This window comes from Mycobacterium sp. DL440 (assembly GCF_011745145.1).
GTDB lineage: Bacteria > Actinomycetota > Actinomycetes > Mycobacteriales > Mycobacteriaceae > Mycobacterium.
Window position 1 is genome coordinate 6,248,467 of the sequence record NZ_CP050191.1, and the last position, 111,144, is coordinate 6,359,610.

General features: G+C 66.7%; 123 protein-coding genes (1 of these 123 only partly in view). 78 read left to right on the forward strand and 45 right to left on the reverse strand.

Annotated features, from left to right (window positions below):
• Positions 1-56: 56 nt before the first annotated feature.
• Entirely contained in the window at positions 57-1,472 is a 1,416-nt protein-coding gene (gene ramB, locus HBE63_RS30425; RefSeq protein WP_166908930.1) for an acetate metabolism transcriptional regulator RamB, read from the reverse strand.
• Positions 1,473-1,592: 120 nt separating this feature from the next.
• On the opposite strand from ramB, the gene HBE63_RS30430 reads away from it, so the two are divergent.
• The 4 genes from HBE63_RS30430 (at position 1,593) to HBE63_RS30445 (ending at position 6,001) form a co-directional block, all read left to right on the forward strand.
• Positions 1,593-2,414: an acyl-[acyl-carrier-protein] thioesterase gene (locus HBE63_RS30430; protein ID WP_166908932.1), complete on the forward strand. Its 822-nt coding sequence runs from the start codon at positions 1,593-1,595 to the stop codon at positions 2,412-2,414.
• A 259-nt stretch (positions 2,415-2,673) separates the two neighbouring features.
• The gene (gene aceA, locus HBE63_RS30435; protein ID WP_166908934.1) at positions 2,674-3,960 is read left to right on the forward strand and encodes an isocitrate lyase; all 1,287 of its coding nucleotides are present in this window, start codon (positions 2,674-2,676) and stop codon (positions 3,958-3,960) included.
• Positions 3,961-4,112: 152 nt separating this feature from the next.
• On the forward strand, positions 4,113-4,973 hold the full coding sequence (locus HBE63_RS30440; protein WP_166908936.1) for a 3-hydroxybutyryl-CoA dehydrogenase: 861 nt from the start codon (positions 4,113-4,115) through the stop codon (positions 4,971-4,973).
• A gap of 152 nt (positions 4,974-5,125) precedes the next feature.
• Positions 5,126-6,001 (forward strand): cyclopropane mycolic acid synthase family methyltransferase, encoded by an 876-nt coding sequence (locus HBE63_RS30445; RefSeq protein ID WP_166908938.1) that lies wholly within the window; start codon positions 5,126-5,128, stop codon positions 5,999-6,001.
• A gap of 21 nt (positions 6,002-6,022) precedes the next feature.
• On the opposite strand, the gene HBE63_RS30450 is transcribed toward HBE63_RS30445, so the two are convergent.
• The 3 genes from HBE63_RS30450 to HBE63_RS30460 are packed head-to-tail and all read right to left on the reverse strand — an operon-like array spanning position 6,023 to position 8,566.
• Positions 6,023-6,940, reverse strand: a complete 918-nt coding sequence (locus tag HBE63_RS30450; protein WP_243858383.1) for a hypothetical protein — start codon at positions 6,938-6,940, stop codon at positions 6,023-6,025.
• 53 nt (positions 6,941-6,993) lie between these two features.
• Entirely contained in the window at positions 6,994-7,860 is an 867-nt protein-coding gene (locus tag HBE63_RS30455; protein WP_166908940.1) for a polyphosphate kinase 2 family protein, read from the reverse strand.
• Between the two features lie 4 nt (positions 7,861-7,864).
• Complete coding sequence (locus HBE63_RS30460) at positions 7,865-8,566, reverse strand: TetR/AcrR family transcriptional regulator (RefSeq protein ID WP_166908942.1); 702 nt, start codon at positions 8,564-8,566, stop codon at positions 7,865-7,867.
• Positions 8,567-8,672: 106 nt separating this feature from the next.
• On the opposite strand from HBE63_RS30460, the gene HBE63_RS30465 reads away from it, so the two are divergent.
• The 5 genes from HBE63_RS30465 (at position 8,673) to HBE63_RS30485 (ending at position 11,994) form a co-directional block, all read left to right on the forward strand.
• Positions 8,673-10,016 (forward strand): DUF445 domain-containing protein, encoded by a 1,344-nt coding sequence (locus HBE63_RS30465; RefSeq protein ID WP_166908944.1) that lies wholly within the window; start codon positions 8,673-8,675, stop codon positions 10,014-10,016.
• 89 nt (positions 10,017-10,105) lie between these two features.
• Entirely contained in the window at positions 10,106-10,552 is a 447-nt protein-coding gene (locus HBE63_RS30470; protein WP_166908945.1) for a helix-turn-helix domain-containing protein, read from the forward strand.
• Positions 10,553-10,567: 15 nt separating this feature from the next.
• Positions 10,568-11,206, forward strand: a complete 639-nt coding sequence (locus HBE63_RS30475) for a heparin-binding hemagglutinin (RefSeq protein WP_166908947.1) — start codon at positions 10,568-10,570, stop codon at positions 11,204-11,206.
• A 70-nt stretch (positions 11,207-11,276) separates the two neighbouring features.
• On the forward strand, positions 11,277-11,561 hold the full coding sequence (locus tag HBE63_RS30480) for a DUF2516 family protein (protein ID WP_166908949.1): 285 nt from the start codon (positions 11,277-11,279) through the stop codon (positions 11,559-11,561).
• A gap of 4 nt (positions 11,562-11,565) precedes the next feature.
• Positions 11,566-11,994 carry a DUF2599 domain-containing protein gene (locus tag HBE63_RS30485; protein WP_166908951.1) on the forward strand — a complete coding sequence of 143 codons (429 nt, stop codon included), beginning with the start codon at positions 11,566-11,568 and terminating at the stop codon, positions 11,992-11,994.
• Positions 11,995-12,007: 13 nt separating this feature from the next.
• On the opposite strand, the gene HBE63_RS30490 is transcribed toward HBE63_RS30485, so the two are convergent.
• Genes HBE63_RS30490 through HBE63_RS30510 form a run of 5 tightly spaced genes read right to left on the reverse strand, consistent with a single transcriptional unit; the run spans position 12,008 to position 15,536 of the window.
• Complete coding sequence (locus HBE63_RS30490; RefSeq protein WP_166908953.1) at positions 12,008-12,895, reverse strand: DUF2993 domain-containing protein; 888 nt, start codon at positions 12,893-12,895, stop codon at positions 12,008-12,010.
• Positions 12,892-13,707, reverse strand: coding sequence for a carbon-nitrogen hydrolase family protein (locus HBE63_RS30495; protein ID WP_166908955.1), 816 nt, complete (start codon positions 13,705-13,707; stop codon positions 12,892-12,894). The genes HBE63_RS30490 and HBE63_RS30495 overlap by 4 nt, the downstream gene beginning before the upstream one ends.
• Positions 13,708-13,712: 5 nt before the next feature.
• Positions 13,713-14,519, reverse strand: coding sequence for a class I SAM-dependent methyltransferase (locus HBE63_RS30500; RefSeq protein WP_166910421.1), 807 nt, complete (start codon positions 14,517-14,519; stop codon positions 13,713-13,715).
• Positions 14,494-15,006 carry a DUF2505 domain-containing protein gene (locus HBE63_RS30505; RefSeq protein ID WP_208301257.1) on the reverse strand — a complete coding sequence of 171 codons (513 nt, stop codon included), beginning with the start codon at positions 15,004-15,006 and terminating at the stop codon, positions 14,494-14,496. Before HBE63_RS30505 ends, HBE63_RS30500 begins: the two co-directional genes overlap by 26 nt.
• Before the next feature lie 23 nt (positions 15,007-15,029).
• Positions 15,030-15,536, reverse strand: a complete 507-nt coding sequence (locus tag HBE63_RS30510; RefSeq protein WP_166908957.1) for a DUF2505 domain-containing protein — start codon at positions 15,534-15,536, stop codon at positions 15,030-15,032.
• Positions 15,537-15,562: 26 nt separating this feature from the next.
• Between HBE63_RS30510 and HBE63_RS30515 the strand changes: the two genes are divergently transcribed.
• Positions 15,563-16,675, forward strand: coding sequence for a UDP-N-acetylmuramate dehydrogenase (locus tag HBE63_RS30515; RefSeq protein WP_166908959.1), 1,113 nt, complete (start codon positions 15,563-15,565; stop codon positions 16,673-16,675).
• 6 nt (positions 16,676-16,681) lie between these two features.
• The gene (locus HBE63_RS30520; protein WP_166908961.1) at positions 16,682-18,010 is read left to right on the forward strand and encodes an Ig-like domain-containing protein; all 1,329 of its coding nucleotides are present in this window, start codon (positions 16,682-16,684) and stop codon (positions 18,008-18,010) included.
• 13 nt (positions 18,011-18,023) lie between these two features.
• Here the strand turns inward: HBE63_RS30520 and HBE63_RS30525 are convergent, their stop codons facing one another.
• Complete coding sequence (locus HBE63_RS30525; protein WP_166908963.1) at positions 18,024-18,770, reverse strand: SDR family NAD(P)-dependent oxidoreductase; 747 nt, start codon at positions 18,768-18,770, stop codon at positions 18,024-18,026.
• A 191-nt stretch (positions 18,771-18,961) separates the two neighbouring features.
• Between HBE63_RS30525 and HBE63_RS30530 the strand changes: the two genes are divergently transcribed.
• The 6 genes from HBE63_RS30530 to regX all read left to right on the forward strand — a co-directional run bounded on the left by HBE63_RS30530 (position 18,962) and on the right by regX (position 24,913).
• Positions 18,962-20,299 carry an ROK family protein gene (locus HBE63_RS30530; RefSeq protein WP_305848714.1) on the forward strand — a complete coding sequence of 446 codons (1,338 nt, stop codon included), beginning with the start codon at positions 18,962-18,964 and terminating at the stop codon, positions 20,297-20,299.
• A 10-nt stretch (positions 20,300-20,309) separates the two neighbouring features.
• Positions 20,310-21,614 carry a D-inositol-3-phosphate glycosyltransferase gene (mshA, locus tag HBE63_RS30535; protein ID WP_166908965.1) on the forward strand — a complete coding sequence of 435 codons (1,305 nt, stop codon included), beginning with the start codon at positions 20,310-20,312 and terminating at the stop codon, positions 21,612-21,614.
• 41 nt (positions 21,615-21,655) lie between these two features.
• Positions 21,656-22,120, forward strand: coding sequence for a YbjN domain-containing protein (locus HBE63_RS30540; RefSeq protein ID WP_371815067.1), 465 nt, complete (start codon positions 21,656-21,658; stop codon positions 22,118-22,120).
• A 23-nt stretch (positions 22,121-22,143) separates the two neighbouring features.
• Positions 22,144-22,887, forward strand: coding sequence for a phosphoglyceromutase (locus HBE63_RS30545; RefSeq protein ID WP_166908969.1), 744 nt, complete (start codon positions 22,144-22,146; stop codon positions 22,885-22,887).
• Positions 22,888-23,030: 143 nt separating this feature from the next.
• Positions 23,031-24,218, forward strand: coding sequence for a cell wall metabolism sensor histidine kinase WalK (locus HBE63_RS30550; RefSeq protein ID WP_166908971.1), 1,188 nt, complete (start codon positions 23,031-23,033; stop codon positions 24,216-24,218).
• Between the two features lie 8 nt (positions 24,219-24,226).
• Positions 24,227-24,913, forward strand: coding sequence for a two-component sensory transduction protein RegX (gene regX / locus HBE63_RS30555; RefSeq protein WP_166908973.1), 687 nt, complete (start codon positions 24,227-24,229; stop codon positions 24,911-24,913).
• A gap of 9 nt (positions 24,914-24,922) precedes the next feature.
• Here the strand turns inward: regX and HBE63_RS30560 are convergent, their stop codons facing one another.
• Complete coding sequence (locus HBE63_RS30560) at positions 24,923-25,699, reverse strand: hypothetical protein (protein ID WP_166908975.1); 777 nt, start codon at positions 25,697-25,699, stop codon at positions 24,923-24,925.
• 149 nt (positions 25,700-25,848) lie between these two features.
• On the opposite strand from HBE63_RS30560, the gene HBE63_RS30565 reads away from it, so the two are divergent.
• The 9 genes from HBE63_RS30565 (at position 25,849) to HBE63_RS30605 (ending at position 33,471) form a co-directional block, all read left to right on the forward strand.
• Complete coding sequence (locus HBE63_RS30565; protein ID WP_166908977.1) at positions 25,849-26,820, forward strand: Ppx/GppA phosphatase family protein; 972 nt, start codon at positions 25,849-25,851, stop codon at positions 26,818-26,820.
• Positions 26,821-26,850: 30 nt separating this feature from the next.
• A complete protein-coding gene (locus tag HBE63_RS30570) occupies positions 26,851-27,990 on the forward strand; it encodes an FUSC family protein (RefSeq protein ID WP_166908979.1) in 1,140 nt (379 codons plus the stop codon).
• Between the two features lie 22 nt (positions 27,991-28,012).
• Positions 28,013-28,858 carry a sugar phosphate isomerase/epimerase gene (locus tag HBE63_RS30575; protein WP_166908981.1) on the forward strand — a complete coding sequence of 282 codons (846 nt, stop codon included), beginning with the start codon at positions 28,013-28,015 and terminating at the stop codon, positions 28,856-28,858.
• 42 nt (positions 28,859-28,900) lie between these two features.
• On the forward strand, positions 28,901-29,719 hold the full coding sequence (locus tag HBE63_RS30580; protein ID WP_166908983.1) for a thioesterase family protein: 819 nt from the start codon (positions 28,901-28,903) through the stop codon (positions 29,717-29,719).
• Positions 29,720-29,745: 26 nt separating this feature from the next.
• The gene (gene proC, locus HBE63_RS30585; RefSeq protein ID WP_208301259.1) at positions 29,746-30,606 is read left to right on the forward strand and encodes a pyrroline-5-carboxylate reductase; all 861 of its coding nucleotides are present in this window, start codon (positions 29,746-29,748) and stop codon (positions 30,604-30,606) included.
• A gap of 138 nt (positions 30,607-30,744) precedes the next feature.
• Positions 30,745-30,972 carry a cell division/environmental response transcriptional regulator gene (locus HBE63_RS30590; protein WP_003882954.1) on the forward strand — a complete coding sequence of 76 codons (228 nt, stop codon included), beginning with the start codon at positions 30,745-30,747 and terminating at the stop codon, positions 30,970-30,972.
• Positions 30,973-31,103: 131 nt separating this feature from the next.
• Positions 31,104-31,205 carry a 30S ribosomal protein bS22 gene (locus HBE63_RS30595; RefSeq protein ID WP_003402602.1) on the forward strand — a complete coding sequence of 34 codons (102 nt, stop codon included), beginning with the start codon at positions 31,104-31,106 and terminating at the stop codon, positions 31,203-31,205.
• A gap of 29 nt (positions 31,206-31,234) precedes the next feature.
• Entirely contained in the window at positions 31,235-32,368 is a 1,134-nt protein-coding gene (locus HBE63_RS30600) for an SDR family oxidoreductase (RefSeq protein ID WP_208301260.1), read from the forward strand.
• Between the two features lie 29 nt (positions 32,369-32,397).
• A complete protein-coding gene (locus HBE63_RS30605; protein WP_208301526.1) occupies positions 32,398-33,471 on the forward strand; it encodes a lysophospholipid acyltransferase family protein in 1,074 nt (357 codons plus the stop codon).
• Between the two features lie 112 nt (positions 33,472-33,583).
• On the opposite strand, the gene HBE63_RS30610 is transcribed toward HBE63_RS30605, so the two are convergent.
• The gene (locus HBE63_RS30610) at positions 33,584-34,111 is read right to left on the reverse strand and encodes a MaoC family dehydratase N-terminal domain-containing protein (RefSeq protein WP_166908988.1); all 528 of its coding nucleotides are present in this window, start codon (positions 34,109-34,111) and stop codon (positions 33,584-33,586) included.
• A 105-nt stretch (positions 34,112-34,216) separates the two neighbouring features.
• Entirely contained in the window at positions 34,217-35,110 is an 894-nt protein-coding gene (locus tag HBE63_RS30615; protein ID WP_166908991.1) for an HAD family phosphatase, read from the reverse strand.
• Positions 35,111-35,217: 107 nt separating this feature from the next.
• Between HBE63_RS30615 and HBE63_RS30620 the strand changes: the two genes are divergently transcribed.
• The 10 genes from HBE63_RS30620 to HBE63_RS30665 all read left to right on the forward strand — a co-directional run bounded on the left by HBE63_RS30620 (position 35,218) and on the right by HBE63_RS30665 (position 42,854).
• Positions 35,218-35,433, forward strand: a complete 216-nt coding sequence (locus HBE63_RS30620; RefSeq protein WP_371815068.1) for a glutaredoxin family protein — start codon at positions 35,218-35,220, stop codon at positions 35,431-35,433.
• A gap of 52 nt (positions 35,434-35,485) precedes the next feature.
• Positions 35,486-36,841 carry a glutamyl-tRNA reductase gene (locus HBE63_RS30625; RefSeq protein WP_166908995.1) on the forward strand — a complete coding sequence of 452 codons (1,356 nt, stop codon included), beginning with the start codon at positions 35,486-35,488 and terminating at the stop codon, positions 36,839-36,841.
• Between the two features lie 3 nt (positions 36,842-36,844).
• Entirely contained in the window at positions 36,845-37,801 is a 957-nt protein-coding gene (hemC, locus tag HBE63_RS30630; RefSeq protein WP_166908997.1) for a hydroxymethylbilane synthase, read from the forward strand.
• The gene (locus HBE63_RS30635) at positions 37,798-39,474 is read left to right on the forward strand and encodes a bifunctional uroporphyrinogen-III C-methyltransferase/uroporphyrinogen-III synthase (RefSeq protein WP_166908999.1); all 1,677 of its coding nucleotides are present in this window, start codon (positions 37,798-37,800) and stop codon (positions 39,472-39,474) included. Before hemC ends, HBE63_RS30635 begins: the two co-directional genes overlap by 4 nt.
• Before the next feature lie 145 nt (positions 39,475-39,619).
• Positions 39,620-40,552 (forward strand): porphobilinogen synthase, encoded by a 933-nt coding sequence (hemB, locus tag HBE63_RS30640; protein WP_243858804.1) that lies wholly within the window; start codon positions 39,620-39,622, stop codon positions 40,550-40,552.
• On the forward strand, positions 40,549-40,983 hold the full coding sequence (locus HBE63_RS30645; RefSeq protein WP_166909002.1) for a hypothetical protein: 435 nt from the start codon (positions 40,549-40,551) through the stop codon (positions 40,981-40,983). The genes hemB and HBE63_RS30645 overlap by 4 nt, the downstream gene beginning before the upstream one ends.
• Before the next feature lie 20 nt (positions 40,984-41,003).
• Positions 41,004-41,387 carry a hypothetical protein gene (locus HBE63_RS30650; protein ID WP_166909004.1) on the forward strand — a complete coding sequence of 128 codons (384 nt, stop codon included), beginning with the start codon at positions 41,004-41,006 and terminating at the stop codon, positions 41,385-41,387.
• The gene (locus HBE63_RS30655) at positions 41,377-41,862 is read left to right on the forward strand and encodes a DUF3093 domain-containing protein (protein WP_166909006.1); all 486 of its coding nucleotides are present in this window, start codon (positions 41,377-41,379) and stop codon (positions 41,860-41,862) included. The genes HBE63_RS30650 and HBE63_RS30655 overlap by 11 nt, the downstream gene beginning before the upstream one ends.
• Positions 41,859-42,086 carry a hypothetical protein gene (locus tag HBE63_RS30660; RefSeq protein ID WP_166909008.1) on the forward strand — a complete coding sequence of 76 codons (228 nt, stop codon included), beginning with the start codon at positions 41,859-41,861 and terminating at the stop codon, positions 42,084-42,086. Before HBE63_RS30655 ends, HBE63_RS30660 begins: the two co-directional genes overlap by 4 nt.
• A gap of 3 nt (positions 42,087-42,089) precedes the next feature.
• Positions 42,090-42,854 carry an APH(3'') family aminoglycoside O-phosphotransferase gene (locus HBE63_RS30665; protein ID WP_166909010.1) on the forward strand — a complete coding sequence of 255 codons (765 nt, stop codon included), beginning with the start codon at positions 42,090-42,092 and terminating at the stop codon, positions 42,852-42,854.
• A 16-nt stretch (positions 42,855-42,870) separates the two neighbouring features.
• Here HBE63_RS30665 and HBE63_RS30670 read toward each other — a convergent pair whose 3' ends face one another.
• Positions 42,871-43,734 (reverse strand): alpha/beta hydrolase family protein, encoded by an 864-nt coding sequence (locus HBE63_RS30670; RefSeq protein WP_166909012.1) that lies wholly within the window; start codon positions 43,732-43,734, stop codon positions 42,871-42,873.
• 133 nt (positions 43,735-43,867) lie between these two features.
• Between HBE63_RS30670 and HBE63_RS30675 the strand changes: the two genes are divergently transcribed.
• The 4 genes from HBE63_RS30675 to HBE63_RS30690 all read left to right on the forward strand — a co-directional run bounded on the left by HBE63_RS30675 (position 43,868) and on the right by HBE63_RS30690 (position 46,137).
• Positions 43,868-44,737, forward strand: a complete 870-nt coding sequence (locus tag HBE63_RS30675) for an oxygenase MpaB family protein (RefSeq protein WP_166909014.1) — start codon at positions 43,868-43,870, stop codon at positions 44,735-44,737.
• The gene (locus HBE63_RS30680) at positions 44,724-45,347 is read left to right on the forward strand and encodes a TetR/AcrR family transcriptional regulator (RefSeq protein WP_166909016.1); all 624 of its coding nucleotides are present in this window, start codon (positions 44,724-44,726) and stop codon (positions 45,345-45,347) included. Before HBE63_RS30675 ends, HBE63_RS30680 begins: the two co-directional genes overlap by 14 nt.
• Positions 45,348-45,405: 58 nt before the next feature.
• A complete protein-coding gene (locus HBE63_RS30685) occupies positions 45,406-45,594 on the forward strand; it encodes a hypothetical protein (RefSeq protein WP_166909018.1) in 189 nt (62 codons plus the stop codon).
• A gap of 99 nt (positions 45,595-45,693) precedes the next feature.
• Positions 45,694-46,137, forward strand: coding sequence for a pyridoxamine 5'-phosphate oxidase family protein (locus HBE63_RS30690; protein ID WP_166910427.1), 444 nt, complete (start codon positions 45,694-45,696; stop codon positions 46,135-46,137).
• Here HBE63_RS30690 and HBE63_RS30695 read toward each other — a convergent pair.
• The 5 genes from HBE63_RS30695 to HBE63_RS30710 form a co-directional block, all read right to left on the reverse strand.
• Positions 46,094-46,750 (reverse strand): hypothetical protein, encoded by a 657-nt coding sequence (locus tag HBE63_RS30695; RefSeq protein WP_166909020.1) that lies wholly within the window; start codon positions 46,748-46,750, stop codon positions 46,094-46,096. The two genes, HBE63_RS30690 and HBE63_RS30695, sit on opposite strands and share 44 nt — an antisense overlap.
• A gap of 231 nt (positions 46,751-46,981) precedes the next feature.
• Positions 46,982-47,116, reverse strand: a complete 135-nt coding sequence (locus tag HBE63_RS31775) for a hypothetical protein (RefSeq protein ID WP_256367895.1) — start codon at positions 47,114-47,116, stop codon at positions 46,982-46,984.
• Between the two features lie 108 nt (positions 47,117-47,224).
• On the reverse strand, positions 47,225-47,995 hold the full coding sequence (gene mddA / locus HBE63_RS30700) for a methanethiol S-methyltransferase (RefSeq protein ID WP_166909021.1): 771 nt from the start codon (positions 47,993-47,995) through the stop codon (positions 47,225-47,227).
• A gap of 138 nt (positions 47,996-48,133) precedes the next feature.
• Positions 48,134-49,099: an acyl-ACP desaturase gene (locus tag HBE63_RS30705; protein WP_166909023.1), complete on the reverse strand. Its 966-nt coding sequence runs from the start codon at positions 49,097-49,099 to the stop codon at positions 48,134-48,136.
• Between the two features lie 397 nt (positions 49,100-49,496).
• On the reverse strand, positions 49,497-51,227 hold the full coding sequence (locus tag HBE63_RS30710) for an NAD(P)/FAD-dependent oxidoreductase (RefSeq protein WP_166909025.1): 1,731 nt from the start codon (positions 51,225-51,227) through the stop codon (positions 49,497-49,499).
• A gap of 89 nt (positions 51,228-51,316) precedes the next feature.
• On the opposite strand from HBE63_RS30710, the gene HBE63_RS30715 reads away from it, so the two are divergent.
• Entirely contained in the window at positions 51,317-51,973 is a 657-nt protein-coding gene (locus HBE63_RS30715) for a TetR/AcrR family transcriptional regulator (RefSeq protein ID WP_166909027.1), read from the forward strand.
• A 101-nt stretch (positions 51,974-52,074) separates the two neighbouring features.
• Positions 52,075-53,442 (forward strand): cytochrome P450, encoded by a 1,368-nt coding sequence (locus HBE63_RS30720; RefSeq protein ID WP_166909029.1) that lies wholly within the window; start codon positions 52,075-52,077, stop codon positions 53,440-53,442.
• A 12-nt stretch (positions 53,443-53,454) separates the two neighbouring features.
• Here the strand turns inward: HBE63_RS30720 and HBE63_RS30725 are convergent, their stop codons facing one another.
• The 5 genes from HBE63_RS30725 to HBE63_RS30745 all read right to left on the reverse strand — a co-directional run bounded on the left by HBE63_RS30725 (position 53,455) and on the right by HBE63_RS30745 (position 57,402).
• Complete coding sequence (locus tag HBE63_RS30725; protein ID WP_166909031.1) at positions 53,455-54,105, reverse strand: zf-HC2 domain-containing protein; 651 nt, start codon at positions 54,103-54,105, stop codon at positions 53,455-53,457.
• Positions 54,102-54,575: a sigma-70 family RNA polymerase sigma factor gene (locus HBE63_RS30730; RefSeq protein WP_243858384.1), complete on the reverse strand. Its 474-nt coding sequence runs from the start codon at positions 54,573-54,575 to the stop codon at positions 54,102-54,104. The genes HBE63_RS30725 and HBE63_RS30730 overlap by 4 nt, the downstream gene beginning before the upstream one ends.
• A gap of 79 nt (positions 54,576-54,654) precedes the next feature.
• Positions 54,655-55,221 carry a cytochrome b gene (locus HBE63_RS30735; RefSeq protein ID WP_166909035.1) on the reverse strand — a complete coding sequence of 189 codons (567 nt, stop codon included), beginning with the start codon at positions 55,219-55,221 and terminating at the stop codon, positions 54,655-54,657.
• Positions 55,218-56,318 carry a catalase family peroxidase gene (locus HBE63_RS30740; RefSeq protein WP_166909037.1) on the reverse strand — a complete coding sequence of 367 codons (1,101 nt, stop codon included), beginning with the start codon at positions 56,316-56,318 and terminating at the stop codon, positions 55,218-55,220. The genes HBE63_RS30735 and HBE63_RS30740 overlap by 4 nt, the downstream gene beginning before the upstream one ends.
• A 64-nt stretch (positions 56,319-56,382) precedes the next feature.
• Positions 56,383-57,402 (reverse strand): AraC family transcriptional regulator, encoded by a 1,020-nt coding sequence (locus HBE63_RS30745; RefSeq protein ID WP_166909039.1) that lies wholly within the window; start codon positions 57,400-57,402, stop codon positions 56,383-56,385.
• Positions 57,403-57,531: 129 nt separating this feature from the next.
• Between HBE63_RS30745 and HBE63_RS30750 the strand changes: the two genes are divergently transcribed.
• Both HBE63_RS30750 and HBE63_RS30755 read left to right on the forward strand, forming a co-directional pair.
• Positions 57,532-58,428: an SDR family NAD(P)-dependent oxidoreductase gene (locus tag HBE63_RS30750; RefSeq protein WP_166909040.1), complete on the forward strand. Its 897-nt coding sequence runs from the start codon at positions 57,532-57,534 to the stop codon at positions 58,426-58,428.
• Positions 58,425-59,771 (forward strand): lipase family protein, encoded by a 1,347-nt coding sequence (locus HBE63_RS30755; RefSeq protein WP_166909042.1) that lies wholly within the window; start codon positions 58,425-58,427, stop codon positions 59,769-59,771. The genes HBE63_RS30750 and HBE63_RS30755 overlap by 4 nt, the downstream gene beginning before the upstream one ends.
• 9 nt (positions 59,772-59,780) lie before the next feature.
• On the opposite strand, the gene HBE63_RS30760 is transcribed toward HBE63_RS30755, so the two are convergent.
• The gene (locus tag HBE63_RS30760; RefSeq protein ID WP_166909044.1) at positions 59,781-60,161 is read right to left on the reverse strand and encodes a nitroreductase family deazaflavin-dependent oxidoreductase; all 381 of its coding nucleotides are present in this window, start codon (positions 60,159-60,161) and stop codon (positions 59,781-59,783) included.
• A 184-nt stretch (positions 60,162-60,345) separates the two neighbouring features.
• Between HBE63_RS30760 and HBE63_RS30765 the strand changes: the two genes are divergently transcribed.
• The 8 genes from HBE63_RS30765 (at position 60,346) to HBE63_RS30800 (ending at position 68,272) form a co-directional block, all read left to right on the forward strand.
• Positions 60,346-60,732, forward strand: a complete 387-nt coding sequence (locus HBE63_RS30765) for a nitroreductase/quinone reductase family protein (RefSeq protein ID WP_166910429.1) — start codon at positions 60,346-60,348, stop codon at positions 60,730-60,732.
• 57 nt (positions 60,733-60,789) lie between these two features.
• Entirely contained in the window at positions 60,790-62,100 is a 1,311-nt protein-coding gene (gene hemL / locus HBE63_RS30770) for a glutamate-1-semialdehyde 2,1-aminomutase (protein ID WP_166909047.1), read from the forward strand.
• A gap of 23 nt (positions 62,101-62,123) precedes the next feature.
• Positions 62,124-62,711 (forward strand): histidine phosphatase family protein, encoded by a 588-nt coding sequence (locus HBE63_RS30775; protein WP_166910431.1) that lies wholly within the window; start codon positions 62,124-62,126, stop codon positions 62,709-62,711.
• A complete protein-coding gene (locus HBE63_RS30780) occupies positions 62,712-63,317 on the forward strand; it encodes a TlpA disulfide reductase family protein (protein WP_166909048.1) in 606 nt (201 codons plus the stop codon).
• Positions 63,314-64,105, forward strand: a complete 792-nt coding sequence (locus HBE63_RS30785; RefSeq protein ID WP_166909050.1) for a cytochrome c biogenesis CcdA family protein — start codon at positions 63,314-63,316, stop codon at positions 64,103-64,105. Before HBE63_RS30780 ends, HBE63_RS30785 begins: the two co-directional genes overlap by 4 nt.
• 125 nt (positions 64,106-64,230) lie before the next feature.
• Entirely contained in the window at positions 64,231-65,757 is a 1,527-nt protein-coding gene (locus HBE63_RS30790) for a cytochrome c biogenesis protein ResB (RefSeq protein WP_166909052.1), read from the forward strand.
• Positions 65,754-66,728, forward strand: a complete 975-nt coding sequence (ccsB, locus tag HBE63_RS30795; RefSeq protein WP_166909054.1) for a c-type cytochrome biogenesis protein CcsB — start codon at positions 65,754-65,756, stop codon at positions 66,726-66,728. The genes HBE63_RS30790 and ccsB overlap by 4 nt, the downstream gene beginning before the upstream one ends.
• A gap of 89 nt (positions 66,729-66,817) precedes the next feature.
• Complete coding sequence (locus tag HBE63_RS30800) at positions 66,818-68,272, forward strand: AAA family ATPase (RefSeq protein ID WP_371814855.1); 1,455 nt, start codon at positions 66,818-66,820, stop codon at positions 68,270-68,272.
• Positions 68,273-68,278: 6 nt separating this feature from the next.
• Here the strand turns inward: HBE63_RS30800 and HBE63_RS30805 are convergent, their stop codons facing one another.
• Positions 68,279-68,440 (reverse strand): hypothetical protein, encoded by a 162-nt coding sequence (locus HBE63_RS30805; RefSeq protein ID WP_166909056.1) that lies wholly within the window; start codon positions 68,438-68,440, stop codon positions 68,279-68,281.
• 75 nt (positions 68,441-68,515) lie between these two features.
• On the opposite strand from HBE63_RS30805, the gene HBE63_RS30810 reads away from it, so the two are divergent.
• Positions 68,516-68,797, forward strand: a complete 282-nt coding sequence (locus tag HBE63_RS30810; protein WP_166910435.1) for a DUF4229 domain-containing protein — start codon at positions 68,516-68,518, stop codon at positions 68,795-68,797.
• A 40-nt stretch (positions 68,798-68,837) separates the two neighbouring features.
• On the opposite strand, the gene HBE63_RS30815 is transcribed toward HBE63_RS30810, so the two are convergent.
• The 3 genes from HBE63_RS30815 to HBE63_RS30825 form a co-directional block, all read right to left on the reverse strand.
• The gene (locus HBE63_RS30815; protein ID WP_166909058.1) at positions 68,838-70,184 is read right to left on the reverse strand and encodes an MFS transporter; all 1,347 of its coding nucleotides are present in this window, start codon (positions 70,182-70,184) and stop codon (positions 68,838-68,840) included.
• A 95-nt stretch (positions 70,185-70,279) separates the two neighbouring features.
• A complete protein-coding gene (locus tag HBE63_RS30820; RefSeq protein WP_166909060.1) occupies positions 70,280-71,161 on the reverse strand; it encodes a type IV toxin-antitoxin system AbiEi family antitoxin domain-containing protein in 882 nt (293 codons plus the stop codon).
• Positions 71,162-71,328: 167 nt separating this feature from the next.
• Positions 71,329-72,198, reverse strand: a complete 870-nt coding sequence (locus tag HBE63_RS30825; RefSeq protein WP_166909062.1) for a 1,4-dihydroxy-2-naphthoate polyprenyltransferase — start codon at positions 72,196-72,198, stop codon at positions 71,329-71,331.
• 59 nt (positions 72,199-72,257) lie between these two features.
• Between HBE63_RS30825 and HBE63_RS30830 the strand changes: the two genes are divergently transcribed.
• From HBE63_RS30830 to HBE63_RS30845, 4 genes are all read left to right on the forward strand, one after another.
• Positions 72,258-72,521, forward strand: a complete 264-nt coding sequence (locus tag HBE63_RS30830; protein ID WP_166909064.1) for a hypothetical protein — start codon at positions 72,258-72,260, stop codon at positions 72,519-72,521.
• A 6-nt stretch (positions 72,522-72,527) separates the two neighbouring features.
• Positions 72,528-73,313, forward strand: coding sequence for an S-methyl-5'-thioadenosine phosphorylase (locus HBE63_RS30835; RefSeq protein WP_166909066.1), 786 nt, complete (start codon positions 72,528-72,530; stop codon positions 73,311-73,313).
• A 59-nt stretch (positions 73,314-73,372) separates the two neighbouring features.
• Positions 73,373-74,500, forward strand: coding sequence for a nitronate monooxygenase (locus HBE63_RS30840; protein WP_166909067.1), 1,128 nt, complete (start codon positions 73,373-73,375; stop codon positions 74,498-74,500).
• A gap of 99 nt (positions 74,501-74,599) precedes the next feature.
• Positions 74,600-76,342, forward strand: a complete 1,743-nt coding sequence (locus HBE63_RS30845; RefSeq protein ID WP_166909069.1) for an acyl-CoA dehydrogenase family protein — start codon at positions 74,600-74,602, stop codon at positions 76,340-76,342.
• A 32-nt stretch (positions 76,343-76,374) separates the two neighbouring features.
• Here the strand turns inward: HBE63_RS30845 and HBE63_RS30850 are convergent, their stop codons facing one another.
• Genes HBE63_RS30850 through HBE63_RS30865 form a run of 4 tightly spaced genes read right to left on the reverse strand, consistent with a single transcriptional unit; the run spans position 76,375 to position 80,527 of the window.
• Positions 76,375-76,839: a DUF5078 domain-containing protein gene (locus tag HBE63_RS30850; protein WP_166909071.1), complete on the reverse strand. Its 465-nt coding sequence runs from the start codon at positions 76,837-76,839 to the stop codon at positions 76,375-76,377.
• Between the two features lie 18 nt (positions 76,840-76,857).
• On the reverse strand, positions 76,858-77,187 hold the full coding sequence (locus tag HBE63_RS30855) for a DUF732 domain-containing protein (RefSeq protein ID WP_166909073.1): 330 nt from the start codon (positions 77,185-77,187) through the stop codon (positions 76,858-76,860).
• Positions 77,187-80,105, reverse strand: coding sequence for an RND family transporter (locus HBE63_RS30860; RefSeq protein ID WP_166909074.1), 2,919 nt, complete (start codon positions 80,103-80,105; stop codon positions 77,187-77,189). The genes HBE63_RS30855 and HBE63_RS30860 overlap by 1 nt, the downstream gene beginning before the upstream one ends.
• On the reverse strand, positions 80,102-80,527 hold the full coding sequence (locus HBE63_RS30865) for an MmpS family transport accessory protein (protein WP_166909076.1): 426 nt from the start codon (positions 80,525-80,527) through the stop codon (positions 80,102-80,104). The genes HBE63_RS30860 and HBE63_RS30865 overlap by 4 nt, the downstream gene beginning before the upstream one ends.
• Positions 80,528-80,705: 178 nt before the next feature.
• Here HBE63_RS30865 and HBE63_RS30870 point away from each other — a divergent pair, with 178 nt between their 5' ends.
• Complete coding sequence (locus HBE63_RS30870; protein ID WP_166909077.1) at positions 80,706-81,368, forward strand: TetR/AcrR family transcriptional regulator; 663 nt, start codon at positions 80,706-80,708, stop codon at positions 81,366-81,368.
• Positions 81,369-81,427: 59 nt separating this feature from the next.
• Positions 81,428-82,288 (forward strand): GNAT family N-acetyltransferase, encoded by an 861-nt coding sequence (locus HBE63_RS30875; protein ID WP_243858385.1) that lies wholly within the window; start codon positions 81,428-81,430, stop codon positions 82,286-82,288.
• Here the strand turns inward: HBE63_RS30875 and HBE63_RS30880 are convergent.
• From HBE63_RS30880 to HBE63_RS30890, 3 genes are all read right to left on the reverse strand, one after another.
• Complete coding sequence (locus HBE63_RS30880) at positions 82,282-82,896, reverse strand: pyridoxamine 5'-phosphate oxidase family protein (protein WP_166909081.1); 615 nt, start codon at positions 82,894-82,896, stop codon at positions 82,282-82,284. The genes HBE63_RS30875 and HBE63_RS30880 overlap by 7 nt on opposite strands.
• Before the next feature lie 81 nt (positions 82,897-82,977).
• On the reverse strand, positions 82,978-84,069 hold the full coding sequence (menE, locus tag HBE63_RS30885; protein ID WP_243858386.1) for an o-succinylbenzoate--CoA ligase: 1,092 nt from the start codon (positions 84,067-84,069) through the stop codon (positions 82,978-82,980).
• Between the two features lie 41 nt (positions 84,070-84,110).
• On the reverse strand, positions 84,111-84,464 hold the full coding sequence (locus HBE63_RS30890) for a DUF3349 domain-containing protein (protein ID WP_166909083.1): 354 nt from the start codon (positions 84,462-84,464) through the stop codon (positions 84,111-84,113).
• 269 nt (positions 84,465-84,733) lie between these two features.
• Here HBE63_RS30890 and HBE63_RS30895 point away from each other — a divergent pair, with 269 nt between their 5' ends.
• Genes HBE63_RS30895 through HBE63_RS30905 form a run of 3 tightly spaced genes read left to right on the forward strand, consistent with a single transcriptional unit; the run spans position 84,734 to position 86,646 of the window.
• Positions 84,734-86,005 carry an inorganic phosphate transporter gene (locus tag HBE63_RS30895; protein ID WP_166909084.1) on the forward strand — a complete coding sequence of 424 codons (1,272 nt, stop codon included), beginning with the start codon at positions 84,734-84,736 and terminating at the stop codon, positions 86,003-86,005.
• Between the two features lie 37 nt (positions 86,006-86,042).
• Positions 86,043-86,327 (forward strand): hypothetical protein, encoded by a 285-nt coding sequence (locus HBE63_RS30900; RefSeq protein ID WP_166909086.1) that lies wholly within the window; start codon positions 86,043-86,045, stop codon positions 86,325-86,327.
• A gap of 10 nt (positions 86,328-86,337) precedes the next feature.
• Complete coding sequence (locus HBE63_RS30905) at positions 86,338-86,646, forward strand: DUF3349 domain-containing protein (protein WP_166909087.1); 309 nt, start codon at positions 86,338-86,340, stop codon at positions 86,644-86,646.
• Positions 86,647-86,753: 107 nt separating this feature from the next.
• On the opposite strand, the gene HBE63_RS30910 is transcribed toward HBE63_RS30905, so the two are convergent.
• Both HBE63_RS30910 and HBE63_RS30915 read right to left on the reverse strand, forming a co-directional pair.
• A complete protein-coding gene (locus tag HBE63_RS30910; RefSeq protein ID WP_166909089.1) occupies positions 86,754-87,137 on the reverse strand; it encodes a VOC family protein in 384 nt (127 codons plus the stop codon).
• Between the two features lie 48 nt (positions 87,138-87,185).
• Entirely contained in the window at positions 87,186-88,562 is a 1,377-nt protein-coding gene (locus HBE63_RS30915) for a PucR family transcriptional regulator ligand-binding domain-containing protein (protein WP_166909091.1), read from the reverse strand.
• A gap of 165 nt (positions 88,563-88,727) precedes the next feature.
• On the opposite strand from HBE63_RS30915, the gene HBE63_RS30920 reads away from it, so the two are divergent.
• From HBE63_RS30920 to HBE63_RS30940, 5 genes are read left to right on the forward strand one after another with little or no spacing between them, the layout of a single operon-like run.
• Positions 88,728-90,221, forward strand: a complete 1,494-nt coding sequence (locus HBE63_RS30920; protein ID WP_166909092.1) for an APC family permease — start codon at positions 88,728-88,730, stop codon at positions 90,219-90,221.
• Positions 90,214-90,912: an SDR family NAD(P)-dependent oxidoreductase gene (locus HBE63_RS30925; protein ID WP_166909094.1), complete on the forward strand. Its 699-nt coding sequence runs from the start codon at positions 90,214-90,216 to the stop codon at positions 90,910-90,912. Before HBE63_RS30920 ends, HBE63_RS30925 begins: the two co-directional genes overlap by 8 nt.
• Entirely contained in the window at positions 90,909-91,670 is a 762-nt protein-coding gene (locus tag HBE63_RS30930) for an SDR family NAD(P)-dependent oxidoreductase (RefSeq protein WP_166909096.1), read from the forward strand. The genes HBE63_RS30925 and HBE63_RS30930 overlap by 4 nt, the downstream gene beginning before the upstream one ends.
• A gap of 4 nt (positions 91,671-91,674) precedes the next feature.
• Entirely contained in the window at positions 91,675-92,664 is a 990-nt protein-coding gene (gene speB, locus HBE63_RS30935; RefSeq protein WP_166909098.1) for an agmatinase, read from the forward strand.
• Positions 92,657-93,499: a polysaccharide deacetylase gene (locus HBE63_RS30940; RefSeq protein ID WP_166909099.1), complete on the forward strand. Its 843-nt coding sequence runs from the start codon at positions 92,657-92,659 to the stop codon at positions 93,497-93,499. The genes speB and HBE63_RS30940 overlap by 8 nt, the downstream gene beginning before the upstream one ends.
• Here HBE63_RS30940 and HBE63_RS30945 read toward each other — a convergent pair whose 3' ends face one another.
• The gene (locus HBE63_RS30945) at positions 93,500-94,369 is read right to left on the reverse strand and encodes an SDR family oxidoreductase (protein ID WP_166909101.1); all 870 of its coding nucleotides are present in this window, start codon (positions 94,367-94,369) and stop codon (positions 93,500-93,502) included.
• 102 nt (positions 94,370-94,471) lie between these two features.
• A complete protein-coding gene (locus HBE63_RS30950) occupies positions 94,472-95,389 on the reverse strand; it encodes a 1,4-dihydroxy-2-naphthoyl-CoA synthase (protein ID WP_166909103.1) in 918 nt (305 codons plus the stop codon).
• Positions 95,390-95,509: 120 nt separating this feature from the next.
• Here HBE63_RS30950 and HBE63_RS30955 point away from each other — a divergent pair, with 120 nt between their 5' ends.
• Positions 95,510-95,788 carry a hypothetical protein gene (locus tag HBE63_RS30955; RefSeq protein WP_166909105.1) on the forward strand — a complete coding sequence of 93 codons (279 nt, stop codon included), beginning with the start codon at positions 95,510-95,512 and terminating at the stop codon, positions 95,786-95,788.
• Positions 95,789-95,798: 10 nt separating this feature from the next.
• On the opposite strand, the gene HBE63_RS30960 is transcribed toward HBE63_RS30955, so the two are convergent.
• The 3 genes from HBE63_RS30960 to fadD8 all read right to left on the reverse strand — a co-directional run bounded on the left by HBE63_RS30960 (position 95,799) and on the right by fadD8 (position 98,634).
• Positions 95,799-96,248 (reverse strand): nitroreductase family deazaflavin-dependent oxidoreductase, encoded by a 450-nt coding sequence (locus HBE63_RS30960; RefSeq protein ID WP_166909107.1) that lies wholly within the window; start codon positions 96,246-96,248, stop codon positions 95,799-95,801.
• 9 nt (positions 96,249-96,257) lie between these two features.
• Positions 96,258-96,947, reverse strand: a complete 690-nt coding sequence (locus HBE63_RS30965) for an HAD family hydrolase (protein WP_166909109.1) — start codon at positions 96,945-96,947, stop codon at positions 96,258-96,260.
• Between the two features lie 76 nt (positions 96,948-97,023).
• The gene (gene fadD8 / locus HBE63_RS30970) at positions 97,024-98,634 is read right to left on the reverse strand and encodes a fatty-acid--CoA ligase FadD8 (RefSeq protein WP_166909111.1); all 1,611 of its coding nucleotides are present in this window, start codon (positions 98,632-98,634) and stop codon (positions 97,024-97,026) included.
• A gap of 316 nt (positions 98,635-98,950) precedes the next feature.
• On the opposite strand from fadD8, the gene HBE63_RS30975 reads away from it, so the two are divergent.
• From HBE63_RS30975 to HBE63_RS31020, 10 genes are all read left to right on the forward strand, one after another.
• Positions 98,951-100,105: a PA2928 family protein gene (locus HBE63_RS30975; protein ID WP_166909113.1), complete on the forward strand. Its 1,155-nt coding sequence runs from the start codon at positions 98,951-98,953 to the stop codon at positions 100,103-100,105.
• A gap of 9 nt (positions 100,106-100,114) precedes the next feature.
• On the forward strand, positions 100,115-101,734 hold the full coding sequence (locus HBE63_RS30980) for an amidohydrolase (RefSeq protein WP_371814856.1): 1,620 nt from the start codon (positions 100,115-100,117) through the stop codon (positions 101,732-101,734).
• Between the two features lie 29 nt (positions 101,735-101,763).
• Positions 101,764-103,329, forward strand: a complete 1,566-nt coding sequence (locus tag HBE63_RS30985; RefSeq protein WP_166909114.1) for a long-chain-fatty-acid--CoA ligase — start codon at positions 101,764-101,766, stop codon at positions 103,327-103,329.
• A 77-nt stretch (positions 103,330-103,406) separates the two neighbouring features.
• On the forward strand, positions 103,407-104,369 hold the full coding sequence (locus HBE63_RS30990) for an alpha/beta hydrolase family protein (protein WP_166909116.1): 963 nt from the start codon (positions 103,407-103,409) through the stop codon (positions 104,367-104,369).
• A 26-nt stretch (positions 104,370-104,395) separates the two neighbouring features.
• Positions 104,396-105,358: an o-succinylbenzoate synthase gene (locus tag HBE63_RS30995; RefSeq protein WP_166910440.1), complete on the forward strand. Its 963-nt coding sequence runs from the start codon at positions 104,396-104,398 to the stop codon at positions 105,356-105,358.
• A gap of 65 nt (positions 105,359-105,423) precedes the next feature.
• Positions 105,424-106,416 (forward strand): GlxA family transcriptional regulator, encoded by a 993-nt coding sequence (locus HBE63_RS31000; protein ID WP_208301529.1) that lies wholly within the window; start codon positions 105,424-105,426, stop codon positions 106,414-106,416.
• A gap of 14 nt (positions 106,417-106,430) precedes the next feature.
• The gene (locus HBE63_RS31005) at positions 106,431-107,156 is read left to right on the forward strand and encodes a DJ-1/PfpI family protein (protein ID WP_166909118.1); all 726 of its coding nucleotides are present in this window, start codon (positions 106,431-106,433) and stop codon (positions 107,154-107,156) included.
• A 58-nt stretch (positions 107,157-107,214) separates the two neighbouring features.
• The gene (locus tag HBE63_RS31010) at positions 107,215-108,015 is read left to right on the forward strand and encodes an alpha/beta fold hydrolase (RefSeq protein WP_166909120.1); all 801 of its coding nucleotides are present in this window, start codon (positions 107,215-107,217) and stop codon (positions 108,013-108,015) included.
• Positions 108,016-108,031: 16 nt separating this feature from the next.
• Positions 108,032-109,690, forward strand: coding sequence for a 2-succinyl-5-enolpyruvyl-6-hydroxy-3-cyclohexene-1-carboxylic-acid synthase (gene menD, locus HBE63_RS31015; RefSeq protein WP_166909123.1), 1,659 nt, complete (start codon positions 108,032-108,034; stop codon positions 109,688-109,690).
• Positions 109,691-109,722: 32 nt separating this feature from the next.
• Complete coding sequence (locus HBE63_RS31020; protein WP_166910444.1) at positions 109,723-110,223, forward strand: DUF3592 domain-containing protein; 501 nt, start codon at positions 109,723-109,725, stop codon at positions 110,221-110,223.
• Here HBE63_RS31020 and HBE63_RS31025 read toward each other — a convergent pair.
• Both HBE63_RS31025 and HBE63_RS31030 read right to left on the reverse strand, forming a co-directional pair.
• Entirely contained in the window at positions 110,207-110,899 is a 693-nt protein-coding gene (locus tag HBE63_RS31025; protein ID WP_243858387.1) for a thioredoxin domain-containing protein, read from the reverse strand. The genes HBE63_RS31020 and HBE63_RS31025 overlap by 17 nt on opposite strands.
• Positions 110,900-111,047: 148 nt before the next feature.
• Positions 111,048-111,144: the 3' end of a zinc-binding dehydrogenase gene (locus HBE63_RS31030; protein ID WP_166909125.1), read on the reverse strand. It continues 935 nt past the right edge of the window; only the last 97 of its 1,032 coding nucleotides appear in the window; its start codon lies off the right edge, out of view — the gene reads right to left on this strand; it ends in the stop codon at positions 111,048-111,050.

The window sequence follows — 111,144 nt, forward strand, 5'->3', positions numbered from 1 at the left end:
TCTCGAGGAGCGACCACTGGGTAGAAAACGGGGGGATATCCGAGGCTGGGACGAGGTTACGGCTGACGCACCAGATACGGCGACACCGTAGAGCGGTGTTCGTTGAGGTCCAGGGCCTTACCGAGCGCGGGGAACGCGCGTTGCGGGCAGTTGTCGCGTTCGCACACTCGGCAACCGGAGCCGATGGGCGTTGCCACCTCGCCGGAGAGGTCCAGCCCTTCGGAGTACACCAGCCGATGAGCATGGCGCAGTTCGCATCCCAGCCCGATCGCGAAGGTCTTGCCGGGCTGGCCGTAGCGCGAGGCGCGACGCTCCACGGTGCGGGCCACCCACATGTAGTTGCGCCCGTCGGGCATCTGGGCGATCTGCACGCCGATCCTGCCGGGATTGCCGAACGTCTCGTAGACGTTCCACAGCGGGCAGGTGCCGCCAGACGATGAGAAGTGAAATCCGGTGGCGGACTGGCGTTTTGACATATTTCCGGCGCGGTCGACGCGGACGAAGGAGAACGGCACACCCCGCATCGACGGACGTTGCAGGGTGGAAAGCCGGTGTGCGATGGTCTCGTAGCTCACCGAGTAGAACGCCGACAGCCGCTCCACGTCATAGCGGAAATTCTCGGCGACATCGTGGAATTGGCGGTAGGGGAGCACGGTTGCCGCGGCGAAGTAGTTGGCCAGACCGAGCCGGGCCAGGGTGCGGGATTCGACGCTGGTGAACATGCCTTCGTCGACCATCTTGTCGATGAGGTCGCCGAACTCCAGGAAGGCCAGTTCGGCCGCCATCTTGAACACCTGCTGGCCCCGGGAGAGATGATTGCCCATCTCCAAGGTCTTGGTGGCCGGGTCGTAGCGGTGTAGCACGGTGTCGCCCAGATCGATGCGTCGCACGACCCGTACCCCGTGCTCGGCGGTCAGCCGGTTGGCCAGCTCGCCGGCCAGATCACCCCGGTGCATCCGGATCTTGGCGGTCAGGTCCTCGGCGGCGGTATCGAGCTCATGCAGGTAGTTCTGCCGCTGGTAGAAGTAGTCGCGCACTTCCTCGTGCGGCATGGTGATCGAACCGCTGCCGCTGCCGTCGGAGTAGCGGTCTTCGGTGGCGGCAGCCAATTGTGTGGTGGTCAACCGGTACCGGCGGTGCAGATTGACCATCGCCCGGGCGAAATTCGGGTAGGCCGCCACCATGTCGGCGACTTCGGCGATATCCATGTCGGCGCCGAGGTCACGGTCCATCGCCACCTCGCGCATCTCGGCGACCAGTCGGGTGTCGTCGTGCGAGGCGAAGAACGTCGCGTCCACCCCGAAGACCTCGGTGATGCGCAGCAGCACCGCCACGGTGAGTGGCCGCACGTCGTGCTCGATCTGATTGAGGTAACTGGGGGAGATCTCGAGCATCTGGGCCAGCGCCGCCTGGCTGAATCCACGCTCGCTCCGTAGTTGCCGCACCCGCGACCCGACGAAGGTTTTTGCCACGTCAAACAGCCTAACAAGGGTGTGAAGGTGACCTTTGCATTCTTGGCAATTTGGGCACTACTGGCATTAGCGGGCCGCCTGGCATGATCGGCTCAGACGACAGCGACTGGAGAGATGACCATGACGGGAACCGCGCAGAATTCGACCACCGGGCTGAACAAGGTGATGATGCCGGTGCCCGATCCCCATCCCGATGTCTTCGACCGGGAATGGCCGCTGCGGATGGCCGATGTCGACCGCAACGGGCGGCTGCGATTCGACGGCGCGTGCCGACACATTCAGGACATCGGTCAGGACCAACTGCGGGAGATGGGCTACGAAGACGTCCACCCCGCGTGGATCGTGCGGCGCACGATGATCGATCTGATCCGGCCTATCGAGGGCGGCGACATACTGCGGATGCGGCGGTGGTGTTCGGGAACGTCCAACCGGTGGTGCGAGATGCGGGTGCGTATCGATGGGCGCAAGGGCGGGCTGATGGAATCGGAGGCGTTCTGGATCCACATCAACCGGGAGACCCAGGGGCCCTCCCGCATCTCTGATGACTTCCTGTCGGGCCTGCGCCGCACCACCGACGAGGCACGGCTGCGCTGGAAGTCCTATCTGAAGGCCGGCAGCCGTGAGGATGCCGCGGAGATCCGTGAGTACCCGGTGCGGGTGTCCGACATCGACCTGTTCGACCACATGAACAACTCGGTGTACTGGACGGTGATCGAGGACTATCTGTACTCCCACCCCGAGCTGCTGGAGAAACCGCTGCGGGTGACCATCGAGCACGATGCCGCGGTGGCCCTCGGCGAGAAACTCGAGATCCTGTCGCACGTTCACCCCGCCGGATCGACCGACAATTTTGGTGAAGAGCTCACCGACCGCACTGTTAGAACGCTCACATATGCCGTCGGCGACGAGACAAAAGCGATCGCATCCCTGTTCTCGCTCTGACCCCGCCCGGTTTAACAGTACGAGCGTACTGACCTGCGTCTTTGAGCTACTCGCCGGTAGCTTCTGACCGGTACAGCCATCATATTTCTTCGCAACCTTTGCAAGTTAGCTAAGCGCTTTGGCGAAACTTGGCAACTGAAACGGGTGGACCTGCGGATATAGGTTGTGACATCTTCGGATTAGCACACCAGTGAAGCTGCTGCGGCGTTAGCAAGTAACGAGGCGCGACGCGGCGGACCAAAACCGAAGGAGCAGTCCTATGTCGACCGTGGGCACCCCCAAGTCACCGGAGCAGATCCAGCACGACTGGGATCACAACCCCCGCTGGAAGGGCATCACCCGTACCTACACCCCGGCCGACGTGGTTGCCCTGCAGGGCTCCGTCGTCGAGGAGAACACCCTGGCCCGTCGCGGCGCCGAGGTGCTGTGGGAGCAGCTCCACGACATGGACTTCGTCAACGCGCTGGGCGCGCTGACCGGCAACCAGGCCGTGCAGCAGGTCCGCGCCGGCCTGAAGGCCATCTACCTGTCCGGGTGGCAGGTCGCCGGTGACGCGAACCTGTCCGGCCACACCTACCCCGACCAGAGCCTCTACCCGGCCAACTCGGTGCCGCAGGTGGTGCGCCGCATCAACAACGCGCTGATGCGTGCCGACCAGATCGCCAAGGTCGAGGGCGACACCTCGGTCGAGAACTGGCTCGCCCCGATCGTCGCCGACGGCGAGGCCGGCTTCGGTGGAGCGCTCAACGTCTACGAGCTCCAGAAGGCCATGATCGCCGCCGGTGTCGCGGGTTCGCACTGGGAGGATCAGCTGGCCTCGGAGAAGAAGTGCGGCCACCTCGGTGGCAAGGTGCTGATCCCGACCCAGCAGCACATCCGCACCCTGACCTCGGCCCGCCTGGCCGCTGACGTCGCCGACGTGCCCACCCTGGTCATCGCCCGCACCGACGCCGAGGCCGCCACCCTGATCACCTCCGATGTCGACGAGCGTGACCGCCCGTTCATCACCGGTGAGCGCACCAACGAAGGCTTCTACCGGGTGCAGAACGGCCTGGAGCCGTGCATCGCCCGCGCCAAGGCCTACGCGCCGTACGCAGACCTGATCTGGATGGAGACCGGCACCCCGGACCTCGAGCTGGCCAAGAAGTTCGCCGAGGGCGTCAAGAGCGAGTTCCCGGACCAGATGCTGTCCTACAACTGCTCGCCGTCGTTCAACTGGCGCCAGCACCTGGACGACGACACCATCGCCAAGTTCCAGCGCGAGCTGGGCGCGATGGGCTTCAAGTTCCAGTTCATCACGCTGGCCGGCTTCCACGCCCTCAACTACTCGATGTTCGACCTGGCTCACGGCTACGCCCGCGAGCAGATGAAGGCGTACGTGGAGCTGCAGGAGCGCGAGTTCGCCGCCGAGGAGCGCGGTTACACCGCCACCAAGCACCAGCGTGAGGTCGGCGCCGGCTACTTCGACCGGATCGCCACCACCGTGGACCCGACCAGCTCGACCACCGCGCTGGCCGGTTCCACCGAAGAGGGCCAGTTCCACTAAGTCCCACTCCGCCGAGCAGACACAAACCTGCACATTTTCGCACTGAAATGGACAGGTTTACGTCTGCTCGCGGCAATCCTTGACAGCGCGGGCCCCGCTCAGAATTCTTGGGCGGGGCCTGTCGCGTATCTGTGTATTGAGAAAGTGGTGTAGTGAGCAATCAAATTGAACGAGTAGGTGTGATCGGTGCCGGCCAGATGGGCGCCGGCATCGCCGAGGTGTCCGCGCGTGCCGGAGTGGACGTGTTGGTGTTCGAGACCAGCGACGCGCTGGTCACCGCGGGCCGCAACCGCATCACCAAATCGCTCGAGCGGGCGGTCAGCGCAGGCAAGGTCACAGAGCGGGAGAAGGACGCCGCGCTGGACAAGCTGAAGTTCACCACCACGATCGACGAGCTGGCCGACCGGCAATTGGTCATCGAGGCCGTGATCGAGGACGAGAACGTCAAGGCGAAGATCTTCGCGGACCTGGATCGCGTGATCACCGACCCCGACGCGGTGCTCGCCTCCAACACCTCGAGCATCCCGATCATGAAACTCGCAGCAGCTACCCAGAATCCTGCCAGGGTGCTGGGCCTGCACTTTTTCAACCCGGTTCCGGTGTTGCCCTTGGTCGAATTGGTCAGCACCCTGGTGACCGCAGACGCCGCCGCTGCGCGCGTCGAGGAATTCGCCGGCACGGTTCTCGGGAAACAGGTTGTCCGTTGTTCTGACCGGTCCGGTTTTGTGGTCAACGCGTTGCTGGTTCCATACCTCCTGGCAGCGGTCCGGATGGTCGAGGGCGGCTTTGCCACAATTGAAGACGTCGACAAAGCGGTGGTGGCCGGGCTGTCCCACCCGATGGGGCCGCTGCGGCTGTCCGATCTGGTCGGATTGGACACTCTGAAGCTCATCGCCGACAAGATGTTTGACGAGTTCAAAGAGCCTTTGTACGCCGCGCCACCGCTACTGCTGCGCATGGTGGAGGCGGGACAGCTGGGCAAGAAATCGGGCCAGGGCTTCTACACGTACTGAGAAGGGGCGCGCTGGCACTATGGCCGAGGCTTAGCTAGTCTACCCACAGTAGGGCCTGCTGGCTCGTTCTATAGAGTCTGCATGTAAAGAACGTATGTCGGCCCCAAACCAATGGTCGCCAGCAGCAGAAACGCAAAGAGGTAATTTTTCGCATGTCTAACGTCGAGTCCGATCTTGCTCCGTACTACGAGGAGTCGCAGTCGATCTACGACATCTCGAATGAATTCTTCGCCCTGTGGCTCGGCCCGACCATGGGATACACCTGCGGCTACTACGAGCGCGAGGACATGAACCTCGAAGAGTCGCAGAACGCCAAGTTCGACCTCGCGCTGGGCAAGCTCGACATCAAGCCGGGCATGACGCTGCTCGACATCGGCTGTGGCTGGGGCGGCGCGCTGGAGCGCGCGCTGACCAACTACGACGTCAACGTCATCGGCATCACGCTGAGCAAGGAACAGTCCGACTACGCCCGCAAGCGGCTGGCCAAGATCGAGACCAAGCGCAACGTCGAGATCCGGCTGCAGGGTTGGGAAGAGTTCAACGAGCCCGTCGACCGCATCGTGTCCATCGGTGCGTTCGAGGCGTTCAAGCAGGAGCGTTACCCGGTGTTCTTCGAGCGGGCCTACAGCATCCTGCCGGAGAACGGCGGCCGGATGTTGCTGCACACGATCCTGGCGCACACCCAGCAGTTCTTCCGTGAGAACAACATCAAGCTGACCATCAGTGATCTGAAGTTCATGAAGTTCATCGGCGAGGAGATCTTCCCCGGCGGGCAGCTGCCCGCGGTCGAGGACATCGAGAAGCTTGCCGACGGCTCGGGCTTCAAGCTGGAGCGCACCCACCTGCTGCGCCCGCACTACGCGCGGACGCTGGATATGTGGGCGGCCAACCTCGAGGCCAAGAAGGACGAGGCCATCGCCATGCAGGGCCAGGAGGTCTACGACCGGTACATGAAGTACCTGACCGGTTGCGCCGACTTCTTCCGTCGTGGCATCACCAACATCGGCCAGTTCACGCTCGTCAAGTAAGTTCTTTCTCTTTCGCCGAGACTACGGTTCTTGGCGCGATTTCGAAGATTTCGCGCCACAATCCGTAGTCTCGGCGCTTTTGTAGGGGCTGTACCCGGCCCGGCGCAATGCATCCCAGGCGCGGGTGATCACCTCCGGCCCGCGATATTCCAGTTGACGCGCGCTGACCCGCACGATGGTCCAGCCTCGGGCGGCGAGAAACTCCAACCGCACGATGTCGTTCTCGTAGTCGGCCGGGCTGCTCCAATGCTGTTCTCCGTCGTACTCAACCCCGACCATCCAGTCCGGCCAGCCCATGTCGATCCGGCGACGGACGCGTCCCCATTCGTCTGCCACCGGTATCTGGGTGACGGGACGGGGCAGCCCGCCGCGCACGAGAAGCAAGCGCAGCCTGGTCTCTTGCGGAGATTCCGCCCCGGCATCGGCCAGATCGAGTGCTTGACGCAGCCGACGAATGCGTCGCGCTCCCGGGTAGCGTTCGGCGATCGAACTGACGTCGGCGACGGTTCCGCGGGTGCTGTTGAGCAGCGCATCGATCCGGATGATCGCGGTGTCGAGCGGCCGGCGTCGCCCGATGTCATAGCAGGTCCGTGCGACGTTGGTGCAGGTCATGTCGCCGATGACGGACAGCTCGTCATTGGCGATGACGCCGGTGTGGATCAGGATCCCGGGCGGGGAGGGCTGACGGATGCGGGCGAGTTCGGCCGGCGCGTTGTCGGGCAGCCACTTGCTGCCCAGCACTGCGGCCGCGGAGTAGCCGGACAGTGTGGCGGCGCGTCTGGACCACAGCCACGCCGCTGTCGCCCGATCACGCGCGGTCAGCGGAAAGCCCGTTGGCGCATAGACATTCTGGTGCACCATCACATATTTGGACCGCAACACGTGGCGGGTGACGGTCCCAGCCGCCATCGCCTCACTGCCCACAACGATCTCCCCCACATCGGTATTGGACGTGGGGCGCAGGCAACCGGTTCCCGCGTCGGCGCAGAAGATCAGGCCTCGGCCAGCCGCTTCTTCTCCAGCTCGACGTCGAAGTCCGCCGGCGGCCACGACATGTTGAGGCCTTTGAGTGCCTCGATGAGCAGCTCGGTGATGGCGAGCCGGCTGTACCACTTCTTGTCGCACGGCACGATGTGCCACGGCGCATAGTCGGTCGACGTCTTCTCCAGCATGGCCTGGTAGGCCTCCTGGTACTTGGGCCACAGCAGGCGCTCGTCGATGTCGGCCGGATTGTATTTCCAGTACTTGTCGGGCCGTTCGAGCCGCGCGGCCAGCCGCTCCTTCTGCTCGGCGAGTGAGACGAACATGGCCACTTTCACCAGAGTGGTGCCGGCATCGACCAATTCGCGTTCGAAGGCGTTGATCTCGTCGTAGCGGCCGCCCCAGACATCCGGTGGTACCAGGTTGTGCACGCGGACGATCAGCACGTCCTCGTAGTGCGAACGGTCGAAGACCCCGATGTGGCCGGCCGGTGGAAGGGCGTTGCGAATCCGCCACAGGTAGTGGTGGGCCCGCTCCTCCTCGGTTGGTTTGCCAAAGCTGGTGTACCGGACACCTTGCGGATTTGCGGCTCCCACAACATGTTTGACGATGCCGCCCTTGCCGGCGGTGTCCATGCCCTGCAGGATCAGCAGAACCGAGCGGTTGTCGTCACCGCTTTTGGAGCCGGCGTAGAGCATTTCCTGCAGCGAGGCCAACCTCAGATTGCGCTCGGTCTGCAGGGTGGGCGCATCGCTCTTGTTACCGCGGAATCCCGGAGTGCCGTTGGCATCGATGCGCGCAACCTGGTCGCCCGGACGAAAAACCAGATGATCATGTGGTTCGTGGGTCCACAGTGCAGGCAGGTCCTTGTCGGTCACCCGTTCAGTCAAGCAGTTGCGGCGGCAAAACCGGTGATGGGTGCGGCAGTGAGTTGAACTTGTCCAACGAGCCGCCGACTTCGACGATGCCGCACAGTGCGTTCCAGGACAGCATGGTCAGGTAGTCGATCAGGTCATCGGCGGTCATCCGCGGGTTCGACATCCACGAGTGGGTGGCCAGCTGGACCCCACCGACGGTGTGGAACGCCCAGGCCTCGGCGCCGCGGGTGTCCATGCCGGCCTGGGCCATCCGGCGGCGCAGCATCACGGCCAGCATGCGCGCGATGATCTGCTCGGAATCGGCGACGGCCTTGCTCTTGCTGGCCGAGTTGTTGGCCATCACGAAGCGATACGGTTCCGGTTCGGCGGCAACAGTCTCCACGTAGACCTTGATGATCTCGCGGGTCAGGTCGAAACCGTCGAGGTTGGACGACAGAGCGGCAGCCATGTTCGGGATCAGGGTGGTCTGGGCGAATCGCATCATGACTGCGGTGGTGAGGTCGTTCTTGTCGACGAAGTAGCGGTACAGCACGGTCTTGGACACGCCGATCTCGGCAGCGATTTCGTCCATGCTGACGTTGCTACCGCGGCGCCGGATCGCTTCCAGGGTGCCGTCTACCAATTCATTGCGCCGCTCCACCTTGTGCTGGTGCCAGCGCCGCTTGCGTCCATCGGTCTTCACCGTCACCGGCGGAGTCTGTGCCACAGTCGCAGTAGTCCCATTCCCTAGTTCCGCTTAATACTACGGCGAATCTGCGGATACCGGATCCAGGGTCAGGCCGTCAGTCGCTGCGATAGCGCAAGATGGAAACGTGGCACATCGATCTGACGCGGGAGTCCGCGCCCTTGCGGGCCCGCGGCAAAGTTTTGCCGAGACGCTGGCCGGTGCGGACAGCGCCGCTGATGCCGAGCGCATACGGGATTTGCGGCGGATGAAGCTGGTCGCGCTGAGCTTCCTCGTCGGCGCCACCGTGATCTTCCTGTTGTGCACGTGGGCGCAGTCGCGGGGAGCGGCAGGGCTGGGTGCGGCGCCATGGATTGGATATGTGCGCGCGGCGGCCGAGGCGGGCATGGTCGGCGCGCTTGCGGACTGGTTCGCCGTGACCGCGCTGTTCAAGCATCCGCTGGGTTTGCCGATCCCGCACACGGCCATCATCAAGCGCAAGAAGGACCAGCTGGGCGAGGGTTTGGGCACGTTCGTCCGGGAGAACTTCATGTCTCCCGAGGTGATCGCGACCAAACTGCACGACGCCCAGGTGGCGGGCCGGTTGGGCAAGTGGCTGTGCGACCGCCCGCATGCCGAGCGGGTGGCCGCCGAGGCATCGACCGTGCTGCGGGTCGGGGTGGAGATGCTGCGCGACGAGGACGTCCAGCACGTGCTGGACCGGATGATCGTCAAACGTATCGCCGAACCCAAATGGGGCCCGCCGATCGGCCGGGTGCTCTCCACACTCCTGCAGGAGGGTCGTCAGGAAGCGCTGATCCAGCTGTTGTGCGACCGGGCGTTCCAGTGGTCGCTCAACTCCGGTGAGGTGATCGAGCGGGTGATCGAGCGGGATTCGCCGACCTGGTCGCCACGCTGGATGGACCACCTGGTCGGTGACCGGATCCACCGGGAGCTGATGGACTTCACCGACAAGGTGCGCCGTAACCCCGACCACGAGCTGCGCCGCTCAGCCACCCGGTTCCTGTTCGAGTTCGCCGACGACCTGCAGAACGACGAGGCGACGATTCAGCGCGCCGAGAACGTCAAGGAACAGATCATGGGCCGCGACGAGGTGGCGCGGGCGGCCGAGACTGCGTGGGCGGCGGCCAAGCGGATCATCCTGGAGTCGGTGGATGACCCGTCGTCGGCGCTGCGCACCCGGATTGCTGACTCGGTGATGCGTATCGGGGAGTCGCTGCGTGACGATGCCGAGCTACGCGACAAGGTCGACAGCTGGATCGTCCGGGGGGCAAAACACCTGGTCGCCGAGTATGGGACCGAGATCACAGCAATCATCACCGAGACCATCGAACGGTGGGATGCCGACGAGGCGAGCCGCCGGATTGAGCTCCACGTGGGCCGTGACCTGCAATTTATCCGGATCAACGGCACTGTGGTGGGTTCGTTGGCGGGCCTGGCCATCTACTCGATAGCCCAACTACTCTTCTGACCTGCGCTAACTAGTGCTTGCAAAAGTTAGCACCCCGTCGTAGCGTGAATTTTGTCGTTATCGGATACACGGCCTACGAGGGGGATGGCATGGCGCAAGACGAAAATCTCGCGGCTGTTGTCTCCAACGCTGCGCAGGACATCGGAAGCTTCATCCGGGCCCAGCGTGAGGCGGCACAGGTATCGGTTCGGCAGCTGGCCGAGAAGGCCGGCGTCAGCAATCCCTACCTGAGCCAGATCGAACGGGGATTGCGGAAACCCTCCGCCGACGTGCTCAACCAGATCGCGAAGGCACTTCGGGTGTCTGCGGAAGTCCTCTATGTGCGTGCCGGGATCTTGGAGCCCAGCGAGCCCAGCGAGGTCCGCGACGCCATTGTCAACGACGTGGGGATCACCGAGCGGCAGAAGCAGGTGCTGCTCGATATCTACACATCGTTCCGGCAGCAGAACGAAGCCGAAGCAGGTGAGGAGCAGACATCTGATCCGACTGACACCTCACCGACTGCCGATAACCATTCGCACGAAAAGCCCATCTGAGAGAAAGGAATTCGCATGACCGAGAAGACTCAGCCCACCATCGAAGACCTCAAGGCCCCGCTGCTGGCCGCCGTCGGCGCCGCCGACCTGGCCCTGGCCACGGTCAACGAGATCGTCGCCAGCCTGCGTGAGCGGGCCGAGGACGCGCGCACCGACGCCGAGGCCCGCGTCGAGGAGAGCCGTGCCCGCCTGAACAAGCTGCAGGAAGATCTGCCGGGCCAGTTCGGTGAGCTGCGCGAGAAGCTGAACTCCGACGAGCTGCGCAAGGCCGCCGAGGGTTACGCCGATCAGGCCACCGCGACCTACAACAAGCTGGTCGAGCGTGGCGAGGCGGCGCTGGAGCGCCTGCGCAGCCAGCCGGCCATCGAAGAAGCCGCCAGCCGGGTCGAGGGTTACACCGACCAGGCCGTCGAGCTGACCCAGGACGCCCTGGGCACCGTGGCCACCCAGACCCGCGCGGTCGGCGAGCGTGCCGCCAAGCTGGTCGGCGTCGAGCTGCCGAAGAAGGCCGAGAAGGCTGCAGCGCCCGCTGCCGCCCCCGCCAAGAAGGCCGCCCCCGCCAAGAAGGCCCCGGCTGCTCCGGCCAAGAAGGCTGCCACCCCGGCCGCCAAGAAGACCACGGCCGCTCCGGCCAAGAAGGTCACCCAGAAGTAGTGCCGACGTTGACGGCGGGCGTAGCGCCCGCCGCTCGACGCTGACGATGACGCCCGCATAGGCTGGTGAGGTGCAACTTGCCAACCTTGCGGGCGTCATTATTTCCGTACTCGGTTACGTGGTCGTCCTCGTCGCCGTGTACGCCTTCGTGCATGCGGCTCGCCAGCGCCCGGACGCCTATACGGCCACCGGCAAGCTCACCAAGCCGGTATGGCTGGCGATCCTGGGCGTGAGCGCGGTGCTGACGCTGCTGGTGGGTGGGGTGTTCATCCCCGTCATCGCGGCCTGCGCCGCAGGCGTCTACCTCGTCGATGTGCGGCCCAAACTGCTCGAGATCCAGGGAAAGTCGCGCTGACCCGGTGCGCTCGCCAGTGGCCGCGCTCGGCGCGGCATGCCTCGCGCTGGGCGCGGCACTGACCTGGGCCCCCGGCGTAGCCGCCGACCCCCGCCCGAACTCCGGTGACCACGTCTATGTCGACCACGTCGAATGGGCCAAATGGGGCGATCTGTCGAGCCTGCGCGTCTATCCCACCGACATCGCCCGGGCGCTCACCCACCAGCCGGGCAGCGCCGCGGAGGCCGACCAGGCCTGGGCCGAGGTGCTGGCAGTGTCCCCGGATGCCGACCTTCCCGGGATGCGTGAGCAGTTCCTGTGCCACTGGACGTTCGCTGAACTCGCCGAACCCGGCAAGACCAGCTGGAATCTGGAGCCGTGGCGACCCGAGGTCGCCCCCGAGGTGATGCTGGCCGGCGGGTGCAATCCCGGCGGCAGCGAGGAACCGTTCTGACCGGCAGCTCCTCCTAGAGCTTGTCGAAGCAGGGATCGTCGACAGCCTTGGGCATCGACGCATTCGTCGTGGAGAACTTCGCCACCACACCGCTGTCGGTGACCTGCACGCTGTCGGCGTGGATCCCCATCGGATAGTTCTCGGTCAGCTGGGCGGTGAACTTGTCCAGGATCGGCTGCAGGGTCTCTCGTGGCCAGGACAGGCCGATCGCGCTCAGGTCGACGATCTGCAGCGAAATGCCCTTGTTGACCACGGTGGGCTTGGCCGTGATGGTGCCGAGCAGGCCCTTCAGTTCGATCGTCCCGTTGGACGGATTGGTCCGCACATCCGAGATGGCCGAGCCGATGAACGGCAGCTGCACCATGTCGGCCACGGTCTGGCGGATGCCGTCGGTGTTCCAGGTGATGTCGGCGACCAGCGAGCCCACGGTGCCGCTGGCGTCGGCGGTTTCCTTGATCCGGACATCCTCGATGCCCAGCTTCACCTTCATGCCCTTGGCTTCGCGGATCTGGTTGCCCGCGGTCTCGATGTTGATGTTCGTGTAGTGCCCGGTCACGTGCTGCATCAGGAACGGTGGCAGCGGGTCGAACGAGGCCGTGGCGCCGTCATCAACGATGCATTCCACGATGGAGGCGACGATCTTGTCGGCACGGCTGCGGGCATACAGCTCGCCGCCGAGCACACCGGCGGCGACCAGGGCCACCACGATCACGAAGACCAGCACCACCGACAACGGATCCGACAGCAGCTTCTTGACCTTCGCCAGTGCCGACGTGTCCTGCGGCCGCTGAGCGTCGGATGCCGGCTGCTCAGGCTGGTCGGGCGGTGGCGGCTGCGGCGGCTGCTCCGCCGAAGGCGCTGGCGGGGACTGGTCGGTTGGGCGAGCCCAGGGATCGGTCACCCCAGCGATTGTGCCTTACCGAACTGAGCGAACTGTGAGCGGTTCTGCAGCACAGCGATGGTGTCCCGGACCTGGTTGGCGGCATCGAGGTCGACGTCGAAGACCAGCAACTCCCGCTCGGCGCCGGCCGCGGCGAGAACCTCTCCGGTGGGGGAGGCCACCAGACTGCCGCCGACACCCGTCGGCCCGACCTTGGCGATTTCCTCGCCCGGATAGGCCTGGTCCACCGCGGCGATGAATCCGGTGGTGTCCAGCGCACGGGCCCGGGCCAGCAGGGTCCACTGCTCCAGCTTGCCGGGCCCGGACCCCCACGAGGCGTGCACGGTGATCAGCTGGGCGCCGCGACGGGCCAGCTCCACGTAGAGCTCCGGGAATCGGATGTCGTAGCAGGTGCTCAGGCCGACGGTCGCCCCGTCGACGGTGATCGTCACCGGCTCGAAACCGGGTGCCACAGTGCGCGATTCGGCGAATCCGAAGGCGTCGTAGAGGTGGATCTTGTGGTAGTGCGCGTCCACCCCGGGACCGGTCGCGATCAGGGTGTTGGTGACCCGCCCGTCCTGGCTCGGGGTGAACATCCCGGCCACCACGACGACCCCGGCCTGCGCGGCGATCTCGCGCACCGCCGTCGCCCACGGCCCGTCGAGATCCTCGGCGACGGGGCCCAGTGGCACCCCGAACCGGCACATGGTGGCCTCGGGGAACAACACCAACCGGGCGCCGTCAGCGGCGGCGCGCCGGGTGTACTCCTCGACCAGCACCAAATTCGACGACGGGTCCGTGCCGGTCGCGATCTGCGCCAGGGCAATTCGCATGCGGTTCAGCTTAGTGGCGCCACGGAAGACCACGGGACTGTGAGCACCCCGTCGCGCAACCGGCGGCGCGGCGCGGCGACCGGGTGGCCCTCGGCACGCAACAACTGCACCATGGCTCGCCAGCGCACCCGAGGCCCGAACACCCCGTGCCCGGCCGCGCTGGCCCAGGCCCGGTCGGCCGCGCCGAGCAGCGCGTGGATGGGCTGCCCTTCGACGTTGTGGTGGATCAGCACCTTGGGCAGCCGTTCGGCCAGATCCGACGGCCGCTCGATGCTGAACGGGTCACACGCCAGGGTCAGGCTCACCGGCCCGTCCGCATCGAGCAGTACCCAGCAGCATCTGCGGCCCAGCTCGTCGCAGGTTCCGTCGACGATCAGCCCACCGGGCGCGAGCCGGCGCGACATCGTCGCCCAGGCCTCGGGCACTGCCTCGACCGGGTACTGCCGCAACACGTTGAACGCCCGCACCAGCACCGGGCGCAGCCCGGCCAACTCGAACCCGCCGAGGGCGAAGTGGACGTCGCTGCCGCCGGCCATCGCGCGTGCGGTGGACACGCGTTCGGGGTGGATCTCCAGTCCGACGACGCGTACGTCGGGGCGCACCGATTGCAGCCGCGCGGCCAATTCGAGCGTGGTCACCGGCAGCGCGCCGTACCCGAGGTCGACCACCAGTGGATCGCCCGCGGCCCGCAATACGCTGCGCACCCGTGGCGAGTGCACCAGCCAGCGGTCGCTGCGGCGCAGCCGGTTGTACCCGGTGGTGCCGCGGGTGACCGCCCCGACAGGTCTAGACGTGCTCGGCGATCCAGTCAGCGGTGAACGCCCCCTCGATGCTGAACACGTCGTTTACGGACTGCAGGACCAGGTCTTCGAGCTTGCCCCCGACCAGGGGCATCGGCACCTTGCACGTGCTGTCGGCCTGCAGCCGGCTGCCCGTGGAGACTCCGGTGAGCACATAGCGGCCATCGAGCCGGCCCGGGGCGTGTGAAACCGACGCGGTGTAGTGGCCGTTGGCGCCGTGGGGGTCGAACGGGCCGAAATACTGCTTGCGGGTGATGGCCAGATCGAGCGGTATCACCGACCGCAGGATCGCGGGCAGCTCCGCGCGCGGCAGAACCTGCCGGAACTCAACCGTGATCCCGCCCTCGTCGGAGCTGAAGGCCGTGATGTCGGATTTTCCTGGTGTGAGGTCGTCGTACCTGTCCATCAGGGCCTGCCAGTACTCGCCGTTCGCGTACACGGCATAGATTGTTTCGGCGGGTACGTCGAACGACATCGTCGACTGCCGGGATCGGCTCATGGCTACCGAAGGTACCGCCGGACTCAGCTGTGATCGGTGATCCACACCGACGTGAACCGTTGCTCGGCGGTCAACAGGTCGACCAGCTGCCCGCCGATGAAACTCTCGATCTTGCCGCCGACCAGCGGCACCCTGACTTCGACCGTGAGGTGCACGGACAGCCGGGACCCACCGCCGGTGGTGGAAAGCGTCGCGGTTCCCGACAGGGACACCGGCGCCCCGGCGACAGAGCCCTGCACCGTGCCGTGGGATGCACCGTCACGGATCGGCTGCCAATGCTCCTCGCGCCGGATGAACAGATCGCCGCGGTGAAACTGCGACACCAGCCCGGGCAGCTGGCTTGCGCGCAGGATCTGCGTGGTGACCGCCTCGATATCGCCGTCGTCGGTCACGTTCAGGGCGTCGAGCCTGGTTTCGTCGGCCCCGGAATCGGCCAGCCGGGCCAGCCAATACCGTTCGTCAGCGAATGCCCGGTGGACCTGTTCGACGCTGCCTTCGTAGTCGGTGGCCATGTCGAATGATCGCGGCATAGCTGGTCAGGCTACCGTTACGGCCCGTGGTCAGTTCGTACGTTGCGGGTGTCGCGATCGCCGAGTCGGTTGCGCTGGCCCCGCTGACCACCCTGCGGGTCGGTCCGGTGGCGCGCAGGGTGCTCACTTGCGCCAGCACCGATCAGCTCATCGATGTTCTGCGCGCGGTGTCCGATCCGATCCTGGTGCTCGCCGGCGGATCCAACGTGGTGCTGGCCGACGACCTGTCCGACACCATGCCGGACCTCACCGTGGTGCGCGTGGCCAACACCGCGATCACGGTTGAGGGTGGTCTGGTGCGCGCCGAGGCGGGCGCCGTGTTCGACGACGTCGTCGTCACCTCGCTGCAGCACGGGCTGGGCGGGCTCGAATGCCTGTCCGGAATACCGGGATCGGCCGGGGCCACCCCGGTGCAGAACGTGGGTGCGTACGGAGCCGAAGTCGCCGACACCATCAGCCGGGTGCGGCTGCTCGACCGGCGCACGGGTGAAGTCCGTTGGGCCGCACCGGAAGAGCTCAAGTTCGGCTACCGGACCAGCGTCCTCAAACACTCCGATGCCGTCATCGTGCTCGAAGTCGAGTTCGCCCTGAATGCGGATGGGGCCCCGGACAGGCGAAGCGCACCGCTGCGTTACCGGGAACTGGCCACCGCGCTGGGTGTCGAACCGGGGGAGCGTGCCGACCCGATGCGTGTTCGCCAGACCGTGCTGCAGTTGCGCGCCGGCAAAGGGATGGTGCTCGACGTGCACGACCACGACACCTGGAGTGTCGGGTCGTTCTTCACCAACCCCGTGGTGTCGCAGGCTGAGTTCGAGCGGGTCCAGGCGATGTTCCGGGCGGGCCGGGCTGCTCCGGAAGCGGAGGCCGGACAGGTGCCTCATTACCCCGCGCCGGACGGGGTCAAGCTCGCGGCGGGCTGGCTCGTCGAGCACGCCGGGTTCGGCAAGGGGTACCCCGGTGACGGTGCTCCCGCGCGGCTTTCCACCAAGCATGCGCTGGCTCTGACCAATCGTGGCGAGGCGAACACTTCCGATGTGATTGCCCTGGCCAGAGTGGTGCAGGCGGGTGTTTTGGACCGCTTCGGGATCCTGTTGCACCCAGAACCGATTCTGATTGGGTGCGATCTATCAGTACCCTAGATCCACGTGAGCCCTGCCGGTGATATAGAGGCCGATGCGCCGTTGTTCAATCGGCGGCGTGCCCTGACGGTGTTGACCGTCGGAATGGGAGCCGGACTGCTGGCTGCCTGCTCGAGAGGATCGTCCGTCTCCGCGCCTGAGGCTGAGGGGACCCCGGGGCCGACGGTGACCTACGAGCCTGCCGCCGACTCCGAGGATGTGCTGCCGACGGCGCCGGTCGGCGTGAAGGTCGACAACGGCGTGTTCCAGCGTGTCAGCCTGACCAATGCCAACGGCAAGGTCGTCGCCGGCAAATTCAACAGCGACCGCACCGCGTTCACTGCCACCGAACCCCTCGGCTACGAATCCACCTACACGTGGGCGGGTTCCGTGGTGGGGCAGGACGGCAAGGCCGAATCGGTGCAGGGCAAGTTCTCCACCGTCGCCCCGCAGAAACAGGTCAACGGTCAGTTCCAGCTCGCCGACGGCCAGGTTGTCGGCGTGGCCGCGCCGATCATCCTGCAATTCGACGCCGCGATCGACGACAAGTACCGGGCGACCGTCGAAAAAGTTCTTCGGGTCACCACTACGCCGCCCGTAGAGGGCAGCTGGGCGTGGCTGCCCGACGAGGCCGGCGGCTCGCGCGTGCACTGGCGCACCCGGGAGTACTACCCGGCGGGAACCAAGGTCAGCGTCAAGGCGCCGCTGTACGGCGTCAGCTTCGGAGACGGCGCCTATGGTGCGACCGACTCGACGCTCGACTTCGAGATCGGACGCCGCCAGGTGGTCAAAGCCGAGGCATCCAGCCACCGCATCCAGGTGCTCGACGGATCCGGCGCGGTGATCATGGACTTCGCCTGCAGCTACGGCGAGGGTGACCTGGACCGCAACGTCACGCGCAGCGGCGTCCACGTGGTCACCGAGAAGTACGAGGACTTCTGGATGACCAACCCCGCCGCCGGGTACAGCAATGTGCACGAACGTTTCGCGGTGCGGATCTCCAACAACGGCGAGTTCATCCACTGCAACCCGAACAGTATCGGTTCGCAGGGCAACACCAACGTGACCAACGGCTGCATCAACCTGAACCTGGAGAACTCTCAGCAGTACTTCAACAGCGCGATATACGGCGACCCGGTCGAGGTGACCGGTACCCGGATTGAACTGTCCTACGCCGACGGTGACCTCTGGGACTGGGCGGTGGACTGGAATGAGTGGAAGGCCATGTCCGCCCTGTCCTCGCAGGATTCGCCGGCGAATCTGCCTGCCACGGCCCCGGCGACGCCGACGGACGCTCCGACACTGTCCGGCACGCCCACGACCACGACCCCGCCGAAGCCCACGCCGGGCGGCTGATCCTTCGCGGTTCTCACCTGCGGTTGAACCTTCCGTGCGGGGCCTGGTCACGCGGACGGATCACGATCTGATCGAGGTTGACGTGTGACGGCCGTGACGCGACGAACCCGATCACCTCGGCGACATCCTCGGCGACCAGTGGGGTGATACCCCGGTACACGTTGTCGGCGCGTTCCTGATCGCCGTCGAAGCGCACCAGCGAGAACTCCGTCTCCACCGCGCCCGGGGCAATCTCGGTGAGCCGCACCGGGTTTCCGAGAAGTTCGCCGCGCAGCGTGCGGTGCAGGGCGCCCTGGGCGTGTTTGGCCGCGCTATACCCCGAGCCGCCGTCATAGGTCTCGAACGCCGCGATCGAGGTGACGGTGACGATCAGGCCGTCGCCGGAGGCGATGAGTTTGGGCAGCAGCGCCCGGGACACCCGCAGGGTGCCCAGCACGTTGGTTTCCCACATCCACTGCCAATGCTCCAGGTCAGCGTCCAGGACGGATTCCAGCCCCCTGGCCCCGCCGGCGTTGTTCACCAGCACATCCACCCGGTCCAGCTGGGCCGCCAAGGCGTCGACCGCGTCCTGGTCGGTGACATCCGCCACAATCGCCGTGCCACCGATCTCCTCGGCCAGCGCCTGGACTCGATCAGCCCGGCGGGCCGTACAGATCACATGAAAGCCCAGGGTGGCAAGGGATCTGGCTGTCGCGGCACCGATTCCGGCGCTGGCGCCGGTAACCACTGCCACTCGTTGGCCTGACTGTGGTGTCGTCATCTGACCAACATTAGATGGCGTGCTAAGTTCTTCGTGTGTCCCGGAATCTCCAGTCCCGCTTCGCGCGGCGTGCGTGTTGTTGTTGCGCACCCCGCCGCGCCTGACTGAACCCGGACACCGTTTCCCTGTCCTGCTGAGTCGCCAGGTGTGGTCCCACCCCACCAGCCGACATCCAGTAGAGGACCATTTACGTGACCACCGCCATTGCCGCCCCCCTTCGGAAGCGCACCAGTAGCTCCTCAGCTTCGACCAGCACTTCCGCGCGGCCTGCCCGGCCGCTGTCCGCCGCGTCGCGCTATCCACAGTCGCGGCTCCTGCACATCGTCGCCCCGTCGCTGAAGGTGCCCGACGCCGCCGCGGCATCGGTCTTCAGCGCCGTCCGCACCCGCGGCCCCATCGCCCGGGACGCCGTCGCACAGCTCACGCAGTTGAGCATCGCGACCGTCAACCGTCAGGTCACCGCACTACTCGACGCCGGAATCCTGCGTGAGCGTGCCGATCTCGCGGTCTCCGGGGCTATCGGACGGCCCCGCGTGCCCGTCGAGGTCAACCACGAGCCCTACCTCACGCTCGGCATCCACATCGGTGCGCGCACCACCAGCATCGTGGCCACCGACCTGTTCGGTCGCACGCTCGACGTGGTCGAGACACCCACCCCGTCGGGACCCCAGGCTGCGGCGTTGGCCACCTTGGCCTCCAGCGCCCGCCGGTACCTGAGCCGTTGGCACCGTCGCCGCCCGCTGTGGGTCGGTGTGGCCGCCGGTGGCGTCGTCGACAGTGCCACCGGGTATCTCGATCACCCGCGGCTGGGCTGGGCCGATGCCCCGGTGGGCCCGGTGCTCGCCGAAGCGCTGGCGCTGCCGGTGTCGGTCGCCTCGCACGTGGATGCGATGGCCGGTGCCGAACTGCTGCTGGGGGGACGCCGTTCCGCCCCGGAGACTGCCGGCACTCCGGCACGGACCAGCCTCTACGTCTACGCCCGCGAGACCGTCGGCTACGCGCTGTCGATCGACGGGCGCGTGCACTCCCCGGCCAGCGGGCCCGGCACCATCGCCGGCCTGCCTGCGCAATCCGAATTGCTCGGTGGCTCAGGGCAATTGGAATCCACAGTGAGTGACGAAGCGGTGCTCAACGCAGCCCGCAAGCTGCGGATCGTCCCGGCCGACGGCCCGTCCTCGACGCTGTCGACGGTGCTGCGCGCAGCGCGTCAGGGGAACGGCAAGGCGGTCGAGTTGCTGGCGGACCGCGCCCGGGTGCTCGGCGAGGCCGTGGCGTTGCTGCGGGATCTGCTCAACCCCGACGATCTGGTGCTCGGTGGTCAGGCCTTCACCGAATACCCCGAAGGCCTGCCCGTCGTGGAGGACGCCGTCACGCGCCGTTCGGTGCTGGGGCCCCGCGATATCCGGCTGACGGCCTTCGGCAACCGGGTTCAGGAGGCCAGTGCCGGCATCGTTTCGCTGGGCGGCCTGTATGCGGATCCGATCGGTGCCATGCGGCGCGCTCAAACCCGTCGATCGGCGGCGGTGTAGACATGTCTTTGTGCGTCTAGCCACAGACCTCGAGATTCCCCGCCGCGTTGCGGTGATTTCCGTACACACGTCGCCGCTGGCGCAGCCGGGTACCGGTGACGCCGGCGGGATGAATGTCTACGTGCTGCAGACCGCGTTGCAGCTGGCCCGTCGCGGTGTCGAGGTGGAGGTTTTCACCAGGGCCACGTCGTCCTCGGACGCCCCGGTGGTGCCGGTGGCGCCCGGGGTGTTGGTGCGCAACGTGGTGGCCGGGCCGTTCGAGGGCCTGGACAAGTACGACCTGCCGACCCAGCTGTGCGCGTTCACCGCGGGGGTGTTGCGGGCCGAGGCGACGCACGAGCCCGGCTATTACGATGTCGTCCACTCGCACTACTGGCTGTCCGGTCAGGTCGGCTGGCTGGCCCGGGACCGCTGGGCGGTGCCGCTCGTTCACACCGCGCACACTCTGGCCGCGGTGAAGAACGCCGCACTGGCCGCAGGTGATTCGCCCGAGCCGCCGCTGCGCGCGGTGGGGGAGCAGCAGGTGGTCGACGAGGCTGATCGTCTCATCGTGAACACCGAACATGAAGCACAGCAACTGGTTTCGCTTCACCAAGCCGATCCGGAACGTATCGATGTGGTGCATCCCGGGGTGGATCTGGATGCCTTCACCCCGGGGGATCGCGACGCGGCGCGCGCAGTGCTCGGCATTGCGCCGCACGAGCAGGTGGTCGCGTTCGTGGGCCGGATCCAGCCGCTCAAGGCGCCCGACGTGCTGTTGCGTGCCGCCGCCAAACTGCCCGGGGTCCGGGTGCTGGTCGCCGGTGGGCCGTCGGGCAGTGGCTTGGCCGAGCCCGACACCCTGGTTCGCCTGGCCGACGATCTGGGTATCACCGACCGTGTGACGTTCCTGCCCCCGCAGTCCCGCGAACAGTTGGTCAACGTGTACCGCGCCGCCGATCTGGTCGCGGTGCCCAGCTACTCCGAATCGTTCGGCCTGGTCGCGATCGAGGCCCAGGCGTGCGGGACACCGGTGGTGGCGGCCGCGGTCGGTGGTCTGCCGGTCGCGGTGGCCGACGGTGTCAGCGGGGCACTGGTCGACGGGCACGACGTCGACGACTGGGCGGCTGCGATCGATGACGTACTGAAGCGCGATCCGGGTCCGTTGCGCCTGGCCGCCGCGGCCCACGCCGCGCAGTTCTCCTGGGCGCACACCGTCGATGCCCTGCTGAACAGTTACGCCCATGCGATGAGCGACTACCGGTCCCGGCACCGCAGGCCGTCTGTCCGCCGTCCGGGACGCCGGTTCGCGTTGCGACGCGGGGTGCGGACGTGAGCGTCGAACAGCTGATCGCCGATACCCTCGACGAGCACGAGCTGGTCTACCACCGGCACGAGGGCGCCCACGGCGGCTTGCCCGGCATCGTCGTCGAACTGCCCGGCGAGCGGCGCCTGGTGACCAACACCATCCTGAGCATCGGCGAGCACTCGGTGCGGGTAGAGGCATTCGTCTGCCGCAAGCCCGACGAGAACTTCGAAGGCGTCTACCGGTTCCTGCTCAAACGCAACCGGAGGCTCTACGGCGTCGCCTACACCCTCGACAACGTCGGCGACATCTACCTCGTCGGCCGGATGGCGCTGGAAGCGGTCACCGCCGAGGAGATCGACCGGGTGCTCGGACAGGTGCTCGAAGCCGTCGACTCCGACTTCAACACCTTGCTGGAACTGGGTTTCCGCTCGTCCATCCAGAAAGAGTGGGAGTGGCGCGTCTCCCGCGGTGAGTCGCTCAAGAACCTGAAGGCCTTCGAACATCTGATAGATGAGCGTCTGATCGACGACTGAGCGCTCGTGAGAAGATCACACGCATGCCGACGCTGATCCTGCTCCGCCACGGTGAGAGCGACTGGAACCAGAAGAACCTGTTCACCGGATGGGTCGACGTCGACCTCACCGAGAAGGGCCGCACCGAGGCGGTCCGCGGCGGCAAACTGCTGGTCGAGAACGACGTGCTGCCCGACGTGGTCTACACGTCGCTGCTGCGCCGCGCGATCACCACCGCGAACCTCGCCCTGGATGCCGCCGACCGGCACTGGATCCCGGTGCATCGCGACTGGCGGCTCAACGAGCGGCACTACGGCGCGCTGCAGGGCCTGGACAAGGCCGCGACCAAGGACAAGTACGGCGAAGAGCAGTTCATGGCGTGGCGGCGTAGCTACGACACCCCGCCCCCGCCGATCGAGAAGGGCAGCGAGTTCAGCCAGGACGCCGACCCGCGCTACGCCGACATCGGCGGCGGCCCGCTGACCGAATGCCTCAAGGACGTCGTGACCCGGTTCGTGCCGTACTACGAGGCGACCATCGTGCCCGACCTCAAGGCCGGCAAGACCGTCCTGATCGCCGCCCACGGAAACTCGCTGCGTGCGCTGGTCAAGTACCTCGACGGGATATCCGACGAGGAGGTCGTCGGCCTGAACATCCCGACCGGCATCCCGCTGCGCTATGACCTCGACGAGAACCTCAAGCCCCTGGTCGCAGGCGGTGAATACCTCGACCCCGAGGCCGCCGCTGCCGGGGCCGCCGCGGTCGCCGCGCAGGGCGCCAAGAAATAGTTCGCTGGACACTCGGGCTTGCGGGCAAACAGCAGGTTACCGAGGGTTAACGACAGCCGAACTCCTGTATTTGTCGGTGTGACTTGTCCCGTTTTGGCCGCACGCTGCTGGGATGACGTTCACCGTGTGCGTACGATTTTCGCGTGAGCTTGGTGTCGGCGTTACTGCTGACGGCGGTCGTGTCGTTGCTCGCGCTGATCGTCGGTGCGGGGGTGGCCGCCGTGGTCGCCCCCCGCATCGTGGCCAAGCGGCAGCGGCGGGAGGCTGATCAGGCCGGCCTGACGGTGTCGCAGATGCTGCAGCACATCGTGTCCGCAGCGCCCAACGGCATCGTCGTGGTCGACACGTTCAACGACGTCGTCTACGCCAACGACCGCGCCACCGAGCTCGGTGTCGTGCGTGATCGTCTGCTCGACGACCGGGCCTGGCGCGCAGCCGAGCAGGTGTTCGCCACCGGCCAGCCCATCGACGTCGATCTGTCGCCGCGCAAGCTCCCTCACCCCGGTCGGTCGGGGATCTCGGTGCGCGGTTGGGTGCGGCCGCTGTCCGCTGAAGACGGCAGTTTCGCAGTCGTCTACGCCGACGACCAATCCGAGCACGCCCGGATGGAAGCCACGCGGCGTGACTTTGTCGCCAACGTCAGCCACGAGCTCAAGACCCCGGTGGGTGCCATGCGGGTGCTCGCCGAGGCGCTGCAGGCCTCCGCCGATGATCCGGACATGGTGCGTCGCTTCTCCGACAAGATGGTGGCCGAATCGCTGCGGCTGGCCGACATGGTCGGCGAGCTGATCGAACTGTCCCGGCTGCAGGGCGCCGAGCGGTTGCCCGATCTGGGGGTCGTCGACGTCGACACCGTGGTGGCCGAGGCGCTGTCGCGGCACAAGGTGGCCGCCGACAAGGCCGACATCTCGATCACCACCGATGCCCCGACCGGCTTCCGGGTGCTGGGCGACCAGACCCTGCTCGTGACTGCCATCGCCAATCTGGTGTCCAATGCAATTGCGTACTCGCCCAACGGATCCGGCATATCTGTCAGCCGGCGCCGGCGGGGCGGCAGTGTCGAGATCGCGGTCACCGACCGCGGTATCGGAATCGCCAAGGCCGATCAGGAACGGGTCTTCGAGAGGTTCTTCCGGGTCGACAAGGCCCGTTCGCGCGCCACCGGCGGCACCGGGCTGGGCCTGGCGATCGTCAAACATGTGGCCGCCAACCACAACGGAACCATCCGGCTGTGGAGTCAGCCGGGCACCGGGTCGACATTCACTCTGTCGATTCCGGCCTATCCCGAAACCGATGAGTCCACAGGTGACTCAGACGACCGAGAGGATTAGCGAGACTTATGACCAGCGTGTTGATCGTTGAAGACGAGGAGTCGCTGGCCGATCCCCTGGCATTCCTGCTGCGCAAGGAAGGCTTCGAGGCCACCGTCGTGGCCGATGGTCCCTCTGCACTGGCCGAGTTCGAGCGCTCCGGCGCCGATATCGTCCTGCTGGACCTGATGCTGCCCGGGATGAGCGGTACCGATGTCTGTAAGCAACTGCGTGCCCGATCCAGCGTGCCGGTGATCATGGTCACCGCGCGTGACAGTGAGATCGACAAGGTTGTCGGTCTCGAGTTGGGTGCCGATGACTATGTCACCAAGCCGTATTCGGCCCGCGAGCTGATCGCGCGGATCCGGGCGGTGCTGCGCCGCGGCACCGACACCGACGACGGCGCGATCGGCGACGGCGTGCTGGAAGCCGGCCCGGTGCGGATGGATGTCGAACGGCATGTCGTCAGCGTCAGCGGGGAACAGATCACGTTGCCGCTCAAGGAGTTCGACCTCCTGGAGTACCTGATGCGCAACAGCGGCCGGGTGCTCACCCGCGGCCAGCTCATCGACCGGGTGTGGGGCGCCGACTACGTGGGTGACACCAAAACCCTTGACGTGCATGTCAAACGGCTGCGCTCCAAGATCGAGTCCGACCCGGCCAACCCCGTGCACCTGGTCACCGTGCGTGGCCTCGGTTACAAGCTGGAGGGCTGAGCCGCCGAGCTACTCGGCGGCGCGGGTCGCCGGGTGCACGGCGACCAAGCCCAGCGCGCTGCGCCGCCGGCACATCGCGGCCAACTCGGCGTAGGCCTTCTCGCCGAGCACCGCGGTGAGTTCGGGGCCGTAGGACTCGAACACCGGGCGGGCGCCGACATGGGCCGCGGGATCACCGGTGCAGTACCAGTGCAGGTCTGCACCACCCTCGCCCCAGCCGCGCCGGTCGTATTCGGTGATGACGGTGCGCAGGATCTGGGTGTCGTCGGGCCGGGTGATCCATTCCTGGCTGCGCCGGATTGGCAACTGCCAGCACACGTCGGGCTTCATGGTCAGCGGCTCGACCCCGAGCTTGAGCGCCTTGCTGTGCAGCGCGCACCCGATTCCGCCGGGAAAACCGGGCCGGTTCAGGAAGATGCACGCCCCCTTGTACTTTCGGGTGCGCTGGTTGGGCTTGCCGTCGTACTCGTCGTCTTCCAGGTAGCCCTTGCGGCCCAGGCCCTTTTCCCGGAACTCCCAGTCGTCGTCGGTCAGCTGTTTGACCGCGTCATCGAGCCGGGCCCGATCGTCGTCATCAGAAAGGAACGCGCCATGCGAGCAGCAGCCGTCGTCTGGGCGGCCCTCGACGGTGCCCTTGCAGGCCGGTGTGCCGAAGACACACGTCCAGCGGGACAACAACCACGTCATATCGGCCGCGATCAGATGGGTCGCGTCCTCCGGGTCATAGAACTCCACCCATTCGCGGGCAAAGTCGAGTTCGACTTCGCCGGGATGCACATCTGTCACGGCGCAAACGGTACTCGCATATGGCGGAACGCATTTCCCAACCGCGGTACGACGCGCGGTGGCCCATCCCACAGCCCGGTCCCGCCCATCTGGAAGGTTGCGGGAGGTCCGCCCACGAAGCGCTGGTCGGCTGCGGTTAGGTTGGTCCAGTGCGGCTAGGCGTGCTCGATGTCGGTAGTAACACGGTTCATCTCCTCGTGGTGGATGCGCGCCGTGGCGGACATCCGACCCCGATGAGCTCCACCAAGGCGGCACTGCGGCTCGCCGAGGCCATCGACAGCTCCGGCAAACTGACCCGCAAGGGTGCCGACAGCCTGGTGGCCACGGTGGACGAGTTCGCCAAGATCGCCACCAGCTCGGGCTGTGCCGAATTGATGGCGTTTGCCACCTCGGCGGTGCGCGATGCCACCAACTCCGAGGAGGTCCTGGCCCGGGTGCGGGCCGAGACTGGGGTTTCCCTCGGCGTGCTCAGCGGCGTCGACGAATCCCGCCTGACGTTCCTGGCGGTGCGCCGCTGGTACGGCTGGAGCGCGGGCCGCATCATCAACATCGACATCGGCGGTGGCTCGCTGGAACTGTCCACCGGGGTCGACGAGGAGCCCGAGGTGGCGCTCTCGCTGCCCCTGGGGGCGGGCCGGCTGACCAGGGAGTGGTTGGCCGAAGACCCGCCTGGGCGGCGCCGAGTCGCGATGCTGCGGGACTGGCTGGCCACCGAGCTCGCCGACGCCGGTACCACCATGCGCCGGGCCGGTAACCCGGACCTCGCGGTGGCGACGTCGAAGACCTTCCGGTCGCTGGCCCGACTCACCGGGGCGGCCCCCTCGGGTGCAGGCCCACGGGTCAAGCGGACCCTCACCGCTGCTGGATTAAGACAGCTCATAGCTTTCATCTCTAGGATGACAGCGGCTGACCGTGCCGAACTGGAAGGGGTGAGTGCCGAGAGGGCACCACAGATCGTGGCCGGTGCTTTGGTAGCTGAGGCTAGTATGCGAGCACTGGAGATCGATTCCGTCGACATTTGCCCCTGGGCGTTGCGAGAGGGGTTGATTCTGCGGAAACTCGACAGCGAGGCCGACGGCACAGCCTTGGTAGAGACGTACGCGCGGGACGCCGGACGTTAAGGAAAAGCTAGCCCCAAAGGCAACATAGGTATGACAGGACCAGAGAACAGCCCATCCGGCACCCGACCGATCTCGGTCGCGGAGTTGCTGGCAAAGAACGGGACGATCGGGGCACCCCCGGTCGGCGGGCGCCGTCGGCGTCGGCGCGGTAACAGCGACGCGGTGACCGTCGCTGAACTCACCGGCGAGATCCCCGTCATCACCGATGACATGGAGCCGGAACTCCTCGATGAGCCGGTTCCCGCGCCTGACCCACTGGTCGACACCGCCGTCGTCGCGCCCATCCTGGACGAACCCCGCGAACGCTCCGAACCCCGCGAACGCTCCGAACCCCGCGACGAGCCGCGGGTCCGCAGCGGCGGCGCCCGACCGCCTCGCGTCAAGCCGCCCATGAGGCCGGCCGAACCCGACGAGGTGCGCACCGAGGCCGAGGACGACTACGACGCGCACCTGGCCGCCCGCGACGTCGACCACGAGCCGGTTGAATTCCGGCCACGTCCGCGCCGCGGGCAGTCGAAGCCGCCGGCGCGTGACTACAGGCCGTCGGGCACGGGTGCCGAGCGAATGAGCCCGGACCCCCTCTACGACCTTGACGCGGACGCCGCGGACGGGCCTTCCGACGCGCTGGTAGAGCCCGACGTCCACGACCTTCATGGCGTGGACTCCGTCGACGACACCGTTTACGACGACTACGCGGGCGACGACTACAACGACGACTACAACGGCGAATACGGGGATCGTTCGTACTCGTCACTCGGGCCGTTGTTCGGCGGAGGGTCCGTGGCCGACGAGCAGGCCCGCCGTTCCCGTGGTCGTGACGGCATCGATCTCGAACCCGACGAGGACCTGTCCGACGGCACGGGCGACTTCGACGAGCACGACGAATTCGACGAGGAGCAGCCGCCGGCCTCCCCGCTGGTTCGCGGGATGTGGATCGTCGGTCAGTGCGTGATCGCGGTGGCCTTCGGTGCCGGTCTGTTCGTCGCCTTCGATCAGCTCTGGAAGTGGAACACCATCGTCGCGCTGGTGCTCGGGGTGCTGGTCATCCTCGGCCTGGCCGGTGGCGTGCGGGTGGTTCGCAAGACCGAGGACATCGGCAGCACGCTGACCGCGGTGGCAGTCGGGGCGCTGGTGACCTTCGGACCCTTGGCTCTGCTGCAGGCAAGTTAGTACACCAGTACACAATTAGGTCGTGCGCCCAGCCATCAAGATCGGTCTGTCCACCGCCTCGGTCTATCCGCTGAGGACGGAGGCTGCGTTCGAGTACGCCGCCCGCCTCGGTTATGACGGCGTCGAGCTGATGGTGTGGGCGGAGTCGGTCAGCCAAGATATCGACGCCATCGCCAAGATGTCGGCGCACTACGGCGTGCCGGTGTTGTCGGTCCACGCGCCGTGTCTGCTGATCTCGCAGCGGGTGTGGGGCGCCAACCCGATCCCGAAGCTGGAACGCAGCGTCCGTGCCGCCGAGGAGTTGGGCGCGCAGACCGTTGTCGTGCACCCGCCGTTCCGCTGGCAGCGTCGCTACGCCGAAGGGTTCAGCGAGCAGGTCGCCCAGCTGGAGGCCGACAGCGAGGTCCTGGTGGCGGTGGAGAACATGTTCCCGTTCCGGGCCGACCGGTTTTTCGGGGCGGGCGGCACGTCGATCGAGCGGATGCGTAAGCGCGGCGGCAGGCCGGGCCCGGGCATCTCCGCTTTCGCGCCGTCCTATGACCCGCTGGACGGTGATCATGCGCACTACACGCTCGATCTGAGCCACACCGCGACGGCAGGCACCGATGCGATGGACATGGCCCGGCGCATGGGCGACGGTCTGGTGCACCTGCATCTGTGCGACGGCAAGGGCGCCTCCACCGACGAGCATCTGGTCCCGGGCCGCGGCACTCAGCCCACCGCCGAGGTGTGCCAGCTGCTGGCGGCGGGCGATTTCTCCGGTCACGTCGTCCTCGAGGTCACCACCTCGGCGGCCAGGACGGCTTCCGAACGCGAGGCGCTGCTGACCGAGTCGTTGCAGTTCGCCCGCACGCACCTGCTGCGCTGAACCTGACCCCGCCCATCCGCCCCCGGCCGCAGAGGACGCACCATGACCGGTTCCACCCTGTTCACCGATGCCATGGCGCTGACGCCCGCCGGTGACGGTGTCTATCACGGCGAGCTCAACGAACACTGGACGATCGGGCCCAAGGTGCACGGCGGCGCCATGCTCGCGCTGTGTGCCAATGCGGCCCGCGCTGAGTTGGGCACGTCGGCGCAGCCGCTGGCGGTCTCGGGAAATTACCTGTGGGCGCCGGATCCCGGTCCGATGCAGGTGGTCACCAGGGTCCGTAAGCGGGGCCGGCGCATCGGTCTGGTGGACGTCGAGCTCCGGCAGGGCGAAGAGCAGAGAACCGCGGTGACGGTGTCGGTCACCCTCGGTGAGCCGGAACATCACGTGCCTCCGCTGCTGTCGTTCAACCCGGTGGTGCCGCTGATGACGCCCGAGCCGCCGCCCGGGCTGGAGCCGATCGGCCCCGGGCATCCGATGGAGCACATCGTGCACCTGGCGCACGGCTGCGACATCCGGCCGGCGCTGCACACCATGGGTCCGCGTACCGATGGCGGGCCGCCGGTGTTCGAGTACTGGGTGCGTCCGAAGGGAGTCGCTCCCGACGTGTTGTTCGCGCTCCTGTGCGGCGATGTGTCGGCTCCGGTGACATTCGCCGTGGAACGCACCGGTTGGGCGCCCACGGTCCAGCTGACGGCCTATCTGCGGGCATTGCCGGCCGACGGCTGGCTGCGGGTGATGTGTACCTCGGTGCAGATCGGCCAGGACTGGTTCGACGAGGATCACATCGTCGTCGACTGCGAGGGCCGGATCATCGTGCAGACGCGGCAGTTGGCAATGGTGCCCGCAGCGCCCTGACGTTCGGACATGGAATGCTGTCGCCCATGTCGAGAATCGCGATAATCGGCGGCGGAAGCATGGGCGAGGCGCTGCTGTCGGGGCTGTTGAGGGCTGGTAGGCAAGTCAAGGACATGGTGGTCGCGGAGAAGTATCCGGACCGGGCCAAGTACTTGTCGGAGAAGTACTCGGTGCTGGTGACCTCGGTCGCCGATGCCGCCGATAACGCCGCCTACGTGGTGATCGCGGTCAAGCCCACTGACGTCGCGAATGTGATCGACGAGATCGCCGACGCGGCAGCGCGTGCCGATTCCGACACCGCCGAGCAGGTGTTCGTCAGCATCGCGGCCGGCGTCAGCACGTCGTACTACGAGAACAAGCTGCCGGCCGGGTCTCCGGTCATCCGCGTCATGCCCAACTCCCCGATCGTGGTCGGCGGCGGGGTGAGCGCTTTGGCAGCGGGCCGGTTCGCGACTGCCGAGCAGCTCAAGCAGGTCTCGTCGATCTTCGATGCGGTCGGCGGCGTGCTCACCGTGAGTGAGTCGCAGCTGGACGCCGTGACCGCGGTGTCCGGGTCGGGGCCGGCGTACTTCTTCCTGATGGTCGAGGCTCTGGTCGACGCGGGCGTGGAATCGGGTCTGTCGCGTGCGGTGGCCACCGATCTGGCGGTCCAGACGATGGCAGGCTCGGCGGCAATGCTGCTGGAACGTCTCGATGAGGTGAACGCGGCCGGAGGCGCCGCGCTGGACACCACACCGGCCCGATTGCGGGCCATGGTCACCTCTCCGGCCGGCACCACCGCCGCTGGGCTGCGGGAACTGGAGCGCGGGGGGTTGCGGGGCGCGGTGTCCAACGCCGTTCTGGCCGCGAAAACGCGCTCTGAGCAGCTCGGAATTACATCTGAGTAATTCGATCAATTCAAACTGATTAGCCCACACCCGTCGCAGTAACCCCACCCGCCACGCTATTCTCCCTTTGTATGCGCGGGTCGGTGCCAGCGGTGGGGAAGCCGCTGGGACTGCCTGTGCCTGATTGATTGGGTTGCGATGACGTCTATGAACGGGCCATCGGCGCGCGATGCTGGCGACGGTCAGCCTCGGGCTCAATTTCTGACGGTCGCCGAAGTGGCGAGCCTGATGAGGGTCTCGAAGATGACGGTGTACCGGTTGGTGCACAACGGTGAACTGCCTGCGGTTCGAGTGGGCCGATCGTTCCGGGTCCACGCCAAGGCAGTCCACGATCTGCTGGAGTCTTCGTACTTCGACGCCGGCTGACAAACCGGGTCGGACAGCGCGGCCGTATGGGCTGAGCGCCCAGAGCAGGCTGGCGTTTTCCGTTTCGGTGGCTGGCCCGGGTAAAGTAACCAGGTCAATCATCAGCGTCAGTAGCGGAGACACCAGGGTTTATGGGCTCAGTCATCAAGAAGCGGCGTAAGCGTATGTCGAAGAAGAAGCACCGCAAGCTGCTTCGCCGTACCCGGGTGCAGCGTAGAAAACTCGGCAAGTAGCCAACTGCTGCGGCCGCTAGGCTGAGCCGATGGATTCTGATGGTCGTTCGGGGGGACGCCCGACGGGAGTCCCCGGATCTGGTTCGGATACTTCCGGTGCGGCACAGTCCGCAGAGGCGTCACCCGCTCCGAAAGTAGTTCTGGTCACGGGTGCGTGCCGGTTTCTCGGTGGTTACCTGATCGCCAGGCTGGTGCAGAACCCGGCGGTCGAGCACGTCATCGCCGTCGATGCGGTGGTGCCGAGCAAGGACCTGATGCGTCGGATGGGACGCGCGGAGTTCGTCCGCGCCGACATCCGCAACCCGTTTATCGCCAAGGTGATCCGAAACGGGAATGTGGACACCGTCGTGCATGCCGCGGCGGCGTCCTACGCGCCGAGGTCCGGAGGCCGGGCCACGTTGAAGGAACTCAACGTGATGGGCGCGATCCAGTTGTTCGCCGCCTGCCAGAAGGCACCGTCGGTCCGTCGGGTCGTGCTCAAGTCCACCTCTGAGGTGTACGGCGCGAGCCCGCGCGATCCGGTGATGTTCAGCGAGGAGAGCAGTGCTCGGCGTCCGCCGGGCGACGGTTTCGCCCGCGACAGCATGGACATGGAGGGCTACGCGCGCGGCCTGGCCCGGCGCCGTCCGGACATCGATCTGACCATCCTGCGGCTGGCCAACATGATCGGGCCCGCGATGGACACCGCACTCTCGCGGTATCTGGCCGGGCCGGTCGTTCCGTCGCTGGTCGGACATGACGCGCGGCTGCAACTGCTGCACGAACAGGACGCCCTCGGCGCCCTCGAGCGTGCGACGATGGCCGGCAAGGCGGGCACGTTCAACATCGGCGCCTCGGGCATCATCATGATGAGCCAGGCGATCCGGCGCTCGGGCCGGGTCCGGCTCCCGGTCCCGCGTGGGGCGTTGTCGGCGATCAATTCACTCAGTCGCGCAACGCGTTACACCGAACTCGACCGCGATCAGATGAACTACCTGAGCTACGGCCGGGTCATGGACACTACGCGAATGCACAGGGATCTGGGCTACAGTCCCAAGTGGACGACCGCCGAGGCATTCGACGACTACGTCCGGGGTCGTGGATTGACACCGATACTCGATCCGCGATGGGTACGCTCAATGGAGAGTCGCGCCGCGGGGGTGGCGCAGCGTTTGGGACATTAGTACTGGCTCTATCCGGGGTGGGAGAAGGTATCGACGTGGCGGGCGAATCAAAAGCGAAAGTCATTCCGCTACACGGGAACTCGAATCGTTCCTCGGCCGCGCGCCGGGCAGCGGCCCGGTCCGACAGCGCCCGCAGGCATCCTTCGGTCCTGGCCGATCCGGGAAGCCGTGCCCCGGCCGAGCAGATCGCCGCGGTGGTGCGTGAGATCGATCAGCGCCGCACCAGCGCCTCGGGTCAGTCGACTGTCGACGAAGGCCCCAGCGAACTCGTCAAGGGCATCGCCGCGGTCTCGGAATTCGTCCGCACCCGGATGGCCGGTGAGTACTCGGTGGACGAGTTCGGGTTCGACCCGCACATCAACAATGCAATCTTTTTGCCTTTGCTGAGAACGTTTTTCCGGTCCTGGTTCCGGGTCGAGGTTTCCGGTATCGAGAACCTGCCCGAGAGTGGGGCCGCGCTTGTGGTGGCCAACCACGCCGGGGTCCTGCCCTTCGACGGGCTGATGACCCAGGTGGCCGTTCACGATCACCACCCCGCGCACCGGGATCTGCGTCTGCTGGCCGCCGATCTGGTGTTCGATCTGCCGATGGTCGGTCAGGCCGCGCGCAAGGCCGGGCACACCGTCGCCTGCACCACCGACGCGCACCGGCTACTGGCCAACGGTGAGCTCACCGCGGTGTTCCCGGAGGGCTTCAAGGGGCTGGGCAAGAACTTCAAAGATCGCTACAAGCTGCAGCGGTTCGGCCGCGGCGGCTTCGTTTCCGCAGCTCTGCGAGCCCAGGCGCCCATCGTGCCGTGCTCGATCGTGGGCTCGGAGGAGATCTACCCGATGATGGCCGACGTGAAGCTGCTGGCCCGGTTGCTCGGTCTGCCGTATTTCCCGGTGACCCCGCTGTTCCCGCTGGCCGGCCCGCTAGGCCTGGTGCCGTTGCCGTCGAAGTGGCACATCCAGTTCGGTGAGCCGATCGAGACGGTCGACTACGACGAGAGCGCCGCCGACGATCCGATGATCACGTTCGAGCTGACCGACCAGGTCCGCGAGACCATCCAGCACACGTTGTACCGGCTGCTGGCTGGTCGCCGAAACATGTTCTTCGGCTGACCTTTTCGGTCCAGTTCTACCGCGAGCAGTCCCCCGCAAGCGGGAGTGGCCCCCAACTTAAGTACCCGGCCGGCGCCGTTTTCGGGTACCTAAGTGTCTGCTCGCGAAAGAACTAACTCTTTTGCCCAGCAACCATCTTGGCGATTGCGGCGTCGCGCGCCGCGGCGATCTGTGTGCTGATCTCGTCGGCCTCGTCGATGGCTGCCTCGCCGAGCATGGTGACGATGCTGGTGGCAACCGGGTTGCCGTCGTCGTCGGTGACCTCGGCCCGGACTTCGGCGATCACGGTGCCGTGTGACTCGATGACCGAGTCCAGGTACGAGTCGAACCACAGCTTGTCGCCGACCAGGATCGGCCGGTGGAAGATCAGCTTCTGGTCGCGGTGCAGCACGCGCTCGAGGTTGATCGGAATGTCGAACTTGTCGAACAGCTCGAGCTGGACGCGTCGGCCGGCCACCGCGAGGAACGTCAACGATGCCACCACCGAGTCGTGGCCGAATTCTTTGGCAGCCTCGGCGTCATAGAGCGCGGGATGGTCGTCCTTGACCGCGGCCGCGAACTCGCGGACCTTCTCCCGGCCGACTTCGAAGTAGTCGGGGTACCGGTAGTGAGTCCCGATGATGTTTGCGGCGATGCTCATATTCCCTGCGCTGTTCGGTATGCGGTGCGCGGTGCGCACAAACGTGCCTGACTGCCAAGCCGCTGGCGCGGCCCGCCGCGGAAGCTTATAACGCGGCCCGTTAGCTCACCGAATGTCGTGGCGGCGTGAGGCGGCAGCGGCCAGCGCGCCGCCGAGCGCACCGAGCGCCAATGCCGACGGCACACCGATGCGCGCGGCCTTGCGTGCGGTGCGGAAGTCGCGGATCTCCCAGCCCCGCTCCCTGGCCACATCGCGCAGCGCGGCGTCGGGGTTGATCGCCACCGCGGTACCGACCAGCGACAGCATCGGTACGTCGTTGAAGCTGTCCGAATAGGCGGTGCACCGGCGCAGGTTCAGGCCTTCGCGGATGGCCAGGGACCGCACCGCGTGGGCCTTTCCGGTGCCGTGCAGGATGTCGCCGACCAGTCGGCCCGTGAACACCCCGTCGACCGACTCGGCGACGGTCCCCAGTGCACCCGTCAGCCCCAGACGTTTGGCGATCGTGGCGGCCAGTTCGTAGGGGGTCGCGGTGACGAGCCACACCTGCTGGCCGGCGTCCAGGTGCATCTGGGCCAGCGCCCGGGTGCCCGGCCAGATCTTGTCGGCGATGATCTGGTCGTAGATCTCCTCGCCGAGTTCGGCGAGCTCGGCGGTGGACCGGCCCTCGATGAACGCCAGGGCCTTCTGCTTGCCCTCGGCGACGTCGTCGCTGTTCTCCTTGCCGGTGAACTGGAACTTGGCCTGGGCATATGCGATGCCCAGGATGTCGCGGTAGGTGAAGTACTTGCGGGCGGCCAGGCCGCGGGCGAAGTGCACCAATGACGAGCCGTGCACCAGGGTGTTGTCGACGTCGAAGAACGCCGCGGCCGTCAGGTCGGGTGGCGGCGCCGGCGTCGCCGCGGAATCGGTGTCGGGCTCGAGCTCGGTCACAGCGAGTTCGGCGCTGGCCTCGGCGGCAAGCTCCTGTTCGAGCGCATCGGCACTACCGGGTTCGGGCACGAATTCACCCTAAGTCACCGCGCCGGGATACTGGTGTTGTGGAGGGTGAGCAGGCGGGTACCGGCGGTCGAGCCACTGTGACGTTGCTGACGCGAGCGGGCTGCAGCATGTGTGAGCGGGCCGCCCAGCAGTTGGCCGCGTTGCGCGAAGAACTGGCCTTCGACCTGGTGAACACCGACGTCGATGCCGCAGCTGCGGCCGGGGACGCGACCCTGCGGGCCCGGTTCGGTGACCTGTTGCCGGTGGTTTTGCTGAACGGGACCGAGCACAGCTATTGGGAAGTCGACGAGCAGGCGCTTCGGGCCGATGTGCCCACCAGATGAAATTTGGTGGGCGGGCCGGAAACGATTACCTTGGTGACGTGGTGATGAAGCCGTGAGTGTGCTGCTGTTCGGGGTTTCGCACCGCAGCGCGCCGGTGTCTGTTCTCGAGCAGTTGAGCACCGACGAGTCGGATCAGGCCAAGATCATCGACGAGATCCTTCGATCCTCGTTGGTCACCGAGGCCATGGTTCTGTCCACGTGCAACCGCGTTGAGATATACGCCGTGGTCGAGGCCTTCCACGGCGGGCTGTCGATCATCGGGCAGGTGCTCTCCGAGCACTCCGGCATGTCGCTGAACGATCTCACCAAATACGCCTATGTGCGCTACGCCGAGGCCGCCGTCGAGCACCTTTTCGCGGTGACCAGCGGCCTGGATTCGGCCGTCATCGGTGAAGCCCAGGTGCTGGGGCAGGTGCGTCGCGCGTATTCGTCGGCCGAGGAGCATCAGACCGTCGGGCGCACCCTGCACGAGCTGGCCCAGCGCGCCCTCAATGTCGGCAAGCGCGTGCACTCCGAGACCGGGATCGACGCCGCCGGCGCATCCGTCGTGTCGGTGGCCCTCGGTATGGCCGAGACCAAACTCAACGGCGGGCTCGCCGGGCGCACCGCAGCCGTGATCGGCGCGGGCTCGATGGGCGCCCTGGCCGGCGCACACCTGGTGCGGGCCGGAATCGAACGGGTCCACGTGGTGAATCGGTCGCTGCCGCGGGCCCAGCGCCTCGCGGCGAACCTCACCGAGCAGGGCGTGCAGGCGCAGGCCATTTCCCTGGATCATCTGTCTGAAGCCCTCGCCGACGTCGACGTCGTGGTCAGCAGCACCGGCGCGGTACGCCCCGTGGTCTCCCTGGCCGACGTGCACCACGCACTGGCGCAGCGCAACGCCGCCGCCGGTGATCGTCAGCTGGTCATCTGTGATCTCGGTATGCCCCGCGACGTGGATCCGGCGGTATCCGGGTTGCCCGGTGTCTGGGTCGTCGACATGGACCGGATTCAGCGGGAGCCGTCGGCGCGGGCCGCGGCCACCGATGCCGATGCGGCCCGCACGATCGTCGCCACCGAGGTTGCCAACTACCTGGCGGGCCAGCGGATGGCCGAGGTCACCCCGACGGTCACGGCGCTGCGGCAACGCGCCGCCGACGTGGTGGAGGCCGAGTTGCTGCGCCTGGACAACCGGCTGCCCGAACTGGAGGCGGCGTACCGCGACGAGGTGGCCAAGACGGTCCGCCGCGTCGTCGACAAACTTTTGCACGCACCCACGGTGCGGGTGAAACAACTCGCCAGCGCGCCTGGCGGGGACAGCTACGCAGAGGCTCTGCGGGAGCTGTTCGAACTCGACCCGCAGGCCGTCGAAGCTGTGGCGGCCAGCGAATTGCCCTTTATGACAACAGATCTCGATAAGTCTGAGTAGAGCTTGGTAGAAACGCGCGATACGGTAATCCGGATCGGCACCCGGGGTAGCCTGCTGGCGACCACGCAGGCCGGCACCATCAGGGACGCTTTACGGGCCGCGGGCCACCCCTGCGAGTTGGTGATCATCTCGACCGAGGGCGACCGCAACCAGGGCCCGATCGCCGAAATCGGCATCGGGGTCTTCACCGCGGCGTTGCGCGAGGCGATCCACGACGGCCGGGTGGACATGGCCGTTCACTCCTACAAAGATTTGCCCACCGCACGTGACCCTCGGTTCGTCATCGCCGCCGTCCCGCGGCGTGAGGACCCCCGTGACGCGCTGGTGGCGCGCGACGGCATGGTGCTCGGCGAGTTGCCGACGGGGTCCGTGATCGGCACTTCGAGCCCGCGGCGGACCGCGCAGCTTAGAGCACTGGGTCTCGGTTTGGAAATCCGCCCCCTACGAGGCAACCTAGATACCAGGTTGAACAGGGTTACGAGCGGCGATCTCGACGCCATCGTGGTTGCCCGTGCGGGTCTGGCCCGCATCGGACGTCTCGATGAAGTCACCGAGTCGCTCGAGCCGGTGCAGATGTTGCCAGCGCCGGCTCAGGGCGCGCTCGCGGTGGAATGCCGCTCCGGCGACACCGAGCTGATTTCGGTGCTGTCGGAGTTGGATGACGCCGACACGCGCGCCGCGGTCACCGCCGAACGGACCCTGCTCGCCGAACTGGAGGCGGGCTGTTCCGCACCGGTGGGCGCGATCGCAGAAGTGGTCGAGTCGATCGATGAGGACGGCAATGTCTTCGAGGAGCTGTCGTTGCGCGGCTGCGTAGCGACGCTGGACGGATCCGACGTGATCCGTGCGTCCGGTATCGGAACTCCCGATCGGGCCGCCGACTTGGGTGTCTCGGTGGCTGCGGAGCTTTTCGAGCTGGGTGCACGCGAGCTGTTGGTAGAGCGCGGGAGTGAAGAATGACCATGCGAGGTCGCAAGGCGAAGCCCGGCCGCATCACCTTTGTGGGCTCAGGCCCGGGAGATCCGGGGCTGCTGACGGCACGGGCGCAAACTGTATTGGCGCACGCCGAGTTGGTGTTCACCGATCCCGACGTCCCTGAAGCCGTACTGGCTCTGATCGGCACCGAGCTGCCACCGGCATCCGGCCCGGCTCCGGCTGAGCCGGGCAAGGCCGGCGCCGCCGGTGATGACGCCGCCGGAACCGCGGACGCCGGGCAAGCCGCCGTCATCGCGGGTGGGCCGGAGATCCGCCCGGCTCTCGGCGATCCCGCCGAGGTGGCCAAGACGCTGGTCGCCGAGGCCCGCCACGGGTACGACGTGGTGCGCCTGGTCGCCGGTGACCCGCTGTCGGTGGACGCCGTCATCACCGAGGTCGGTGCGCTGGCGAGGTCCCACATGAACTTCGAGATCGTTCCCGGGCTGCCCGCCACCAGCGCGGTGCCCACCTACGCGGGCCTGCCGCTGGGGTCGTCGCACACCGTGGCCGATGTCCGCGGTGATGTGGACTGGGCGGCGTTGGCCGCCGCACCTGGGCCGCTGATCCTGCACGCGACCGCGTCGCACCTGCCGGATGCCGCCCGCACCCTGATCGAGTTCGGTCTGTCCGAGAACACTCCTGCGGTGGTGACCGCGAGCGGTACCACCTGCCAGCAGCGTTCGGTGGAGGCCACCCTCGGTGGGCTGACCGACAAGACAGTGCTGGAGAAGCCGGCCGGAAGTGAGCTGGCGGGGCCCCTGGTCGGCCCGCTGGTCGTCACCATCGGCAAGACCGTGGCCAACCGGGCCAAGCTGAACTGGTGGGAGAGCCGCGCCCTGTACGGCTGGACCGTGCTGGTGCCGCGCACCAAGGATCAGGCCGGCGAGATGAGCGACCGGCTCGTGGGCCACGGTGCCCTGCCGATCGAGGTGCCGACCATCGCGGTCGAGCCGCCGCGCAGCCCCGCGCAGATGGAGCGCGCGGTCAAGGGTCTGGTCGACGGTCGTTTCCAGTGGGTGGTGTTCACCTCGACCAACGCCGTGCGCGCGGTCTGGGAGAAGTTCAACGAGTTCGGCCTGGACGCGCGGGCGTTCTCGGGTGTGAAGATCGCCTGTGTCGGGCAGGCCACCGCCGACAAGGTGCGGGCGTTCGGCATCAACCCCGAGCTGGTGCCGTCGGGTGAGCAGTCCTCGCTGGGCCTGCTCGACGAGTTCCCGCCGTTCGACGAGGTTTTCGATCCGGTGAACCGGGTGCTGCTGCCCCGCGCAGACATCGCCACCGAGACGCTGGCCGAGGGCCTGCGTGAGCGCGGCTGGGAGATCGAGGACGTCACCGCCTACCGCACCGTGCGTGCGGCTCCGCCGGCGGCGCAGACCCGCGAGATGATCAAGACCGGCGGCTTCGACGCGGTCTGCTTCACCTCGAGCTCGACGGTGCGAAACCTGGTCGGTATCGCCGGCAAGCCGCACGCCCGGACCATCGTGGCCTGCATCGGGCCGAAAACTGCTGAAACCGCAGCGGAATTCGGCCTGCGGGTGGATGTGCAGCCCGAGTCGGCCGCGGTGGGACCGCTGGTCGACGCGCTCGCCGAGCACGCCGCCCGCCTGCGCGCCGAAGGGGCACTACCCCCGCCGCGCAAGAAGAGCCGCCGCAGGTAAGTTTCGCCGAAACGGCATTCCGGCAGGCCTGCACTCGAAGTTCTTCTGCTGGAATGCGGTTTCGCCGAGAAGGACGAGGGCAGAAGGAGTCGTAGCTGTGTCCTTTCCGAGGCATCGTCCCCGTCGCCTGCGGTCCACCCCGGCGATGCGTCGCCTGGTCGCCCAAACCTCTTTGGAGCCGCGGCATCTGGTGCTGCCGATGTTCGTCGCCGACGGTCTGTCGGAACCGCGACCGATCTCCTCGATGCCCGGCGTGGTGCAACACACCAGGGATTCGTTGCGCCGGGCGGCCGCTGACGCGGTGGCGTCCGGTGTCGGCGGGCTGATGCTGTTCGGCGTGCCCCGCGACGAGGACAAGGATCCGACCGGTGCCGTTGGCATCGATCCGGACGGCATCCTCAACGTGGCCCTGCGTGATCTGGCCATGGATCTCGGTGACGCCACGGTGCTGATGGCCGACACCTGCCTCGACGAGTTCACCGATCACGGGCACTGTGGCGTGCTGGACGCCGCGGGCCGGGTCGATAACGACACGACCAACGCGCGCTATGTGGAACTTGCTGTGGCGCAAGCGGAGTCGGGTGCGCACGTGGTGGGGCCCAGCGGCATGATGGACGGTCAGGTGGCCGCCATCCGCGACGGCCTCGATGCGGCCGGACACGCCGACGTCGCCATCCTGGCCTATGCCGCCAAGTTTGCCTCGGCGTTCTACGGCCCGTTCCGGGAAGCGGTGTCGTCCAGCTTGCAGGGCGATCGGCGCACCTATCAACAGGATCCGGGCAATATCCGTGAAGCCGTGCACGAGGTGGAACTCGACATCGACGAGGGTGCCGACATCGTGATGGTGAAGCCCGCGATGAGTTACCTGGATGTGGTGCGCGCCGCTGCCGATATTTCACCGGTACCCGTTGCGGCGTACCAGATTTCGGGCGAGTACTCGATGATCTGCGCCGCTGCGGCCAATGGCTGGATCGACCTGCAGGCCGCCGCCCTGGAGTCCTTGACCGGAATTCGGCGGGCCGGTGCCGACATCGTGCTGACCTATTGGGCGGCCGACGTGGCCGGCTGGCTCGCGTGACCGATCAGGTGACCGAACAGAAACCGAGCCCGACCGGACGCCCCGAGGACGTCGATACCGGGTTCTGGTTGTGGGCGTCCGCACTGGTGCTCATGGTGGTCGGGTATCTGATCGACGCACTCACCGGGTCCGGCAGGGGTGTGCAACAGTCCATGACGGTGGTCTTCTCGGTGATGTTCGTGGTGGTGTTGTCCTCGATCGTGGTGACGTTCCTGTTGCTGATGCGCCAGGGGTATCGCTGGGCTCGCACCCTGTTGACCAGCGGGGGAATTGTCTCCGCGCTCCACTCGATCGGTAGCCTGCTGAGCGGTGAACGGCTGGACGCGGCTGCGGTGGGCTACGCGGTCACCGCAATCGTCGGGTCCGTGCTGATCGCGGGTGGGCTGTACCTGCTGCACCGCAAGGACGCCGACGGTTTCTTCACCCGCTGATTCGCTAGGCTTTGCCGACAATGCCTTCATCGCCAGCGTCGCGCCGCGCGACCATTTCATTCAGCTGTTGGCTGGTCGGCGCCGTGTTGTTGATCGTCGGCGGCCTGATCGCCGCTTCGGTGTCCTGGCCGAGCGCCGAGAGCACCCTGTTCCGCGGCGTGGGTGTGCTCACGGCGCTGGCCGGCGCGGGGATGGCGTACGTGGCCGGCCGCAGTCGTTCCGGTGATGTGCGGCACCGCCGGGCCGCGATCGCGCTGGCCATGGCGATCGTCGTGGTGATCGGGTTGATGGCGGCGTTGCGTCTGGCTCCGGTACATATCCTGACGCTGGTCGCGCTGCTCCCGCTCATCGCGGGTACCGGCCTGAGTGCGCTGCCGCTGCGGAGGGGTGACGATGGAGAGTGAACCGGTGAACAAAGTTGCCGCCGAGGTGCTGTTCTACGAGCAGGGCGCCAGCTGGGCGTGGCTCTTGTTGGGGCCGTTCGCAGGTGTCGGCATGGCGATTCTGCAGATGACCGGCGGATACGGTTACGACCTGTGGGTTCCGATCCTGTTCCTGGTATTGGTTTCGGCGTTCGTGGCTATCCAGATCAAGGCCGCGCGCATCCACACCTCGGTTGAGTTGACCGCCGAAACCCTGCGGCAGGGCGCCGAGATCCTGAAGGTCGACGAGATCGTGCTGATCTATCCCGCGGCGTCGGGATCCGAGTCGCCCAAATGGCAATCCGACCGGGCCCTCGGGGAGCTGTCCGGGGTGCCCCGGGGCCGTACCGGCATCGGGCTGAAACTCACCGGCGGTCGCGGGGCCCAGGCCTGGGCGCGCAAGCACCGGCGGCTGCGGGAACTGCTGACGCCACTGGTCGAGGAGCGCACCCCGTGAAACGCCGGGCAGTCCTCGAGCTGGTGGTGGCCGCCGGTGCCGCCGTGGGCTGTGTGCTGAGCTGGATCGCGGCGGCGACGACGATCGAGGTGGCGCCCGTGTTGGACGGTGAGCCGGTCACCACTGCGGTCAGCTACTCGTCGCCGCTGTTGGTGCTGGCATTGGTGCTGGCGGGTCTGGCGGGCGTGCTGACGGTGTTGGGTGTCGCCCGGTTGCGCCGCTGATCCGTGAGCGACTGGCGGCCAGTCACGCACGGTGAGTCCGGCGCCGGGGTGTTCCGGAACGCCGACGGTGCCAGGTACGCCAAGGTGGTCGGCCCCGCGGCGGTGGCCGATCTGGCCGCGGAACGGGACCGGGTGTCGTGGGCGCACGATCACCGGCTCCCCGTGCCGCGCGTCATCGACTGGGGCACCACCGAGGACGGCGGCGCCGTCCTGATCACCAGTGCCGTCGGCGGCGTCGCGGCCGATCAGCTCGCCGAAGCGGACCTACGGACGGCGTGGCCTTCGGTCGTGCAGGCGGTTCGCGAACTGCACGCCATCTCGATCGGCGACTGCCCCTACCGGCGCGACCTCGACGACATGCTGGCGCGGGCACGCTCGGTCGTCGCCGCGGGTGCGGTCGACCCGGAGTTCCTGCGCGACGAGGATCGGGACGTCCCGCCCGGCGAACTGCTGGCGCGCGTCGAACGTGAGGCCGATCTGCGGCACCGTCAGGAAGCCGCCGATCTCGTGCTGTGCCACGGCGACCTGTGCCTGCCAAACATTCTGATCGATCCCGACCGGCTCACCGTCGAGGGCTTCATCGACCTGGGCCGTCTCGGTCTCGCCGACCGGCACGCCGACCTGGCGTTGATGCTGGCCAACACCGCCGACACGTTCCCCGGATTCGCCGAGGACGCCAGGGCAGGTTTGGCTGCGGGCTATTCGGCGGCGATAGCTGACGACCGGCTGCGGTTCTACCTCGCATTGGATCCGTTGACCTGGGGGTGACGGCCCGAGGCGATGTTCAGGAGTCGAGCCAGGCCAGCTCGTCGGACAAGTGCGCCCGCCAGAAGTCCGCATCGTGGCCGCCGGGGTAGAAGCCGGTGGCCGGGGTCCGGGGTAGTTGGTTGACGAACATTCGGGTCGCGGCGTAGAACCCGTCGCCGGTGCCGCAGTCGATGCGTAGCGGGATCGACCCCAGCGCCGGTAGCAGTCTCAGCGCTGAGTTCTGCTGCCAGTCTTCGAGGCTGTCGAAGGCGTCGGGCGGCGCGCCCCAGTACGTCAGGTACAGCGCCGGGCTGATCGCGCAGACCGCCGCGGTGCGCGCGGCACCCAGTCGGGCACCCAACAGCATGGCGCCGTAGCCACCCATCGACCAGCCCATGAAGGCCACTCGCGAGGTGTCGATGCCCTTGGTGGCCAACATCGGGATCAGTTCGTTGAGCACCATCGCCCCGGAGTCCCCACCAGAGGCTCGACGGCGCCAGAACGAGTTGCCGCCATCGACACTGACCACTGCGAACGGCGGTCGGCCGGCCGCGGTCAGCCGGGCCAGCGCCTCCGGAATGCCCAGGTTCATCACGCCGGCGGCGTCGTTGTCCATCCCGTGCAGGGCGATCACCGGACGCAGTGGACCGTGCTGGCCCGGCGGGCGGGCGATGATCCAATTGGTATCGACGCCGCCGCGGGCCGCCGAGATGAACGACCCCGATTCGCGGGTCGGTAACGGGCTGCCCGCGGGGGCCGTCTGGTTGGGGCCGGGTTGGTTGGAGCCAGGGGACGCGCGGGGCGTCGGCGGATCGAGCAGGCTGCCCAATGCCATCAGTCCCGCGGCACCCGCACCGGTGACACCAAGACGCAGCGCGTCGCGGCGGGTCAGCGAGGTCACCTGCGCATCATTCCAACCATGGGTCTCAGCAGGTGACACGGTCCGGCAACAGCGCGATAACGCCGCCCACCCGGTCGGTGACCCCGATCACAGACCTCTTGGTACAAAGTGCGAAATCTGTAACACTGTGCCCATGACCGAATTGGCCGAGCAGCCACAGCAGACCGATGCCCTGCCCCTTGGGCCGCAATCGCTGGTCTGGAAATACTTCGGCGACAACCGGATGTACCTGATCGGGCCGCGGCCGGCTGTCCTGCAGAACATGTTGGCCGAACTCGGGCAGGGCGTGCTGGACCATTCGACGTTCTTTTCCGACACCGCCGAGCGGCTCAAGCGCACCATCCCGCCGATCTTCCGCACCGTGTACGGGACCGAGGACGACAACGCCGGTATTCAGGTGCGCGACTTCCACCATCATGTCAAGGGCGATATGGCAGGCCCGGATGGAGAAGTGGTCGGGCGCTATCACGCACTGGACCCCGACACCTACTTCTGGGCGCACGCGACGTTCGTCGAGCAGGTCCTCTACTTCGCCGACACCTTCGTCAAACGGCTCAGCGACGCCGAGAAGGAACAGATCTACCTGGAATCCAAGACCTGGTACCGCCGCTACGGGGTCAGTGACCGGCCGATGCCGGCCACCTACGCCGAGTTCGAGCGGTACTGGGACCGGATGATGAACGAGGTGGCTGTCCCGCACAAGTCCGCCCGCTACGGCGTCGGCTATGTCACCAAGGGTTTCCCGTGCCCCAAGGGGGTTCACCCGGCGGTGTGGCGCGTGGTCGCCACGGTCTTCGACCCGGCCGCGGCTTTCCTGACCGCGGGCGGGCTGCCGCCGCGCGCCCGTGACCTGCTCGACCTGCCCTGGAGTGAGCGGCAGGAGCGCAATTACCAGCGGTTTGCGGCGTTCTGGCGCACCCGCCCGGTGAACTGGGTGTGGGATCATCTACCGATGAGTGTGCGCTACAACAAATTTGCGCAAAAGGGCTATGCCCGGGGCTGATTCGTCGCCCGCGACGCGGTCTGATTCGTCGCCCGCGACGGTGGCAATCCTGGATGCCGCCCTCGTCGAATTCGAGCGGCACGGTCTGCGCCGGGTCGCGCTCGACGATGTCGCGCGCCGGGCCGGCGTCAGCCGCACCACGATCTACCGCCGATTCGCCAACCGTGACGAACTGGTGGCCGCCGTGATCGAGCGGGAGAATGTCGCGCTGTTTGCCGACATCGCCAATGAGTTGAAAAGCGCAGGGCCGCAATCGAATTACTATGTCGAGGCGTTCACGCTGTCGATCCTGCGGTTTCGTCGCCATCATGTGCTCAACCAGCTGATCGCCGACGAACCAGCCCTGGTCATGGAGATGCTGCACACCCACTACGGCGCGGCGATCGAGCGGATGGCCGCGGCGCTGAAGGTGATCTTCCCGGCCAGGTTCGCCGACCGGATCGGCGAGCAGGCGGTCAACGACCTGGCCGACACCATCCTGCGCTACGCGGGGATGGTCCTGTTGCTGCCCAGCGTCGAACCCCTCGACACCCCCGAGGACATCCGGGCGTTCGCCACCCGCCATTTCCTGCCCAGCCTGCCGGCATCACTGCGCGCCATCCCGGCCTGATCCGGGCGGGGCGGCCGCAAAGTGTTTGGCAGCTCGCACTTTCGGGCAGCCGATAGGGATGAGCACCGAGAAGCCGCCGCCCGTCAGCGAAGAGAACCGCGAGGAAGCCAAGCGCATCATGCAGTCCTACGATGACTCCCGCCCCACCGTCACCCTGCCCGGCAGCCATGGCACGGTCTCCGGCACGGCCGTCAACGACTGGGTCGACGACGACGGCAACCCGATCTACGGCCAGCCCGACAGCTAGCAGTAACCGCGTACCCGCGCCGTCGCAGGCCGGTCATTGCCTACTGTGGCTGGTGTGACTGCGACCCCGCTCGAACGAATTGCCCCTGTTTTCGTGTCGATGGCCCACGAGATCGTGTGGGCGTCGGTGGCAACCGTCGACGCCGACGGCCAACCCCGCAGTCGGATCCTGCACCCGATCTGGGAGTGGGACGGGACCGATCTGTTCGGCTGGATCGCAACCGTGCCCAGTCCGGTCAAGCGGGCGCACCTGGCGGTGCAGCCGCACGTCTCGGTCAGCTACTGGACCACCAACCACGACACCTGTGCGGCGGACTGCCTGGTGGAGTGGTACACCGACGACGAGACCTGCTCGCAGGTGTGGGGTCGCTTCGCCAACGGCCCGGCGCCAGTGGGCTACGACCCGTATGTGATCCCGCAGTGGAGTGACGGGCCGACGTCGGAACAGTTCGCCGCGTTGCGCCTGACTCCCTACCGGCTGCGGGTGATGCCGGGCACGGTCATGACGGCGGGGTCCGGCGAGGTGCTGACCTGGCGCGCGTGACGTCGGCACTGCTCACGACCGGATGCAGTGGCCACCGCTGCCGCTCGGCCCGGTGGCCGGCATGCCACGGCACGGCGGCCTCGGCGACATCGCGGACGTCCTCGTCGGTGTCGATCACCGCGTAGGCGGCCGAGTGCCCGGATAGTCCGTTGACCAGGCATTCGTAACTGATGCGGTGCGCCAGGTCGCGGGTCCAGCGGATCGCGTCCGGCCTCCGGCTCGAAGGCAGTCGACGTGCGTCGCAGATCAGCAGGACCCGGAGCGCACCCACCGTAAGGGCGGTTGTGGTCGTCAACGCGCACGCCTCGTTCGCGCAGGCGCGTAATCGCCTGGACCGTGCGATGGATTGGCGTCCGCCGAACCGGGTTTGCACCGAATGCCCGTCGAAAATGACGATCACCGATTCGATCGAGTCGATCTCGTCCGCACTCAATCGTGGTGGTGCTGAATCGATTGTGTGCCAACGTGTCCGGAAAGGCATCCGGGCACACGGCGGATGTGCACGTTTGGCCAGGATGTCGGCGCGCCTCAGATACGCGGTGATCGACTCGGAAAGGTCCGTCAGCCAACCGAGCATCAGCACCTGCGGACCGGCGGCTTCTCGCCCCGCCACTGCAATTCCACCCGCCGTTCTCAGCTCTAACTGGAAATTGTCATACTCCGACCGGTCGTACTTTTCGCAACATAATCGACCTCGATCAATGAACTGGCATCTCAAATTGCGTCGAATTGGAGATGATTAATGGGGAGAATTCGATCCGAATGAAATGCCGGCCAGTTCGTGTGGGGCGATTCCATTGATGGTGCGGACGGCGTCAAGCCGCAAAACCTGCACTTCAGCGCGCTAGACGCGCTCGGGACGCTTCCTTTTGGGAATGGTCTCCCCGGACTCGGCGGCCTTGTCGCGTTTTGCTGCCCGACGTTCCTTGATGGTCATTGCCGGTTTCTTGGGCGTGCGACCCTGGGATTTATCAGCCATCGTTGCTCCTTTTGCTCGCAAACAATCACTGAGCCCGACCATACCTCAGAAAAAATTAAAAGCCAGTCGGCGATATTTCGGCCGCCAGGTGCCGTTGAATACGGCCGGCTACGCCGGCCGGTGCCGGACCTTTGGTGTGGCACCGTCATGGCCGAGGTGTAGACCGGGAGCCAGCATCGCCACCCGGTGCCGGTAGTCGCGGTACTGATCACCCAGGTCGTCCACCAGGTCGCGTTCTTCGAGCTGGATCGCCACCAGGATGTAGACGGTGCTGACGGCCGCGAACAGCAGATGGCCCGCGGTCATGGTCGGGGTGGCCCAGAACGCGACGATGAACCCGGCCATGATCGGGTGCCGGATCACCCGGTAGAGCATCACCGTCTGGAACCGAAGCTCGCGATACGGCTGGCCGCGCCAGTTCAGCCACACCTGCCGCAATCCGAACAGATCGAAGTGGTTGATCATGAACGTCGAGGCGAACACCGTGCCCCAGCCGAGCCAGAACAGAGCCCACAGGATCACCCGGCCCGCAGTGGGTTCCACGCTCCACACGATCGCCGGCATGGTGCGCCACTGCCAGTACAAGAGGAGCAGGGCCAGGCTGGACAGCAACACGTACGTGCTGCGTTCGATGACTTGCGGGACGATCCGCGTCCATCGGTCCTTGAACCAGGGCCGGGCCATCACGCTGTGCTGAATGGCGAACACCGACAGCAGCAGCAGGTTGACGAGCACCGCCTCGGCGATGGGTGCGGCAATGCCGGAATCGACCGTGCGTGGCACCACGAAATTGCCGACGAAGCCGATCGCATAGAGGAAGGACACGACGAACAGGAGATAGCTCGCGATGCCATAGCCGATGATGAGTAGGCGCTTCATGGTGACCTCCTGCCACCGATGGGACAGATGCCGCGCCCTGCTGCCGGCCGCAGTAGTGACCTGTTCACGGTAGACCTTATATCCCCAGGTGAACAGGGGTTTACCGGCAGCTTCCGAACCTACTCGACGCCGGTCTGATTACGCGGAGCGCTCCGCCTTGGCGGCCTCGCGGGCCAGCATGCGGTCGCGTTGCTCCTCGAACCTGAGAACCTGCTTCTGGAGGTCCTCCAGGTAGGCGGCCAGCTGTTCGCGGCGCTTCTCGCCGACCGCGCTCACGTCGTTGCGTTCGAAGATCCGCCACTTCTTGACGTTGGGCATCACGACTTCTTCGAGGTGCTGACGCAGATCGTAGATGCCGTGCTTGGCCATGATCACGCTGTTGCGCCGCCAGTTCGGCATTCCGCGACCGGGCATCCGGAAACCTTCGATGATGGCGCATACCGCCTCCATCGCCTGGTCAGGGGCGAGGTCGAAAGCGGCGGAGAACACGTTGCGGTAGAACACCATGTGCAGGTTCTCGTCGGTCGCGACGCGCTGCAGCATCGACTCGGCGAGTGGGTCGTCGCAGATCTTGCCGGTGTTGCGGTGGCTGACGCGGGTCGCGAGTTCCTGCAGCGTGGCGTATGCCGAGATCATCAGCGGGCCGGGCTCGTGGATTTCGCGTTCTTCCTCGTCGGGGTCGTAGCCGTTGCGCATGTGCTCCATGCGCATGCGCTCCAGGGCGACGGGGTCTACTCCGCGGGTGACGACGAGGTAGTCGCGGATGACGATGCCGTGGCGGTTCTCCTCGGCGGTCCACTGGTTGACCCAGTGACCCCAGGCACGGTCGAGTGAGAAGTGATTCGCCGCCCCGCGGTGATAGGACGGCAGGTTGTCCTCGGTGAGCAGATTGGTGATCATCGCGACCTTGGCGACTTCGGACAGGCCCGACTGCTCCGGTGCCCAGTCTTCGCCGCCCAGTGCCGCGAAGTTGCGGCCGAGGTCCCACGGAACGTAGTCGTGCGGATGCCACTCCTTGGCCACCTTCAAATGGTGATTGAGGCCTTCTTCGGCAACCGGCTCAAGCTCCGTGAGGATCTCGTCATCGGTGAAATGTCTCTGCATCAGCGTCCCATCAAGTCGTGACCCGACCGTTGTGTGTCTATGACCGTAGCCCGTGCAACCCGTACAAGCGGTCTTCCACGCTTTGAGCTCGACCCACTCCAGCAACGCAGGAGTACGCTCGTGCCCGGGCAAGTCGCGTTGAACGCCGTCGGTGCGCCCCAGCCTGTGGGGCCTGGTCAAATCTATCCGAATCGGCAGCGGCGTGACGTTGACCAGTCATGCCACGAATTACGGCCGATTGCCTTGAGCGTACGCGACGGTGCAAATCGACCCGGACCACATGGCCGTTTCGCAATACCAGCCGACGGGATCACGCAACGCGTCGACAACTCGGTCCAGCTGTGACTCGGCCTCGGCCCGCTGATCGGTCGCTGTCATGGATTCCTTCTGTTTCCACTCACTTCGCCTTCGACCGGGATGTGCGGGCGGCCTTGCCTGCCAGACTTTTCGCGGCGGCCAGCGGATCCCAATGGTGCGGCTCGTCGACCTGATCGTGTTTGTCTCCGAACACGGCGCCGCCGCGGATCTCCTTGTCGATGTTGCGCCCGAGCGCCGCCCCGGCGGCGTGCATGCCGGACAACATGGCGCCCTCGATGGCGGGCCCCCACGCCATGCTGGACCCGCACAGGTACAGCCCGTCGATCCCGGTCCGCACCCCGGGTCGAAATGGGCCGAACTGGGTGATGGACAGTTCCAGCCCGTACGGGGTCCCGTCGGACGCTCCGGTGTAACGGTTGTGGGTCATCGGTGTGGCTGCCTCGCGCCACACGATGTGACCGTCGACCTCGGGAATGACCTCGATCACCCGGTTGATCATGATGTCGGTCAGCGTTTCCTTGACCCGGAGATAGTCCGGGTTGGAGCCGTAGTCGTCGCCGTATTCCCAGTCCTGCAGACCCCAGAACGACGGGTCCGCGGAGACCAGCGTCATCACCTCCAGCACGGAACACCCCTGGGGCGCGCCGAACGGATTGTCGGGATCTTTGATGGTGGTCACGCTGACGTAGGCGGGCAGCCGCTTGGCCGCCTCGGTGAGCAGCTCGTCGTGCGATCGGCCGTGCGCGTTCTCGGCGAGGTCGCGGAACAGGCTGGTCACGTCCTCGGACGTCGGCACCGAGTAGAAGTTCGTGTTCGGGATCACCTGGCCCAGGTCGATGTCGACCGCGAGGTAGCAGTTGAAGAACGGCTGCGACATCCGCATCCGGTCGAGGCGCCGGCGTGTGAGGCGCCCGAGGTGCTCGCGGCCGACGAGATCGTTGTAGGTCTTCTTGATGTCGGCGTTGGACACCACGATCGGCGCCGAGATCCTTGTGCCGTCAGCCAATTCGACACCGACGGCGGCACCGCTCTCGATGCGTATCCGGCGCACCGCCGAGCGGGTGCGGATCTCGCCGCCGTGCGCGACGACGACCTCGGCCAGCCGCGCGGAGAACACCTGGCCGCCGCCCTTGGGGAACCAGGCGCCGTCGCGCAGGAAGTTGTGCAGCATCACGGCGTGCACTGCCACCGGGGTGCGGTGCGGCGGGCTGGCGTACGTGCCGTACTGCACCGCCAGTGCCGCCTTCAATCGCGAACTCAGCTTGTGTCGGTTGAGCAGCTGGGTCAGGGGACGCAGCGCCCACAACGCAGCGGGCCCCGCCTTCACGGCGAACTTCGCCGTGCCGAACAGCGATGCGGGCGTGGTGCTGCGGTCGATGCTGGTGCCAAGGCGTTCTAGGATGTCGACTACTTTTCGGATCGCCTTCTCCTCATCCGGGAAGGCGTCAATCAGGTTGCGGCGGTAGTTGTCCCAGCCGACCGGGATCTTCAGTTGGAGGTCGGGGAAGACGATGGTGTCGAACCCGTCGCGGTCGAGCTCGGTGAAGTCGATCAACTTGTCGAGGCCGACGCCCCGCAACACCGTAGGGACCTGGCCGTCGGGTCCGCAGTCGCCGATGTAGTGAACGCCAACGTCGAACTCCCACTTGCCGACCCGGCGGAACACGTGGGTGCATCCGCCGATCACGTCGTAGGCCTCCAGCACCAGGGTGCGCTTACCTCCGGCGGCCAGATAGGCGGCGGCGGTCATGCCGCCGATGCCCGATCCGACGACGACGGCGTCGAACTTGTCGACCGTTGAGGAGTTCATGGGCTGTCCTTACCTCGGGCCGATCGCGTCGCATGTCGGACACTCGGCGTCGCGTTCCGAAGACACACCCGCGTGGGTAGTGTCGCCGTGTGGGTTCTCTCGCCGGATCGTTCGCGGCCGACCTTCCCGGTCTGCCGCGGGGTCGCGGGCGTCTTGCCGGCGAGGAGGTCCGTGAGGCCCAACGGGTGCGGCTGCTGCGCGCCGCAGTCTCCGCGATCGCCGAGCACGGGTACGCCGCCACGACAATCGCTGACATTGTGCGTCGTGCCCGGGTTTCTCGCCAGGCCTTCTATCGATTGTTCGACAGTAAGGAGGCCTGCCTCCTCGCTGCGATTGCTGCCGGCCGATCTGCGTTGCTGCCGAAGATCGCGGCGGCGACGATGGCTCCGGGCGCTGACGATCTCGCGTCGCGGGTGCGCGGCGGGGTGCGCGAATACCTGCGGGTGAGCGCCTCGGAACCCGAGTTCACCCGGGCCTGGACTCTCGAACTGCCCCAGGCCGGCCCGGAGGCCCTCGAACAGCGGCACGCCTACTTCTCGATGCTCGCTGCGGCGGTCCGTGAGGCCCACGCCGCCCACCATCGCCACGCCGGAACGGTATTCGCCGCGTTGCCGGCCGAGACGTACCTGGCGCTGGTCGGCGGCTGTCACGAGCTCTTCTACCGCTACGTCAGCGACGGCCGCTGCAGCGAGTTGCCGCAGCTGGAGGAGCCGATGACGGCCTTCCTGCTGTCGGTTCTGCACTAGGCCTCCGGGTTCAGGACGCTCACAAGCATTGACAAGACGGGACTGGTGACTGAGCCTATAAAAGAACAGTCCCGTACTTTAGTCAAGGGTGGAGACCCCACATGTCCGTCGCGGATGCCACGACGACGGTTGCTGAACAGCCGCGCAACCTCGACACCATCCAGCGCCCGCCCGTCCCGTCGACACTGGCGTTCGGGTCGTACTGGCTAGCCCCTGAATTCACCCGCAGGCAGTTGACCAAGCGCGGCGAGCGCATGCTGATCGACATTCCACTGCTGCCGAAGCTGCTCTTCACCTCGTCACCGCAGGACTGCAAGGCGATCTTCACCGAGCGGGACGGTGCGCTCAAACTCGGTGAGGCGCTGCGGCAGATGGCTCCGCACGAGATGCTGTTCGGCGCCGAGATGATCGACTGGTGGAATGGCTCCAACCACGCATTGCTACGCAAGAAGGTAACCCCGGCGTTCAATGGAAATGCGTTGCGCGGCTACGAGGAGGCGATCGTCGACGCGGCCGCGAAGCGAGTGGCCGAGTGGCCGGTGAACGAACCTGTGCGATTCACCGGGTTGATGCGCGAACTCGCCCGCGACGTGATCATGTCAGTGGTGTTCGGCGTCACCGAAACGGACCGCCGCCGCCGTCTCGAGCAAGCATTCATCGATCTCGACCACGCGTTGGCCTCGCCCGGAATGATCGGCAGGTACATGTTGGCGATGGCCCGCGGTGGCAAGTGGCCCAGCTTCGAGAAGCTCGATGCGATCAACGCCACGATCGACGCGATCACCCTCGAGGAAATCGAGTATCGCCGCAACAATCCGTCGGACGACGAACGCAAGGACTGTCTCGAACTCTTTCTGCAGATGCAGCGTGACGACGAAGACGAGCTGATGGACGATCACATGATCGCCGTATTCCAGCGGATGCTGCTCATCGCCGGATACGAGACGACCGCCGTTACCCTGTCGTGGGTCGCGGAGCGGATCGTGCGCCACCCGCAGGTCCTGGAGAAGCTCAACCAAAGTGTTGCCGACGGCGACGACGACTACCTCGACGCGGTGATCACCGAAGTGATGCGGCTGCGACCGGCCCTGCCGGTGACCATGCGGTACGCGGCGAAGGACTTCGTCCTCAACGACGTTCTGGTCCCGGAGGGGACGGTGATCGTGGTCTATATCAACGCGATCCACAAACGGGCCGACCTCTACCCTGAGCCCGAGAAGTTCGACCCCGATCGCTTCCTCGGAGTGCGGTCCGACCCCCATCGCTGGATGCCCTTCGGTGGTGGCGCGCACCGCTGCCTCGGTGCCTCGTTCGCCATGTTCGAATCGCGGGTGTTGCTGCGAACAATATTGCAGCACCGCCGATTTCAACCAGAGGCCACGCCCGACGAGCGCCAGGATCAACACCGCAACATTTTGCTACTCCCGCACAAAGGTGCGACTGTCACCCTGCTGCCCCGATCCGTGTGATCCGATCGGGTTTCAGCGTTCGACGGTGGCCAGGACCCTGTTGTCGGAGTCGACGATGTTGAGCTTGCGCAGTTTTGGCATCGGGATGGATGTCGCGCCTTCGACGATCCCTTTCCCGCTCGGCATTGCCGCCCAGGTGGCGGCCGGCTGCATCTTCCCGGTGTCGTCCATCGTCCGTAGCGTGAATACACCGTCGGGTGGCAGCTGTTGTAGGTCGAGCGAAATCGCCGTTCCCCACGGCCTTGGGGTCAGGGTCACCGAGCCCGCTGCGCCGGCGGCGGCCACGGATTGCATGGCGAAGGTGCCCGTGCCAGGCGGTTGCGGATCGCTGCGCGGGATGGCCACCAGGACCACTGCGAGTGCTATCGCTGCAGCGCAGGCGCCCAGCGCGACCCGGCGCCGTACCCGGCGGCGGGTGACTGCCGCACGTCGCGCGGCGAGCAGGTCGTCCAGGGTCGACGCCGCCTCGCTGCCGGCCGGGGGTTCGGTCAGCAGATCGGCGGGGTTGACCTTGCTCAGCAGCGCCGGCAGGGGTGCGAAGTCGGCGGCCTGGGCGCGGCACTGCGCGCATTGGGCGAGGTGGGCTTCGAACTGAGCGCGTTCCTCGGCGTCAAGGCCGCCGAGGATATACGCGCCCAGGAGAACATGAGGTTCGTCGATCACAGCAGCCCCATCTCGTCGAACACCGCCCGCAAGGCCCGCACTGCGTAGTAACTGCGCGACTTCACGGTACCCACAGCAACATTGAGCCTATCGGCAGCTTCAGCAAGAGTGAGGTCATCGAAGTACAGCGCATTGACCACCTCTCGATGTTCGGGTGACAACCGTTGTAGGGATTCTCCGATGACGATGCGCTCCAGGGACTTGTTGACGGCATCGGCGCTGGGCACCGCGATGTCGGTGTCGACGAGCACCTCACCTCGTCGGGACCGGCGTCGCCACTGATCGACGATGACGTTGCGGGCAATGGTGAACAGGAAGGCTCGGGGATTTCCGTCGGCGGTGTCGATCTGGTCAATGCTCTTCCAGGCCCGCACGAACGTCTCCTGCACGACGTCCTCACGGTGCTGGACATCGATGACATGGCCGGATACAAACCGTCGGACAGCGCTGCCGTGAACGGTGTACAGCATGGTCAAGAGCCGATCATCGGCTGCCCGATCAAGCCGTTCGGCCGATGCTCGGCGACGTCGTGGACGATTCGGCATGGCCTTAAGTACGCCCGCGGAGTCCAACAGGTTCATCGCCGCCCGATGTCATTCGGTGCAGCATGCCATCGCGAAGGGTCAGCGTGTGCAACAGCACCGCCGACACGTGTGCGGCGATCATCGCGACCAGGGCATACGCCACGATCGAATGGCCGTTGCGAAGCAGACCGAACAGCGCAGCGTCCGCGGGGGCGATCGACGGCAGCCGAACCAGGCCGCCGATCACGACCGGCACCCCACTCGCGGACAGCATCGCCCACCCGATCAGCGGCTGCGCCAGCAGCAGCACGTACATGCCCAGCTCGGAGGCGATGACCCCGACGCGTTCGGCTCGCCCCACCGTGGCGGGCAGGGCGGGACCGCGATCGGTGAGTCTGTTGATCACGCGGACCACGAACACGACGAACACCAGGGCGCCCAGGGCTTTGTGCACCGTCAGCAGCCCTGCGTAGCCTGCCAGCGAGTTGGCCAGCACGAACCCGACGAGCAACGTGCTGAACACGAGCACCGCGCCCAACCAATGCAACACGCGAGTTCTCAGGGCGTACCGGGTGCCCGCGGACGCGATCACAGTGCCACCTCGCCGACCTCGACCTGCGGAGCCGCTCCGGTGACACCGGCTCGGCGACGAAACGACGCCGCATACACTGCCGAACGCGCCGCCAGCAGCGGGTCCGGCGAGGGTTCGATGCCATCCGGCAACACCATCGGGTCGAAATTGAGGTCGCGGGCGTTGCCGGCGGCCTCAGTTGCCATCGAGTCCAGAACCACGGTGCCGGTGTCGATTACGCGGCGATCCGCCGGCCATCCGATGGTCGCGTCGCGCACGTCGTCGTGGGGTTCACCGATCGACACCAGCAACCGCCAGCGCAACGGACCGGATCGGATATCCCGAATAGCATTGTCGAACAGCCAGTTCGGGCTGGGCGATGGCTTGGCCGGCGCCTTCACCTGCTGAAGTGGGGCCAGTGACCATCGCACCGGGGTACGATGACCGGCGGCATTGACAAAGTAGAAGGCGTTCAATCCCCGGAAGGTGCTGTCGGCAAATCCGGAGGTGGGCGGTTGCTGTTTGATCACCGACATCGCCGCGGCGGTTTCGGGATGATCGGCCAGAAAACGTGCCATCGCCGCCGGATCCGGTTTGCCGGTAGCCGGCACCGGCTTGGACGCGAGCAACCGGTCATAGAACCCCTGCACCGAATTGTCCTGGAACACGGGGAGATTCAGCATGGCCGTGCGCCACTGCTGGGCGTCGGGATACCCGATCGCCAGAGCCAGGCCTCGTGGGGCCGCAGCCGTGTCCGGCACCGCGGGGTTACCCCCGGGCAGTGAGAACCGGCCGACCAACGGGGTGCGACCGGCACCGAAGACAGTAGCCTTCGTCACTTCGGCTCCGGCACCATTGCTCTCGAAAAATCCGCTGACCGCAACCCCTTTGGCATGGTTGAGCCGATAGCCACGATGGGCGCCGGCGACCTTGTGGAACGCGTCGACGAACATCTGAGGGGTCAACCGTGCATGGGATCCCGCCGGGCCACGCGCGTAGAGCACCGCGCCCAGGTCGGCAGCCAGGAAGCCGCCGACAGCCGCGAGGCCGACGACGACGCTGCGCCGACTGACCGAACTGTTGCGCCACGATGAGGGAACGACCGATTTCGGGTCCATGAACGACCTACCTGTGTGTGTTGGGCCTGTACCCGGGTGTGTACGCGCGTCGGGCCCGGAAGGTTCACCGCGATCCCCGGAATGCCTTGTAGGTGCGCGGTGGCATTCCTCCTTTCCATCGTTTGAATGCGGCAGTGAAACTCGGGGTATCGGCGTAGCCGAGCCGTCGCCCGATCTCGGCGACGCTGAGCGCACCGGTGGCAAGAAGTTCTTCGGCGAGGCGCTCGCGCACCTCATTCAGAAGGCTGCGGTAGGAGGTCCCCTCATGTTCGAGATGCCGCCGCAGCGTTCGTGAACTCATGTGGAATTCGGAAGCGACGGCCTCGAAGTCGGGTGGCCGCCCCGGTTGTTGGACAAGTTGATCACGAACCCGTCCCGCGTAGCCGGACCGTGCGCGCCGTTGCGTCAGCAACTGTCGGCACTGTTCCTGGGTCGTGGCGGCCGCGTACGGGTCTGCTTGCGGTATCGGGAGATCGAGGATGTCGCGTTGGATCTCGATGAAGTTCTCCTCCGCACCGAAAACGGGTGGCAGCCCGAGTGCTCGATAGGGAGCGAGCGATGCCGGTGCCGGATGGGTGAAGTGCGCACGCCCGAGTGGCGCCGGGTTGGAGGTGACCTGGTGTCCGAGGTTGGCGATTGAGGCGGTTTCCCGTTCGACGAAGAACTGGCGCACGCCGGCCGGCAAATCCGAGGGATCGAGCATCAGCCGGACGTGGTCACCCGCAGTGACGATCGACATTCGGGTGAACGCGAACGTCAGGTCCACGTAGCGCAATCCGACCTCGATCGCGGAGCGCACCGTCGGGCAGCTCGACAGCGCGAAGCCCCAGATGCCATGGGTCGTCAGGTGATACCGCAGGCCCGCCTCGATCGCCAGGGCCGGCGCATCACCCGCCGCGGCAATCAGATTCTGCACAATGCGCAATTCCTGCCGGCCGGACACGGTGGCCTGCGGGTCGGCCAACATCTCAGGCGCCAGTCCGGTTCCGGCCAGGACGACATGGGCCGGAATGCCGTGCTCTGCGCCCAGCTTGGTCAGCAGCAGCGCGCTCGCGGGCGGGCGCGGCAGGTCCAGATCAGGCATCGTCACTCCACCATTTCTTCGTGTCCGAAAATCCTATATTCCTGACCGGTCACCAACTGTTGGCTGACCATTCCCGCACGTAGTTTGAGGTTCGCTGAGCGCTCAGGCGCTGAACCCGGAGGAGCGACAATGTTGTCCACCGTCAAGGACGCCGTCACGTCACGGCTGGGCATCGGACCGAACGCGCGGCCTGCGGACCGGTGCACTGTGAACCGGTCGCTCGTGGGGCGGGTCGTCGCGGTGACCGGCGGAGCGGCCGGAATCGGCCGCGCCATCGCCGCGCAGCTAGCAGCCGCCGGGGCCCGCGTCGCGATCGGTGATCGTGACGGGCTCGGCGCCCGCCGCGCGGCCTCCGAGATCACCGGCGCCGTGGAAGGGTTCGATCTCGACGTCACCGACACGGCGTCGTTCACCACGTTTCTCGATGCGGTACAAGCGAAATGGGGACAGATCGACGTACTGGTGAACAACGCCGGCGTGATGTGGGTCGGCAAGTTCGACGAGGAACCCGAGGACGCCACGCGCCGGCAGATCGAGGTGAACCTGCACGGCGTCATCCGCGGCGTGAGGGCAGCCGCACCCGCGATGCGGGCCCGCCGCCACGGGCACATTGTCACGATCGCCTCGGCGGCCTCCAGGCTGTCCCCGCCGGGGGAGGCCACCTACGCCGCCACCAAACACGCGGTGCTCGGCTACCTGCGCGCCGTACGCGCCGAACTGCGCGGCACCGGCGTCGAGATCTCGGTCATCATGCCCGGTGTCGTCGACACCGAACTGGCCACGGGCACCGCGACCGGCGCGGCCAAACTGCTGCAGCCCGTCGACGTGGCCCGCGCCGTCGCCGCGGTGATCGAGCACCCTCGATTCGAGGTGACGCTGCCGCGCTACGTCGGCCTGGCAGTCCGCCTGGTGGAGCTCCTACCGCAGGCCGTTCGCGATGTCGTCCTCGCCCGGATGGTGCCCGATCAGGTCACCAGCACCGACAAAGCCTCCCGGCAGGAGTACGAACAGGGGTCGCTGCGATGACACGCGTGTCCAACCGGATCTCCGCTGTGCCACTGCTGCCGCGGGAGGATCCGTTCTTCGAGCCGCCGGTCGGCTTCGAAGCGCAGCCTCCCGGCACCGTGCTGCGCACCCGGGAGGTTTCGGTCGCCTTCCTGGGCCGGGTGCCGCTGAAGAAGGTGTCGGCGTGGCAGCTGTTGTACCGCAGCAGTGATCTGAACCGGCGCCCGGAGGCTGCGGTGACCACCGTGCTGCTGCCTGCCTGCGCCGATCCGCACCGGCCACGTCCGGTGCTGGCCTACCAATGCGCCATCGACGCTGTCGCCGACCGGCACTTCCCCTCGTATGCGCTGCGGCTGGGCGCCGACGCGCCCTGGTGCGTGCCGCAGTTCGAGCTGCTGGTCCTCGCCAACGCATTGCGGCGCGGGTGGGCGGTGTCGATCGCCGATCACGAGGGTCTGGGCGGGCATTTCGGTGCACCGCGTGAACCGGGCTACCGGGTGCTCGACGGCGTTCGTGCGGCACTGTCTTTCGAGCCGCTGCGCCTGGTCGCAGATGCGTCGATCGCCCTGTGGGGGTATTCCGGGGGCGGGATGGCCAGTGCCTGGGCTGCTGAGGTCGCGCCGACGTACGCGCCCGAACTACGCATTGTGGGCGCCGCGCTGGGCTCCCCGGTGGGCGATCCCGGACAGGCGTTGCTCAAGCTCAACGGCACGGCGCTGGCGGGACTGCCGGCCATGGTCATCGCCGCGATCCGCCGTGTTTATCCCGACCTGGACCGGCTGGTCGACCAGCACGCCACCGACACCGGGCGGCGTCGGCTCGCCGAGATCGAGACCCTGGGCACCATCGCGGCCATCAGGGCATATCGGCACGATGACATCGACAACTACATCGACACACCGCTGGCGGATCTCCTCGCCACGCCCGAGGTCGTGAGCATCATCTATGACCTGCGGCTGGGCGCCATCGCGCCGCAGTGCCCACTGCTGGTGGTGCAGGGCGTGCACGACCAGTTCATCGCAGCCGTCGACGTGGACGGACTGGTGCAGGACTACATCGACGGCGGAGCCCATGTGCATTACCTGCGCGACCGGCTCAGCGAACACATCACGCTGCATCCACTGTCGGTGCCCGCGATACTCGACTGGCTGGCCGACCGCATTGCCGGACGGCCACTGGGCACCCCGGCAGTCACGACCGTGTGGTCGATGGCAGCATCACTCAAAACCCTTGGCGGGCTGCTGATGACCGCGCTGGTGGCGATCAAGGTTGCGACGGGTCGATCTCTGACACCGCGGTCGTGGAGCCCGCAGACCGCACTGCTGCATGCTCCGAGCCGGCGTGGACGGTCGATGTTCGGATGAGATCAGCGCCTATGTGCGCCGAAGTAACACCGCATTGTCGAAAGGCAACCGGCCAAACGCAATTCGGCCTAGGCCTGTGACATGTTCAGCCGCTTCCTGCCTGGTCACCAGCTGGGGATCGGTGACGGCGAACGTCCGGCCGTGACGCTTGAGCTGCGCCCCGCCGGCTGCGACGACGTTCTTCAGCCAGTCCCGGTCGGGGCCGTAGGTGAGCAGGATGGCCACCCCTTCGTCAGTGCTGAAAACCGACAGCGGGGTGCGGTAGCGAGCACCTGATTTGCGGCCGACGTGTTCGAGGATCCCGAATGTGGGCGCCCATCCGGCCCAAAGTCGCTGGATGGGGTTGGTGACGTGGCGGTTGAACCGGGCCAGCCATTGCGGGAGTTGCATGGCCCCATTCAATCGCGGCCGTGACGGCGGTCACAACCTACTGTGGTCGGATTTCGGTGGGTCGAGCGAGCCGCGGTCTCATCGGCCCTCAGCTGAAACGCCTGAGCAACAGCGTGTGCTCGACACCCGCGCGGGCCATCACTTCACCTTGCCGCGCCAGGTCGAATGCGCCGAGACTGGAGCCATGGCCTATCTCAAACCGCCGTGGTTCGTCCGCAAGGTGTTCAACCGCATCGCGATGGCGACCGGCGTCGGGCACAGCGAGACGCTCATCGTGACCCGGCGGACCAACAAGCAGCCTCAGCAGATACCTGTCGTCGTCCCCGTGGTCGACGGGGTCAGATACCTGGTGTCCACCCGTGGCGAGTCGGACTGGGTCCGCAATGTGCGGGCCGAGCCCAAGGTCCGGGTCGGATCCCTCGACTACATCGCCGCCGAGGTTCCGGTGCCGCAGAGGGCACCGGTCATCGCGGCCTACCGGCCGCTGGCCGGCAAGGTGGTGGAGGGCTATTTCCGGGATCTGCCCGATGACGCCGATCACCCGGTGTTCGCGCTCACGCCGGCGGGGTGACCGCGTCCACTACACCCTGTAGTTGACCGATTTGCACCGGCTGGGACACTGGTGGTCATGCGTGTTGACAAACCGCAGACTCAGCGATCGGCGCAACTGTTCGCCGACGCCTGCGCAGTGATCCCCGGTGGCGTCAACTCCCCGGTCCGTGCCTTCAGCTCGGTCGGAGGTACCCCCAGGTTCATCACCTCGGCCAAGGGCTACTGGCTGACCGATGCCGATGACAACCGCTACGTCGACCTGGTCTGCTCGTGGGGTCCGATGTTGCTCGGCCACGCTCACCCGGCGGTCGTGGAGGCCGTGCAGAAGGTGGCGGTCAACGGGCTGAGCTTCGGCGCCCCGACCCCGTCGGAGACGGAACTCGCCGCCGAGATCATCGACCGGGTGGCCCCCGTCGAGCGGCTGCGTCTGGTCAACTCGGGCACCGAGGCCACCATGAGCGCGATCCGGCTGGCCCGCGGCTACACCGGCCGCGCCAAGATCATCAAGTTCTCCGGCTGCTATCACGGCCACAGTGACGCGCTGCTGGCCGATGCCGGATCGGGCGTCGCGACCCTGGGCCTGCCGTCCTCGCCCGGTGTCACCGGAGCGGCCGCGGCCGACACCATCGTGGTGCCGTACAACAACGTCGCTGCCGTGGAAGAGGTCTTCGGCCGGTTCGGTGACGAGATCGCCTGCGTCATCAGCGAAGCCAGCCCGGGCAACATGGGCACGGTGCCTCCGTTGCCCGGCTTCAACGCGGCGTTGCGCCGGATCACCGCGGCTCACGGTGCGCTGCTGGTCCTCGACGAGGTGATGACGGGTTTCCGGGTGAGCCGGGCCGGTTGGTATGGAGTGGATCCCGTCGACGCCGACCTGTTCACCTTCGGCAAGGTGATGAGCGGCGGGCTGCCCGCCGCGGCGTTCGGCGGCAGTGCCGAGGTGATGGGGCGGTTGGCCCCGCTCGGGCCGGTCTACCAGGCCGGGACGCTCTCCGGGAACCCGGTGGCGATGGCCGCCGGGCTGGCCACGTTGCGCCACGCCGACGATGCCGCCTACGCCAGGTTGGACGCCAACGCCGACCGGTTGGCAGGCCTGCTCACCGGTGCTCTGGCCGACGCGAGTGTGGCGCACCGGGTGCAGCGTGCGGGCAACATGCTCAGCGTGTTTTTCACCCACGAGCCGGTCAACGACTTCGCCGCGGCCAAGGCGACCGAAACCTGGCGTTTCCCGCCGTTCTTCCATGCGTTGCTGGAGGCCGGTGTGTACCCGCCCTGCAGTGCCTTCGAAACTTGGTTTGTCTCAGCGGCTTTGGATGACGAGGCGTTTGACCGCATCGCCGACGCGCTGCCCGGTGCGGCCCGGGCCGCCGCGGAGGCCCGCCCGTGACCGTACGCACGACCGTGCACGTGATGCGTCACGGCGAGGTGTTCAACCCGGAGAAGGTGCTCTACGGCCGGCTGCCCGGCTATCACCTGTCCGAGCGTGGGCAGGCCCAGGCGCGGGCCGCCGCGGACTGGCTGGCCGGCAAGGACATCGTCTATGTGGTGGCCTCCCCGCTGGAGCGGGCCCAGGAGACGGCGACGCCGATCGCGGAGAGCCATGGGCTGCCGATCGCCACCGACGGCGACCTCATCGAGTCGTGGAACCAGTTCGAGGGGGAGCGGGTGGCCCCCGGCGACGGTGCCCTGCGTGACCCGCGGAACTGGCCGAAGCTGCGCAACCCCGCCAAGCCGTCGTGGGGTGAGCCCTACGCCGAGATCGCCCCGCGGATGATGACGGCCATGCACCGGGCCCGGGAGAAGGCGGCCGGGCACGAGGCCGTGTGCGTCAGCCACCAGCTTCCGGTCGAGACGTTGCGCCGGGCGATGACCGGGCGCAAGCTGGCCCATCTGCCGTTGCCGCACAGCCGGCTGTGCAATCTGTCCTCGATCACGTCGTTCACCTTCGACGACGACACGCTGATCCGATGGGGCTACACGGAGCCCTGGGGAATCTGAATGAGGTCGTTGGTCGCCCGGGCGAGTGCGGCGGTGCTGGCAGGGCTGGTGCTGCTCACCGGTTGTTCGACGGGTGACGACGCGGTGGCCCAGGGCGGCACCTTCGAGTTCGTCGCGCCCGGCGGCAAGACCGACATCTTCTACGACCCACCTGAAAAGCGTGGCACCCCAGGCGAATTGAGCGGGCCCGAACTGACCGACCCGGCCAAGACCCTCTCGCTGGAAGATTTGGCCGGCAAGGTCGTGGTGATCAACGTGTGGGGCCAGTGGTGTGGGCCGTGCCGGGCCGAGATCGGCGAGTTGCAGAAGGTGTACGAACAGACGCGCGACAAGGGCGTGGCGTTTCTCGGCATCGACGTGCGTGACAACAACCGTGAGGCCGCAGTCGATTTCGTCACCGACCGCAAGGTGACCTTTCCGTCGATCTACGACCCGGCGATGCGCACCATGATCGCGTTCGGCGGCAAGTATCCGACCACGGTGATCCCGTCGACCGTGGTGCTGGACCGTCAGCACCGGGTGGCCGCGGTGTTCCTGCGTGAACTGCTGGCCGACGATCTGCGACCGGTCGTCGAGCGGTTGGCTGCCGAGGGGCAGCAGCCATGACCGGATTCGCCGAGATCGCCGCGGCCGGGCCGGTGCTGCTGGCGCTGGGGATCAGCCTGCTGGCCGGGTTGGTGTCGTTCGCCTCGCCGTGTGTGGTGCCGCTGGTGCCCGGCTATCTGTCCTATCTGGCAGCGGTCGTCGGGGTACAGGAGGGCCCGGCGGTGACGGGGGCCGGGGCTACCAGGCAAGCCACCAAGACTGCCCGACTGCGGGTGGCCGGGGCGGCGGCGTTGTTCGTCGCCGGCTTCACCGTGGTGTTTCTGCTCGGCGCCGTGGCGGTACTCGGGATGACCACCACGCTGATCGTCAATCAGGTTCTGCTGCAACGTATCGGCGGTGTCATCACGATCGTGATGGGCCTGGTGTTCGTCGGTTTCATCCCGACGCTGCAACGCCAGGCCCGGTTCGCCCCGCGGCAGTGGTCCACGATGGCCGGGGCGCCACTGCTCGGCGCGGTGTTCGCGCTGGGCTGGACCCCGTGCCTGGGGCCGACGCTGACCGGGGTGATCGCAGTGGCCTCGGCGACCGACGGCGCCACCGTGGCGCGCGGCGTGGTGCTGGTGCTGGCCTACTGCTTCGGGTTGGGCATCCCGTTCGTGCTGCTGGCCCTCGGCTCGGCGCGCGCGGTGACCGGCCTGGGCTGGCTGCGCCGGCACACCCGGACCATCCAGATCTTCGGTGGTGTGTTGCTGATCCTGGTGGGCACGGCGCTGGTGACCGGCCTGTGGAACGAGTTCGTGTCGTGGGTGCGCGACGCCTTCGTCAGTGATGTGAGGCTCCCGATCTGATGGTCACTTCCGACTCGCGAGCAGACACAAAACTGCCCAAAAATGGGCGTTTTTGGGCAGGTTTGCGTCTGCTCGCGCAGAGAAGTTTCGCACTGGTTCGCAACACCTGGCGGACCCTGACGTCGATGGGCACCGCGCTGGTGTTGCTGTTCCTGCTGGCCCTCGGCGCGATCCCGGGTGCGCTGTTGCCGCAACGCAGCCTCAACGAATCCAAGGTCGACGAATACCTGGCGGCCCACCCCACGCTGGGTCCGTGGCTGGACCGCGTGCAGGGCTTCGACGTGTTCTCCAGTTTCTGGTTCACTGCCATCTACGTGCTGCTGTTCATCTCGCTGGTGGGCTGCCTGACACCGCGGATGATCGAGCATTTCCGCAGCCTGCGGGCGGTGCCGGTGCCAGCGCCGCGCAACCTGGGCCGGCTGCCCAAACACCATGCCGAGCAGGTGACGGGCGATGCAGGTGAGGTCGTCACAACCGTCACGCGACGGCTGAAGGGCTGGCGCACGGTCACCCGCAAGCAAGAGGCCGAGATCACTGAAATTTCAGGAGAGAAGGGCTATCTGCGGGAGTTCGGCAACATCGTCTTCCACTTCTCGCTGCTCGGTCTGCTGGTGGCGGTGGCCGCCGGCAAGTTGTTCGGCTACGAGGGCAACGTCATCGTCATCGCCGACGGTGGCCCCGGATTCTGCACCGCCTCGCCGGCCGCTTTCGACTCGTTCCGGGCCGGCAACACCGTCGACGGCACCTCACTGAGCCCGGTCTGCGTGCGGGTCAACAGTTTCGACGCGAACTATCTGCCCACCGGGCAGGCGTTGTCGTTCGCCGCCGACATCGACTACCAGTCCGGCGACGATCTGGCCGCCAACACCTGGCGGCCCTACCGCCTCGAGGTCAACCATCCGCTGCGCATCGGCGGCGACCGCGTGTACCTGCAAGGCCACGGGTATGCGCCGTCGTTCACCGTGACGTTCCCCGACGGCCAGCAGCGCAGCCAGACCATCCAGTGGCGGCCCGAGGAGCAGACGACGCTGCTGTCCTCGGGGGTGGTGCGCATCGACCCGCCGGCGGGCACCTATCCCGACGCCGACGAGCGCCGTAAACACCAGATCGCCATCCAGGGCCTGTTCGCGCCCACCAAGGAACTCGAGGGCACGTTGTTGTCGTCGAAGTATCCGGCGCTCAACGACCCGGCGGTGGCCATCGACATCTACCGTGGCGACACCGGCCTGGACACCGGCCGGCCGCAGTCGTTGTTCTCCCTCGATCCCCGGTTGATCGATCGCAAGCAGCTGACCAAGGCGGCCCGCGTCAACCTGGTGGAAGGTCAGGACACCCGGCTCGATGACGGCACGAAGGTCCGCTTCGACGGCGCGGTCCCGTTCGTCAACCTGCAGGTCTCACACGACCCCGCCCAGATCTGGGTGCTGGTGTTCGCGATGTCCATGATGGCCGGGTTGCTGGTGTCTTTGGTGGTGCGTCGGCGCCGGATCTGGGTTCGGGTGCAAGCTGCTCCAGCAGGTACGGTGAACGTCGAGCTGGGCGGGCTGGCCCGTACCGACAACTCCGGCTGGGGCGATGAGTTCGAGAAGCTGACCGAGCGGTTGTTGGAGGGCTACGAGCAGCCGGCGGCTGGAGAGAAGGCGGAGCAGTGAATACCGAGCACATCGACATCGGGCTTGCCAGGTACTCCGACTGGGCGTTCACGTCGTCGGTCGTCGTCCTGGTCGGGGCGCTGATCCTGCTCGCCGTCGAACTCGCCTACAGCCGCGGGCGCAAAGTCGAAACCCGTGAGCTGGTCGGCGCCACCGTCGGCGCAGACAGTGCCACCCCCGGCGTCGTCGTCGAGGAACCCAAGCGCCCGTTCGACGAGCGCGTCGGCCAAACCGGCCTGGCGCTCACCTACGTCGGCATCGGCATGCTCTTCATCTGCATCGTGTTGCGTGGCCTGGCCACCTCGCGGGTGCCGTGGGGCAACATGTACGAGTTCATCAACCTGACCAGCTTCTGCGGACTGATCGCGGCCGCGGTGGTGCTGCGCAAGCCGCAGTACCGCGCGCTGTGGGTGTTCGTCCTGGTTCCGGTGCTGATCCTGCTGACGGTGTCGGGACGCTGGCTGTACTCCAACGCCGCACCCGTGATGCCCGCGCTGCAGTCCTACTGGCTTCCCATCCACGTGTCGGTGGTGAGCCTCGGTTCCGGAGTGTTCCTGGTGGCCGGTGTGGCCAGCATCCTGTTCCTGCTCAAGATGTCGCCGCTGGGGGAGCCGGGGCGGGAGGGCACCGTGGCGCGCATCATCCAGCGGCTGCCCGACGCCCAGATCCTCGACCGCATCGCCTACCGCACCACGATCTTCGCGTTCCCCATCTTCGGTTTCGGCGTGATCTTCGGTGCGATCTGGGCCGAGGAGGCGTGGGGCCGGTACTGGGGCTGGGACCCCAAGGAGACGGTGTCGTTCATCGCATGGGTGGTGTACGCGGCGTATCTGCATGCGCGCTCGACCGCGGGTTGGCGGGACCGTAAGTCGGCCTGGATCAATGTGGTCGGTTTCGTGGCGATGGTGTTCAACCTGTTCTTCATCAACCTGGTGACCGTGGGCCTGCATTCGTACGCGGGGGTCGGCTAGGCGCCGTCGGATTGGTGAGATGACCGTGCGCCCCGAGGTTGTGGCGCGGCTGCGGTCCGGTCGGAAGCGCGTGGAAAAGAGGGGAATTCGTGTCCGAGCCAGTGTCTGAGTCAGTGTCGGAGCCGGTGCTTGAGCCGTCCGAAGCGCAGGAGCCCGCGCCGCAGGACACTGGCGAACCGTCAACAGACGCCCCGGTCGACGAGCCGTCTCTGGTCCGTCCTGCCACACCGCCGGCCGCCGACCCGCCGCCGGCGCCCCCGACTGTCGCCCCGGCCCCGGTCTCCGAGCCGCCGCTTGTCCCGTCGGTGTTCGCCCCGATACCCGGATTCCGCGGTCAGCAGCGGTTCAGCAATCCCGCCGAGCCCGGCGTCTCCACACCGCTGCCCGCCGAGTGGACCGCCCCCACACCGCCGCACGGTGTCCCGGTGATCACCGCACCCCCGGTACCCGGAAGTTTCGCCGGACCACCGGCCGGAGTTTTCGCGGCCCCCGCACCCGGACATCCCGGCGCCCCTGGACATCCCGGCGCCCCTGGACATCCCGCCGCACTTGCGCGCCCCGCCGCGGGAGTTGATGCGCGGCCCGCCGCGGCCGACTTCGCCACGCCCTACCGCGACCTGTCCACCGCCGCGCTGCTCGGCCAGCGCAAGAACCCGCCGACCTCGGGCTGGCGCAAGGCGCTCTACGTCGCGTCGTTCAAACAGGTCAATGTCGGCGAGAGCCCCAAGGCCACCCACCACAACAATCTGATCGGTGAGGTCAGCCAGCCATTGCAGGGCTGCTACCGGATCGCGCTGATGTCCCTGAAAGGCGGCGTGGGCAAGACCACGATCACCGCGACGCTGGGTGCCACGTTCGCCTCGATCCGCGGTGACCGGGTGGTGGCGGTGGACGCCAACCCCGACCGGGGAACGCTGAGCCAGAAGGTGCCGCTGGAGACGGCGGCGACGGTGCGGCACCTGCTGCGCGACGCCGAAGGCATCGAGCGCTACAGCGACGTGCGGGCGTACACCTCACAGGGGCCGAGCCGGCTGGAGGTGCTCGCTTCCGAAAGCGACCCGGCAGTGTCGGAGGCGTTCAGCTCAGACGACTATCTGCATGCGCTGGAGGTGTTGGAGCGGTTCTACAGCCTCGTGCTCACCGACTGCGGGACGGGTTTGATGCACTCGGCGATGTCGGCGGTGCTGTCCAAGGCCGACGTGCTGGTCGTGATCAGCTCGGGGTCGGTGGATGGGGCGCGCAGTGCGTCGGCGACGCTGGACTGGCTCGACGCCCACGGGCATCAGGAGCTGGTGCGCAATTCCATCGCCGTGATCAACGCGGTGCGCCCACGTTCGGGCAAGGTGGATCTGTCCAAGGTGGTGGACCACTTCTCCCGGCGGTGCCGCGCGGTGCGCCTGGTGCCGTTCGACCCGCATCTGGAGGAAGGCGCCGAGATCAGCCTGGAACGGCTCAGGCCCGGTACCCGTGAGGCGCTCATCGAGCTGGCTGCCGTGGTTGCATCCGACTTCGCCGGGGCACGTCGCTCAGCGAACCGCGACTGACGTGCGCTAGTTGCGCGGATTGTCGCCGTGCCCGAGTCGACGCAGGAATTCTGGGTCGTCGTCGGGGCCGATCACACGGGTTTTGGATTGACTGCCAGAAACCCGCGCCAGCCGCCAGCCGAGATACACCAGGCTTGCCGCGGCAATGAGCAGGAGTAGATACGCCACTCGAAACCTCCTTTATCCGAATATACGCGCCGTCGGTAGGCTCGGAGCGTGTCAGGAAGTGGTTCGACCTCCCGTATGGTCACCGACGTCGCGGTTTACCTCATTGCCAGGCTGGTGCTGGTCGCTGTGCTGGCCGGGGCGATCTACGGGGTGGGGCAGCTGGTTGTAGCGAATTTCCCGGTCGTGGTGGCCCTGCTGTTCGCCATCGTGATCGCGTTGCCATTGGGGATCTGGCTGTTCCGGCCGTTGCGTGAACGGGCAACGGCTTCCATCGCGTTGGTCGACGAGCGGCGGCGCAACGATCGTGAGCAGCTGCAGGCGCGGTTGCGCGGCGACGAGCCGCCGAAATCCACATAGCAGATCTTTTTTCGCAGAACGTGATCCGTCGCGGGTCGCGCTATCGGATGAACGCCGACCCCTTCTCCCGGTCCAGGTAGGTTTCGGACTTGTTCTTGAGGAAGAACACGTACACCACCAGCGAGATGGCGATACACACCGTGACGTAGGTGATGAACAGCGGCACCTGGTCACGTTCCTTCAGCGCCTGGTAGATCACCGGAGCGGTGCCGCCGAACATCGAATTCGCCAGTGCGTAGCCAATTCCCACCCCGAGGGCGCGTACATGCGCGGGGAACAGCTCGGATTTCACCAGCGCGTTGATCGAGGTGTAGCCGGTCAGGATCACGTATCCGACGGCCACCAGCAGGAAGGACAAGAGTGGTGAATGTGTCTGGGGCAGATAGGTGAACAGGATGTAGGTGTAGATCACCCCGCCGACGCCGAAGAACACCAGCAGGGGTTTGCGGCCGACCTTGTCGCTGATCATGCCGCCGACGGGTTGGATCGCCATCAGGAAGATCAGCCCGATGAGGTTCACCCAGGTGGCCGTCATCGCCTGGTCTTTGTAGGTGGCCTTGACGATGGCCGGGGCGTTGACGCTGTAGGCGTAGAACGCGATGGTGCCACCCATGGTGATCAGGAAGCACAGCAGCAGGGGCTTCGAGTACCGGGTGAGCAGCTCGGCGAGCGAGCCCGAGCTCTTGTCCTTGCCGGCCCTGACCGCTTCGAGTTGTTCCTCCGACAGCGATTCGTCCATGGTCCGCCGCAGCCAGAACACCACGATCGCGGCTACACCACCGATGGCAAAGGCGATGCGCCAACCGAATTCGTGGACCTGCGCGGTGCTGAGCGTGGTGAGGATGATCAGCAAAGTGAACTGGGCCAGCACATGACCGCCCACCAGGGTCACGTACTGGAATGAGGAGAAGAAGCCGCGTCGTTCCCGGGTGGCGGCTTCGGACATGTAGGTCGCCGAGGTGCCGTACTCGCCACCGGTGGCGAAGCCCTGCACCAACCGGCACAAGATGAGGATGATCGGCGCTGCGATGCCGATGGTTTCGCGCGACGGCACGAGCGCGATGACCAGTGAGCACAGCGCCATCAGCGAGACGCTGAAGGTCAGCGCGGAGCGGCGGCCGCGCCGGTCGGCGAACCGGCCGAAGAACCACGAGCCGATCGGGCGGGTGAGGAAGGTGACCGCGAAGATCGCGTACACATAGACCGTCGCGTTCTTGTCGGCCTTGTCGAAGAACTGCGCTTCGAAGTACGTGGCGAACACGGTGTAGACGTAGACGTCGTACCACTCGACGAGGTTGCCCGACGAGCCTCTGATGGTGTTCCAGATGGCGCGGCGGGTTTCGGCGCGCCCCGATGATGCGGGCTGCGCCTCGGTCGACGTGGTCATGCGCCATAGTCTTACCGCCGAGCAGACGCTGCGGTACCCGAAACTCGCGCGTGTCGGGTACCTAACTGTCTGCTCGCGGGGAATGCCACGGGGCGTCAGCTCGCCAGCGCGGGGTAGTTCAGACGCCACAACACTTGGCGCACCAAGTGTTCGGGATGCTTGCGGATGTCATCGACTACTGCCGGGATCGTCGTCCAGCCGCATTCCTGTAACCGCGCCGACTTGATCCGATCGTGGGTGAACGCGGCTGGATTGGCATGCCACTCGATGCTGTCGTATTCGGCAGCCAGTTTGGCTTGCGGCCAGGCGAAGTCGACTCGCCACTTTTGGCCGCTGCGGTCGGTGATCTCGTATTGAAGTTCCGGAGTCGGCACCGCCCAGTCGATGAAGACCAGGCGCATCTCGCTCTCCATGGGGGACTCGGCCCGCGGGTCAGCGTGTGGAAGCAGGCCCCGGACCGCGACGATGCCGCGGCGCCCTTTCTGTTCTACCGCTGCGGCGTCCAACTCCGCTGCGGTGCACGCGTTGGCGCGCAGCGCGGCGTCGAGAGTGGCAAGCGCTCTTGGCCTGCGAAGCGTGCGGGCAACCTCGATCGCCGTCCACGCGGGAGCTGTCGCGAGCCGCCCGGAAACTCGCCGCAATGGCGCACCGAGGCGTTGATGCACCATGACGTGGGCATCGGGCCGGATCCGGACGCCAGGGTCGAGGATGTGGATGCGACCGTCATTCTCGGTGTCGAAGCCGTACATCCCGGCGGCCGTACTCATGCAGGCCACGACGGGATTGGGGCTGAGTAGGTCGAGGGCGGCCAGTCGATCGAGGAGTTCCGGTGGCCGCGGGGCGTACACACCGCGTCGTACGCGCACGATCTCGCCCGACCGGACCAGTGCGGCGACCATCTTGCGGGTCATCACGGTGGTCAGCTGTGCAGCGGTGGCCACGCCGCCGTTGGCGGCAAAGATCTCGTCGATGCTCACGTCTCAAGCCTGGCCGCCACAGGGCCGACGCAGAAGGCGCGATTCGCGATCTGTGGATAACCCCCCAATTTCCCTCGCCGAGCAGACAGTTAGGTACCCGGCTGACGCCGTTTTCGGGTACCTCCGCGTCTGCTCGCGGGAAAGAACTCGCGGGGAGCCGCGCCGGGTCAGCCCAGGAACAGGGCCAGCGAGACCGCGACGGACCACACCAGCATGGTCAGCCCGGTGTCGCGTAGCACCGGGATCAGCTGGGCGCCGGTGCTGCCGTCGCGCACCGGCCGCAGTCCCCGCGCGGCAGGCACCACGGCGAGCAAGCCCACCGCGCACCACGGCGTGGCGAGCATCAGCACCAGGGGCAGCACCAGTGCCACGGCGACCAGCAGGTGATACAGCAGCCGGGTGCGGGCGTCACCGAGACGCACGGCCAGGGTGATTTTGCCGGACTGGCTGTCGGTGGGGATGTCGCGCAGGTTGTTGGCCACCAGCACGGCCGACGACAGCGAGCCCATCGCCACTGCCGCGACCAGTCCGACCCAGTCGACCCGCAGGGCCTGGGTGTACTGCGTACCCAGCACCGCGACCAGCCCGAAGAAGATGAACACCGCCACTTCGCCCAGGCCGAGGTAGCCGTAGGGCTTCTTGCCGCCGGTGTACAGCCAGGCCCCGGCGATGCACACCGCGCCGACCGCGATCAGCCACGGCGCACTCAGCGCCGCGAGCACCAGTCCGGCCACCGCGCCGACCGCCAAGCTCACCACCGCCGCGGTCAGCACGGCCCGCGGTGAGGCCAGCTTGGAACCCACCAGACGCAACGGGCCCGATCGCACGTCGTCGGTGCCGCGGATGCCGTCGGAGTAGTCATTGGCGTAGTTGACGCCGATGATCAGCGCGAGCGATACGGTCAGTGCCAGCAACGCTTTCCACCACACCGCCGACCCCGTCCAGGCGGCGGCGCCCGTACCGGCGAGCACCGGGGCGACGGCGTTGGGCAGGGTGCGGGGACGGGCGCCGGAGATCCATTGCGCGAAACTGGCCACGATGGTCATCGTATGAGCTGGCCGGGTGCCGGGCCGCGCGGACTCCTACACTGAGCGTCATGAAGGAGCAGCTCAGCAAGACCGAGATCGGCAAGGACGTGCTGCAGGAATCCGTCGAGGCCGTGGCCTCGACGGTCGGGCAGGTCACCTCGATCATCACCACGGCCGTCAAGGAGGTCGCGACGGCCATCGGTGGCCTGGCCACCGACGTCTTCGAGATCGCCGACGGCGCCCGCAAGGCCAACGAGGATTTCGACGATGAGTTCGGCGACGACCTGGACGAGAGCCTGACCGATGTCGTGACCCCCGACGAGGGCGAATAGCACTGCATGCTCGGCGTCATCGGCGGTAGCGGGTTCTATTCGTTCTTCGGCCCCGAGGCCCGCACCGTCACCGTGGGCACCCCGTACGGCGCGCCGAGTGCACCGATCACGGTCGGCGCCGTGGGTGGGCACGAGGTGGCGTTCCTGCCCCGGCACGGGGTCGACCACGAGTACTCGCCGCACACAGTCCCGTACCGGGCCAACATGTGGGCGCTGCGCACGCTGGGGGTACGACGGATCTTGGCTCCCTGCGCGGTGGGCAGCCTGACCGCGCAGCTGGGGCCCGGTTCGATCGTGGTGCCCGATCAGCTGGTGGACCGGACCCGCGGCCGCGCTGACACCTACTTCGATTCCGGCGGTATCCACGTCGGTTTCGCCGATCCGTACTGCCCGGCATTGCGGTCCGTCGCGGCCGGGTTTCCGGGTGTGGTCGACGGCGGCACCATGGTGGTGATCCAGGGCCCACGGTTTTCCACCAGGGCGGAGAGTCGATGGTTCGCCGATCAGGGTTTCACGCTGGTCAACATGACGGGTTACCCCGAGGCGGTGCTGGCCCGTGAGCTTGAAATGTGTTATGCGTCAATTGCTTTGGTAACGGACCTGGACGCCGGGATCGAGGCGGGCTCGGGGGTGACGACGGTCGATGTCTTCGCCGAATTCGAGCGGAACCTGGTGCCGTTCAAGAAGCTTGTGCACGAGGCCTTAGAAGCAGTAGCGGCGGTCGACGCCCAACGGACCTGCACGCACTGCCTGGCCCACGACGGGGTGAAGCTGCCGTTCGAACTACCGTGATCACACTGGAAACGCGGGCCTCTTGACACCCGTCAAGTCGGGGTGTCAATACTGACGGGGTGAAACCCGGGATCTGTGAGCAGTTCGGTATCGACTTTCCGCTCTTCGCCTTCAGCCACTGCCGTGACGTGGTGGCCGCGGTGACCAACGCCGGGGGCTTCGGCGTGCTGGGCGCCACCGCCTATACCCCCGAACAGTTGGACCAGGAGCTGTCCTGGATCGATGAGCAGGTCGGCGGCAAGCCCTACGGCGCGGACATCATCGTGCCGGCGAAGTTCGAGGGCAAGGGCGAGAACCTGTCCCGGGGACAGCTCACTGATCGGATCCCCGCCGAGTACCGCGAGTTCGTCGCGCAACTGCTGGCCGATCACGGCATCGAGCCCGAGACCAAGCAGCGTCTCGGCGGGTCCTCGCTGTCCGGCGACACCGGCCACGAACTGTTGGACGTGGCGATGAGTCATCCGATCAAGCTGATCGCCAACGCGCTCGGGGTGCCGCCGGACTACATGATCGAGGCCGGCCGCGAGCGCGGGGTTCCCGTCGCGGCCCTGGTGGGTGCCCGCGAGCACGCCCTCAAGCAGGTGCAGGCCGGGGTGGACCTGATCGTCGCGCAGGGCACCGAGGCCGGTGGACACTGCGGTGAGGTCAGCACGCTGGTGCTCGTGCCGGAGGTGCTCGAGACACTGGAGCAGGCGGGCAGTGACATCCCGGTGCTGGCCGCAGGCGGCATCGTCACCGGGCGGCAGATGGCCGCGGCGGTCGCCATGGGCGCGGCCGGGGCCTGGACCGGCTCGGTGTGGCTGACCACCGAGGAAGCCGAGACCGCGCCGCACACCGTGCAGAAGATGCTCGACGCGACCTCGCGGGACACTGTGCGCTCGACCGGGCGGACCGGCAAACCGGCCCGTCAACTCTGCTCGGATTGGACCGACGCCTGGCAGCCGAATCCCGGCGGCCACCAGACCCTTCCGCTACCGCTGCAGAACATGCTGGCCGAACCGGTCATCCGCCGCGTGGATGTGCTTGCCGCCCAGGGACATCCGGGCGCGCAGGCGCTGGCCACCTACTTCGTCGGTCAGGGCGTGGGATTGATGAACAAGGTCAAGCCGGCCCGCGAGGTGGTCCGCGAGTTCATCGAGGACTATCTGGCGGCCACCGAGCGGTTGAGCAGCTCGCTGCCGGATTAGGTTGACGGCGCCCGTCGTCGCAGGTCATGGGCAGGCACAACCGAGGAGCAACCGCTGGTTGCCATACTGCATACCAGCGTCGACGAAAGGCAGACCATGATGACCGGCGGCGGACTTCTTTTCAATCCGAACACGTACGACCCGCAGCAGTTCGACCCCGAGACCCGGCGTCAGCTCCGCGCGCTGATCGACTGGTTCGAGGCCCGCGGCAAGACGAGGCTGCTCCAGGAGGACCTGGCTGCGGTGTGGGTGTCGGACTTCCTCGAATTCATCAAGTCCGAGCGGATCTTCGCAACCTTTCTGACGCCATCGGAGTACGGCGGGACTGACGGGAACAAGCGGTGGGACACCTCGCGAAATGCCGCGTTGAGCGAGATCCTCGGTTTCTACGGCCTGGCGTACTGGTACGCCGAGCAGGTCACCATCCTCGGGCTCGGGCCGATCTGGCAGAGCAACAACAAGGAAGCGATGCAGCGGGCCGCCGACCAGCTGGAAGCCGGTGGCGTGATGGCCTTCGCGCTCTCTGAGCGTGATCACGGCGCCGACATCTACAACACCGACATGATCCTGACGCCGGCCCAGAACGCCGATGCCGAGGACGGCGTTGTTTTTCGTGCGTCCGGGGAGAAGTACTACATCGGCAACGGCAATGTGGCCGGCATGGTTTCGGTGTTCTCCCGTCGTTCCGATGTCGCCGGGGCCGACGGATACGTTTGGTTCGTCGCCGACAGCACGCATGAGAACTATGAGCTGATCGGAAATGTCGTGCACGGTCAGATGTACGTCAGCAATTTCCGGCTCAATGATTACCCGGTGCGCGAGGAGGACATCCTCGATACCGGGCCGGATGCGTTCTCGGCCGCACTCAATACGGTCAACGTCGGCAAATTCAACCTGTGCAGCGGTTCGATCGGTATGTGCGAGCACGCCTTCTACGAGTCGATCACCCACGCGAACAATCGCATCCTGTACGGCAACCCGGTCACCGACTTCCCGCACGTGCGCGCCAGCTTCGTGGACGCCTTTGCCCGGTTGATCGCGATGAAGCTGTTCAGTGACCGAGCGATCGATTACTTCCGCAGTGCCAGTCGCGACGACCGGCGCTATCTCTTGTTCAATCCGGTGACCAAGTCCAAAGTCACCTCCGAGGGTGAAACGCTCGTCACATTGCTGCAGGATGTGCTGGCCGCCAAGAGCTTTGAGAAGAACACCTACTTCAGCGAGGTGGCGCGACTGATCGGCTGCCTACCACGGCTGGAAGGCACCGTGCACGTCAACGTCGCGCAGATCCTGAAGTTCATGCCGAACTACCTGTTCAACCCCGCCGAATATGCCGAGATCGGCACCCGGGACGACCCGGCGGACGACGTGTTCTTCTGGGCGCAAGGGCCAGCCCGGGGCGCATCCAAGGTGCAGTTCGCCGACTGGAACCCGGTCTACCACCGACATTCGGGGATCCCGAATGTCGCGCGCTTCTATGAGCAGGCACTGGCGCTCAAAGAGCTACTGACCACGGCCGCACCGGACGCCGATCAGCAGAGCGACTTGGACTTCGTCCTCGTCGTCGGACATCTGTTCACTCTTGTCGTATACGGCCAGCTGATCCTCGAGCAGGCTGACCTCATCGGCTTGAGCGACGACCTGATCGACCAGATCTTCGATTTCCAGATCCGCGATTTCTCCGGATATGCGATCGCTTTGCATGGCAAACCGAGTTCTACTCCTGCCCAACAGGAATGGGCGCTGTCCGCGGTGCGCAAACCGGTCGTTGACGCGGATCGCTTCGGTCGGGTGTGGGAACAGGTGAAGGGCTACGACGGCGCCTACGAGATGCCGGCATAGCCGACGTCACCTGGCGAGGTGATGCGATTGCGTCAGTGCCAGTCCCAGACCGACATGTCGTTGGGTGGGTAGTTCTGGCAGACGTCGGTGGTGTTGGCGGCGACGCCCTTGTTGTTGAAGAACAGCTTGGCCCAGTTCGGCCAGCGCCAGGCCATGTTCTCGAAGAAGGCGTTGGTGGCCGTGTTCTCGGAGTATTGGCGGCGGCCGGCGTAGTCCATGGAGAAGAACCAGTGGATGCGGTCCTGAGCGCCTTGCTGATCGGCGACGGGTTTGTTGTTGTAGTCGATCATGTAGCGCTCGTAGTAGACCGGTTCGACGTCGCGGGCGGCGGCCATGATCTGTTCGGCGGTGCACGGGGTGCGCAGGATCCGGTTGGGGATCGGGTAGTCGTCGGTGGCGTCGGCCCCGGCGATGCCGGCGCCGGCCAGGCTGGCGGCGACGGCGCAGGTGGCCACGCCGGTCCGGATCAGGTTTTTCACGCTCGTGCGGTTGGACATGATGCTCCCAAAAGTCGGTTAGTGCGCGGCCTGCTCGTAGACGAAGCGCTGATCGGGGCAGTAGTAGTTGATGGCGGTGCCGGTGAACTGCCAGGCCTGGGCGTCGGTGCTGTCCTTGGCCAGTTGCTTCTTGACGAAACCGACAGAGTCCTGGGCGGTGTGGTCGACGCCGTTGTGCAACCGCTTGCACATGATCTTGCCGATCCAGGCGTTGTAGTCCCGCTGCCCGTAGATGCCGAAGGTGTGCAGCTCATTCGCGAAATCGGTGTCCGGATCGGCAGATGCCGGCGCCGAGACGGCCAGACCGGTTGCGGCACAGATCGACAGGGCAATGATCAGGCGTTTCATCAGGCCAGGGCCTCCTCGGGATCTCGTTGGATCGGTTTCGGCCACGGTTGTGGCACCGGACGTTGACGGACTCGCTGCGGCCACCAGAACCAGCGCCCGAGCAGCGTGGCGATGGACGGCGTCATCAACGACCGGACCACAAGGGTGTCGAACAGCAAGCCTAGGCCGATAGTGGTGCCGACCTGACCGATAACGATCAAACTGCTTACCGCCATCGACGCCATGGTGAAGGCGAAGACCAGTCCTGCGGAGGTGACCACGGCACCGGTGCCGACCATGGCCCGGATGATTCCGGTCTTCAGCCCGGCGTGGATCTCTTCCTTTATTCGTGAGACGAGCAGCAGGTTGTAGTCCGCACCGACGGCCAGCAGGACGATGACCGACATCGGCATCACCATCCAGTGCAGTGGGATTCCCACGATGTGCTGCCAGAGCAGGACCGACAGTCCGAAGGCCGAGGCAAGACTCAGCACCACCGTGCCGACGATCACCGCAGAGGCCACCACCGCACGGGTGAGCACCAACATGATGATGAAGATCAGGATCAGTGCCGCCGCGGCGACGATGATCAGGTCGTAGTCGGCGCCTTGCTGCATGTCGTGGTACGTCGCCGAGCTGCCGCCGAGGTAGATCTTGGCTCCCTCGAGCGGGGTTCCCTTGATGGCGTCGGCCGCAGCGATCTTGAGCGGTGCGATGCGGGCGGTGCCTTCCGGGGTCAGCGGATCACCCTGGTGAATGATGGTGAACCGCACCGCATGTCCGTCCGGCGACATGAACAGTTTGATGCCCCGCTGGAAGTCGGCGGTCTCGAAGGCTTCCGGCGGCAGATAGAACGAGTCGTCGTTCTTGGCCGTGTCGAACGCCTCGCCCATGGCGGCGGAGTTCTCCTGCATGGCCATCGTCTGGTCCTGCTGGGCCTTTTGCAGCTGGTACTGGTTCAGCAGCGTCTGCTTCTGATTCTTCATGGTCTGGATCTGTGCCGGCAACACAGCCACCATGCGCGGCATCAGGTCGGCCATGCGTTGCATCTCCGGAACCAGGTCCTGGAAGTCGTCGGACATCGTGTTGATGCCGTCGAGCGCATCGAAGATGGACCGGATCGACCAGCACATCGGGATGTCGAAGCAGTGCGGCTCCCAGTACAGGTAGTTGCGGAGCGGCCGGAACTGGTCGTCGAAGTCCGCCAGGTGGTCGCGGACGTCATTCATGTCGCCGGACGTCGTCTTCATCTTGTCCGCCATGCGCTGCGACACCGCTGCCAGATCCGTCTGGATGCTCATCATCTCGGTCATCGAGTCGATGCTGCCCTGCAGATCGTCGGCCTGTTTGAGGATGTTGTCCAGGTTGGTCTGCGCATAGTCGTTGTTCATGATCTGGCCGTTGCCGCTCTGGCCGAGCGCGTACGGGATCGTCGAGTGCTTGATCGGATCGCCGTCGGGCCGGGTGATGGTCTGCACCTGCGCGATGCCGTGGACGCTTCTGAGTGCCTTGGCGATCTTGTCGATCACCAGGAAGTCCGCCGGGTTCCGCAGATCGCGGTCGGACTCGATCATCATCAAGTCCGGATTCATCTTGGCCTGCGAGAAGTGCCGGAACGCGGCGTCGTATCCGACGTTCGTCCCGACGTCCTCGGGCAGGAAGATGCGGTCATTGTAGGTGGTGTGATAGCCGGGCAGGGCCAGTAGTCCCACCAACGCTGCCACGATGGCGCACACCAGGATTGCGCCCGGCCAGCGAACGGTGGCGGTGCCCACCCGGTGCCAGCCGCGGGACTTCGAATACCGCTTGGGCTCAAGGATCTTGCCGAATCGGCTCATCACCGAGATGACGGCCGGCCCCAGGGTCAGTGCCATGGCGACCACCATCGTCATTCCGATCGCCAGTGGAATGCCCATGGTCTGGAAGTACGGCAGGCGGGTGAAGTACAGGCAGAACGTCGCGCCGGCGATGGTCAGACCCGACGCGAGCACGACATGGGCCGTGCCGTGGAACATGTCGTAGTAGGCCGCTTCCTTGTCCTCGCCGGCTCTTCGCGCTTCCTGATATCGGCCGATCAGGAAGATCGCGTAGTCGGTGGCCGCGGCGATGGCCAAGGTCACCAGCATGTTGGTCGCGAACGTCGTGAGACCGAAGAAATTCTGATAGCCCATTAACGCGACAAGTCCACGGGCGCCAGACAATTCGAGTACGACCATTACCAGCACGATCAGCGTGGTGATGATCGACCGATAGACGCCCAGCAGCATCACCGCGATGACCCCGAAGGTGACGAGCTCGATCAGCTCCATGCTCTCGTCGCCGACGATGTTCTGATCGGTGCTGGATGCCGCAGATCCCGTCACATAGGCCTTCACGCCGTCGGGGGCGGGGCTTTCGGTGGCGATGCGCCGGACCGCCTCGACAGAGTCGTTGGCCAGCGTCTCGCCCTGGTCGCCGGCGATGTAGACCTGCACGTAGGCGGCCTTACCGTCGCGGCTCTGGGCGCCCTTGGCGGTCAGGGTGTCGCCCCAGAAGTCCTGCACATGCTGCACATGGGTGGTATCAGCGCGCAGGTCACGCACCATCTGGTCGTAGAAGATGTGTGCCTCGAGGCCCAGCGGCTTGTCGCCTTCGAGCACGATCATCACCGAGCTGCTGGTGTCGTACTCCTGGAATTTCTTGCCGACCTCCTTGATGGCGATCATCGACGGCGCGTCCGTGGGACTCATCGACACCGCGCGCATCTTTCCGACGACCTCGAGTTGCGGCACGACGGTGTTGAGCAGTGCGACGATCACGATCCACGCCAGGATGATCGGCAGGGCGAACGCCCGGATGAATCGTGGGATCGGTGGGCGCGGAGGTGCCGCATGGCGCCCGGTTGCGATGGCGTCGGTCGGGGTGTCGTCGGTCTGGGTTCCTTCCTTGGGGCTGCTCATGCTGCCTTCACATAGCAGAAGGTTTGGGCGTTCAATCCAGTAACCGTTCTCTCTTCTTTGACCTCGTCATCGACGGTGACTCGGCAACTGATGCTGTCCCCGTCGCCTTGCGCCATGATGTTCGGCTGCACCGAGGGCAACGTGGTTTGCAGTGTCAAAGTCCATGGCAGCGGCACAGTTCCGGTGCGTTGGGGTTTGCCTTCGAGGTCCATGTAGTTGATGACGGCAGTGCTGCCCGCGCCGAAGATTTCGTACTTCACGAACGTGGGGTTGAAGTCCTCGGCGTTATCCGAGGTGGTGTCGGTGATGATGACCGGATGCGCGCCGAAGACCTTGCGGACGTTCGTGACGATCAGCACGCCGGCCACTATGGCGACGATGATCAGTACGGGAAGCCAGATTCGGCGAATTGCGCCGATCATCGCGACCGTCCTGAGGGAAAGGCCGCTGCGGGCGTATCGGCTGTAATTGTGGGCCTCCCGACGTTCGATGCGTTCGCGACCTGGCTGTTAGGCGGCCTACGCAGTTCGAAGGGTAAGTTAGTCGAATAAGTGGATAGTTTCAATCCACTTATGACGCCGCTCACTTAAGCTGGGAGATATGACCGAGGAAACACGCCGCGTACTGCGTAGGGACGCAGAGCGCAACCGGCAGCGGGTGCTCGAAGCCGCGCGGGAGCTGTTTGCCGAGAAAGGTCTCGAAGCGACGCTGAACGACGTCGCGCGGCACGCCAACCTCGGGGTGGGCACGGTCTACCGGCGGTTCGCCACGAAGGAGGAGCTGATCGCGGCCATCTTCGTAGACGGTATGCAGCAGCTCACCGCGCTGGCCGAAACCGCACTGCAACAAGAAGATTCATGGCAGGGATTCGCGTGGTATGTCGAGAAGATGTGCGAGATCACGGCGACTGACCGAGGGTTGCGGGAAATTGCGTTCAGCAAGGCTTACGGCTGCGACCGGGTGAAGGCCTGCCAGGAGCAGCTCGTCCCGGTGTTGACCAAGCTCGTCGAGCGGGCGCAGAGCGACGGCTACCTACGTCCGGAGGCGTCGTCGACGGACACGCCGCTCTTCGGGCTCTTGGCCGGCGCGGTAAGCGAGTTCGCCGGTCATGTCGACCCCCACCTCTGGCGCCGATATGTGGCCATCCTGCTGGACGGCATGCGCTGCCACGCTGACCAGTCACCCATCCCGGTGAAAGCGCTCGACAAAGAAGGGCTCGACACCGCGATGCAGACATGGGAGCCGGCCGGGCCGCCGCGGTGACAACCGCCCCCGGGGTGGCGCCGACGTTTCGGGAACGCTTGTGTGGGCACAATATCCACGTGGGAATCAACGGTGAGGCAGAAGTGGGTGCAGGTCAGTTGTTCTGCGGTGTCGATCTGGCCCGGCGTATCGAGAAGGCCGAGTCGGATCTGATCGTCGCGGCGACCCGGGCCGCCCGTGACCGTGGCGCCGACGGGCTGACGTTGCCGGTGGCCGGCGGATTCGCCTGTTTCGCCGAGACCGGTTCGCCGATGAACAAGGTGGTCGGCCTCGGCTTCGGCGGCGTGCCCGATGAAGCGGTGCTGGGCGAGATCGAGCGGGCTTTCGCTGCCGCGGGCAGCGAAACCCGGGTGGAGCTGTCCAGCCTGGCCGATCCCGAGATCGCCGCGCTGTTGTCCGGCCGGGGCTATCGCCTCGTCGAGTTCGAGAACGTCCTCGGCCGCCCTATCGGCGTCGAGGCGCCGTTGGTCACAGAGGTGGACGTGCGCCGGGCCGCCGATCTCACCGCCTGGGTGAACATCGTGGTGGAGGGTTTCGCCCATCCCGACGGTGAAGGCGCGGTCAGCCATGAGCAGTTCCCCGCCGGTATCATCGAGCGGGCCGAGCGTGACATCGAAAAAGCCGGGGCCACACCATATATCGCGCTGTGTGACGGGGCGGTCGCCGGCGGCGCGATGATGCGGTTGGCCGATGGGATCGCTCAGTTGGCGGGAGCCGCGACGGCTCCGGCCTACCGGCGTCGCGGCGTCCAGGCCGCGCTGCTGGCGGCGCGGCTGGCCGAGGCTGCCGACGCCGGATGCGAGATCGCCGTGGTGACGACGGCGCCCGGCTCGAAGTCTCAGCACAACGTGCAGCGCAGAGGTTTTCAACTGCTCTACACCCGGGCGATCCTGGTGAAACCGGCCGAGGCGGTTCAGTAGAGCATCTTGCGCAGGCTGTCCTCGCTGTAATACGCGTCGAGCTCGGCCTGGGTCTGCTCGGGTTTGAAGGCCTTGGCCATCTGCGCCACCGAGGGCACCGCAGTCGGGTTCCAGCTCTCGGGCTTCCACGCCTCCGAACGCAGGAATGCCTTCGGGCAGTGGAAGAACACTTCTTCGATGGCGATCTCCAGAGCCAGGATCGGCCGCTTGCTGCCTACCACCATGGCATCGAAATAGTCGGCGTCCGAAAGGATCTGGGCGGTGCCGTTGATACGCAGGGTGTCACCGCGGCCGGGGATGACGAACACGGTGCCCACGTGCGGTCGCTGCAGGATATTGAGGAAGCCGTCGACGCGCCGGTTGCCGGGCCGTTCCGGGATCGCGATCGTGGTGTCATCGATGATCTGGACGAAACCCGCTGGGTCCCCCTTGGGGGAGACGTCGACGCGGCCGTGCGCATCGGTGGTCGCCACGAAGCCCAGTGGTGACTGCTTGAGCCAGCCCTGCTGCGCTTCAGACAGGCGGTCGGTCACCTTCTTGGCTACTGCTGCTGTGGGTTGCCCGACGATGGCGCGCAGCTCATCCGCGGAGGTCACTTCTCGGCGCATGTGTCCATCATGCCTGCGTCGACAACTGAATTGTCTTGACCCGGAATTCGGTGGCCGGCCTGCGAGAGCAACGCCCCGGGCTCAGCTGTATCGGGCGGCCAGCGCTCGGCGGTCCACCTTGCCGATGCCGCGACGCGGCAACTCGTCGACAATGTGCACCTCGCGCGGTGCCGCGGTGGCATCCAGGGTTTGTGACACCTGGGCCCGGAGTTCAGCCACGTCGGGGGCCGCCGAACCCGGGGTCAGTACCAGCGCGACCACCACCCGCTGACCGAGTCGCTCGTCGCGGACCCCGAACACCGCGCAGTCGGCGATCGCCGGGTGGCCGGCCAGTGCGGACTCGACCAGTTGTGGCAGCACCGTCAGCCCGCCCGTGCTGACCGCGTCGTCTACCCGGCCCAGGACCCGGAGCGCGCCCGAATCATCCACGGCGCCAAGATCATCGGTGCGGAACCAGCCAGGCTCGGCGAACGGGTCAGGTGTGATCGGGTTGCGATACCCTTTGGCCACGGTGGCGCCGCCGAGCAGGATGCGGGCATTTTCGATACGGACCTTCACGCCGTCGAGTGCCACGCCGTCGTACACGCAGCCACCGGCGGTCTCGCTCATCCCGTAGGTGCGCACCACGTTAACCCCCGCCGCCTGCGCACGTTCGGCCACGCCGCCAGGCATCGGCCCGCCGCCGATCAGCACGGCATCGAGTTCGGCCAGCGCGTCCGCGGCGGCGGGGTCCTGCAAGGACTTGTCCAGCTGCACCGCAACCAGTGAGGCGTAGCGGCGTCCAGTACCCAAAGCGGCCACCGCAGAGGGCAACTCGCTCGGGACGAACGAAGCCGGGACGGCGACGGGCGTGGTGCCGGCCAGCGTGCTGCGCACCAGGACCTGCAGGCCCGCAATGTGATGGGCGGGCAGGGCGAGCAGCCACCGCCCCTCACCACCCAGCCGGGCGTGGGTGGACTCGGCGCTGGATCGCAACGCAGCCGCCGTCAGCAACGCGCCTTTGGGTTTGCCGGTGGTGCCCGACGTCGAGATCACCAGGGCGACGTCGTCGTCGATGTCGTCCCCTGCGCGCAAAGTGGTTGTCAGCAGGGACGTCTGACGTTCGTCGTCGGCGGGCACCGGCAGGATCGCCGACCCGCGTCCGGCCAGGACGTCATCGAGGACCGCCAGCAACTCATCCGTCGCGGATCCGACGGTGACGGGGCGCAGGACGGCTATGCCGGGCCCCCTGGCTCTTTCGGGTCGTCGCCGTTGTCACTGCCGGTGTCGTTGACGTCTTCGCCATCGCGCGGATCGTCCAACGGCCAGCCCTTGGCGGCCAGTCGTGCCCGTACTCGTTCGACGTCCTCGGCGCGGGGCAGCTCGTCGGTGATCTGAGTGATCAGGACCCCGATGTCGATGTGATCGAAATCACCGCGATCGATGAGATCCCGTGCGACGGCCTTGACTTCGTCGTTGGTCAGGCGCCGGGTCAACAGCGCCAACAGCGGCACCCGGTCTGGTCCTGGCACCCCCTCGGGGTACCCGGCGTTCAGCCAGGCCGCGATCTTCGCGAGAAATGCGTTCACTGCGCCTACTCCTGATGGTGCACCCCGAGGCTGCTGTCCCAATTCGGTGGGGCAGCAGCCGGAAGACCGCATTGATGTTAGTGGTGCCGGCCGACTCTGGCTCGCAGTGAACTTATCGGCCGATCGAGGATCGGCAAACCGCCCCGGCGAACAATCCGGGGTGGGCAGATGAACACTCGGTGAACTCATTTGAAGCGTATTAGAATTCCCAGCTCAGCGAGGTGTTTCTGGCTGGTCAAAATCGCCTGCGGTCCGACAGAATTACCGCCATGAGCGCTGAGCTGATCGTCCTGGTGCTGTTGATAGCAACGGCACTGGCTTTTGACTTCACAAACGGCTTTCACGACACCGGCAACGCCATGGCCACCTCGATCGCCACCCGCGCTCTCAAGCCGAAGACAGCGGTGCTGCTGGCCGGGGTGCTGAACTTGGTCGGTGCGTTCCTCTCGGTCGAGGTCGCCATCACGGTCACCAGCTCGGTGCTGAAAATCCAGGACTCCAAGACCGGATCCCTGATCCCGACGATCGATGCCTCGACCGGGCTGACGATCATCTTCGCCGGCCTGATCGGCGGCATCCTGTGGAACCTGCTGACGTGGTTGTTCGGCATCCCGTCGAGCTCGTCGCATGCGCTGTTCGGTGGGTTGATCGGCGCCGGCCTGGCGGCGGTCGGTCTGGCCGGGGTGAACTGGTCCGGCGTCAGTCAGAAGGTGCTCATCCCGGCGGTGGCCGCCCCGGTGATCGCCTGCCTGGTGGCCGGCTGCGGCACCTGGCTCGTCTACCGCATCACCCGCAACGTCGCGCAGAAGCGTCGTGAGTCGGGCTTCCGCTGGGGACAGATCGCCACCGCCTCGCTCGTTGCGCTCTCGCACGGAACCAACGACGCCCAGAAGACGATGGGCGTCATCGCGCTCGCCCTCATCACCACCGGTCATCTCAGCGGGGACGTGAAGAACGACGGGCTGCCGTTCTGGATCATCGCCTCGTGCGCGCTGGCCATTGGCCTGGGCACCTACATAGGCGGCTGGCGGGTGATCCGCACGCTGGGCAAGGGTCTCGTCGAGATCGAGTCCCCGCAGGGCCTGGCCGCCGAGGCATCCTCGGCCGCGATCATCCTGAGCTCCAGCGCGGCCGGCATGGCCCTGTCCACCACCCACGTGGCGACCGGTTCGATCCTGGGCAGCGGTGTCGGTAAGCCCGGTGCCGAGGTGCGCTGGGCGGTCGCCGGCCGGATGGCGGTGGCCTGGCTGGTCACGCTGCCCGCCGCAGGCCTCGTCGGTGCGCTGGCCTATTGGCTGTCCCACGGGGTGGAGTCACTGACCTCCTCGTCGCTGGCCGGTGACGGGCTGATCTTCCTGGTCCTGGTCGCCCTGTCCGGGTACATGTGGTGGCGCGCCCAGCAGCAGAAGGTCGACCACAGCAACGTCAACGCCGATTGGGATCAGTCCACCAACTCGGTGGTGCCCGCCGAGGTGCGCGACGCCGCCATCCCGAGCAACGACAAGCCCGAGAAGTCCGGCGCCGACAAGGCCGCGGTCTGATCGCCCCGACCACATACAGCGGACACAAGGAATCGTAATGACTTATCTGGAAGCCATTTTCAAGGTGCTCGTGGTGGGGCTGATCCTCGGCGCCGGTCTGCCTGCGGTGTTCGCCGCGGGACTCGTGACCTACTCCAACGGTGCCGGCGGCGTGAACGCCGACGGCACCACCCACGCCCCCAACCCGGCGCTGAAGGCCCTCGGATTGGCGTTGTTCGTCCTGGTCGGTCTGGTGATCCTGGTGGCCATCGCGTGGATCACGCGGACCACGATGATCCACCACACCGGTATCGACCTCTTCCCGTTCCTGCCCACGAAGTGAGCTGAGCATCATGGCTGAAACGACGAGCTTCCTGGACAACGTGCTGCGCTGGCTGCGTGCCGGTTACCCCGAAGGGGTGCCGCACACGGATCAGTTCGCCCTGCTGGCGCTGCTGACCCGGTCACTGTCCGAGGACGAGGTGGTCCAAGCCGCCCACAACATCCTGCGGTCCAGCACCGGCGACAGCCCTGTTACCGACGACGACATCCGTCTTGCGGTGCAGGACGTCATCGACAAGGAGCCCAACCCCGAAGAGGTCAATCAGGTTGCCTCGCGGCTGGCCTCGGTGGGCTGGCCGCTGTCGACACCCTCGCGCTGAATTCTCGGGCCGCTTCGGCGGGCCGGCCATTCGCGTCGCCGTTTTCCACTCCAGGGTCGCGGCCGCAGCGGATCGACGACCCAGAGGTAGAAAGCGGCGTGGGGGACTCAGCGGCGGGTGTCCCGGCGCAGCGGGTGGGTCGCGGGCACCTGGACGAAGATCAGCGTGATGCCGTCGGGGTCCGCCACGTGCATCTCGTGCAGACCCCACGGCTCCTCGGCCGCGGCCCGGGCGATCTCCACTCCCCGGCCTTCCAGTTCGGACTGGGTGGCGTAGACGTCGCGCACCTGCAACCACAATGCACCCGGGAACACCCCAGACTCGGTGGGGCTGTGATGTCCGGCCAACTCGATCAGGGACTGCCCGGCGTAAAAGACTGTGCCGGCGCCGTATTCGCGGGCGATGGCCAGACCGATCCCGTCGCGGTAGAACTCGACCGACTTCGGGTAGTCGACCGGTCGGATCAACATCCGGCTGGCCAGGATTTCCATGTCCCTTGTCTACCACCGCCAGGTGCCCGGTCGGATCCATGACACGGGTCAGTCGGGTCGTCCCGGCATCCGGCGGGCGCGGTCGCTGGCCCGCAATCCGATGGCGAAGGCTGCCTGGTCCTCGAAACTCATCGGGTTCCGTCCGGTGATCTCGTGGATGCGGCTCAGCCGGTGCCGCACGGTGTTGGTGTGCAGGAACAGCTCGCGGGCGGTGTCGATGAGCGACCCGTTGGTGGCCAGGAAGGCCCGCAGCGTCCGGACATGCTGGGTGCCCCGGTCCTTGTCCAGGCCCTCCAACGGGTCGATGAGCTGGCTTTTGAACGGGGCCAACCGGTTCAAGGGCAGGCCCTCCAGCAGGCTGTCGAACGTGCTCAGCTGATCGGGGCCGATGCTGCCGCCGTGCTGCTGCGCCAGGTCGAGGGCGATGCGGGCCTGGGTGATCGCTGCCCCGAGCTCGGCCAGCGGCGCGGCCGCGGCGTGGCCCGAGGGCAGCGAGAGTTCGGCGGTGTTGCGGGTGCGGGCGCCGGCCTCCAGCACCAGACACACCTCGGGTGCATCGCCGACCATGGCATCGGGAAATGCCATCGACAGCACGGCGCCGGCCCCGGCGGGCCAGGCCGAGCAGTTCAGCTCGGGTGCGGCCAGCCCCGGCCAGTCCAACAGCTGATTGAGAGCGTCGGGCAGCAGCATGCGCCGCTCGATCAGCGACAGCAGTTGCCCGACACGTTCGCGGGAGAGCGCGGATTCGATGTCGCGTTCCCCTTGAGCGGCCTGGACGAATCGCGCGATCAGCTCCAGCACCGCAGTTTCGGGCGGGTCGCCGCTGCCCACCGAGGTCAGGGTTCCCAGGCCGTCGACCGCGACGGTGGCCCCCGCGTCCCCAGGTGCTCCGTCGGGATCCAGCAGGAGGTGACAACCCAGCACCTCACCTGCCCGGTACAGGAGCTGGCGTACCGACTCGCGCCGTCGTTGCGACGAAAGTAATTCGGGCATGAGGGAATTGGTGGCCCGCGCGACGGCTATCTCGCCGCCGAGCTGAGAATCTGCGACATAGCGGCTCACGGAGGAGAACGGCACATTGGGCGGGGCGATGAGGATCGGCAGGCCGTCGCGGGCGGCCGAGGTGATCAGCGCGTCTGGAACAGTGTCGTGCACATCCCCGATGCCGAAGCACAGGGCGGCGGCCCCGGCCTGGGTCAACGATTCGACGAAAGCCGCACAGTCCTGGGGGGTCTGCAGGCTGATACCCACCGTGCAGACCAGTTCGCCACCGCGCAGATACCGCGACGGGTCCCGCAACTCGGTGGTGTGCACCCAGCTGACCGGTTGGTTCAGGTCACCGGTGGGCTCGTCGGGGGTGATCAGGCCCCGGTGCGACTCGAGTAGATCGCGCAGCGTCGGTACGACGTCGCGGCGTTCCGCCATGGGGATCAGCGTAACGCCGTCGTCACACCTGCGTCGGCGGGCGTTGTCGGATCCTCCAATGTCGACCTGGTGCGACAGTGGGTTTGCAGCGTGTTCGCCGCGATTGCTTGGCGGTTGCACCATTGCGGCGTGATAGTTCCTGCAACCAATCAGAGGGAGCGCACGATGACTGCATCGCCGATCTCGGTGCCCGACCAGGAGACCGACGGGTCCCACGTGCTACGGCGCGAATTCTCGCTGTGGTCGGCGTTCGCCTTCGCCTTCGCGTTCATCTCGCCGATCGTCGCGCTCTACGGAATCTTCGGTCTGGCGTTGTCCGCCGCCGGCCCGAGCTTCTGGTGGGGCTTCGCGCTGGTGTTCGGCGGTCAGCTACTGGTCGCTCTGGTCTTCGCCATGCTGGTGTCGCGGTGGCCGTTGGAGGGTTCCATATATCAGTGGTCGCGGCGGCTGCTCGGCACGTCCTACGGCTGGTTCGCGGGCTGGGTGTACATGTGGACGCTGGTGATCGCGATGGCGACCGTGGCGCTCGGCGCCGCCGGGTTCGTGGCGAACATCGCCGGAGTGGAATCGCCGTCGGGCGGCTTGCGGGCCGTCATCGCGCTGGTGATCCTGCTCGGCGGAACGGCGATCAACCTGATCGGCCGCGGTGCGCTCAAGGTGTTCATGACGGCCAGCATCGTGGCCGAGGTGATCGGTTCAATCGGGCTGGGCACCTGGCTGCTGCTGTTCCACCGCAACAACTCGTTGTCGGTGCTGTTCGACGGTGGCGGCGCCGATATGGACACCTGGACCTATCTGGGCGGGCCGTTCCTGATTGCGGTGGCGTTCATCGGATTCTCGTTCGTCGGGTTCGAAAGCGCGGGCGCCATCGCCGAGGAGGTGCACGAGCCGCGGCGCGATCTGCCCAAAGCCGTGCTCTTCTCGCTGGGATTCATCGCGCTGGTGGTGGCCTACTCGAGCCTGGCGATCATCCTGGCGATCCCGGATCTGGACGCGGTGGTGTCCGGTTCGGTGGCCGATCCGGTGTACGAAACCCTCACGGCGGCACTGGGACACGGGATTGCCAAGCCGGTCGAGTTGTTGTTCGTCATCGGCTTCCTGGCCAGCTTTCTGGCCCTGCAGACCTCCGCGTCGCGGGTGATCTGGGCTTACGCTCGTGACGGTGCGCTGCCCGCTTCGGCCGTGCTGTCCCGATTGCGCGGCAGGGCGCGAATCCCGGTGGTGGCGATCCTGATCACCACGGTGGTCGGTGGCGCTCTGTTCCTGCTCAGCATCGTGGCCGGCGATGTCTACTCGCTCATGGTCAATTTCACGGCGGGCGGCTTCTACCTGGCCTTCCTGTTCCCGTTGATCGGGTTCGTGGTGGTGCTGGCCCGCCGCGGCTGGAAGGACGGCGCGTTCAGCGTGGGCCGGGCCACGGTTCCGGTTGCCGTGGTGGCCGCGGTGTGGGCGATCCTGCAGACGCTCAACATCGCTTGGCCGAGGCCGGTTTTCGAGCAGCGCTACCTGGATTGGTCGGTGTGGATCGGTGTCGCGGTGTTGGGGGTGATCGGTCTGGCCGTCCTACTGAGTGTGCGGCACCGGATTGTGAGCGCTGCGGTGATCGATGACATCGAGGCCGACGACGAGCTTGCACACAAGGAGGCAGTCCATGACTGAGGCACCTGTGGCAGTGGTTACCGGTGGGGCCAGCGGGATCGGCGCGGCCGTGGTCAGTGCACTGCACAACCGCGGATACGTCATCGGCACGCTTGATCTGTCCGGTGAAACCCGGGCGGATCATGCTGTCGCAGCCGATGTTTCCGATGGTGCCGCGGTGTCCGCCGGGGTCGCCGAGATCCGACAGCAGCTCGGACCGATCGCCGCTTTGGTGACTTCGGCGGGCCACTACGAGATGGCCCCGGTGAGCCAGATCAGGCCGGAGGCCTGGAACCGCATGCTGCGGGTCCACGTGGGCGGGTTGTTCCACGCCGCTCGAGCCTGCCTGCCCGACATGCTCGAGCGGCGTTCTGGCGCGGTGGTCGCGGTGGCCAGTGAACTCGCGGTGGGCGGCGGCGACGGTGACGCCCACTACGCCGCGGCCAAAGGCGCCATCCTCGGCCTGGTGCGCAGCCTGGCCGCCGAGGTGGCCGATCGTGGCGTGCGGGTCAACGCGGTGGCGCCGGGCCCCACCGACACGCCTCTGCTGGCCTCCGATTCTCCTTGGCGTGCAGCCGATTACCTGGCCACCCTGCCGTTGCGGCGACTGGTCACACCGGTCGAGGTGGCGCGCTGTGTGCAGTACCTGGTGTGCGACGCCACCTTCAGCACCGGAGACGTCGTCAACGTCAACGCGGGAGCGGTGATATGAGTTCACTTTCACGCCGGGTCGCGCTGGTCACCGGCGCCGCGCAGGGGATGGGCGCGGCCCACGCGCGCCGGCTGGCCGCCGCGGGAGCGACGGTGGCGGTCAACGACATTCGCGGCAGTGCCGCTCTGGACGAGCTGGCCACCGAGATCGGCGGTCTGGCCGTCCCCGGCGATGTCAGTGACCCTGGCACCTGTGTCGAGATCGTCGACACGGTGGCCGCCACGGCGGGCCGGCTCGACGTGCTGGTCGCCAACCACGCCTACATGACCATGGCCCCGCTGCTCGACCACGACGAGGCGGACTGGTGGCGGGTCGTCGACACCAACCTGGGCGGCACCTTTCATCTGGTGCAGGCGGTCCTGCCGCACATGCGCCGGAACGGCGAGGGGCGGATCGTGGTGATCGCCAGCGAGTGGGGTGTCACCGGCTGGCCGGAGGCAACGGCCTATGCGGCGTCCAAAGCCGGGCTCATCTCGTTGGTCAAGACCCTCGGCCGGGAGCTGGCGCCGGAGGGCATCATCGTCAACGCGGTGGCGCCGGGGGTGACCGATACCCCGCAGCTGCAGGTCGACGCCGATGCCGCCGGGATCGCGTTGTCCGACATGCACGCGCGCTATGCCGAGTCGATTCCGTTGGGCCGCATCGGTTCTGTTGACGAGATCGCGGCCGCGGTTCAGTTCTTGGCCGACTTCGAGATGTCGGCGGTGGTTGGGCAGGTGATCTCCTGCAACGGCGGGGCTACCCGGACGAGGGCGTGAAGTGATGACGGAAGGGAATCAGGTGACAGGCCAGCCGTATGTGAGGTCCGAGACGGGAAACGTCGGTCAGGTCGATGCGAGGGCGGTGCCGCGGTACGCCGGTATCGCCACGTTTGCCCGGCTGCCGCAGCGTCACGAGGTGTCCGACTACGACATCGCCGTGGTCGGGGTGCCGTTCGACACCGGCGTCACCTACCGGCCGGGTGCCCGGTTCGGCCCGGCCGCGATCCGGCAGGCCTCGCGTCTGCTCAAGCCGTACCACCCGGCGCTGGATGTCAGCCCGTTCGCGCAGGCGCAGGTGGTCGACGCCGGCGATATCGCCGCCAATCCGTTCGATATCGAGGCGGCGGTGGACCAAATTCGGGAGGGGATCGCGGAGTTGGTGGCCACGCCGGAGCAGCGGGTGGTGCTGCTCGGCGGGGACCACACCATCGCGCTGCCGGCCCTGCAGGCGATGCACGCGGTGCACGGCCCGGTGGCGCTGGTGCACTTCGACGCCCACCTCGATACTTGGGACACCTACTTCGGTGCGCCCTGCACGCACGGCACCCCGTTCCGCCGGGCCTCCGAGCAGGGCCTGATCGCCAAGGGAAACTCGGCGCACGTCGGGATCCGCGGCTCGCTCTACGACCGGGCCGACCTGCTCGACGACGAGTCACTGGGCTTCACCGTGGTGCACTGTCGCGACATCGACCGCATCGGTGTCGACGGTGTCATCGAGCGGATTCGTGAGCGGGTCGGGAGCCACCCGGTATACGTATCGATCGACATCGACGTGCTGGACCCGGCATTCGCGCCAGGCACGGGGACACCCGAGATCGGTGGGATGACGAGCCGAGAGTTGGTGGCGGTGTTGCGGGCCATGCGCGGCCTGCCGATCGTCGGTGCGGACGTGGTGGAGGTCGCCCCCGCTTACGACAGCGGCGACGTGACTGCCGTGGCCGCGGCCAACCTGGCCTACGAGCTGGTTACTCTGATGGCTGACCATGACTGAATTCCGTTGGCCGGAGGGCAAAACCGCGGCCGCCGCGTTCACCTTCGACGTCGATGCCGAATCTGCAGTGCTGTGGGGCAACGACGGCGTCTCCGCCCGCATGAGCGTGATGTCCCACCAGGCGTACGGGCCGCTGGTGGGGATTCCCCGGATCCTGGATCTGTTGGAGCGCCATCAGATTCCGTCAACGTTCTTCGTCCCGGGCCACACCGCGCATCGGTATCCCGAGGCAGTCCGTGCGATCGTGGCGGCAGGGCATGAGATCGCCCACCACGGCTACCTGCACGAGCAACCGACGGCGCTGACGCTGCAGGAGGAGATCGACGCGCTGGACCGCGGGCTGGAGGCACTGGACGAGGTGGCCGGGGTACGGCCGGTCGGCTACCGCGCGCCGATGTGGGACCTGTCCTGGCACACTCCTTCTTTGCTCGCAGCTCGCGGTTTCTTGTACGACTCCAGCCTGATGGACGCCGATTGCCCCTATGAGCTGGCCGTCGGCGATACCTCCCTGGTCGAGGTCCCGATCCAGTGGGCTCTCGACGACTGGGAGCAGTACTGCTATCTGCCGGACATCTCGGGATCCGGCCTGATCGAAAGCCCCCGCAAGGCCCGGGAACTGTGGCAGCTGGAGTTCGACGCCCTCCGCCGTGCCGGTGCCTGCTGGGTGCTGACCAATCACCCGTTCCTGTCCGGGCGGCCTTCGCGAGCGGCCGAACTCGACGATCTGATGCGCTACGTGGCCGAGCACACCGATGTGTGGACGACGAACCTCGGGGCGATCGCCGAGCATGTGCGCTCGCTCGGACTGCAGCCGCGGAGCATCACCAAGCCGTGATCAGACCGGCTGGACCCGTTGTCGTTTCATCACGGCGTCGACCAGCCCGGGTGCTACAGTGTTGATCGCCTTGGCGGTCACGGCCATCCGTGGCGCGATCTGCACCGGACGGGTGCGCGCCGCGGTCAGCATCCACTCGGCGGCCTCGGCGGCCGACAGGCCGGGCAGCCCGTCGTAGGCGCGGGTCGGGGCGATCATCGGGGTCTTCACCAACGGGTAGTACAGCGTCGTGGAATGCACGCCGACCGAAGCCCATTCGGTCTCGATGACGCGGCTGACCGCCGCGAGCGCGGCCTTGGAGGCGTTGTACACCGCGAACAGCGGCGAGGACTCGTTCATCACGCCCCAGGTGGCGACGTTGATGATGTGCCCGTCGCGGCGTTCGCGCATGCCCGGGGCCAGGCCGCGGATGAGCCGCAGCGGCGAGTAGTAGTTGAGCGTCATGGTGCGCTCCACGTCGTGCCAGCGGTCCAGCGATTCGGCCAGCGGGCGCCGGATCGACCGGCCGGCGTTGTTGATCAGGATGTCGACGCCGCCCAGGTCGCGTTCGATGGTGGCGACCAGCTCGTCGATGGCGTCCAGGTCTGACAGGTCCACCGCATGGGCGCGGGCGTCGCCGCCGTTGGCGGAGATCCGCCCAACCAGGTCGTCGAGCAGTTCCTGACGGCGGGCCACCGCGATCACCGTGGCGCCCTTCGCGGCGAACTTCTCGGCCGCGGCCTCACCGATCCCCGAGGAGGCGCCGGTCAGCAGGATCCGCTTGCCGGCGACGTCGATGTCGTCACGCGCCTGCAGTCGTTCGGTCAGCGGCGGACGCATGCTGGTCAGCAGCAGCTGTTCGGACAGCCGACGCAGCGGGTTCTTACTCATGCGCCGAGTTTAGGTTGCCTACCTTTCCTCCGCCGAAACGGCATTCCAGCAGGCCTTTACTCGACCTTTTGCTGCTGGAATGCCGTTTCGGCGGGGAGAACCCTAGAAATAGCGCGGGAAGCCGCTCCAGTCCGGATCGCGCTTCTGCAGGAAGGCATCCCGGCCCTCGACGGCCTCGTCGGTCATGTACGCCAAGCGGGTGGCTTCCCCGGCGAACACCTGCTGACCCACCAGGCCGTCGTCGATCAGGTTGAAGGAGAACTTCAGCATCCGGATGGCCTGGGGCGACTTGCCGTTGATCTCGGTCGCCCACTGCAGGCCGACGGACTCGAGCTCGGCGTGGTCGACGACGTCGTTCACCGCGCCCATCTGATACATGGTCTCGGCGTCGTAGGCGCGGCCCAGGAAGAAGATCTCGCGGGCGAACTTCTGCCCGGTCTGGCGGGCCAGGTACGCGCTGCCGAAGCCGCCGTCGAAGCTGCCGACGTCGGCATCGGTCTGCTTGAACCGGGCGTGCTGACGGCTGGCCAGGGTCAGGTCGCAGGTGACGTGCAGGCTGTGTCCGCCGCCGGCCGCCCAACCGTTGACCAGGCAGATCACCACCTTCGGCATGAACCGGATGAGCCGCTGCACCTCGAGGATGTGCAGCCGCCCGGCCCGCGCCGGATCGACTGTTTCGGCGGTCTCCCCGTCTGCGTATTGGTAGCCGGATCGGCCGCGGATGCGCTGATCCCCACCGGAGCAGAAGGCCCAGCCGCCGTCTTTTTGCGACGGGCCGTTGCCGGTCAGCAACACGACGCCGACGTCGGGGGACATCCGGGCGTGATCGAGGACGCGGTACAGCTCGTCGACGGTGTGCGGCCGGAACGCGTTGCGCACCTCGGGCCGGTCGAACGCGACCCGCACCGTGGGCTGCCGGGTGCCGTCGGCGACGTGGCGGTGGTAGGTGATGTCGGTCAGATCGTCGAAGCCGGGCACCGGCTCCCAGGCTGTCGGGTCGAACGGGTTGTCTGCACTCACGTGCTCGACTGTAGAGCGAGGCCGACGCGACGTTTCAGAGGTACCGTCGCGGGGTACCAAACCTGGCGCGATGATGCGTACGGCGCATCACCAGATCAGAAAGAGGCCACGTTGATCACAATGAAGAAGTCGGCAGGGGTGTTGTTCTCGGCGTTGGCTGTCGGCCTCGCGCTCGTCGGGTGTTCTCCCGCGATCACCGGTGGTGACACCAAGTGCAAGGACTTCATCGGGCAGGACGAGAAGACGCAGGACGAAGCGGTGGGCAAGATGCTCAAGGATGAGAAGGGCAGCGATGCGGCCCAACTCGAGATCACCGGAACCCGGCTGGCGGTGCAGGCCTTCTGCCAGACGGTGGGCAAGCAGGACTCCAAGATCAAGGAAGCCCCGCACCTGAGCTGACGGGCAGGCTTTAGATCGGGTCCAGCCGGAACACCGGGCAGCGTCCGGCGAGGGCCTCGAACTCGTCGGGGTTGGGCCCGGTCACCAGCCCGGCGTTGCGCATGAACCCCACCCCGGTCGGAACCAGGACAGGGAACTGACGCAACAGCGGCCGGGCCTGCTCGACGGGGATTTCCACCACACGGACCCGCTGGTCACGGCGGCCCTGGTGCACGGTGGCCTCACCGGCAGCGCGGGCATTGGCCGCCCAATCGCCCTTCGGCAGCCCGCCGACGATGTAGCGGTGACCCTCGACGGTCATCGGAGTGACCGGCGTCGACCGGGGTTTACCGGACTTGCGGCCCGTTACGGTCAGCACGACGGGACCCTTGTCACCGCCGACGCCGAGCTTGTTCAGCCCGATCATCACCTTGTTGACGTACTTCAACCACCACGGCGGCTTGATGCGGTCGTCAGCCATGACCCCACACTAGGCGCGGATACCGACACCCTGCAGGGCCGCGACCAGCCCGTCGGGTCGCTCGGCGGTGGGCAGCGGGTCGACCAGCGCGAACCGGCAACCCACCGCACGGGCGCCGCCGTCGGCCTCCTCGCTGTCGCCCACCATCAGCGCGTCCTGAGCCGGCACGCCGAGGCGCTGCAGCGCGGTGGTGAAAATCGCCGGGTCGGGTTTGACTGCACCCACTTCGAAGGACAGCACGAACTCGTCGACGTGCTCGGTGGCGCCGATCGCCGTGAAGGCCGGACGCACATCGAACGCGATATTGGAGACGACGGCCGTCCGGAATCCTTGTGCCTTCAGGCTTTTGATGACGCGTGCGGTGTCCGGATAGGCAGTCCAGCTGGCCGGATCGATCACCCGGTTGTACAGCGATTCGGCGTGGTGGTCGGCCAATCCGGATTCCCGCAGCACGTGCAGATAGGCCTCACGGTGCAGATGCGGCGCCAGGTCGCGGTTCGCCCAGGCCCGGTACTGCTCGTCGGTCATCGTCACGGACCGCCCGGTCGGGGCGGTGAGCCGGCGCATCAACTCGGCCTGGACGTGCCCGTCGACCTCGCGTTCGTCTACGACGATCCCGGTGAACCAGCTGTCCTGTTCCTCGAGGCGGAACAGGGTCCCGGAGAAGTCGAACAACACAGCCGCCACCATGTCCGCCATCGTGCCAGGACGGGCTGGAGAATCTGCGAGTCTGCTGGGCCCCTCCCGCTTGCGGGGGACCGCTCGGCAGAGAAACTCAGCCGATCGCGCGGGCAGCGCCCTCCCAGAACTGCGCCCGGACGGCCTTCTTGTCGGGCTTGCCGAGCGCGGTCACCGGCACGGAGTCGACGACGATCACCTGCTTGGGTGATTGCACGGAGCCCTTGCGGTCCTTGACCGCGGCCTGGATCTCGGCGGTCACCGTGGCCACGGCCGTCTCGTCGGAGGCGGCGTCGGGACGCAGCACGATCACCGCGGTCACGGCCTCACCCCACTTCTCGTCCGGGGTGCCGATCACGCAGACCTGTGCCACCGAAGGATGTTCGGCCACAACGTCTTCCACCTCACGCGGGAACACATTGAACCCACCGGTGATGATCATGTCCTTGACGCGGTCGACGATGAACCAGTAGCCGTCCTCGTCCTCGCGGGCCATGTCACCGGTGCGCAGCCAGCCGTCCTTGAAGGTATCCGCGGTCGCCTCGGGCAGTTTCCAATATCCGCCGGCCAGCAGCGGCCCGGACACGCAGATCTCGCCGACCTCGCCCTGGGGCACCGGGTTGCCCTCGGCGTCCAACAAAGCCGTCCGTGCGAACAGCGTGGGCCGGCCGCAGGAGGTCAGCCGCTTCTCGTCGTGGTCCTTCTTGCCCAGGTACGAGATCACCATCGGCGCCTCGGACTGGCCGTAGTACTGCGCGAAGATCGGCCCGAAGCGCTTGAGCGCCTCGGCCAGCCGCACCGGGTTCATCGCGGAGGCGCCGTAGTAGACGGTCTCCAGCGAGGACAAGTCGCGGGTGTGTGAATCCGGGTGATCCATCAGCGCATAGATCATCGACGGCACCAGCATGGTCGCGGTGATGCGACGCTCCTCGATGACCCGCAGCACCTCGGCAGGGTCGAATTTGGGCAGCACGATCATCTCGCCGCCCTTGACGATGGTCGGCACGAAGAATGCCGCACCGGCGTGCGACAGCGGCGTGCACATCAGGAAGCGCGGGTTCTCGGGCCACTCCCACTCGGCGAGCTGGATCGTGGTCATGGTGTTGATCGAGCGCACCGTGCCCATCACGCCCTTGGGCTTACCGGTGGTGCCGCCGGTGTAGGTGAGCCCGCCGACGTGTTCGGGATCAAGTTCGGCGGCGACGAGGGGCGCCGGGGCGTACTTGGCGGCCTCGGCGGTGAGGTCGGCGACGGATGCGTCGGCGGCGGCCAGCGCTTCGGGCACCGGGCCGATGGTCAGAACCTGGCGGAGCGACGGCACCTTCTCCAGCAATCCGACGGCCCGCTCCACGAATGCGGGTGTGGGGTCGATGATGAGGGTCGTCACCTCGGCGTCGGCCAGCACGTAGGCGTGGTCGTCCAGCGAGCCGAGAGGGTGTAGTGCGGTGCGACGGTAGCCCTGGGTCTGGCCCGCGCCGATGATCATCAGCACCTCGGGCCGGTTCAGTGACAGCAGGCCGACGCCTTCGCCGCTGCCTGCGCCGAGCGCTTCGAAGGCCTGAATGTACTGGCTGATGCGTTCCGCGAGCTCGCCACCGGTCAGTGTGGTGTCGCCGAGGAACAGCACGGGCTTGTCTTTGTTGCGTTTGAGCGCGCCGACCGTGAGGTGGCCGGAATGGATGGGATGGTGCAGCAGCGCATCACTCATGGGGTCCAGATTAGAACGTGTTCCAGAAAGTGTGGAGTCGATCCCCCATTGTGGGCGTAACACGAGGTCATCGAAGGCCGAAATACAGGTAGTGCGGTACTCGTGTCGACGCAGTTCGCGCTGCCTAATGTCTCAGATGTGGGGGGCGGGAGCCAGGCCCCGGCGGGTTAGGGACCGCCGGGGCCTGTGCCCGGATCAGCGGTTGGCGGCCTCACGGGCCGGGCGGGCCAGCTTCTCATGGCTCCAGAATCTTTTTGAGGTTTTTCGAATCCGCAGGCCAAGCGGTCCTTAGACATCGCGGATAGATGTGGATTTCATGATCAACAAGACGGGGTGGCAGGTGGCCGGCGCGCTGGCGGTGGTGGTGCTGTCGGTCGGCGGCATATTCGCGATGACCAGGTGGACGTCGCGACCCATGGTCGCCGTGGGCCCGGTCGTCGGCTACGGGATGGTGCGCGATCAGGACGCCGTGCTGGTCGCCTACGGCCGGACCGGCGGGACGATCGGCCCGCCATTCGGTTCCAGCGACACCTGGCAGGAACGGGTGGCCGCGGTCTCCGTGGATAGCGGCGAGCTGCTGTGGGACGTTCAGCTGCATGACAGCAAGGGGTGGGAGCGCGGCGTGCTCGCGGTGTCCGACGGGCTGGCCTATATCGCGACCGATGAGGGGCTGTCGGTGATCAAGGTCGAGGACGGCACTGTCGTTGTGGGTGACATCGGCGACGATTACGTCGAGTCCTTCAACGGCTACAATGTCGATCCGCACATCAATGCCGTTGTCGCGCTGACTGATTCCGGGGCGGTCGAGGCGGTGCCGCTGGGGACGACGGAGCCCGCTCCGGTCACCGACGATATCGCCGAGGCCTGGCGCACCACGCTGATCGGCGACTCCTCTCCGACGGCTGACTCGGATTTCGGCATCATCAACGTCGACCCGACCGCGATGCCGGACGGCATGGTGCTGCCCGATGGCACCACCATCTCGATACCCAAGCCGTACCGATCGCCGGATCCGCAGCTGATGCGCGACGGCAAGGTGCTCGCCCGGCTCGACGGCCTCACCAAGAAGGAGCTGGTGTACGAGGTGGTCCGCACCCCGGCCGCACTGGCCACGCCTGCGCAGCTCAAAGAGGGCACCGACAGTCATTACCATTCGTCGGCTGTCCCGCTCGGTATCGACCACGGTGTGGTGCTGGTCGGCGGCGAGCTGGCCGACGATCCGCGTGTCGACGAGTTGAGGCTGTACGACATCGATACCGGCGAAACCCTCGCGGTGATCGGCGGGCTCGACGGCTACGTACGGGCCACCGCGACTCCGCAGGGGGCGATCCTGGTCATTGCGGCTGCGGAGGATTCCGGCCTGGACGACGACCGGCTGATCATCGTCCGTCCGGACGGACGGACCACGATGACTCAGATCGGCGACACGGATTTCTGGGGACGCACGCGGGCAAACGTCACGACGCTCTAGCATCCGGGCATGGCCAGCCTGATCGAGTCCGCCGATCTCGTCCTCTACGGAACCATTCTCACGGTCGCCGACACGCACCCCACTGCCGAGGCGCTCGCGGTGTCCAAAGGTCGCATCGTCGCGGTCGGGTCCCGGTCCGAGGTGGCGGCCTGGGTCGGCCCCGACACCGACGTCCGCGAGGTCGACGGCTGTGTCATGCCGGGTTTCGTTGAGGCGCACGGTCATCCGTTGATGGAGGCGGTGGCGCTGTCCGGCCGCATCGTCGACATCCGGCCGGTGACCCTGTCCACCGCGCAGGAGGTGCTCGACGCGATCGGTGCCGAGGTGGCCAGACGCGGGGCCGACGGCGCATTTCTGAACGGCTGGGATCCGCTGCTGCAGCACGGGTTGCCCGACCCCACCCTGGCCTGGTTGGACGGCATCGCGTCCGAGACACCGTTGGTGATCGTGCACAACTCAGGTCACAAGGCCTTCTTCAACAGCGCGGCTGCCCGCCGCGCCGGACTCACCAGGGATACCCCGAACCCGAAGGGGGCCAAGTATGGCCGCGCGGCCGACGGCGAGCTCGACGGCACCGCGGAGGAGACGGCGGCGGTGTTTCCACTGCTCGGCGATGCCATCTCGGTCACTGACTATCCGGCGATGCTGACCGCCGAATGCGCGCGGCTGAACCGTGCCGGGCTGACGACGTGTTCGGAGATGGCGTTCGACCCGATGTTCCGGCCGCTGCTCGCCCAGCTGCACGACCAGCTGACGGTGCGGTTGCGCACCTATGAGATGTCCACCGCTTCACTGCATACCGACGCTGAGCCATTCGACGGTGACGACATCGTGCGCCAGGTCGGTATCAAGATCTGGGTCGACGGGTCACCGTGGATCGGCAATATCGACCTGACGTTCCCGTACCTGGATACCGACGCCACCCGAACCATCGGCGTGGTGCCCGGCTCCTGCGGGCACGCCAACTACACCAAAGAGCAGCTCACCGAGATCGTCGGCACGTTCTTCCCGCAGGGCTGGCAGCTGGCCTGCCACGTGCACGGCGACGCCGGCGTCGACACGATCCTCGACGTCTACGAAGACGCCCTGCGCGCGCATCCCCGTGACGATCACCGGCTGCGACTGGAACACGTCGGCGCCATCACGCCGGAACAGTTACGGCGAGCCCACGATCTCGGTGTCACGTGCAGCCTGTTCGTCGACCACCTGCACTACTGGGGCGACATCCTTGTCGACGGGCTGTTCGGCCCCGAGCACGGCGGACGCTGGATGCCCGCCGGTTCGGCCGTCGCCACCGGCATGCGGATCTCGCTGCACAACGATCCGCCGGTCACCCCGGAGGAACCGCTGCGCAACATCAGCGTGGCCGTCACGCGGACCGCACCGAGCGGGCGCGTCCTGGCGCCCGAGGAGCGGCTCACCGTGGCGCAGGGGATTCGGGCGCAGACCATCGATGCGGCGTGGCAGTTGTTCGCCGACAACGTGATCGGCTCGCTCGAGGTGGGCAAGTACGCCGACTTGGTGATCGTGTCGGCGGACCCCCGGTCGACGCCCCCGGAGGGCATCGCCGACCTGGAGGTACAGGCCACATTCCTGGCGGGGCGGCAGGTTTATCCGAAAGCCGGTTGACCGTCCGCGCGTCGTGGCACGCTCGGGGCATGTCAGATTTGCCGACTCCGCAGTTTCTCGACGAGCGCGTCGCCTACTGGGCGGCCACCAAACCTGACGAGGAGGCGGTCGCCTATCTGAGCCGCACCTGGACCTGGTCGCAGTGGTACGACCGGGTCCGGCGGCTGGCCGGTGCGTTGAGTGCGTGGGGCGTCAGCCGCGGCGACGTCGTCGCGTTTCTCGACAAGAATCATGTGGCCTGTGTCGAGCTGACGCTCGCGGCTGCGTCGCTCGGTGCGGCCAATGCCATCATCAACTTCCGGCTCGCCGCCGACGAGTTGGATTATGTGCTCAATGACTGCGGGGCCAAGGTGCTGGTCGTCGGCGAGGAGCTTCGCCCGGGTATCGACGAGATCGCCGATCGGCTCACGTCGGTCGAGCACATCGTGACGGTGACGGCCGAGGGCGGTGACGGCGACGAGTACGAGGCGCTGCTCGCCAGTGCGTCGCCAGTCGGTCGATCGGCCGACGTTCAGCCCGACGACACGTGCATCATCATGTACTCCTCTGGCACCACCGGTCGGCCCAAAGGCATTGCGCTCACCCACGCCAACGTCATCGCCCATACCCTCAACGCGTTCGAGGGCTGGTCGCTCTCCGAGGGGGACAAGAGCTTGGTGGCCATGCCGCTGTTCCACGTCGGTGGCTCGTCCTACATGCAGTGGGGTCTGTATCACGGGGCGCCGACGTACATGACGCGTGATGTTGACGGCATGGCGTTGGCCGGCGGAATTCTGGCCGGGGCGAATAGGACGTTTCTCGTGCCTGCCGTGCTGTCCAAGGTGTTCGACACCGGCGAGGACGCGGTGAAGCTCTTCGGTGCGTTGAAGACCTTCGCCTACGGCGCATCGCCGATGCCGTTGCCGCTGTTGCGTTCTGCGCTGCAGGCCTGGCCCGAGACGGAGTTCATTCAGGTATACGGGTTGACGGAGGTCGCCGGTGCGATCAGCCGGCTCGGGCCCGACGACCATCGTGCGGCCAGTGAAGCGCGCCTGATGAGTGCGGGCACTGTGGTTCCCGGCGCCGAGGTGCGGGTGGTCGACCCCGACACCGGTGCCGAGGTGCCCGTCGGTGAGCAGGGTGAGTTGTGGTTCCGCTCACCACAATTGATGAAGGGTTATCTGAACCGGCCGGAGGCCACAGCGGAGACGATCACGCCCGAGGGCTGGTTCCGCACCGGTGATATCGGCCGCGTCGACGACGGCGGGTACATATTCGTCGAGGACCGGCTCAAGGACATGATCATCTCCGGCGGAGAGAACATCTACTCGATCGAGGTCGAGCGCGTGCTGGCTGAACACCCCGCCGTCGTCGATGTCGCCGTGATCGGCGTGCCCGACGAAAAATGGGGTGAGTCGGTGAAAGCCGTTGTGACACTGGACGGTGACGCATCCGACCAGGAGCTGATCGCGTTCGCCCGCGAACATCTTGCCGCCTACAAATGCCCCAAGTCGGTCGACATCGTCGATGAGCTGCCGCGCAACCCCACCGGCAAGATCCTCAAGAAGGATCTGCGCAAGCCGTACTGGGAGGGCCGCGACCGCGCCACGGTGTGAGAATCGGCTCTGTATTTCCTGTTTCAGCCGGAGTAGCTTCGAACCCATACGTGTGCGCGGAGAACTGGGGTGCGGACATGGTGGATACGTATATTCGGCAGGGATTTTCCCGCGGGCTGGTGGTCTTGTCCGCCCTGATGTTGGCCGTGACGGCCGGTTTGCTCGGTTCACCGCCGACAGCGAATGCCTGGTCACGAGCCGGTTTGCCGGTAGAGACACTGTCGGTGCCGTCGGCGTCCATGGGCCGCGACATCAAGGTCCAGTTCCAGGGCGGCGGGCCGCACGCGGTCTACCTCCTGGACGGCCTGCGCGCCCGCGACGACGCCAACGGATGGGACATCGAGACCCCGGCATTCGAGTGGTTCTACCAATCCGGGTTGTCGGTGGTCATGCCCGTCGGCGGCATGTCGAGCTTCTACTCCGACTGGTACCAGCCTGCGGCGGGCAACGGCGGTGTGCAGACCTACAAGTGGGAGACGTTCCTGACCAGCGAGTTGCCGCAGTGGCTGGCCGCGAACCGGCATGTATCCGCATCGGGCAACGCGGTGGTCGGCCTGTCGATGTCGGGCAGCTCGGCGCTGATCCTGGCCGCCTACTACCCGGGACAGTTCCGCTATGCGGGGTCGTTGTCGGCGTTCCTGAATCCCTCGGCCGGCCCGTGGCCCGGGCTGATCGGGTTGGCGATGAACGATTCCGGTGGCTTCTCCTCGGCGGCCATGTGGGGTCCGCCGGGTGATCCGGCGTGGGCGCGCAACGATCCGACGGTGCAGGTGGGGCGCCTGGTGGCGAACCACACCCGCATCTGGGTGTATTGCGGTTCGGGAACTCCCGGCGAGCTGGGCGGCGGCGACGTCGCCTCGACGTTCCTGGAAAACACGGCGCTGCAGAGCAATTTCAACTTCCGCGACCAGTACGTCGCAGCGGGCGGAAACAACGCGGTGTTCAACTTCCCGGCCACGGGCACCCACACCTGGGGCTATTGGGGTGCGCAGTTGAACCAGATGAAGCCCGACATCCAGCGGACCTTGGGCGCCGCCTGACCGCGTTGGGCATCATTGACGGCGTGATGGACACGGCGCCGGCGTTGGGCGACCTCTTGGACCGCCTGCATGTCGTGGCCTTGCCGATGCGGGTTCGCTTCCGCGGCATCACCGTTCGTGAGGTGGCGCTGATCGACGGCCCGGCCGGCTGGGGGGAGTTCGGCGCATTCCTCGAATACGAACCGTCCGAGGCCGCGGCTTGGCTGGCCGCCGGGATCGAGGCCGCGTACCGGCTACCACCGGCGGTCCACCGTGATCGCATCCCGATCAACGCCACCGTGCCCGCGGTCCCGGCCGCCCAGGTGCCCGACGTACTTGCCCGCTTCCCCGGTGCCCGCACAGCGAAGGTCAAGGTCGCCGAGCCCGGTCAGACGCTGGTCGACGACGTCGCGCGCGTCAACGCCGTCCGCGCACAGGTTCCGGTGGTGCGGGTGGATGCCAATGGCGGTTGGACGGTCCAGGAGGCCGTGGACGCCGCCGCAGCGCTGACCGCCGACGGGCCGCTGGAGTATCTGGAGCAGCCGTGCGCGACCGTCGACGAGTTGGCCGCACTGCGCCGGCAGGTGGCGGTGCCGATCGCCGCTGACGAGTCGATCCGCAAGGCGTCTGATCCGCTGCGGGTGGTTCGGGCCCGCGCCGCCGACGTCGCGGTGCTCAAGGTGGCGCCGCTGGGCGGTGTGTCACGGATGCTCGGCATCGCCGCACAGATCGATATCCCGATCGTGGTGTCCAGTGCACTGGATTCCGCGGTGGGTATCGCGCGCGGACTGTTGGCTGCCGCGGCATTGCCCTCGCTGCACCATGCCTGCGGGCTGGGCACGGGCGGATTCTTCGTCGAGGACGTCGCCGGGGTTCCTGCGCCGGTCGACGGCTACCTATCCGTCGGGACCGTGGTGCCGGATCCCTCACGGCTGTCCGCGTTGGCCGCGACGCCGGAGCGACGGCAATGGTGGATCGAGCGAGTACGGGAGTGCTACCCGCTGATATAGCTCATGTCCTGATTTGTGGGGTGCATGACGTAGACGCCATCGCCGAGGTCGCGAACACTGAAGACGTGTCACGATCGGTGGTGATCCTGGGCTACGCCGGGGTGCAGGCATTGGACCTGGTGGGGCCCTTCGACGTGTTCTCCACCGTCACGCTGGCCCTGACCGGTCTGGGCCAGCCCGGCGGCTATGCCGTAACGGTGGCCTCGGTGGACGGTCAGCCCGTCACCACGCTTACGGGGTTGGAGTTCGTCGCCGCACCGCTGCCTGACCCGCACGGTCCGATCGACACCATCGTCATCCCAGGCGGTATCGGTGCCGACGCGGCCCGGGCCAACCCGGCGGTCATCGACTGGATCCGCACCGCCGCGCACAACGCCCGCCGCGTCGTCAGCGTCTGTACGGGCGCGTTCCTGGCCGCCCAGGCCGGACTGCTCGACGGTTGCGCCGCCACCACCCACTGGTCCGCGGCCCGCCGGATGGCTGACGAATTTCCCGAGGTGGCAGTCGATCCCGAACCGATCTTCGTCAGAAGCTCGGAGCGTGTATGGACGGCGGCCGGGGTGACCGCAGGCATCGATCTGGCGTTGTCGCTCGTCGAGGACGACTACGGCACCGATATCGCCCAGACCGTGGCTCGGTACCTGGTGCTCTACCTGCGCCGGCCCGGTGGCCAGACACAGTTCGCCGCGCCGGTCTGGATGCCGCGGGCCAAACGTGCCCCGATCCGCGAGGTGCAGGAATCCATCGAAGTTGAACCCGGTGGGGCACATAGCATTTCTGACCTGGCTCGGCGTGCGGCGATGAGCCCACGGCACTTCACCAGGGTGTTCACCGACGAGGTCGGTGAAGCGCCCGGCGCCTACGTGGAGCGCATCCGCACCGACGCCGCGCGACGCCAGCTCGAGGAGTCCGACGACACCGTCACGGTCATCGCCACCCGCTGCGGTTTCGGCACAGCCGAGACCATGCGACGCAATTTCGTTCGGCGCCTCGGCATTTCACCTGACCAATATCGAAAGACTTCCGCGCACGCGAGGAGCACGGATTTAACCGCCTGAGAGGAACGACAACCATGCAGATCGCGATCGTGTTGTACCCCAGCTTTACCGCACTCGACTTCATCGGACCCTACGAGGTGCTGCGCAACCTGCCCGATACGGAAGTGCGGTTCGTCTGGCACGAGCCGGGCCCCATCACCGCCGACTCCGGTGTGCTGATGGTGGGGGCCACCCACAGTTTCGACGAAACCCCTTCGCCCGATGTGGTGTTGGTGCCCGGCGGGCCGGGCACCACCATGGTGGCCCGCGACGAAAAGGTGCTCGACTGGCTGCGTGAGGTGTATCCGGGGACCACTTGGATGGCGTCGGTGTGCTCGGGTTCAGTGGTGCTGGCCGCGGCGGGCCTGCTCGATGGGAAGCCCGCCACCTCGCACTGGTCGGCGTTGAGTGCGTTGAAGATGATGGGCGCGACTCCGGTGGGGGATCAGCGCATCGTGCGTGCCGACCCTGACGGCAAGGTGATCACGGCGGCGGGTGTTTCGGCGGGGATCGACCTGGCGATGTGGTTGGCCGGTCAGATCGGCGGTGAGGCCAAGGCCAAGGCCATTCAGCTGATGATCGAGTACGACCCGCAGCCGCCGTTCGATTCCGGGCATACGTCGAAGGCGAGCGTGGCCACCAAGGCTGGTGCCACCGCGTTGCTCGGGAGGGACATGATCAAGCCCGAACCGCTCAAGGCCGGGGTGCTGCTGGCGTGGGATCAGGCGATCCGCAGGGCGCGGGGGCGCCGCAGCGCGTGAGCGCTCAGACGGCTGCAGCGCGTGAGCGCTCAGACAGCGATCAAGTAGCGTCGGCCGGGTGAATCTGGCTTATGAAGAGCGAGGCAAGGGTGATCCGGTGCTGTTCATCGCCGGCCGCGGAGGCGCCGGCCGCACCTGGCACCTGCACCAGGTCCCGGCGTTGCAGCGGGCGGGCTACCGCGTCATCACCTTCGACAATCGCGGGGTCGGCGCGACGGAGAACGCCCAGGGGTTCGGCACCGAGCAGATGGTGGCCGACACTGCCGAGCTGATCGAGAAGCTCGGGGCGGCTCCGGCGCACATCGTGGGTGTGTCGATGGGTTCGTTCATCGCGCAGGAACTGATGTTGGCCCGTCCCGATCTGGTGCGATCGGCGGTGTTGATGGCCACCCGCGGCCGTCACGACCGGGCGCGCGAGTTCTTCCGCACCGCGGAGCGTGACCTTGCGGCTTCGGGCGTGCAACTGCCGCCGACGTTCGATGCCAAGCTCCGGATGATGGAGAGTTTCTCGCCCAAGACGCTCAACAACGACGTGCTGGTGCGCGACTGGAGCGAGATGTTCACCATGTGGCCCACCAAGCAGACCCCGGGTCTGGCCGCCCAGTCCGATGCCGGTCCGGTGGACAACCGGCTGCCGGCCTACCAGGCCATCACCACTCCGGTGCTGGTCATTGGGTTCGCTGACGATGTGGTGCTGCCCCCGCATCTGGGCCGTGAGGTGGCCGACGCGATTCCCACCGCCCGCTACCTGGAGATCCCCGACACAGGTCACCTCGGCTTCATCGAGAAGCCCGACGCCGTCAACGCCGCTCTGCTCGAGTTCCTGGCCGGGCAGACCGGGCAGACCGGCCAGTACTGACGAATAAGGTGGAGTGGTGAACCCCTCGACGGCACAGGCGCGCGTAGTCGTCGACGAACTCATTCGCGGCGGTGTCCGCGATGTCGTGCTGTGCCCGGGCTCGCGTAACGCCCCGCTGGCGTTCGCGCTGTCCGATGCCGACCGTGCCGGCCGCATCCGTCTGCACGTCCGCATCGACGAGCGCACGGCCGGATACCTGGCGATCGGCTTGGCGGTGGCCGAGCGAGCGCCGGTCTGCATCGCGATGACCTCGGGCACCGCGGTGGCCAATCTCGGCCCCGCGGTCGTGGAGGCCAACTACGCCCGGGTGCCGCTGGTCGTGCTGAGCGCCAACCGGCCCTACGAAATGTTGGGCACCGGCGCCAATCAGACCTTCGAACAGTTGGGTTACTTCGGTACCCAGGTGCGGGCCAACATCAGCCTCGGCTTGGCGGAGGACCACCCCGAACAGCTTGATTCCCTCAACGCTCAGTGGCGTTCGGCGACCTGCCGGGTGCTGGCGGCGGCTACTGGATCACGCACCGCCAACGCGGGCCCGGTGCAGTTCGACATCCCGCTGCGCGAACCGCTGGTTCCCGACAACGCGCACGGGGACAGCTCGTTCCCGGGGCTTGTCGGCTCCTCGCGCGAGCGCTCGTCGGAAGGCCGCCCGGACGGTAAGCCGTGGACCTACACCCCGCCGGTGAGCTTCGATCAGCCGCTGGAGATCGACGTCACGCCGGACACCGTGGTGATTGCCGGGCACGGCGCCGGTGCGCACCCGAACCTGGCCGGGCTGCCGACGGTGGCCGAGCCCACCGCGCCGCGGCCCCAGAACCCGCTGCACCCGCTGGCGCTGCGCCTCGTGCATCCCAAGCAGGTCATCATGCTGGGGCGGCCCACCCTGCACCGGCCGGTCTCGGCGCTGCTGGCCGACCCGGCGGTCCCGGTCTACGCGCTGACCACGGGTCCGCGCTGGCCCGATGTCTCCGGCAACTCGATGGCCACCGGTACCCGGGCGGTAACCACCGGCACCCCGGATCCGGCCTGGCTGAGCCGCTGCGCCGAGGTCAATCGGCACGCCGTGGCAGCAGTACGCGAACAACTCTCGGCGCACCCGCTGACCACCGGTCTGCATGTGGCCGCGGTGGTCACCGACGCGTTGCGCCCAGGGGATCAGCTGGTGCTCGGAGCATCCAATCCGGTGCGCGACGCGGCCCTGGTCGGGCTGGATGCCGAGGGCGTCAAGGTGCGGTCCAACCGCGGTGTGGCCGGTATCGACGGCACCGTGTCGACCGCGATCGGCGCGGCACTGGCCCACGACGGCCGGACCGTCGCGCTGATCGGGGACCTGACCTTCGTGCACGACAGCTCGGGGTTGTTGATCGGGCCCACCGAGCCGACGCCGCGCAACCTGACGATCGTGGTGTCCAACGACAACGGCGGCGGCATCTTCGAGCTGCTGGAGCAGGGCGATCCGCGGTTCTCCGACGTGTCGTCGCGGATCTTCGGCACGCCGCACGACGTGGACATCGCCGCGCTGTGCCGGGCTTATCACGTGGAGTTCGGCCAGGTCGAGGTCGACGCGCTCGGCGCGGCGCTGGCTGAACCCTTCGACGGTATGCGGGTACTGGAGGTGAAGGCCGACCGGTCGTCGCTGCGTGCCCTGCACGCGTCGATCAAGGCGGCCCTGTGAGGCCCGCGCAGATCGCGGCCCGATTCCGGGCGATGGTCCAGCCTCTGATCCCGCACCTGTACGGCGAACCGGGGGAGACGCGCTCGCAGCGGATCATCCGGCGGGTGCGGATCGGCGTGGTGATCACCGCCTGCCTGGTCACGTTGCAGTCTGGGCTGCTGGTGATGGGCGCCTGGCGCAACGACCAGCAGATCGAGCGGCACATGGGGGTGGCTGCGGCCGAGGTGCTCAGCGCCGGGCCGCGGCGCTCGACCATCGAGTTCGTCACTCCGGACCGGGTGACCTACCGCCCCGAGTTGGGGGTGCTGTATCCGTCCGAGCTCGACACCGGGATGCGGATCTATGTCGAGTACGACAAGAACAATCCCGACCTGGTCCGGGTGCGTGACCGCAACGCGTCCTTGGCCATCATTCCGGCCGGATCGATCGCGGTGGTGGGCTGGCTGGTGGCGGCCGCGGCGCTGGCGCTGTTGGCCTTCCTGCAGAAACGGCCCAGCTCAACCGGCGCCGGAACCGTCAACTCCTCGGCGTAGCAAGCAGTTTGGCGAGCCAGTCAGGGTCGCTGGTGTCGACGACCTCTTCGCCGACGAGGTCGTAGATCGTCGGGGTGGATACCGAGTCCTGCGTTTCGCTGAGCAGTTCGGCGTTGGCGTCGTTGAGTTGCTCGGAGTCGATGGCCTGCGCCCCGGCGGCGATCTTGTCGGTCTGCTCGCCGCCGACCCCGCTCCCGGAGGCCATCGCGGCGATCGCGTCGTCGGTCGGACCGGGTGAGCCCTCGGGCTCCTGGTGGCCCCAGAGGTCTTGCACGAATGCCTGGAACGCCGTCCCCGTGGTGCCGGGGCCGGCGGCCAGGAACAGGGCGTTGGCCACGTGGGCCGAGTACTCGGTGACCGACTGATCCAGGAAGGTCAGCGGCCGGTAGGTCACGGCCAGCCGGCCCTGGCCGACGGCGGCGGCGATGGCATCGCCGGACTCGTGTTGCAGGTGCGCGCATGCCGGGCACTGCGGCTCGGTGAAAAATTCGATCTGGGCAGGCGCATCGGGAAAGCCGATCTGGACACCCCAGCCGTCTTCGGTGATCTCACTGCCGGGCTTGTTCCCGTTGGCCTGCGCGGTGCCGTCGACCAACCGGGTGCAACCAGCGGTGGCCCCGGCAACGGACAAGGCCACCACGGCCAGCATCGCTGCTGCAACGCGCGGTAATCGCATGCGGCAACCCTAGCCCGGTGATTCAGGTGATGGTGCAGACCGGGCGTTCCTTGGAGGCCGCTGATCGTGAAAACAAGAGCGTGTGTCGACCCGGCACAGTCGACACACGCTCAGTCAGTTGTAGCCCGGACGCCGCCAGGTCCAGTCGTCACATGATAATCAGTGACTTCACCGCGCGGCGCTCGTCCATCGCCTCGTATGCCTCGACAATGTCATCGAGCCCGGCCCGGAAATCGAAAACGCGA

Bases quoted from the DNA above. Each gene is read 5' to 3' on its own strand.
- HBE63_RS30870 (WP_166909077.1), top strand. From the start codon at position 80,706: ATGACCGAGGAAACACGCCGCGTACTGCGTAGGGACGCAGAGCGCAAC.
- HBE63_RS31775 (WP_256367895.1), bottom strand. From the start codon at position 47,116: ATGGCTGATAAATCCCAGGGTCGCACGCCCAAGAAACCGGCAATGACC.
- HBE63_RS30495 (WP_166908955.1), bottom strand. From the start codon at position 13,707: ATGCGAATTGCCCTGGCGCAGATCGCGACCGGCACGGACCCGTCGTCG.
- HBE63_RS30525 (WP_166908963.1), bottom strand. From the start codon at position 18,770: ATGACGACACCACAGTCAGGCCAACGAGTGGCAGTGGTTACCGGCGCC.
- HBE63_RS30545 (WP_166908969.1), top strand. From the start codon at position 22,144: ATGCCGACGCTGATCCTGCTCCGCCACGGTGAGAGCGACTGGAACCAG.
- HBE63_RS30955 (WP_166909105.1), top strand. From the start codon at position 95,510: ATGAAGAAGTCGGCAGGGGTGTTGTTCTCGGCGTTGGCTGTCGGCCTC.
- hemL (WP_166909047.1), top strand. From the start codon at position 60,790: ATGCGTGTTGACAAACCGCAGACTCAGCGATCGGCGCAACTGTTCGCC.
- hemB (WP_243858804.1), top strand. From the start codon at position 39,620: ATGCGTCGCCTGGTCGCCCAAACCTCTTTGGAGCCGCGGCATCTGGTG.
- HBE63_RS30845 (WP_166909069.1), top strand. From the start codon at position 74,600: ATGACCGGCGGCGGACTTCTTTTCAATCCGAACACGTACGACCCGCAG.
- aceA (WP_166908934.1), top strand. From the start codon at position 2,674: ATGTCGACCGTGGGCACCCCCAAGTCACCGGAGCAGATCCAGCACGAC.
- HBE63_RS30470 (WP_166908945.1), top strand. From the start codon at position 10,106: ATGGCGCAAGACGAAAATCTCGCGGCTGTTGTCTCCAACGCTGCGCAG.
- HBE63_RS31020 (WP_166910444.1), top strand. From the start codon at position 109,723: ATGGTCCAGCCTCTGATCCCGCACCTGTACGGCGAACCGGGGGAGACG.
- HBE63_RS30750 (WP_166909040.1), top strand. From the start codon at position 57,532: ATGTTGTCCACCGTCAAGGACGCCGTCACGTCACGGCTGGGCATCGGA.
- HBE63_RS30760 (WP_166909044.1), bottom strand. From the start codon at position 60,161: ATGCAACTCCCGCAATGGCTGGCCCGGTTCAACCGCCACGTCACCAAC.
- HBE63_RS30650 (WP_166909004.1), top strand. From the start codon at position 41,004: ATGCCTTCATCGCCAGCGTCGCGCCGCGCGACCATTTCATTCAGCTGT.
- HBE63_RS30705 (WP_166909023.1), bottom strand. From the start codon at position 49,099: ATGCAGAGACATTTCACCGATGACGAGATCCTCACGGAGCTTGAGCCG.
- HBE63_RS30690 (WP_166910427.1), top strand. From the start codon at position 45,694: ATGGCCCACGAGATCGTGTGGGCGTCGGTGGCAACCGTCGACGCCGAC.
- HBE63_RS30880 (WP_166909081.1), bottom strand. From the start codon at position 82,896: ATGCGCCGAGAAGTGACCTCCGCGGATGAGCTGCGCGCCATCGTCGGG.
- HBE63_RS30915 (WP_166909091.1), bottom strand. From the start codon at position 88,562: ATGGCGGAACGCCGCGACGTCGTACCGACGCTGCGCGATCTACTCGAG.
- HBE63_RS30835 (WP_166909066.1), top strand. From the start codon at position 72,528: ATGCTCGGCGTCATCGGCGGTAGCGGGTTCTATTCGTTCTTCGGCCCC.
- HBE63_RS30710 (WP_166909025.1), bottom strand. From the start codon at position 51,227: ATGAACTCCTCAACGGTCGACAAGTTCGACGCCGTCGTCGTCGGATCG.
- HBE63_RS30930 (WP_166909096.1), top strand. From the start codon at position 90,909: ATGAGTTCACTTTCACGCCGGGTCGCGCTGGTCACCGGCGCCGCGCAG.
- HBE63_RS30960 (WP_166909107.1), bottom strand. From the start codon at position 96,248: ATGGCTGACGACCGCATCAAGCCGCCGTGGTGGTTGAAGTACGTCAAC.
- HBE63_RS30860 (WP_166909074.1), bottom strand. From the start codon at position 80,105: ATGAGCAGCCCCAAGGAAGGAACCCAGACCGACGACACCCCGACCGAC.
- HBE63_RS30910 (WP_166909089.1), bottom strand. From the start codon at position 87,137: ATGGAAATCCTGGCCAGCCGGATGTTGATCCGACCGGTCGACTACCCG.
- HBE63_RS30810 (WP_166910435.1), top strand. From the start codon at position 68,516: ATGGTCACCGACGTCGCGGTTTACCTCATTGCCAGGCTGGTGCTGGTC.
- HBE63_RS30685 (WP_166909018.1), top strand. From the start codon at position 45,406: ATGAGCACCGAGAAGCCGCCGCCCGTCAGCGAAGAGAACCGCGAGGAA.
- HBE63_RS30975 (WP_166909113.1), top strand. From the start codon at position 98,951: ATGATCAACAAGACGGGGTGGCAGGTGGCCGGCGCGCTGGCGGTGGTG.
- proC (WP_208301259.1), top strand. From the start codon at position 29,746: ATGTCGAGAATCGCGATAATCGGCGGCGGAAGCATGGGCGAGGCGCTG.
- HBE63_RS30620 (WP_371815068.1), top strand. From the start codon at position 35,218: ATGTGTGAGCGGGCCGCCCAGCAGTTGGCCGCGTTGCGCGAAGAACTG.
- HBE63_RS30475 (WP_166908947.1), top strand. From the start codon at position 10,568: ATGACCGAGAAGACTCAGCCCACCATCGAAGACCTCAAGGCCCCGCTG.
- HBE63_RS30745 (WP_166909039.1), bottom strand. From the start codon at position 57,402: ATGCCTGATCTGGACCTGCCGCGCCCGCCCGCGAGCGCGCTGCTGCTG.
- HBE63_RS30785 (WP_166909050.1), top strand. From the start codon at position 63,314: ATGACCGGATTCGCCGAGATCGCCGCGGCCGGGCCGGTGCTGCTGGCG.
- HBE63_RS30675 (WP_166909014.1), top strand. From the start codon at position 43,868: ATGACCGAATTGGCCGAGCAGCCACAGCAGACCGATGCCCTGCCCCTT.
- HBE63_RS30775 (WP_166910431.1), top strand. From the start codon at position 62,124: ATGCGTCACGGCGAGGTGTTCAACCCGGAGAAGGTGCTCTACGGCCGG.
- HBE63_RS30635 (WP_166908999.1), top strand. From the start codon at position 37,798: ATGACCATGCGAGGTCGCAAGGCGAAGCCCGGCCGCATCACCTTTGTG.
- HBE63_RS30940 (WP_166909099.1), top strand. From the start codon at position 92,657: ATGACTGAATTCCGTTGGCCGGAGGGCAAAACCGCGGCCGCCGCGTTC.
- regX (WP_166908973.1), top strand. From the start codon at position 24,227: ATGACCAGCGTGTTGATCGTTGAAGACGAGGAGTCGCTGGCCGATCCC.
- HBE63_RS30580 (WP_166908983.1), top strand. From the start codon at position 28,901: ATGACCGGTTCCACCCTGTTCACCGATGCCATGGCGCTGACGCCCGCC.
- HBE63_RS30995 (WP_166910440.1), top strand. From the start codon at position 104,396: ATGGACACGGCGCCGGCGTTGGGCGACCTCTTGGACCGCCTGCATGTC.
- HBE63_RS30720 (WP_166909029.1), top strand. From the start codon at position 52,075: ATGTCCGTCGCGGATGCCACGACGACGGTTGCTGAACAGCCGCGCAAC.
- HBE63_RS30925 (WP_166909094.1), top strand. From the start codon at position 90,214: ATGACTGAGGCACCTGTGGCAGTGGTTACCGGTGGGGCCAGCGGGATC.
- HBE63_RS30980 (WP_371814856.1), top strand. From the start codon at position 100,115: ATGGCCAGCCTGATCGAGTCCGCCGATCTCGTCCTCTACGGAACCATT.
- HBE63_RS30765 (WP_166910429.1), top strand. From the start codon at position 60,346: ATGGCCTATCTCAAACCGCCGTGGTTCGTCCGCAAGGTGTTCAACCGC.
- HBE63_RS31025 (WP_243858387.1), bottom strand. From the start codon at position 110,899: ATGCGATTACCGCGCGTTGCAGCAGCGATGCTGGCCGTGGTGGCCTTG.
- HBE63_RS30595 (WP_003402602.1), top strand. From the start codon at position 31,104: ATGGGCTCAGTCATCAAGAAGCGGCGTAAGCGTATGTCGAAGAAGAAG.
- HBE63_RS30655 (WP_166909006.1), top strand. From the start codon at position 41,377: ATGGAGAGTGAACCGGTGAACAAAGTTGCCGCCGAGGTGCTGTTCTAC.
- HBE63_RS30680 (WP_166909016.1), top strand. From the start codon at position 44,724: ATGCCCGGGGCTGATTCGTCGCCCGCGACGCGGTCTGATTCGTCGCCC.
- HBE63_RS30905 (WP_166909087.1), top strand. From the start codon at position 86,338: ATGGCTGAAACGACGAGCTTCCTGGACAACGTGCTGCGCTGGCTGCGT.
- HBE63_RS30590 (WP_003882954.1), top strand. From the start codon at position 30,745: ATGACGTCTATGAACGGGCCATCGGCGCGCGATGCTGGCGACGGTCAG.
- HBE63_RS30610 (WP_166908988.1), bottom strand. From the start codon at position 34,111: ATGAGCATCGCCGCAAACATCATCGGGACTCACTACCGGTACCCCGAC.
- HBE63_RS31005 (WP_166909118.1), top strand. From the start codon at position 106,431: ATGCAGATCGCGATCGTGTTGTACCCCAGCTTTACCGCACTCGACTTC.
- HBE63_RS30755 (WP_166909042.1), top strand. From the start codon at position 58,425: ATGACACGCGTGTCCAACCGGATCTCCGCTGTGCCACTGCTGCCGCGG.
- HBE63_RS30895 (WP_166909084.1), top strand. From the start codon at position 84,734: ATGAGCGCTGAGCTGATCGTCCTGGTGCTGTTGATAGCAACGGCACTG.
- HBE63_RS30830 (WP_166909064.1), top strand. From the start codon at position 72,258: ATGAAGGAGCAGCTCAGCAAGACCGAGATCGGCAAGGACGTGCTGCAG.
- HBE63_RS30900 (WP_166909086.1), top strand. From the start codon at position 86,043: ATGACTTATCTGGAAGCCATTTTCAAGGTGCTCGTGGTGGGGCTGATC.
- HBE63_RS30815 (WP_166909058.1), bottom strand. From the start codon at position 70,184: ATGACCACGTCGACCGAGGCGCAGCCCGCATCATCGGGGCGCGCCGAA.
- HBE63_RS30965 (WP_166909109.1), bottom strand. From the start codon at position 96,947: ATGGCGGACATGGTGGCGGCTGTGTTGTTCGACTTCTCCGGGACCCTG.
- HBE63_RS30920 (WP_166909092.1), top strand. From the start codon at position 88,728: ATGACTGCATCGCCGATCTCGGTGCCCGACCAGGAGACCGACGGGTCC.
- HBE63_RS30780 (WP_166909048.1), top strand. From the start codon at position 62,712: ATGAGGTCGTTGGTCGCCCGGGCGAGTGCGGCGGTGCTGGCAGGGCTG.
- HBE63_RS30850 (WP_166909071.1), bottom strand. From the start codon at position 76,839: ATGTCCAACCGCACGAGCGTGAAAAACCTGATCCGGACCGGCGTGGCC.
- HBE63_RS30730 (WP_243858384.1), bottom strand. From the start codon at position 54,575: ATGCTGTACACCGTTCACGGCAGCGCTGTCCGACGGTTTGTATCCGGC.
- HBE63_RS30855 (WP_166909073.1), bottom strand. From the start codon at position 77,187: ATGAAACGCCTGATCATTGCCCTGTCGATCTGTGCCGCAACCGGTCTG.
- HBE63_RS30990 (WP_166909116.1), top strand. From the start codon at position 103,407: ATGGTGGATACGTATATTCGGCAGGGATTTTCCCGCGGGCTGGTGGTC.
- HBE63_RS30740 (WP_166909037.1), bottom strand. From the start codon at position 56,318: ATGGACCCGAAATCGGTCGTTCCCTCATCGTGGCGCAACAGTTCGGTC.
- HBE63_RS30600 (WP_208301260.1), top strand. From the start codon at position 31,235: ATGGATTCTGATGGTCGTTCGGGGGGACGCCCGACGGGAGTCCCCGGA.
- HBE63_RS30790 (WP_166909052.1), top strand. From the start codon at position 64,231: ATGGGCACCGCGCTGGTGTTGCTGTTCCTGCTGGCCCTCGGCGCGATC.
- fadD8 (WP_166909111.1), bottom strand. From the start codon at position 98,634: ATGAGTGATGCGCTGCTGCACCATCCCATCCATTCCGGCCACCTCACG.
- HBE63_RS30430 (WP_166908932.1), top strand. From the start codon at position 1,593: ATGACGGGAACCGCGCAGAATTCGACCACCGGGCTGAACAAGGTGATG.
- HBE63_RS30505 (WP_208301257.1), bottom strand. From the start codon at position 15,006: ATGAGCCGATCCCGGCAGTCGACGATGTCGTTCGACGTACCCGCCGAA.
- HBE63_RS30865 (WP_166909076.1), bottom strand. From the start codon at position 80,527: ATGATCGGCGCAATTCGCCGAATCTGGCTTCCCGTACTGATCATCGTC.
- mddA (WP_166909021.1), bottom strand. From the start codon at position 47,995: ATGAAGCGCCTACTCATCATCGGCTATGGCATCGCGAGCTATCTCCTG.
- HBE63_RS30945 (WP_166909101.1), bottom strand. From the start codon at position 94,369: ATGAGTAAGAACCCGCTGCGTCGGCTGTCCGAACAGCTGCTGCTGACC.
- HBE63_RS30445 (WP_166908938.1), top strand. From the start codon at position 5,126: ATGTCTAACGTCGAGTCCGATCTTGCTCCGTACTACGAGGAGTCGCAG.
- speB (WP_166909098.1), top strand. From the start codon at position 91,675: ATGACGGAAGGGAATCAGGTGACAGGCCAGCCGTATGTGAGGTCCGAG.
- HBE63_RS30985 (WP_166909114.1), top strand. From the start codon at position 101,764: ATGTCAGATTTGCCGACTCCGCAGTTTCTCGACGAGCGCGTCGCCTAC.
- HBE63_RS30570 (WP_166908979.1), top strand. From the start codon at position 26,851: ATGACAGGACCAGAGAACAGCCCATCCGGCACCCGACCGATCTCGGTC.
- HBE63_RS30510 (WP_166908957.1), bottom strand. From the start codon at position 15,536: ATGCCGCGATCATTCGACATGGCCACCGACTACGAAGGCAGCGTCGAA.